This window comes from Serinicoccus chungangensis, assembly GCF_001483745.1.
In the GTDB taxonomy this organism is placed as follows: Bacteria; Actinomycetota; Actinomycetes; order Actinomycetales; family Dermatophilaceae; genus Ornithinicoccus; species Ornithinicoccus chungangensis_A.
In genome coordinates, this window is record NZ_LQBL01000032.1 from 1 (window position 1) to 113810 (window position 113810).

A 113810-nucleotide genomic window follows, 5' to 3' on the forward strand; every position below is an offset into this window, starting at 1 on the left:
CCGTCTGGTGGTGGACATGCGCAAGGGCCCGCCCCTGGTGTGGGGCGGGCCCTTGCGTGAATGGTGGTCCGGCGGTGTCCTACTCTCCCACACCGTTCCCAGTGCAGTACCATCGGCGCTGTCAGGCTTAGCTTCCGGGTTCGGAATGTGACCGGGCGTTTCCCTGACGCTATGACCGCCGTAACATGTTTGACCATGTCACCAACATCAACCATGTGGGGTTGGGTTGGTTGTGGGTCAGGAACCGTGCAGTGGACGCGAGCAAAAATAGGGCTGTTGATGCTTGGGGTTGTGTTAAGTTGTCGGCTTATTAGTACCGGTCAGCTACGCACATTGCTGTGCTTCCACGTCCGGGCTATCAACCCAGTAGTCTAGCTGGGAGCCTCTCCACCCCTAGGGGGTGATGGAAACCTCATCTCGAAGTGTGCTTCCCGCTTAGATGCTTTCAGCGGTTATCACGTCCGAACGTAGCTAATCAGCGGTGCCCTTGGCAGGACAACTGACACACCAGTGGTTCGTCCATCCCGGTCCTCTCGTACTAGGGACAGCTCTCCTCAAGTTTCCTACGCGCGCAGCGGATAGGGACCGAACTGTCTCACGACGTTCTAAACCCAGCTCGCGTACCGCTTTAATGGGCGAACAGCCCAACCCTTGGGACCGACTCCAGCCCCAGGATGCGACGAGCCGACATCGAGGTGCCAAACCATGCCGTCGATATGAGCTCTTGGGCAGGATCAGCCTGTTATCCCCGGGGTACCTTTTATCCGTTGAGCGACGGCGCTTCCACAAGCCACCGTCGGGTCACTAGTCCCGACTTTCGTCTCTGCTCGACATGTCTGTCTCACAGTCAAGCTCCCTTGTGCACTTACACTCGACACCTGATTGCCAACCAGGCTGAGGGAACCTTTGGGCGCCTCCGTTACTCTTTAGGAGGCAACCGCCCCAGTTAAACTACCCACCAGGCACTGTCCCTGATCCGGATCACGGACCGAGGTTAGATATCCAGAACGACCAGAGTGGTATTTCAACGTTGACTCCACAACCACTGGCGTGGCTGCTTCACAGTCTCCCACCTATCCTACACAAGCCGTACCGAACACCAATACCAAGCTATAGTAAAGGTCCCGGGGTCTTTCCGTCCTGCTGCGCGTAACGAGCATCTTTACTCGTAGTGCAATTTCGCCGAGTTCGCGGTTGAGACAGTGGAGAAGTCGTTACGCCATTCGTGCAGGTCGGAACTTACCCGACAAGGAATTTCGCTACCTTAGGATGGTTATAGTTACCACCGCCGTTTACTGGCGCTTAAGTTCAGAGCTTCACCCAACAAGTTGGGTTGACCCGTCCCCTTAACGTTCCAGCACCGGGCAGGCGTCAGTCCGTATACATCGTCTTGCGACTTCGCACGGACCTGTGTTTTTAGTAAACAGTCGCTTCTCCCTGGTCTCTGCGGCCTTCAGCGCTAACCCGCGAGGGGTTTCACGCGTCCGGCCCCCCTTCTCCCGAAGTTACGGGGGCATTTTGCCGAATTCCTTAACCACGATTCACTCGATCGCCTCGGTATTCTCTACCTCACCACCTGAGTCGGTTTGGGGTACGGGCGGCTCGAACCTCGCTAGGAACTTTTCTTGGCAGCATAGGATCACCCTGCTTCCCGCATACGCGGTCACGATCAAGCCTCGGGCACTGATGGGGCGGATTTACCACTCCCCGGCCCTGCGCTCTTCGACGTGGACAACCATCGCCACGCGGAGGCTACCTTCCTGCGTCCTTCCATCGCTTACCTACTACCAGCTCGGGTCACGCGTTCCACCACCCGACCACCCACCTCGAAAGGTGGACAGTGTAGGGGCGGCTTCAGGCGCTTAGCATCCCCGGATTCGGTATGGGTCGGTTCTTCGCCGGTTCCGGAATATCAACCGGATGTCCATCGACTACGCCTGTCGGCCTCGCCTTAGGTCCCGACTTACCCAGGGCAGATTAGCTTGACCCTGGAACCCTTGGTGATTCGGCGGAAGAGTTTCTCACTCTTCATTCGCTACTCATGCCTGCATTCTCACTCGTGCCGGATCCACACCTCGATCACTCGGATGCTTCACTCCCGGCACGACGCTCCCCTACCCATCAGCACGCCTGAACACCACCCACAACAGGTGGTGCTGAGCGAAAGTGCTGATGCCACAGCTTCGGTGGTGTGCTTGAGCCCCGCTACATTGTCGGCGCGGAATCACTTGACCAGTGAGCTATTACGCACTCTTTCAAGGGTGGCTGCTTCTAAGCCAACCTCCTGGTTGTCTTCGCAACTCCACATCCTTTCCCACTTAGCACACGCTTAGGGACCTTAGCTGGTGATCTGGGCTGTTTCCCTCTCGACTACGAAGCTTATCCCCCGCAGTCTCACTGCCATGCTCTCACTTACCGGCATTCGGAGTTTGGCTGACGTCAGTAACCCGGTAAGGCCCATCAGCCATCCAGTAGCTCTACCTCCGGCAAGAAACACATGACGCTGCACCTAAATGCATTTCGGGGAGAACCAGCTATCACGGAGTTTGATTGGCCTTTCACCCCTACCCACAGCTCATCCCCTCAGTTTTCAACCTAAGTGGGTTCGGGCCTCCACGCGGTCTTACCCGCGCTTCACCCTGGCCATGGGTAGATCACTCCGCTTCGGGTCTAGACCCAGCGACTATGGCCGCCCTGTTCGGACTCGCTTTCGCTACGGCTTCCCCACACGGGTTAACCTCGCCACTGAGCACTAACTCGCAGGCTCATTCTTCAAAAGGCACGCCGTCACCACACACGAAATGCAGCTCCGACGGATTGTAAGCGCACGGTTTCAGGAACTATTTCACTCCCCTCCCGGGGTACTTTTCACCTTTCCCTCACGGTACTTGTCCGCTATCGGTCACGAGGGAATATTTAGGCTTAGCAGGTGGTCCTGCCAGATTCGTACGGGATTTCTCGGGCCCCGTACTACTCGGGAGGCGGCACACACAGTCACGGGTGTTTCGGCTACCGGGGTCTCACCGTCTACGCCAGGCCTTTCCAGACCCTTCACCTACACCACGCGATTTCTTACTGTGCACCAGGCTGGTAGACCCGGTACGCGCCACTCCCACAACCCCGCAGCTGCAACCCCTACCAGGTATCACACAACTACGGTTTAGCCTCATCCGCTTTCGCTCGCCACTACTCACGGAATCACATGTTGTTTTCTCTTCCTGTGGGTACTGAGATGTTTCACTTCCCCACGTTCCCTCCACACACCCTATATATTCAGGTGCGGGTGACCAGCGATGAAGCTGGCCGGGTTTCCCCATTCGGACACCCTCGGATCACAGTCTGGTTATCGACTCCCCGAGGCTTATCGCAGATTCCTACGTCCTTCTTCGGTTCCTCGTGCCAAGGCATCCACCGTGCGCTCTTAAAAACTTAACAAAAAGCAACAAAGATACAGATGCTCGCGTCCACTGTACAGTTCTCAACCAACAACCAGCCACCACCAACCAGGCCCGCCACCACACACCCCCACCAGCAAGGTGGAAGCGGGTATGACACCCAGCACGTGGCCCCAGCCGAGCAACCCGGCACGACCCACCCCCAGCCCCACGCCCGAAAGCGCACGACCAGGAGAAGACGGCCCGATCCCTCAGGACCCAACAGCGTGTTTGCACCCCACCCGGCGACACCACCCACAGCTTTCCCCGACCAACCCAGGCCAACCAGCCCCCACACAAAGGAGGACCAGACCCAGACCAGCCCGTACTCACCGACAGGCGACACCACCCCAAGCGGGGCGACAGTTCCTTGATGTTCCACCCAGAAGCAACCCCGGACACCACACTCGGGTGCACCACGGGGCCACACACACCCCCACCTCTCGGCCAGGGGCGCTTGTTGATGCTCCTTAGAAAGGAGGTGATCCAGCCGCACCTTCCGGTACGGCTACCTTGTTACGACTTAGTCCCAATCACCAGTCCCACCTTCGACAGCTCCCTCCACAAGGGTTGGGCCACCGGCTTCGGGTGTTACCGACTTTCGTGACTTGACGGGCGGTGTGTACAAGGCCCGGGAACGTATTCACCGCAGCGTTGCTGATCTGCGATTACTAGCGACTCCGACTTCATGGGGTCGAGTTGCAGACCCCAATCCGAACTGAGACCGGCTTTCTGGGATTCGCTCCCCCTCACGGGATCGCAGCCCTTTGTACCGGCCATTGTAGCATGCGTGAAGCCCAAGACGTAAGGGGCATGATGATTTGACGTCATCCCCACCTTCCTCCGAGTTGACCCCGGCAGTCTCCCATGAGTCCCCAACCACCCAAAAGGTGTTGCTGGCAACATGGAACGAGGGTTGCGCTCGTTGCGGGACTTAACCCAACATCTCACGACACGAGCTGACGACAACCATGCACCACCTGTACACCAGCCACAAAGGGAAACCACATCTCTGCAGTCGTCCGGTGTATGTCAAGCCTTGGTAAGGTTCTTCGCGTTGCATCGAATTAATCCGCATGCTCCGCCGCTTGTGCGGGCCCCCGTCAATTCCTTTGAGTTTTAGCCTTGCGGCCGTACTCCCCAGGCGGGGCGCTTAATGCGTTAGCTGCGGCACGGACCCCGTGGAATGGGACCCACACCTAGCGCCCAACGTTTACGGCGTGGACTACCAGGGTATCTAATCCTGTTCGCTCCCCACGCTTTCGCTTCTCAGCGTCAGTAGTGGCCCAGAGACCTGCCTTCGCCATCGGTGTTCCTCCTGATATCTGCGCATTCCACCGCTACACCAGGAATTCCAGTCTCCCCTACCACACTCTAGCCTGCCCGTACCCACTGCAGACCCGGGGTTAAGCCCCGGGCTTTCACAGCAGACGCGACAAGCCGCCTACAAGCTCTTTACGCCCAATAATTCCGGACAACGCTCGCACCCTACGTATTACCGCGGCTGCTGGCACGTAGTTAGCCGGTGCTTCTTCTGCCCCTACCGTCACCCCAAAGGGCTTCGTCAAGGCTGAAAGAGGTTTACAACCCGAAGGCCGTCATCCCTCACGCGGCGTCGCTGCATCAGGCTTGCGCCCATTGTGCAATATTCCCCACTGCTGCCTCCCGTAGGAGTCTGGGCCGTGTCTCAGTCCCAGTGTGGCCGGTCACCCTCTCAGGCCGGCTACCCGTCGTCGCCTTGGTAGGCCATTACCCCACCAACAAGCTGATAGGCCGCGAGTCCATCTACCACCGAACTAAATCTTTCCACACCACCCCATGCAGGGCAATGTCATATCCAGTATTAGACGCCGTTTCCAGCGCTTATCCCAGAGTGGAAGGCAGGTTACTCACGTGTTACTCACCCGTTCGCCACTAATCCACGGTGCAAGCACCGCTTCATCGTTCGACTTGCATGTGTTAAGCACGCCGCCAGCGTTCGTCCTGAGCCAGGATCAAACTCTCCGATAAAAAAACAAAACCATTACCGAACAGATAACGATCCCAACAAAAACCACAACCAGCACCCGGGGGCGGGCACCAGCCATGGCAAACAAAACATGGCATCAAAAAACAAACACGCTGTTGAGTTCTCAAGAATCGGACACACACCATCATCCGTGCGCTTTCGCGCCGTGATGTCCGGGGCTTTCTTCTAGGTTACGCACCCGCGCTTCCGGGAGTCAAATCCCGTCCGAGCCCTGCTCGGACGCTGTCGATGCGTGGTGCCGTACCCGGGACCGGCCACCTCTCGGTGTCCGTGCCTCCCTGTCGGTGCGGCGAGATGAAACTTTAGGCGACGCCGGCCGCGGACCACAAATCGGCTGGTCAGGAGGCCTTTCGGACCGCGGCGAGGCTCTTGCGGCCCCGCTTGAGCAGAGCCACCTGGCCGTGGAGGAAGTCCTCCGGGGTCAGGAGACGGTCGACGTCGTCCACCCGCGCGTTGTTAAGGCTCACGCCACCGTCGCCGACCAGACGCCGGGCCGCTCCCCTGCTGTCGGCCAGGCCGGTGCGCACCAGTGCGTCGAGCAGGCTGTCACCCGCCTCCGCCGACCCACCGGGCAGCTCGGCCGTGGCGTCCCGGAGCGTGCCGGCCTCGAGCGTCGCCGGGTCGGCCCGTCCGAAGAGGACCTGGCTGGCCGCCTCGACCTGCGCGGTGGCCGCCGCACCGTGGACGAGGGTCGTGACGTCGGACGCCAGGGCCCGCTGGGCCTCGCGCAGGTGGGGCCGCTCGCGGGCCGACTCCTCCAGGGCGCTGATCTGCTCGGCGTCGCGGTCGGTGAAGACGCGCAGCAGCTTGCCGGTCTCCCCGTCCGCCACGTTGATCCAGTACTGGTAGAAGGCGTAGGGAGAGGTCATGTCGGCCGAGAGCCACACCGCGTTGCCCTCGGACTTGCCGTACTTCATGCCGTTCTCGTCGGTGATGAGGGGCGTCGTGAGCACCTGGACCGAGGCCCCTTCGACCCGGTGGATGAGGTCGACCCCCGCGGTGAGGTTGCCCCACTGGTCCTGGCCGCCGGTCTGGAGCGTGCAGCCGTACTCGCGGAACAGGTGCAGGTAGTCCAGCCCCTGGAGCAGCTGGTAGCTGAACTCGGTGTAGGAGATCCCCTCCTGGCTCTGCAGCCGGGCGGCGATGGCCTCCTTGCGGATCATCTGGTTCACCCGGAAGTGCTGGCCAACGTCCCGCAGGAAGTCCAGCGCGCTGAGCGGCGCCGTCCAGTCGAGGTTGTTGACCATGACGACCGGGTTGTCCCCCTCGACCTCGAGGAACGGCCGGACCAGCTCCTGGATCCGCGCGACGTTCGCCGCGGCCTCGTCCTTGGTCTTGAGGACCCGCTCAGCGGTCGCCTTCGGGTCGCCGATCAGGCCGGTCGAGCCCCCCACCAGGCAGATGACGCGGTGACCCGCGCGCTGCAGGTGGCGGAGCACGATGAGCTGGACGAGATTGCCGAAGTGCAGCGACGGCGCGGTCGGGTCGAAGCCGCAGTAGACGGTGATCGGTCCGTCGTCGAAGGCCTGGCGCAGGGCGGCCTCGTCGGTGGTCTGCGCCACCAGGCCCCGCCACCGGAGCTCGTCGAGGATGTGGGTCACCGTGGGGTCCTTCCGGTCGTGGGGTCACGAGGTGCACCTCGTGGTGGGTCCAGCCTACTGGCGGCCCACCCGGTGCCCCGAGGTGCTGCGCGGCTCGCCGCGGCGCGGCGCCGCCGCCCGGTACGCCGACACCGTCACCTCCCCCGCCAGCCAGAACCGCCAGGGGAAGAGCTCGGCCGACCCGCCCTCGCCGCTCACCCCGACCCGCGGTCCCGTGCGGACCGCCCGCTCCTCCGGGCGGCCCGTGCCCGACGGCGCCGTGAGCGAGACCGGGGAGCCCGGAGCGCACAGGTCCAGCCCGTCGTGCTGCCGGTCGAGCCCCAGGGCCCGCCCCAGGTTGCCCGGCCCGCGGGCGAGGTCGCGGTCGGCGACCGGGCTGGCCCGCCCCCGCTCACGCCGGCGCCGGGCCAGCGGCACGCCGTCGACCACCTCCCCGGCCCGGATCAGGACGGCCGACGCCGCGCCCGCCGTGCCGGTGACGATGTTGGCGCAGCAGTGCAGCCCCTTGCGCTGTCGTTGTCTACATAGCGCAGCTCAGGAGCTAGACCCTCGGCGCACCCTCTCCCACTGCATGAGCCTGCCTAGCGGATTGTCCTCATCGACATAGGTGACCACTCGGGCATCGAGGAAGGTGCCACCCCGCGTTCTCATTCGCAGGCTCTCCATGGCGGTGGCGCAGTTCTCCTGCAGCACGCGCATGTCTTCATCTAGGTGGAACAGGTCAATGACCCCGCGGTCGTACAGCAGGAGTCCCTGCAGGGGCAGGAACAGCCGCAGCCCCGAGCTGTCATCGTCAATGTCGGAGTCCCGGCCCTCGATCTGGCGCAGCACCATGCTGCCGTCGCTTACGTTCCACGGTCCGACGTGCCGCGCTTCGTCACTGTGGTAAGCGCGATCTAGCCGTTCGTCGACATGCTCCAGACCGTCACGGACACCACGGATGTCGTACAGCGGGGAATCGCTCAACTCCGGCGCATCAAGGTCGATCAGCACCCGCAGTCGCGCCGCGCGCTCAGTAGCGAGCCGGGTACGGTCTGCCTTGGAACCCCACTCCTCCCGATTGCGCACGTGCGGATCGAGGATGCGATTGATGATGGTGGCCGCGAATAGGGCGCCCTGTAGGTGTCGCACAGCGGCGTCGAACTCGCTCGACTGCAGAGCTGCATCCATGGCGTCTTCGAAGCTGGCGATGAACATGCCCGCCTGAGTCTGCAGCTCATCGAGGAAGGCTAGATCGCGCAGATCCGCCGTCGCCTCGTCGGAGGCTCCCCTGGTGGCTCGGATGACAGAGCCGCGAGGTAGCCGACTGATGCCGCCCAGTCGCGACACCTCGCCCTTACCTCCGGCCTCTTGATCATCGGCCAGCGGGCTCACTCTTGGTACAGCTCCAGGTCTGGGTTCTTCACCACGAACACTGGGTCGCCGTTGTAGTCATCGAACGCGAGCCAGCCGAACTCGGCATCCAGCCCGTGGAATGCAGTCAGCCACGTCCCGGTCTGCCCCTGCATGAGCCCCGTCTGGCAGTTCTGCCCCTCGATGAATCCCGGTTGCTCGACCATGAGCATCTCCCGCCCCTCCACGTCGAATGCGTGAAGGTCCATCGCATAGGGGCCGTGGCACTCCTTCGCCACGGACTCCGAGAGGTTGTTCGTCCAGGTGATGTCTACGTACCAAAGCCGCTCGCCCTCCTCCGGCTCCAGGACGGCGGGCATGTCGGGCAGCCCGTTGGGCATAGGGATGCCGTCGCGGTCCTCGATGGCGTTGACCACAAGGTCCGCCGTGGGGCTTTCGGCTGGCTCTCCGATCTGGTGAACCTCGATAGCCTCGGGCTCGGTCGTCTCCGGCGCTTCACTCGTGGGCTCCTCGGATGTCTCCTCCTCGGTCGACTCGGCCTCACTGGTCGCCGCCTCGCTCGTCGGGGCCTCGGAGATAGTCGGGGCTTGCGTGGCGGGTGCAGATTCCGGCTCGCCCTCTGACCCCCCACACCCGGCCAGCACTAGTCCACCGACAAGAACAATGCCCACTGATCCCCGCAGCCTCATTTCGGGAGAGTAACAACCATTAGCCCCGAGGACTTGCTGGGAGCACACATCAAGTACGACGGGCAACGTTCTTCCACCACCGCTCACCCCGTAGGGCTCGCCGCATGGCCAGCTCCAGCCCCCTTTGAGCTTCCCCGGCCCTCACGGCAGCCGCTGCTCGGGTGTTGAGGTCTGGCGCATGCGCCTCATCCTGAATCGCCAACCGCGCCTCGTGACTCGCCTCATCGGCCTCCCTCACTGCGACCGACCATGCCCGCTCGACCCCGCCAGGCCCGAGCAAGCCCAGCCTGACGGATAGGGCACCGAAGCGACCCCAGTGCTCCTCGCTGAGCCTGCCCGGCTCCGACGCGCCAGGCCCCTGGTACCCGGGCACTTCCCATGCCCGCTCCAGGGGCGAGTCTGGATACTCACTCAAGAACTCCAGCGCGTCGATGTAAACCTCCAGCCGCTTGTCCCTGAGCCATGCGGCATGCCCGGTGCGGCCCTGTAGGCGCTGGCCGAGCCAGACGCCCAATAGTGGGAGTAGAGCGAGCCCGAAGACGCCCAGTGAGGGCAATGCCTCAGTCATCCGCCGCCTCCTTACTCGTCACGCCGTACCCGCCCTCTATGCCCAACTCCCGTGAAGCCGCCTCGACGTATGTGTCTACGGCGGCGTTCGCCTCCGCCATTGACGGTCCACTGTCCTCCCCGCCTCTGTCCTTCCTCGTGCGAGATGCCAGGCACCGGAGCCCTGCCTTGTTGGCCGCGCGGGCAAGATTGGCCGTGCTGGCGGGGCCTGTAAGCCGCACAACAGCGACTGACGCGCTTGCTCGTGAAAGGAGCCTCGTCGCCTCACCAACATCCGAGGTCCAGCCATTGACCAATCCTGAAAGGGCGTCAATACATTCGGCGTGGGCCTGCTTGCGCTCCTCGCGCTGGCGCAGCCGCTCGGCCCGCTGGGCCTCCTCGCGCCGATGCCGGTCCTCGTGCTCGCGTTGCTTACGCGCCTCGGCCGCGCCGTGCGCGAGCGCCTTGTCGGTTGACTTCGACTGCCACCGGGCGCCGACCCAGGCACCTGCCACGGTGCCGATGACAGGTAGTGCGTACCGCAGGAACTCCCAGAACTCAGCCACTGTGATGCCCTCTCGTGTGCCGTCGTGTCCCAGCCTGCCAGCGCCTACTGACATTCCCGGGTGCAGGCGGTGAGGGTGGGGTATGACCCCCTGCAAGGCGATCCCCAATACCGGGGGGTGATAGCTCCTCCCATTCTGCGAGAGAACCAGGGCCAATATGAACTCGCTGCAGCTCCAGTATTCCGCGCCACGACTGGCTCAGCGCCGTGCGCACCCCTGCACGCTTTGTACCACTTGTTGTGTCAGCCATGATGCCGGATGAGCCCCAGGGCACGCGGACGGGTCTCCGCGCCCCTGCCGGTGCAGACTTTCGCGCCGTCCAGCGTGCCGATGCTGGGGGTAGTTCGCTCAAAATCTGGAGGGCTCCCCCAGGGCCAACGTGAACTCGTGCTGGCCCAGGACGCAAGAAAGGCCCCCACCCTGGGGCCTCTCTCGTGGAAGCTCCCGGGGTGGGGGCGTGGTGGTGCTCAGTGGTGCTCAGCCTCGTCGCCGGGGTGCGGCACTAGGCCGTGGGCAACGGCGTAGGCGTGGTGGACCAGGCTCAGGGCGTGGCGAGGTGCGGCCGCAGCTCGTGCGGCATCCCAGGTGCGGTGGCACGGTCGGCACGCCGGGGCGTAGTGCTGGGGGTCTGCTGAGTAGGTGAACCCCACCTCGCGGCCGTGCTCCTCGATGAGCTGGTCTGGGTCAGCGCTGAGGTAGGCCCACTGGTCCGCTCGTCGGCCGCAGCGGAAGCAAAGGAGCTCACTCGCCCGGCCTCGCGCGGCCACGATGCGCTGGTGGGCAGCCGAGTAGGTGGGGCGCTCGATGTGGCGGGGGTCGGGGTGGCGCCCCCGGTCGGCGCAGTCGCTCGTCCGTCCGCCCGTCACGTTGGACAGCTTCAGCTCCTTGACGGTGCCGCAGTCGCACCGGAACCTCGCGCGCCGATGGTCTCCCAGGCGCTCGGTGAGCACCAGGCTCCCGAACCTGTCGCCGGGGTTGTGCTTCAGCTTGCGAGGTGTGGGGTTGCTCTCTCGGTGCGCCCGGGAGCGCGCCGCCTGTCGTGCCGTCCTGACCTTGCCCTGCCAGCGCTTGCAGGTGTCGCATGTCGTGCGAGGAGGTCCGGGGGTGCCAGGTGCTCGGGGCGGGAGCTCGCGGCCGCAGTGCCGACAGGCGGGGGTGCTCGGTGGGGTGGTCATGCGCGGTTCTTTCCTTCCTTGGGTGGTCCGGGGTAGGGGTGGTCCGGGGCCAGAATGGCCCACTCCCGTAGGCCCCTGACCTGCGGCGACGCTCTCGATAGGCAGGCCGTTTCAGGGGTCCTGGGGTGATTACCTTCAGAGGCCAGAAAGGGGCCATCTATCGGGAGCATCGTTGCTGGTCAGAGACATATGCCCAGGTCAGGCCGCACGACGCTCGCGCTCTCGGGTGCGCCGTGCGGCTCGGGTGCACGCCTCGGTGCAGTAGCGAGCCCGGCCGGTAGCTCGGAATCCCTCCCCGCAGTGCGCGCAGGGCTTGCCCTCCGTGCCGCCCTTCAGCAGCTCGGCCAGCTCGGCACGATTGGCCTTGGCATGGTTGGACCGGGCAGGCACCTGGTTGGGTCGCCAGTCGTCGGCGCGGCGGCGCAGGGCCAGGTAGGCGCGCAGGGCCTTGCGGTCGGCCTCGGTGGGCACCTCGGCCAGGGCGGAGCCCAGGTCACGGTGCAGCGCCCAGTCGGTCCAGCCGGTGACCTCGCGCAGCACCCTGCGGCCCTGCTCGGTCCTGACCTTTTCGCAGGGCTTGCAGCCTGCCGTCGGGTGGCTCGTGGTGGTCCCTGCCAGGGCGAGCGGCAGGTGCTCCAGGCGGGCAGCTCGGGCGGCGCAGGGGTTGCACAGCCCCTCGGTGGCGTAGCGGTCTCTGGGCCGGGTCGTCGGCGCTCCCTTGGGGTCGCCCGACGTCCGGGAGGAGGGCGCGCCGTAGACGTCCAGCTAGGAGCTAGGGGCTACAGCCGCACCGGGCCGACGGCCGGGTGCCAGCTCGTGCCCTCGTGCACCAGCGCCACCACCTCGGGCAGCACCCCATCCTCCGTGAGGTAGACGAACGTCCCGTCGTCCTCCTCGGCCACCTGCCAGCCCAGCCGGTAACAGCTCCCTCACTGCCCGGCCCCAGTCGGCCTCCTGCATCGACATAGGTCCACCCTCGGCCAGCGGATCGTCGATGTCGTCGCAGGGTGCCGGGCGCAGGAGCCCTCCTACCCCCTGCCCCTCGTGCAGTAGTGCCGTGTGCGTCCCGAACTCCAGCGTCCTCGTGTGCTCGATCATGCGTCCTGTCCTCTCTGTCGTGGTCTCTCACTAGGTGCCGCCCGTCGGGCCTCAGTCGGTGTCACTCGCCCTCTGGGTCGCCCTCGCCCGTGCTGGGCGTGATGATCCGCAGGGCCAGGTCATTGGCCCAGCCGTTGCGCTCGAAGGCCAGTAAGGATCGGTCCGGCTTCGCCTTGGAGCCGCGCCCGCGTGGCGCGCAGGTGATCGCCCCGAACAGGTGGCGTAGCAGCTCGCGCCGCCCGTCCTGCCCGCGCTCCCGGTCCTGCCACCACGCGAGCATCCCCTCACGGTCCAGCTTATCGACGGCGAGCCCGCCACGCCCCCGCTCCAGGCCCTCCAGCTTGCCCTCGACCTCGGCCAGCTTGGCAGTGGTCGCCGCCTGCTCAGTCCTCCACTGCTCGCGCGTCAGCAGCCCCTCTCGCCTGTCCTCCAGCAGCTCGCCCACCAGCCCTCGCAGGCGCTCCACCTCGGCGCGAGCGGCGTGGACCTCCTCCGTGATCCCTTCCCCCTCCGAGGCGGGGTGGAAGCTCGGAGAGGAAAGCAGTGCAAGGGCCGTCTCTGACAGGTGCTCGTCCAGCCACTCGCGCGGCCAGGCGTTGCATCGCTTCGTGCAGCAGTAGTACCGATACGTCTTGCCACGTTGGGTCTGGCTGAACACGCGCATAGCGCCGTCGCAGCTCGCGCAGAACAGCAGGCCGGTCAGCAGGCCGGTGCGCTTGGTGCTCGCCGCCTGGCGTCGCCCCGGCCGGGTCAGCTCGCGCTCCACTCGTCGGAACGTGTCCTCATCGACTAGCGGCGCCCAGGTGCCGTAGGTGTCCAGCTCCGTGTGCACACCCCCACCCTCTGAGCGGGTCAGCTTGCCGATGTTGCGGGGATGGATCAGCAGACCCCGCACCGTCGTCGGCCTGAACTCCCCGCCCTCGGGCTTGTTCCTGGTCTCAGTAGTCCTGACGCCTGCCTCGCGCCAGGCGCGAGCAATACCGGCGATGCTCGCACCCTCCAGCACCTGGGCATAGGCCCGGCGCAACAGCGCGGCCTCGCTCTCGCGGAGAGTCCCGTCCATGTTGTAGCCGAACGGTCGCCGGACCCAGAACGGACGCCCCTGGCGTCGCCTCTGCTCGTGGGCCGAACGCTGGCGCTCTCCCTTCTGCTCGGTTTCGTAGGTCGCCCACGCGGTGACGGTGCGGGCGACGGCGCGACCGGCAGGGTTGGACAGGTCCAGCTTGCCTCCGGCCACGGTGTGCACGTCCACGCTCAGCTCCAGGACACGCTCCAGCTCCGGCGTCAGGCGGACCAGCCGGTCCAGGTGCCAGCAGACGATGCGCTCGGGCTTGCTCTCCAGCAGACGCTCAAAGGCTGGCCGCAGCTTGCCGCTCGTCGCGCTGATCGAGTTGTCCACCAGCACCTCCGAGACCTCCCATCCGCTGCGCTCGCACAGCTCCCGACACTCTCGCTCCTGGCGCTCGACCCCGGCCCCCTCGCCCGTGGCGTCCAGGCTGATCCGGGCGTAGATCGTCGCCGTGCTCATCGAGCCACCCCCTTGGCGTCGGCCCTCGGGCTACGTCGGTAGGTGGAGACGGTGCCGTCTCCCGTGATCCAGAACCGCCAGGGCACGTCGGCCGCACGGGACACGCCTACGCGCGGACCCGAGCTGATCGTCTCGACCGGCTTACCCGGCTCCAGCCACACGGGAGACTCCCGGTCCAGCAGGTCTGTGCCGTAGTCCTCCCCCGTGATGCCCAGCGCGCGGGCTAGATTGCCCGGCCCGCTCGCCAGCTTGTGCGCGGGCAGGCTCCCCCGTCGCTCCAGCGCTAGGGCCTCCCCCTCCACTACCTCGCCAGCTCGCAACAGCACGGCACTGGCGATGCCCTCAGTCCCAGTAACAACGTTGCAGGCCCAGTGCGCCCCATAGGCGCGATACACGTACAGCAGTCCCGCCCTGCCGAACATGGCCCGTGTCCGCTCGGTCTCACCCCGCCAGGCGTGCGAGGCCGGGTCATCGCCTCCGGCGTAAGCCTCGGTCTCGGTGATGCGCAGGACGGTGCGGCCCTCGGCAGCGTCGCGCACCAGCAGGCAGCCGAGAAGGGCGCACGCCACCTCGGTGGCCGAGCCACGAATCTGTATGTCCATATCGGCATCGTAGGCCGTGGCTGAGGTAGACGTAGAGGTGGCCCGCCGGCCCGAACATCACGCCGGTGCGCGCCGTCGGCCCCCGGTAGGCGTGCGACCCGGGGTCGGAGGTGCCGGCGTAGGCCTCCACCTCGGTCAGCCGCACGGACACCCCGTCGTGGGTGAGGACGCACCCGAGCAGCCGAGGAGCGACGTCCAGCACCGGACCGGACAGCTCGGTCCGCCAGACCGTCCTCCCGCTGCCGCCCCGCACCTCGGACGGCGCGACCGGGCGGTCAGTCACGGATGGCGGGCATCTCGCGCACCCAGTGCCGCAGCCGCGCGAGCTGCTTGAGCAGGTGCGCCCGCTGCTCGGTCACCCGGACGGGTGCCGTCCCGCCGTGGGCGTTGCGCGAGGCCAGGGAGCCGGGGACGGTGAGCACCGACCGGACCCCCGGGTGCAGGTGCGGACTGATGGAGGCCAGGGCGGCGTCGTCCAGGTCCTCCAGCCCCATCCCCCGCTCCTCGCAGTGCCGCACGCACGCGCCGGCCACCTCGTGGGCGACCCGGAACGGCACCCCTTCGCGCACCAGCCACTCGGCCACGTCCGTGGCCAGCGAGAAACCCTGCGGCGCGAGCTCCTCCAGCCGTCCGGGGTGGAAGGTGAGGGTGGCCACCATCCCCGAGACCGCGGGCAGCAGCACCTCCAGGGTGTCGACCGCGTCGAACACCGGCTCCTTGTCCTCCTGGAGGTCGCGGTTGTAGGCGAGCGGCAGGCCCTTGAGCGTGGCCAGCAGCCCGGCGAGGTCACCGATGAGGCGGCCCGCCTTGCCGCGCGCCAGCTCGGCGACGTCGGGGTTCTTCTTCTGGGGCATGATGCTCGAGCCGGTCGAGAAGGCGTCGTCGAGCGTGACGAAGCCGAACTCCGCCGTCGCCCAGAGGATGACCTCCTCGGCGATGCGTGACAGGTCGACCGCCGTCATCGCCATGACGAAGGAGAACTCCGCCGCGAAGTCGCGCGAGGCGGTCCCGTCGATGGAGTTGTCGACGGCCCGCGGCATACCCAGGTCGTGGGCGACCGACTGCGGGTCGAGCCCCAGCGAGGACCCGGCCAGGGCGCCGGAGCCGTAGGGCGAGACCGCCGCGCGCTGGTCCCAGTCCACGAGCCGCTCGACGTCGCGCACCAGGGCCCAGGCGTGGGCCTGCAGGTGGTGCGCGAGGAGCACCGGCTGGGCGTGCTGCAGGTGGGTCCGCCCCGGCATGGCCACCTCGGGGTGGGTCGCGGCCTGGTCGACCAGGGCCTGCACCACCTCGAGCACCCGGGCGCCGAGCAGTCTGGCCTGGTCCCGGAGGTACATCCGGAACTGCGCCGCGACCTGGTCGTTGCGCGACCGGCCGGCCCGCAGCCGTCCTCCCACCTCCGGCCCGGCGCGCTCGATGAGCCCCCGCTCCAGCGCCGTGTGCACGTCCTCGTCCGTGTCGAGGGCGACGAACTCACCCGACCCGAGGTCGGCGAGCAGCTGCCCCAGGGCCGCCAGCATCGCCTCGAGGTCCTCGTCGGACAGCAGGCCGGCCCGGTGCAGGACCCGGGCGTGCGCCCGCGAGCCGGCCAGGTCGTAGGGGGCCAGCCTCCAGTCGAAGTGCGTGCTCTTGCTCAGGGCGGCCAACGCGTCGCTGGGGCCGCCGGTGAAGCGGCCTCCCCACAGGCTCACGGTCATGTCACCAGTGTGTCAGGTGGCGTCGCGCTGATCGGGCTCGGCCGCCAGCGCGAGCAGCCGGTGCGCCGTGTCCGGGCCACCCGCGGGGTCCGTGGTGATGACGAGGATGGTGTCGTCCCCGGCGATCGTGCCCAGGATGTCCTCGGCGTCGCTGCGGTCGATGGCCGAGGCGAGGAACTGCGCGGCGCCCGGCGGCGTGCGCAGGACCACCTGGTTGCCGACCGAGCGCGCGCTGACGAGCAGCTCCTGGCAGAGCCGGGCGAGCCGGTGGCTGACCTCCACCTGGTCCTGGGCGGGCCGGGGGGTGTGGTCACCGCCCTCACCGGGCACGGCGTAGACCAGCTGTCGCCCGCGGCGCACCTTGACCGCGTCCAGCTCGACGAGGTCGCGGGACAGGGTGGCCTGGGTGACCGAGATGCCGTCCTCGGACAGCAGGTCCAGCAGCTGCCCCTGCGAGCCCACCGCGTGCCGTTCCAGCAGGTCGCTGATGCGCTGGTGTCGCGCGGCACGGGTCATGGGGATGGAGCTCACGATGCACGACTATACCGACGTCTGCAAGATTATACACCCAGGGGGGCACCCGGGAGAGCGCTAGCGTGCACCCATGGCGCACCCGCTCATGGTGGACCCGGACAGCCCGCTGCTGGGGCGGCTGCGGGCGCTCTGCCTGGCGCTCCCAGGGTCCGCGGAGAAGACCAGCCACGGGCACCCGGCGTTCTTCACGGTGAAGGTGTTCGCCTACGTCGGCGCCTCGGTCAAGGTCGACGGGGCGTACGTCCAGCACCCGGACTCGGTGGTCGTGAAGCCGCACCCCGACGAGGCGCGGGCCCTGCTGGAGCAGCCCCGGTGCTTCCGGCCGGCCTACCTCGGCCCCGCCGGCTGGGTGGGCGTCGACCTCGACGACGACAGCGACCGGCTCGAGGTCGCCGAGCTCGTCGAGGAGTCCTACCGCGCGACCGCCCCCCGCACCCTGGTCACCCGGCTGGATGCAGGTCGGGGATGACGAGGACCCCGAGGGTGGGGTCCCTCGGAGGCACCCCGTCCCCGGACGAGCGGCGTGCTCACGTGCTCACGACCCGGCGCCACCCCAGAGCTCCTGCAGGAGCCGCACGGCGGCCTCGCCGCGGGAGCGCTGGAAGGGACGCAGGGTGGGCAGCCCCGGGGCGGCCGGGCGCCGGGCCGCGTCGAGCAGGTAGCCGCCCAGCCCGGCGACGACGCCCAGGACGTCCTCCCGGGTGGCACCCAGTGCCTGCAGCGCCGGTAGGTGGCGGGGCAGGTCCACGTCGCCGACCGCCCGGACGTCCACCAGGAGCGAGGTGGCGTCGAACCAGGCCGCGCCGCGGCTGGCCCACGGCCAGTCGACGACCCTGACCCGGCCGCCCGGCTCGACCAGCAGGTTGTCGGCCCGCACGTCGGTGTGCACGACGGCGTCTCCCGAGAGCCGGGCGAGGATGCGCAGGGACAGGTCGTGCAGCTCCGGCAGCCGGGGGGCGAGCCACGGGTCCAGGTCGGGAGGTGGGTCCTCGACGACCCGTGCCCAGCAGCCGAAGGGCTCGGCCAGCTCGGTCGGCAGCTCCGGCCAGGAGCGGGGCGCGGGGTGCTGGGCGACCTCCCCCAGGGCGTCCAGGGCGGCTGCCAGCTCGTCGGTGGCCCATGGTGCGTGCGGGTGACGGCCGTCGACCACCTCGGTCATGACCGCGACCCACCCCTCCTCGTCGAGGACCCCGAGCAGGGCCGGGGCGACGTCGAGACCGTCCGCGGCGAGACCGGCGAGCACCGCGGCCTCGCGGCGGTGCAGACCGGGCGAGTCCGGGTTGGGGTGGGGGCCGACCGCCTTGACGAAGGCCCGCCCGCCGCCGCCCGTGCGGACCCGGTCGGCCGAGCCCGGGGAGAAGCCGCCCGGCTGGGAGACCGCCTCCACGACGGGGCCGCCGAGGACGTGTGCGGCCCAGTCGTGCACCACGGTCGGCAGCTCGGCCCAGCGGAGACGGACGCCGAACTCCTCCACGTCAGGTGGCCAGCGGGTCGTCCTCGCCCCAGGGGCGCAGCCGGAGCATGCGGGCCCCGTCGGGGAGGCCGCGGGCCGACCAGTCACGCAGGGTGTCGAGGTCGTCGGCGCCCGCCCGGACCATCCGGCCCGAGAAGCCGTCGAGCTCGCCCGAGGCGAAAGCCAGGAGCAGGTCGGTCACGTCCCGTGGAGCCGTCCACTCCGTACGGCCCTCGTGCATGCGCATCGAGTGGGTCATGTCCGTCTCGACGACGCCCGGCGCCAGGTCGAAGGCCAGCACCCCGTGCTCGGCCCCGGCGGCCGCCACCCCGCCGGTGATGCGGGCCAGGGCCGACTTGGAGCCGCAGTATGCCGTGAGGTCGGCGCGCTCCTTGGTGCCCGACCCGGAGTTGATGTTGACGACCCGGCCACCGCCCGCCGCGATCATGTGCGGCACGACCGCGCGGGTCATGAGGAACGGGCCGCGCACGTTGGTGACCATGACCTGCCACCACTCCTCGACGTCCGCCTCCCAGAGCGGGACCTCGGTCTCGATGAGGCCGGCGTTGTTGACGAGCAGGTCGATGCGGCCGTGCCGGTCGACGACGTCGGCCACGACGGAGGCCACCTGGTCGGCGTCGGTGACGTCGCACGGCATACCCTCGGCGCCCTCGGCGCCCTCGGCGACCGTGCCGGACCGGGACACGCCGACGACCTGCCACCCGGCGTCCAGCAGGGCCGCCACCGCGAGGGCGCCGATGCCCCGCGAGGCCCCGGTCACCAGAGCCACCCGCGCGCTCATCGCTGCACCGCCCCGTGGTCCTGGGCGGCCCGGCCGACGGCGGCGTCGCGGGCGGCGTTGACCTCCTGGGTGGTGAGCGTCCGGTCCGGTGCCCGGAAGTGCATGCGGAAGGCCAGGGAGTGACGGTCCTGCGCGACCTGGTCGCCGGCGTAGACGTCGAAGAGCTCCAGGCTCTCCAGGAGCTCGCCCGCCCCCGCCTGCAGCGACTCCTCGACCGCGCTGAAGCGGACCCCGCGGGGCACCTCCAGCGCCACGTCCGAGGTCGCGAGCGGGTGGGTGGACAACGGGCTGGCCTGGGTGCGGTGGTCGCTGGCCGCGACGAGGACGTCGAGGTCGAGCTCGGCGGCACTGGTGCGCGGCGGGAGCCCCAGGCGTTGGACCACCGTCGGGTGGAGCTCACCCGCCCAACCCACCAGGGTCCCGTCGACCAGGGTGAGGTCGACGCAGCGACCCGGGTGGAAGGACGCCCTCTCGCTCTGCTCCCGGCGGACCTCCACCCCCAGGGCGTCGGCGACGGCGTGCGCCCACCCGACGACGTCCACGACGTCGACCGGGCGACCGCGGCCCCACCAGCCGGACCGGTCGGCCTGGCCGGCGGCCATGACCGCCACATGCCACGGCTGCGCGGGCACGGCGGAGCGGATCTGGCTCAGGACCTCGTCGTCGGGCTGCTCGCCGACACCGGGCACGGGGGCCAGCATCTCCCCCGAGGGCAGCGTCACGCTGTCGATCTCGAAGAGCGCGACGTCCCGGCTGCCGCGGGAGACGTTGCGGCGCAAGGCCTCCGGCAGGGTCTGCAGCAGGGCGGTCCGCAGCAGCGGCGCCTCGTCCGACAGCGGGTTGGCCAACCGCACCGCGTCGCGGTGCGGGTCGCCCTCGTCCAGCGCGAGCTCGTCGAAGCGCTCGGTACCGACGAACGGGTAGGTGAGGACCTCCTGGAGGCCCTGGCCCGCGAGGGCCGTCGCCACCGCCCGACGGGCCCGCTGGCCGTGGGTGAGGCCACGGCCGCCCACCGCCCGCGGGACGACCGACGGGATCTTGTCGTAGCCGTCGATCCGGGCGACCTCCTCGACCAGCCCGGGGGCGTCGGTGAGGTCGGGGCGCCAGCTCGGCGGTCGGACGGCGACCACCCGGTTGCCGGCATCCCCCTGCACCTCGCACCCGATGACGCGCAGGATCTCGCGCACCCGGTCCAGGGCGTAGTTGACCCCGACGTAGCGGCTGGCCAGCGTCAGGTCGAGGTCGACGACCGGCCGCTCCGGTCGCTCGTCGACGTCGGTGACCGCCGGGTCGGCGTGCCCTCCCCCGTGCTCGACGAGCAGGTCCACGGCCAGCTGGGCGGCGGCCGCCGTGACGTCCGGGTCCACCCCGCGCTCGAACCGCTTGGCCGCCTCGCTGGAGAGCCGGTGCCGCCGCGACGTGCGGCCGACCGACCGGGCGTCGAAGTGGGCGGACTCGATGAGCACGTCGGTCGTCACCCCAGGGGTCACCTCGCCGTCCTCGCCACCCATGACGCCGGCCAGCGCGAGCACCCGCTCGCCGCCGTCGGTGATGAGCAGGTCCTCGGGGTCCAGCGCCCGGTCCACGTCGTCCAGCGTGGTCAGCCGCTCTCCCGGGCGGGCCCGCCGGACCACGACCGGGCCGGTGAGGGTGGCCAGGTCGAAGGCGTGCAACGGCTGGCCGAGCGCCAGCATGACGTAGTTGGTCACATCGACCGCGAGCCCGATCGGGCGCATGCCAGCCTCGGTCAGCCGCCGGGCCATCCACTCCGGGGTGGTCCGGGTGAGGTCGATGCCGCGCACCACCCGGGCGAGGTACCGGTCGCAGCCCGGGACCCCCTCGAGCGGGGTCTCGTCGGCGAGCCGCACGGCATACCCCTCCCCCTCGCCGCGGTCGACGGGCAGCGAGGCGGGATCGGTGTAGGCCGCGCCCGTGGCGTGCGAGTACTCCCGGGCGATGCCACGGATCGAGAAGCAGTAGCCGCGGTCCGGGGTGACGTTGACCTCCACGGTCTCCCGGTCCAGACCGAGCACCCCGACGAGGTCGTCCCCCGGGGCCAGCCGCGCGACGACCTCGGCGGGCAGCAGGCGGGGCAGCACCAGGATGCCGTCGTGGTCCTCCCCGATCCCGAGCTCGCGGACCGAGCAGATCATGCCGGCCGACACGTGGCCGTAGGTCTTGCGCGCGCTGATCGTCAGCGGGCCCTGCGGGGTCGGCAGGCTGCCGCCGGGCAGGATGACCGCCACGAGGTCGCCGACCCCGAAGTTGTGCGCCCCGCAGACGATGCCCTGGGGCTCGCCGCTGCCGTTGGCGTCCCCGACGTCGACCTGGCACCAGTTGATGGTCTTGCCGTTCTTCTGCTCCTCCGGGGTCATCTCGAGCACCCGGCCGACGACGAGCGGGCCGCCGACACCGCTGGTGTGCAGCCCCTCCTCCTCCAGCCCCACCGACACGAGGTCGGCGGCGATCTGCTCGCCGGTCACGCCCTCGGGCAGCGTGACGTAGTCGCCCAGCCAGTCGACCGGTACCCGCATCAGATCTCCATCCCGAACTGCGCGTTGAAGCGCACGTCTCCCTCGATGAGCTCTCGCATGTCCGCGATGCCGTGCCGGAACATCGCCGTGCGCTCCACCCCCATGCCGAAGGCGAAGCCCTGGTAGCGCTCGGGGTCGACACCGCACGCGCGCAGCACGTTGTGGTGGACCATCCCGCAGCCACCCCACTCGATCCATCCGGTGCCGCCGCACGTCCGGCAGGGCGTCGCGGTCGGCTCGCCGCGGCAGACGAAGCAGCGGAAGTCCATCTCCGCGCTGGGCTCGGTGAAGGGGAAGTATGCCGGTCGCAACCGGCTCACGATCCCGGCCCCGAACATGGCCTCGGCGAGGCGGTCCAGGGTGCCCTTGAGGTGGGCCATGGTCAGACCCTCGTCGATGGCCAGACCCTCGAGCTGGTGGAAGACGGGGGTGTGCGTGGCGTCGAGCTCGTCGGTGCGGAAGGTCTTGCCCGGCACCGCGACGTAGAGCGGCACCCCGCGCTCCAGCAGCGAGCGCGCCTGCACGGGCGAGGTGTGGGTGCGCAGCACCAGCCCCGCCTTGGCCGGCTCGACGAAGAAGGTGTCCTGCATCTGCCGGGCCGGGTGGTCCTTGTCGAAGTTCAGTGCGTCGAAGTTGAACCACTCGGCCTCGACCTGCGGCCCCTCGGCGATCTCCCACCCCATGCCGACCATCGCGTCCGCCATGCGCTCGGCGGTGACGGTCAGCACGTGGCGACGACCCAGCGGGCGGCGCCCCGGCGCGACCGTGAGGTCCATGGCCTCCTCGACGAGGATGCGCTCGTCCCGCTCGGCCTCCAGCTCCTGCTGGCGCCGCCCCAGCGCCTGGTTGACCCGCCCGCGTGCCTGGCCGACGAGCTTGCCGGCCGCGGCCTTCTCCGGACCCGGCAGACCGCCGATGGCCCGGTTGGCCAGCGCCAGCGGTGAGCGGTCCCCGGCGTGGGCCAGCCGCACCTCCTTCAGCCCGTCCAGGTCGCCGGCCCGGGCGATGGCCTCCAGGGCCTGTGCGACGTGGGCCTCGATGCTCTCCTCGGTCAGCGCGGGCGCCGACGACGCCGGGTCGCCCCCCTCGCGCGGCGACCCTCCCTCGTCGGTGCCTGCGGGCATACCGGCTGGACTGGGGTCATGGGTGGCGTCGGACACCTGCGCAAGTCTAGGTGCGCGCCGTCGGCGCTCACGACCGGGTTTCCGCGACGGACCCCTGCCGGGCCGGATCACGGCCCCGGCCGCGTCCGGCGGCCCTCAGGGGCCGGGCGTCGAGGCGGCGGCGGAGGCGTGCAGGCAGACCGTCGCGGCCATCGCGAGGTTCAGCGACTCCGCACGCTCGATGGGGATCGAGACGCCGACGTCGCACGCGGCGAGCACGTCGGCGGGCATCCCCCAGGCCTCGTTGCCGAGGACCCACGCGTGCGGCCCGCCCAGGTCGGCGTCCGGGAGCGGGACCTCCCCCGCCCCGTCGGCGGCGAGCAGCCGGATCCCGCGCGCCCGGCAGGCCTCCAGCAGCTCCTGCACCGGTGTCCCCACGCTCACCGGCAGGTGGAAGAGAGCACCGACGGTGGAGCGCACGACCTTGGGGTGGTGCACGTCGACGGAGGCGGCGCTCAGGAGCACCGCCGCGGCACCGAAGGCGCTCGCCCCCCGCAGCACGGTGCCCGCGTTGCCGGGGTCCCGCACGTGCGTGAGGACGACGGCGAAGTCCCGGGGTCCCACGGCGTCCAGCGCCTGGTCGAGGGGCACGTCGACCTGCTCGGCGACGGCCAGCACCCCCTGCGGCGAGCCGGTGTCGGCCATCGCCGACAGCACCTCGTCGGTGCACATCCAGGTCGGCACCTCCGCCTCGCGGGCCGCGTCGAGGATCTCGGCATGCCGCCGCCCCGCCTCCGCGGTGACGTAGAGAGCGCGGGTGTGGCCCCCGGCATACCGGAGCAGCTCGCGCACGGCCTGCGGTCCCTCGACGAGGAACCGGCCGGACCTCGCGCGGGCAGAGCGACGCCCCAGCGCCGAGACCTCCCGGACCCGGTCGCTGCGAGCGTTGCTCAGCAGCGGCCGGTCGGAGGCGCTCATGCGCTGGGGCGTCGGTGCGTCGTGCGGCGGCTCAGGCCGCGGACTCTGCCGCGGTGCCGGTGGCCGGCACGTGGGCGCGGGAGAGCTCGACCAGCGCGGCGAAGGCCGGCTCGTCGTGGACGGCGAGCTCGGCCAGCATGCGGCGGTCGACCTCGACGCCGGCGGCCTTGAGGCCCTGGATGAACCGGTTGTAGGTCATCCCGTGGGCGCGGGCGCCGGCATTGATGCGCTGGATCCAGAGACGACGGAAGTCACCCTTGCGGGCGCGCCGGTCGTTGTAGCTGTAGACCAGGCTGTGGGTGACCTGCTCCTTGGCCTTGCGGTAGAGCCGGCTGCGCTGCCCGCGGTAACCGCTGGCGCGCTCCAGGACGACCCGGCGCTTCTTGTGGGCGTTGACCGCCCGCTTCACGCGTGCCACGTGAGTACTCCTTGACTAGTGCTTCAGGGGGTGGGTTCGAGGGGAAGGCGCCCGGTCAGAGACCGAGCATCTTCTTGACCTTGCGGACGTCGCTGGGCGCGACCTCCTTGTCGTTGACCAGCCGGCGCGCGGCCTGGCTGCTGCGCTCCTGGAACTTGTGCACGTGGCGTGCGCGCTGGTGCATGAGCTTGCCGGAACCCGTCACGCGGAACCGCTTCTTGGCGCCGCTGTGGGTCTTCATCTTCGGCATGAGCCGATCTCCTTCGTCGTCATCGTCTCGCCCGGGGTGCCGGGCGTGGTTCTGTGGGGTGTGCCGGTGGCCGCGGGCCCGAGCCGTGGGCCCGCGCCCGCAGGCTCACTGGGCGTCGCCGGCGAGGGCCGCCCCGTCGTCCGTCGGACCGGTGGGCTGCTCACCCTGGGCGCGCTCGGCGTCCCGACGCTTCGCCTGCCGGACCTGGGCCTTCTTGGCGGTCGGGCCGAGGACCATGACCATGTTGCGGCCGTCCTGCTTGGGTGCGCTCTCGACGTGGCCCAGCTCGACCACGTCCTCGGCCAGCCGCTGCAGCAGCCGGAAGCCCAGCTCGGGCCGGGACTGCTCGCGACCGCGGAACATGATGGTCACCTTGACCTTGTCGCCCGCCTTGAGGAACCGCACGACGTGGCCCTTCTTGGTGCCGTAGTCGTGGTCGTCGATCTTCGGACGGAGTTTGATCTCCTTGATGACCGTGTTGACCTGGTTCTTCCGTGCTTCTCTGGCCTTCATGGCGGCTTCGTACTTGTACTTGCCGTAGTCCATGAGCTTGGCGACCGGAGGGCGCGCCATCGGGGCGACCTCGACCAGGTCGAGGTCGGCCTCGGCCGCCAGCCGCAGCGCGTCCTCGACGCGCACGATGCCGACCTGTTCCCCGTTGGGGCCCACCAACCGCACTTCCGGGACCCGGATGCGGTCGTTGATGCGAGGCTCGCTGATGTGCCTGCTCCTTCGTCGTCGTGTCGTGACGACCCCGAGCACCAGAAAGGCCTCCTGGCACCGGGTGCGCAAGAGGCCGACGGCGACGAGCCGCGCGACGGATCGCGAGGACGTCACACCCGCTCGGTGCTCGCACCGGGCGGGACCGGGACCCGGCGACCTGGACGGTCGACGCGGGTGGAGGCGGGGCCTCTCTTGCACGTCGGGCACGCGTACGCCCGACTGGTCACCGTCAAGGGTAGCAGACGGGGGCGGCCCGCCCCGAGCTCTGTCGGGACGGGCCGCCTGGTGGAGGGCTGCTGACCTGGTCGGTCAGCCGGCCCTCAGCACCCGATCTTGCGGAGGGCGAAGTCCTCCGTCACGATCCGGCCCCGCGGCACCCGCACGTCGTCCACCGTCGGACGGTACCCGTCCTTGGCGACGATCGTCTGGTACCGGCCCGTGATCACCCAGTAGGCGTAGGACCCGTCGTCCTCGGTGATGAGGCTGTAGCCGGGCTCGTCACCGCGGTTGGGGGTGAGGTCGACGACCGCCCCTCCGAGACCGACCCGCGAGGTGTCGCACTCGACACCCTCGACGGTGCCCTGCATCTTGCCCCAGTTGCGCGGCGGCGTGACATGCATCGTCACGTCGATCGGCTCGAGGTCCTGCGGGGTGTTCGTCCGGATACCGATGCCGGCGGTGTAGTCGCCCGGCTGGGCGACGTCGGCGTCGGTGGTGACGGTGACCCGCACCCGCTCACCCGGCTCGAGGGTGAACTCCATCGGGTCCACGGTCAGCCAGTCGACGTCCGCCGCGCTCGACCCGCAGTCGTCGTAGCCGGGCAGCTGCTCGGCCACGTCGATCGGGGTGAAGCCGCCGGTGGAGCCACCGACCTTGGCGATGCCGCAGGCCATACCACCGCGGTAGACGGCGGCGCTGCTGGCCGGGATCTCCGACCACTCGCCGGACGCCCCGTCGAGCGCGAAGCTCGCGTTGGTGACGGCACCACCCTGGACCCCACCGTTGACGACCAGCTGGCCGTTGGCGCCAGAGGCCTGGGCGGCCCAGTGGTCGGCGGGGGCGTCGGGCAGCTCGGTCCAGCTGTCGCTGCCCGGGTCGTAGGCGTAGGTGTCGGCGATCCCGCCGGAGCCCGGGTTGCCACCCGAGCACAGCACCTGACCGTCGACCCCGCCGCAGACGACGAAGGCGGCCGCGACCGGGTAGTCGGCCAGCTGCTGCCAGCTGTCGTCGGCCGCGTCGTAGGCCATGACCGTGTCGCTCATCGGCGTGCACTCGGCCGTCGTGCAGCCACCCACCGAGTAGAGCATCCCGTCCAGGACCGCGGTCCCGGCGGCCGACCGGGCCTCCGGCGCCGCAGCCGCCGACGACCAGGAGTCGGCACCGGGGTCGTAGGTGTGGGTGGCGCTGGAGACGCCGCCGTCCACCCAACCGCCCGTGACGACGATCCGACCGTCGACCGCACCGGCGGTGACCGCCGAGGCGGCCTCCGGGAGGGCGGCTGCCTCGACCCACGCCATGGCGGCGGGGTCGTAGCGGTTGACGTCGGCGAAGGCCGCCGAGCCGGTCGTGCCGCCCAGCGTGTACCAGTCGCCGTCGAGGTTCACCACCCGGTTGTCCATGGCCACCCGCGGGTAGTCGCTCAGCGGGGTCCACGGGTCGGCGGCCACCCGGACGGGGTCGGCCGCACCGGTGCTGCCGAACCTGCCGGTGGTCCCGGCCGCCAGCGAGGTCTCCACGTCGAGCGTGACGACCTCACCCCCGTCTCCCTCGTAGCTCGCACCCATGCGCTCGGTGGAGCCGTCGACGCGCAGGATCTCGAACTCGCCGGCCTGCTCGGTCATGGTCACCTCGGCGGCGCCCGACCCGGTGTTGTTCACCCAGAACCGGTGGTTCCGCGTCGACCCGAGCGGCTGGTAGACCTCGATCTCGCTCTCGTCCACGACGACGAAGCCGGAGCCGAGGACGAAGTCCGCGCGCACCGCGTCGGACGCGGCGACGGTGACGTCCTGCGTGGTGGACGCGAAGCCGCGGGCCGAGGCCTCGAACGGGTGCGTCCCCGGGGAGGCCGAGAACAGCCAGTAGAAGCCGTCGTCCAGGTTGTCGTCCGACGGGGTCGCCATCGTGGTACCGGACTCCTCCGGTGCGTCCACGTTGGTGACGGTCGCTCCGACGACACCCTCGCCGTCCTCCTCGCCGTAGACGTTGCCGACCACGTAGCCGCCCTCGCCGGTCGGCGAGCAGGCCCGGTTGCCCAGGAAGACGTCGTCCACCTGCCACCACCAGGCGTAGGAGGCCTGGTGGTAGTGGAAGGCCACCTTGACGTCGGACTCACCTGCCGCGTCGGGCAGCTGCACGACCTGCTCCGCCGGCCCACGGACGGAGTTGTCCTGGCTCAGGACGGTCGTCCAGGTCTCGCCACCGTCGGTGCTGAGCTCGACGTCGGCCAGGTCCGCGCCCAGGGCGTAGAAGTCCTGCTGGAAGCCGACGACGGGCTCGGACAGGTCGCTCATGTCGACGGACGGGCTCACGAGGTAGGTGTCCTGGCTGCCGCCCGACCCGTAGAAGTCGGAGTCGACGACCGCGAAGCCGCCCTCACCACCGGTGAGGTTGCCGCGGTCACCCGGGTCATCGAACCGCCAGTCCTCACCGGTCCCTGCCTCGTCGACGACCTCCCAGCCCTCGGGCGTGGATGCCGCATCGAAGCTCTCGGTCACCCCGTCGACCTCGTAGGCGTACCCGGGGGCGGTGCACGTCGCGGCGTCGACCGGGACGGAGACCTCGAGGCCCTCGCCTCCGGCGGAGGCCTCGACCGTGGTGGAGAGGTAGCCGGGGTACTGCACCTGCACCGTGAGCTCGAAGGTCTCGCCCTCGGGGAGGTCCAGGGAGAACTCACCGGTCTCCGGGTCGGTGTAGGCCGCGGCGGGGGTCCCCTCGGCGCTCACGCGGGCGTAGAGCGGGAAGCCGTAGCCGGAGCCGTCGGTGACGGTGCCCGTCACGGCCCCACTCGGGACCGGCTCGAGCGCCGCGTCGACGGTGGTCGTCCCACCCGGCTCGACGGTGGCGCTCGCGGTCTCGGTGGCATACCCGAACTTGCTCATCGTGAGGTCGTAGTCGCCCGAGGACAGGGTGGCCGAGTAGTCGCCGGCCTCACCGGTGAGCAGCTCGCGCTCGGTGTCGCCCTCGATGACGACGGAGGCGTCGGCGAGCGGGTCGCCGCTGCCGGCGTCCGTGACCGTGCCCTCCAGCGTGCCGGCGTCCCCGATGGGCGAGGAGGTCACGAGCTCGAGGGCGTCCAGCCGACCCTCGCCGAAGACGTTGTTGTCCTCGGCGGTGCCGCCGCACTGCAGGTCCTCGGTGTCGATCGCCGTCCCGTTGAGCAGGTTGCGCGTGCCCTCGACATCACCGACGAGCGCCGGGGCGCCGGACCACGCCAGCGCCACCGCGCCCGCGACGTGCGGGCTGGCCATCGAGGTGCCGCTGTAGACGGCATACCCGTTGCCGGGGACCGAGGAGCGCACCGCGCTGCCCGGGGCGGAGATGTTGGGCTTGATCTCCCCGTCCTGGCCCGCGCCGCGACCCGAGGTCCCGGAGATGGTGTGGTTGATGTTGTAGTTGCCGACGCTGAAGGCCACGATGCGGCTGCCGGGTGACCCCGAGCTCTCGCACGAGGGACCCGAGTTGCCGTTGGCGAAGACGCCGAACTGGCCGCTCGCCGCCCACGCCTCGATGATGTCCTCCATGAAGGGGGCGTTCGAGGGGGCGGTGGTGCCCCAGCTGTTGTTGATGATGTGCGGGCGCTTCGAGACGTCCGGGTTCTCACCCTCGAGGTCGGTGGGCTCGAGCATCCACTCGCCGGAGGCGATGAGGGCGGCGTCGCTCGGGCAGCAGCCGTTGGCGGCGATCCAGGTCGCCCCGGGTGCCACGCCGACCTGGTTGTCCCCGCCGTCGTCCCCGACCATGGTGCCGGTGACGTGGGTGCCGTGCCCGTCGCCGTCCGCCGGCGCGTCCGGCGAGGTGCCGGCGGCGTCGAACCAGTTGTAGTCGTGGTCGAAGGTGCCGTCGCCGTTGTTGCCGCGGTAGGAGTTCACCAGCGCCGGGTGGTCGTACTGCGCACCCGAGTCGATGGTGGCGACGACCACGCCCTCCCCCCGGATCCCGAGGTCGTCCCACACCTCGGGCGCGTTCACGTCGTCGACCCCCCACTCGACGGCGGCCGGGGCCATCTGCGGCTCCTCCACCTTGAGGGGCGGCAGCTCGATCTCCATCGGGGCGTAGATGCCCTCGACGCCCTGCTCGGACGCCATCGACGTCACCAGGTCGAGGTCGGCGGCGTCGACCCGGATGGAGTTGGTCGCCCAGAAGCTGCGGTACTCCACCCCGGCGTCGTCCAGCTCCTGCCGCAGGTCGGCCTGGCTCTGCGACGCGGACGCCTGCAACGCGTCCGCGACCGCCTGCCCCCGCTTGTCCCAGTCGGTGATCGAGGCGAACTGCTCCAGGTCGGGCCGGTCGGCGAAGCGGACCCAGACGTCCGACCGCCCCTGGCTCTCCAGAGCGGCGTCCACCGCCGCCTCGATCTTCTCGTCGGGGCCGGAGGCCACCGACGTCGCGGAGGCCGGGAGCGTTGCCGCCCCCGGGACGAGCAAGGCGCCGGTGGCCAGGGTGGCCCACCAGCGCCGTGAGGATGGTGAATGCATCTACATGCCTACTTCCTTGAGCGGTACGTTCGTCGACGCGACAGGGATGCCGTCGCCGTCCAGCAGTCCCGTCAGGGCCGCGCGGCGCGGCCTACCACCCTCCCCGGATCCACCCATCAACGCCGAGGAGGGACCTCCCCGACTGATCGTCGACACTATGGAGGCGGTTTCACAGGGCGCAACGGACTTGACGATCTTCATACCGAGCCTTTGCTCTGCGCTGACCGGAGACGTCGGGCACCGACCCCAACTTGAGTCGTTCAAGTTTTCGTGATCAGGTGAGGGGTATGACCCCGTCACCCGCCTCCGCCGACGCCCTCCGGGGTGCCGGTCTGCGGGTCACACCCCCGCGGTTGGCCGTCCTCGACACGCTGCAGCGCCACCCACACCTCGAGGCGACGGACGTGGTGCGGCTCACGAGGGCGCAGCACCGGGGCGTGTCCGTCCAGGGCGTGTACGACGTGCTGCGCGTCCTCGCGTCCGCCCACCTGGTGCGCCGCATCCAGCCGGCGCACGCGGTGGCGCGCTACGAGCTCGACCTGGGGGACAACCACCACCACGTCGTGTGCCGCGGCTGCGAGGTGCTCGTCGACGTCCCGTGCGTGGTCGGGACGGCACCCTGCGTCGACACGGCCGGGGCGAGCGCCCTGGGGTTCGAGGTCGACGAGGCCGAGGTCATCTACTGGGGGCTGTGCCCCACGTGCCGCGACCGGGCGACCCACCAGACCACCGATGTCCCATCCACCCATCGCAAGGAGCAGGTATGACCTACCCCGGATACGTGAACGCCGAGCACTCCGGTGAGGGCCCCGAGCCCACCGGAGGCACCACCACCAACGGCGCGCCCCACGACTCCGACCGCAACAGCCTCTCGGTCGGGCCGAACGGCCCGCTCATGCTGCACGACGTCAGCCTCGTCGAGGCGCTGGCGCACTTCGACCGCGAGAAGGTCCCGGAGCGCCTGCCCCACGCCAAGGGCTCCGGCGCCTTCGGCACCTTCGAGACGACCGAGGACGTGTCCGCCTACACCAAGGCCGGCATCTTCCAGCAGGGTGCCAGCAGCGAGGTCATCACCCGGTTCTCCACCGTCGCCGGGGAGCAGGGCTCGCCGGACACCTGGCGGGACGTGCGGGGCTTCTCGGTGCGCCTCTACACCGACGAGGGCAACCTGGACATCGTCGGCAACAACACCCCGATCTTCTTCGTCCGCGACCCGCTGAAGTTCCCGAACTTCATCCGCTCCCAGCGGCGCACGCCGGACAGCGGGCTGCGCGACCCCAACATGCAGTGGGACTTCTGGACCGCCAACCCCGAGTCCTCGCACCAGGTGAGCTACGTCATGGGCGACCGCGGGCTGCCCAGGACGTGGCGCGAGATGAACGGCTACTCCTCGCACACCTACATGTGGGTCAACGAGCAGGGTGAGCGCTTCTGGGTGAAGTACCACTGGCACAGCGACCAGGGCGTCCACAACATCAGCAACGAGGAGGCGGACCGCCTCGCCGGTTCGGACGCCGACTACCACCGGCGTGACCTCTTCGAGGCGATCGACCGTGGGGACCACCCGAGCTGGACCCTGTTCGTGCAGGTCATGCCGTACGACGAGGCCAAGACCTACCGCTACAACCCGTTCGACCTCACCAAGGTGTGGCCGCACTCGGACTACCCGCTCGTCAAGGTGGGCCGGATGACGCTGAACCGCAACCCGGAGAACTGGTTCGCCCAGATCGAGCAGGTGGCGTTCTCGCCGTCCAACCAGGTGGTCGGCACCGGCGTCTCCCCCGACAAGATGCTGCTGGCCCGGGTGTTCTCCTACCCGGACGCCCAGCGTCACCGCATCGGTGCCAACTTCACCCACCTGCCGGTCAACCAGCCCAAGGTGCAGGTCAACGCCTACCAGTTCGACGGGCCGATGGCCTACCTGCACTCGGGGAGCCAGCCCACCTACGTCACCAACTCCTACGGTCGCCCCTGGTCGGACCGGACCGGCCCGGTGGAGAACGGCTGGGAGGCCGACGGCGAGCTGGTCCGCCAGGCCTACGACCTGCGTCAGGACGACAGCGACACCGGGCAGGCCGCCCTCCTGGTGGGCGAGGTCTACGACGACGCCCAGCGTGAGCGCCTCGCCCAGACGGTCGGCGGCATGATGGGCGCCTGCGACCCGATGATTCGCGAGCGGGTCTACGAGTACTGGCGGAACATCCACCAGGGCGTGGGTGAGCGGATCGAGCAGATCGCCGCCGAGGCCGAGGTCCGGGAGAGCGACGGCGGTACGCCGCAGGTCGAGTCCCTAGGCGAGTCCCGGTCGGACCTGGTCGGCAGCCACCGCTGAGCCGGCGGCGCGCCGACGCCGCCGATCGACCGGAGCGCCCCACCGCCGCACCGCGGCCGGTGGGGCGCTCCCGTGTGCCGGGATCCCTCCACGTGGCGCGTCGGCCGGCCCCTCATCAGGCCGTGCGCAGCCGGAACGCCACCGCGTCGATGCGCTCGCGCACCTCAGGCTCCAGCGCGATCCCCCGGCCCAGCCGCGCCACGACGCCCTCCAGCTCTCCCTGGGTGAGGCCCGGCCGCAGGGCGAGCGTCACGACCAGCTCGCCCCCCTCCCCGCCGAGGTCGTGCCCCCGCACGGCGTCCTCCTGCGCCACCACCGCCGCCACGGCGTGCGCGACGTGCTCGTCGCGGTGCGCCGCGGCCCAGGGGCGTCCGGTCGCGAGAGCGCGCACCATGCTCCCGGTGAGCGTCCAGGCCGCCGGCCCCGGGCTCGGCGGGAGGTCCAGCGGGACCACCTCGCACCCCTCCTGCAGCGCCGCCCGGGCCGCTCGCCGGGCGGTCACCGGCACGGGACGGGCGCTGGGGTCCCAGGCCTGCAGCGCCCGCGTGCTGGTGAAGGCCGGTAGCGCGCGCTGACCGTCCGGGGCGACCAGGGTGACCGAGGCCATGTCGCTGCGCGCGTCGACGGAGGTGCCCGAGCTGTCGTCGACCTCGGCGGCCACCGCCACGATCGGCACGAGCAGCCGGGCCCGGGCGACGGCGGCCACCACGTCGACCGCCTCGGCACCGACACCGCCGAGCAACCCCGCGAGGACCGCGTCCGCCTCACCGGTGTCGCCGTCGAAACCGGTGCCGGTCAGGGTGCGACCCGCCCACGGCACGCCGCCGGTGTCGGCGCCGTCCTGCGGGCGGTGCTGCGAGAAGCGGTGGGTCATCGGCAGGCCTCCAGCGCGTCGCGCAGGGTGAACGCCCCCTCGTGCAGCGCGGCTCCCAGCACCACCTCGTCCACCTCGGGGCAGTCGCGCAACGCGCGCAGGTCGGCCAGGCCGGCGACCCCGCCGGAGGCGGTCACCGGCGAGCCCACGAGCCGGGCGACCGAGCGGAAGAGGGTGACGTCGGCCCCCGTCCTCCGGCCGTCGCGAGACGCGTCCGCCACCAGCACGCGGGCCCGGCCCCCGCGCAGGACCGGGTGCCTCCCCACGACCTCGTGGACCGGGCCCAGCCGCAGCGACGTCCCCCGGGCGACGACCTCGCCGTCGCGCACGTCGACCGCGACCACCAGCCGCTCCCCCAGGCGCCCGGCCGCCTCCTCGACGAGGGCGGGGTCGGCCAGGGCCGAGCTGGCCAGGACCACGCGGAAGGCGCGGGTGCCCTCCGCCCAGGACAGGTCCTCCGCACCGGCGATGCCGCCGGAGAGCTGCACCGGGACGGGCAGCTCGTCGACCAGACCCGCCATGAGCTCGGGATCGCCGCCCCGCCCGAAGGCGCGGTCCAGGTCCACGAGGTGGAGCAGCCGGGCGCCTTCCCGCACCAGGGACCGGGCCACCTCCGCGGGCCGCGCCCCGGCGTCACCCCGGACCTGGGCCGCCCGGCCGGCCGCCACGTCCACCGCGGGGAGGAGGGTCAGGCCCTGCGTCACGAGAGCACGCCCAGCTCCCGGCGCAGACGGACCGAGTCACGGACGGCGTCCTGGAACCAGGCCACCTGCTGGGGGTCGGGCTCGGTGCGGACCGCCCCCGGGAGCCCGTCCGCGTGCGCGGGGTCCTCGACCAGGCGGGTGCCGGGCAGCCCGAGGGTGGCCATGACGGCCTGCAGCATGCGGGCCGGACGCACCCGGGTCTCGTGCAGCAGGTCCACGAGCTCGTCGCGGACGGCCGGGGCCGCACCTGCCAGACCGACGATCTCCGCGGGCCCGGCGAGCTCGAGGCCCGGCGGCCGCAGCAGGCCCTTCTCGGGCTCCCACACCACCCAGCGGACCCGACGACGTCGTCCCGGCTGGTGGAGGGTCACGAGGGCGCGCCCGTCCACCTCGAAGAACCCGAGTCCCGGGGCGGCCTTGGCCGACAGTGCCCGGCAGGCGCTGAGCAGCCCACCGTCGTCGTAGGGGGACCCGGCACGCGAGGGGCCGCGGGTGACCACCGCCACCCAGCCCGGCAGCGGGACCACGGTGACCGGGACGATGCTCGCGCGCACCCAGGCGTCGACCTCCTGCCGCGGGCCGGACGCGAGGACGAGACCCTGGGAGCGTCCGGACGTCGTCGCATCGTCGGGTCGGCTCACCCGGCCATCCTACGGACCGGCGGGTCCGGTCCCGTCCTCGCCACGGCGCTCCCGCGACGAACGCCCGAACGGGTCACGGCGGGGCGGGGGGAAGTGGCCGGCGTCGCGCGGCGGCGAGGCCACGCGGGGGCGGCCGAAGCCGTCGGTGCGCCGGTCCCGGGACGGTGCGTCCGGCCGGGTGCGGGAGGGAGACCCGCCGGCACGCCCCGGGGACGCCCCCTCGCCACCCGTGCGCGGAGGCCTGTTGCCGTAGAGCAGCCGCTCCACCACCTCGCGGGCGTGCCGGGCGGTCCGTCGCCAGTCCTGGGCCAGGGAGGCGCCGCTGCCCGGGCCGCGGCGCATGACTCGGGACATGCCCTCCGCGTCGCGCAGGTCGCTGGGCACGCTGTCGACCGGACGTCCCCGCCAGACGATGCCGGCGTCGCGCAGCTGGGAGGCGACGCACCAGGCCTGGACCAGCGGCTCCTGGTCCTGCTCCGACAGCAGACCGGCCTCCTCCGCCGCGCGGAGCGCGTCGATGGTGCTGGTCGTGCGCAGCCCGGGGTGGTCGTGGGCGTGCCGCAGCTGGAGCAGCTGGGCCACCCACTCCACGTCCGACAGCCCGCCCATGCCCAGCTTGAGGTGGGTCCGGGGGTCCGCGCCCCGGGGCAGCCGCTCGGCCTCCATCCGGGCCTTGAGCTTGCGGATCTCCCGGACCGCCGCGTCGTCGATCCCTCCGTCCGGCCACCGGAGCGGACGGACCATCTCGACGAAGGCCTCCCCGAGACCGGGGTCCCCGGCCACGGGTCGCGCCCGCAGCAGGGCCTGGGACTCCCAGCCGGCCGACCAGCGCTCGTAGTAGCTGCGGTACCCCTCCAGGCTGCGCACGAGCGGCCCGGCCCTGCCCTCGGGGCGCAGGCCCGCGTCCAGCTCGAGGACCGGGTCGGGGCCCGGCCCGGTGAGCCCCTTGCGCAGCTCGGTGACGATCTCGACCGCCTGCTCCGCGGCCAGCTCGGGCGAGGCCTCCGGGAGCGGGTCGTAGACGAACATGACGTCCGCGTCGCTGGCATAGCCGACCTCGCGGCCACCGAGGCGCCCCATCCCGACGAGGAGCAGCGCCGCGGCCGCGTCCTCCCCCCGCCGGGCCAGCACCCGGCGGGTCGCCACCCCGAGCGCCCCCTCGAGGTAGGCGTCGGTGAGGTCGCTCAGGGCCTGCCGCACCAGCGGACCCTCCCAGCCGGCCGCGAGGTCGCCCAGCACGATCCGCACCAGCTCCTTCGCGCGGACCGAGCGGACCGAGGCGAAGGCCTCCCCCGCGCTCTCCTGCCGGGTCGCGGCGGCGGTCATCCGGGCCACCAGGGCGTCCTTGTCGGGTGCCACCAGCTCGGCCTCGTCGCCGAGCAGCGCCACCGTCTCCGGGCTGCGGATGAGCAGGTCCACGGCATACCGGCTGGAGGAGAGCACCCGGGCCAGCCGCTGGGCGGCACTGCCCTCGTCGCGGAGCATCCCGAGGTACCAGTGCGTGGTGCCGAGGGCGTCGCTGATCCGGCGGAAGGCCAGCAGCCCGGCGTCGGGGTCGGCGCCGTCGGCGAACCAGGACAGCATCACCGGCAGCAGGTGGCGCTGGATGGTGGCCCGGCGGCTCACGCCCTCGGTCAGCGCCTCGAGGTGGCGCATCGCACCGGCCGGGTCGCGGAAGCCCAGCGCGGCCAGCCGCGCCCGGGCCGCCTCGGGCGAGAGCCGCGCCTCGTCGGACGACAGCCGGGCGACGGCCGACAGCAGCGGCCGGTAGAACAGTCGCTCGTGCAGGCGCCGGACCTCCCGGCGCACCCCCTTCCAGCGCTGCAGGACGGCCCGGTCGGCGTCGCCGCGATCCCCCAGGGAACGCCCGAGCCGCCGCAGGTCGGCCTCGGCGGTGGGCATGAGGTGGGTGCGCTTCATCCGGTGCAGCTGCACCCGGTGCTCCAGGCAGCGCAGCAGCCGGTACGCCTCGTCCAGCGCCTGGGCGTCCTCGCGCCCCACGTATCCCCCGTCGCGCAGGGCGGCCAGCGCCTCCAGCGTGGTCCGCGAGCGCAGGGCGGGGTCGGCCCGCCCGTGCACGAGCTGCAGCAGCTGGACGCTGAACTCGATGTCGCGCAACCCGCCCGGTCCCAGCTTGATCTGCCGGTCGACCTCGTCCCGGCGGACGTGCTGCTCGACCCGGCGGCGCATCGACTGCACCTCGTCGACGAAGTTCTCGCGGCCCGCCGCCTCCCACACCATGGGCTCGACGAGCTCGAGCCAGCGTCGGCCGAGGTCCCCGTCCCCGGCGACGACCCGGGCCTTGAGCAGCGCCTGGAACTCCCAGGTCTTGGCCCAGCGCTGGTAGTACTCCCGGTGCGAGTCCAGGGAGCGCACGAGCGGACCGTTCTTGCCCTCCGGCCGCAGCGCGGCGTCCACCTGCCACAGGGCACCCTCGGCGGTGGACTCCCCGCAGATGCGCATCACCGCCGTGGCGAGCCGCCCACCGACCGCGAGCGCCGTGGACTCCGGGGCACCCGACCGCGGGGCGGCCAGGAAGATGACGTCGACGTCGGAGATGTAGTTGAGCTCTCGTCCCCCGGTCTTGCCCATGGCGACGACCGTCAGGGCGCACGTCTGCTCGTCCTCGACCTCGGCGCGGGCCAGCAGGAGCGCCCCCTCCAGCGCTGCCGAGGCGAGGTCGGCCAGGGCCCCGCCGACGGCGGGCAAGAGCGCCACGGGCTCCGGCGAGGTGAGGTCGGCGGTCGCGACCCGCAGCAGCTGGCACCGGTAGGCCACCCGCAGGGCGTCCATCCCGGCGCGCCCCCGCTGCCCGCGCACCGCCTCGACGATGCTCCACGGCTCCGGGGAGAGCCCCTCCGCGACGTCGCGCACGTGCTCGGGGTGCCGCAGGAGGGTCTCGCCCAGCGCGGCCGAGCCCCCCAGCAGCGACAGCAGCCGGCGGCGCGGCTCCCCACCCGCTCGCACGACCGGCAGGGCGAGCTCGTCGCAGCGCCGCCCGTCGGCGCCCGTCGACCGGGGGTCGAGCAGGCGCACCAGCAGGAGCAGGGCAGCGTCGGGGTCGGCGCCCGCCCCCAGGTCCGCGACCAGGGCCGTGACGTCCACCTCCGGCTCGGCGTCCGGACCGCCCAGCCTCTCGAGGACCTCCTCCAGCAGGCGGCCGGCCCGCCCGCTGTCCTGGAAGCCGCCCCGGGCGAGCCGGGCCGCCCCCAGCCGTTCCCCCCCGGGACGCCCACCGCCCCGGGGCCGACCCTCGGCGGCGGCGTCGGCGTCGGCGTCGTCCGAGCGGGTGCTGTCCGGTGGTGGCACGGCATACCCTCCGGTCACAGGTGCAGCAGGTAGCGGTCCAGCTCGAACTGCGTGACCTGGGAGCGGTAGTCGCCCCACTCCTGCCACTTGTTGCGCAGGTAGAAGTCGAAGACCTGCTCGCCCAGCACCTCGGCCGCCAGCTCCGAGCCCTCCATCACCGCGACCGCCTCGCCGAGGCTCTGCGGCAGCGGGTCGATGCCCATGGCCCGGCGCTCGGCGTCGGTGAGCACCCAGACGTCGTCCTCGGCCTCCGGCGGCAGGTCGTAGCCCTCCTTGATCCCCCGCAGCCCGGAGGCCAGCACGAGGGCGTAGGTGAGGTAGGGGTTGCAGGCCGCGTCGATCGAGCGCACCTCGACCCGTCGGGAGTGACCGCGACCGACGGAGTACATCGGCACGCGGGCCAGGGCGGAGCGGTTGTTGTGCCCCCAGCAGACGTGCGCCGGGGCCTCGCCACCGCCCCACAGCCGCTTGTAGGAGTTGACCCACTGGTTGGTGACGGCGCAGATCTCCCGGCTGTGGGCCAGGACGCCCGCCATGAAGCGGCGACCGGTCTGGGAGAGCTCGTAGTCGGCGCCCGGCTCGTAGAAGGCGTTGCTGTCCCCCTCGAAGAGGGAGACGTGGGTGTGCATGCCCGACCCGGGGTGCTGGGCCAGCGGCTTGGGCATGAAGGTCGCGAACGCCTTCTCGTGCAGCGCCACCTCCCGGACCACCGTGCGGAAGGTCATGATGTTGTCCGCCATCGACAGGGCGTCGGCGTAGCGCAGGTCGATCTCCTGCTGGCCGGGTCCGCCCTCGTGGTGGCTGAACTCCACGGAGATGCCCATCTGCTCCAGCATCTCGATCGCCCCGCGGCGGAAGTCGTGCCCGTCGCCGCGCGCGACGTGGTCGAAGTAGCCCGCTTGGTCCACCGGGGTGGGCCCGACGGTGCGGTCGTAGGGCTCCTTGAAGAGGTAGAACTCGATCTCGGGGTGGGTGTAGAAGGTGAACCCCTGCTCGCCGGCCCGGTCCAGGGTCCGGCGCAGGATGTTGCGCGAGTCGGTCGCGGCCGGCGTCCCGTCGGGCATGTTGATGTCGCAGAACATCCGGGCGGTGCGGTCGCGCCAGGGCAGCACCTGGAAGGTGTCGGCGTCGGGCTGGACGATCATGTCGGCCTCGTAGACCCGGGTGAAGCCCTCGATGACGCTGCCGTCGATGCCGATGCCCTCGGTGAAGGCCTGCTCCAGCTCGGCCGGGGCCACCGCCACCGACTTCAAGGTGCCCATGAGGTCGGTGAACCAGAGCCGGACGAACCGGATGTCCCTCTCCTCGATGGTGCGGAGGACATACTCCTGCTGGCGGTTCATGACCTCATCCTGCCCCATCGGCGAGGTCCGCCGTGGCCCGGGCGTAGTCCGTGGCGAGCGCGCTCAGGTCGGCGCGGTAGTCCGCGATGCGGCAGCCCAGACCGTTGGGCTTGACCCGGATCCCCTCCTCGTCCCAGTGCGGCCGGGCCCGGGCCAGCAGGTCGCCCTGGAAGTCGCCCGCGTGGCTGGTCACCCGCCACCAGGTGACGTTGTCGCCCCAGTGCCGCAGGATCGAGCCGACCTGGCGCGGACCGATGCCGACGAGCGCGGCGAGGTCGCCGTAGCTCACCACCCGCCCCGGGGGCACCTGCTCGACCGCGCGCAGCACCCGCTCGACCAGCACCTCGTCCACCCGGGGCAGGCTACCGGGGCCGGGGGTGTCGGGGACGAGGCATACCCTGAGCGACATGAGCGAACTCACGGTCGGGTATGCCGCGATGCTGGAGCAGTTCCACCCCTCCGAGGCGGTGGCGCTCACCGCCGCGGCCGAGGAGCACGGCTTCTCCGGCTGCATGGCCGCCGACCACTTCGCGCCGTGGGTGCCCTCGCAGGGGCAGTCGGCCTTCGTGTGGAACGTCCTCACCGCCGTCGGGGAGCGCACCACCGGGGACCTCGGCCCCGGTGTCGTCTGCCCCAGCTTCCGCTGGCACCCGGCCGTCGTGGCGCAGGCCGCCGCCACCCTGGAGGCGATGTATGCCGGGCGCACCTGGCTCGGGGTCGGCGCGGGCGAGGCGCTCAACGAGCACGTGCTCGGCGGCTACTGGCCGGAGGCCGGGGAGCGCTCGCGCCGGATGTTCGAGGCCGTCGACCTCATCACGCAGCTCTTCGAGGCGTCGGTGGCCGGCAAGGACACGAAGTTCGCCGGTGAGTTCTTCCGGATGGAGACGACGCGGCTGTGGACCATGCCGGACGCGCCGCCGCCGATCCTCGTCGCCACGGCCGGGCCGGTCAACGCGAAGAAGACCGGACGGCACGCGGACGGGATCATCACCGTCGGCGCCCCGCCCGAGAAGATCGAGATGCTGCTGGGGAAGTTCGCCGAGGGCGCCCGGGAGGCGGGCAAGGACCCGGACACCATGCCCAAGGTCCTGCAGCTGCACCTGTCCTGGGCGCCGACCGACGAGGAGGCCCTCGACAACGCGGTCCGCGAGTGGCCCAACGGCGGGATGAAGTTCGGCAAGGCCGACATCCGCTCACCGCACGACTTCGCCGCCATGGCCCAGCTCGTCCGGCCCGAGGACTTCGAGGGCCGGATGGTCATCTCCTCCGACCCGGACGTGCACCGCGAGCACATCCAGAGCCTGCTCGACCTCGGCTTCGACCGGGTCTACCTGCACAACGTCGGGCGCAACCAGCAGGAGTGGCTCGAGGTCTTCGGCCGCGAGGTGCTGCCCCGGCTGCACCGCTGAGCCCGGCGGCCGGTCACCGGGGGCGTGCCGGTCGGTCAGTCCCGGTCGTTGAACGGGTTGTTGTCCCAGTCGTCGTTCTCGCGCTCGGCCTCGTCCCAGCGCTCGGTCTTCTCCCGGGCGATCTCGAGGGCGCGGGAGGCCTCGTCCTCGCTGCCGTAGGGACCGAGCAGGTCGGCGCTGCGGGCGCGCTTGTCGTCGACCTCGGACTCCACCTGGCCGGTCTTCGTGTTGTACCAGTACTGCATGCGTACCTCCGTCTGGTCTCGGCTCCGTACCCCGGTCGTGGCCCACGACAGGGCACCTAGACTGGACCCTATGCCCACCCTCGCCCCGATCGCCCCCGGACGCGTCAGCCCCCGCCTGCCGGTGCCCGCCTCCATCGACCGCCCGGAGTACGTCGACCGGCCGGCCCCGGCGCCGTTCCGCGGCTCGGAGGTCAAGGACGCGGAGACCATCGCGGCGATGCGGCGCGCCGGACGGCTGGCGGCCCAGGCGCTGGCGCTGTGCGGCGAGATGGTGCGCCCCGGGGTGACCACCGACGCCATCGACCGGGCGGGGCACGAGTTCCTGCTCGACCACGGGGCCTACCCCTCCACCCTGGGCTACCGAGGGTTCCCCAAGTCGTTGTGCACCTCGGTCAACGAGGTCATCTGCCACGGCATCCCCGACGACCGGGAGCTGCGCGAGGGCGACATCTGCAACATCGACATCACGGCCTACGTCGGCGGGGTGCACGGCGACAACAACGCGACCTTCCTCTGCGGAGAGGTGGCCGAGGAGACCCGGCTGCTCGTCGAGCGCACCCGGGAGGCGCTGGAGCGGGCCATCCGGGCCGCCCGCCCGGGGCGCGAGGTCAATGTCATCGGCCGGGTCATCGAGAGCTACGCCAGCCGGTTCGGCTACGGCGTCGTCCGCGACTACACGGGGCACGGCGTCGGTGAGGCCTTCCACTCCGGGCTGGTCATCCCCCACTACGACGCCGCCCCGGACTACGACACCCTCATCGAGCCCGGCATGACCTTCACCATCGAGCCCATGCTCAACCTCGGCACGCCGGAGTGGACGGAGTGGGAGGACGGCTGGACGATCCTCACCGCGGACGGGCGGCCCTCGGCACAGTTCGAGCACACCCTGCTCATCACCGACGACGGCGCCGAGATCCTCACCCTCCCCTGACCCCGGGGCCGGTCCGCGACCCGCGCCGACCCGACGCACGGCATACTCGGGGGTCCGTCACCACGTGGGAGGAAGCATGGGCAAGAAGCACGACGTCCTGGGCGTCGACATCGGCGGCAGCGGCATCAAGGGGGCACCGGTCGACCTCGATGCCGGCGAGTTCGCCACCGACCGCCAGCGCATCCCGACGCCGGAGGAGTCGACGCCGGACGCCGTGGCGGAGGTGGTCGCCGAGATCGTCGAGAAGTTCGAGGGCGACCTCGACAAGCACGCCCCGCTCGGCATCACCGTGCCGGCCGTGGTCCACCACGGCACCGTCCGCACGGCCGCCAACATCGACCCGTCCTGGATCGGCACCGACGCCGACCACCTCTTCGGCAGGGCCGTGGGCCGCCGGGTGCACGTCATGAACGACGCCGACGCGGCCGGGGTCGCGGAGATGCACTACGGCGCCGGCCGCGGCAACGACGGCGTCGTCCTGCTCACCACCCTGGGCACCGGGATCGGCACCGCGCTCTTCATGGGCGGCGAGCTGCTGCCGAACACCGAGCTGGGCCACCTGGAGCTGGACGGCCACGACGCCGAGACCCGCGCCGCGAGCAGCGCGCGGGAGGAGGAGGACCTCTCCTGGGAGGAGTGGGCCGAGCGGCTGCAGCGCTACTACTCCCACGTCGAGGACCTGCTGTGGCCCGACCTCATCATCGTGGGCGGGGGCGTGTCGAAGAAGGCGGACAAGTACCTCCCCCTCCTGCACACCCGGGCCCCCATCGTGCCCGCCATGCTCAAGAACGACGCTGGCATCATCGGCGCGGCCTGGCAGGCCAAGCACCTGGGCTGAGCCGGGCCACGGGGTATGCCGCGCCCGGCGCGGCGTCCCTCGTCCGGGTCGTCAGCCGTCGTCCGGGTCGTCAGCCGTCGTCCGGGTCGTCAGCCGTCGTCCGGGTCGTCAGCCGTCGTCCTCGTCGAGGGGGCTGGTGGTTGACATGCCGGACGAGGGTCCATACCGCCAGCCGACGTTGTCCACAGATTCCGGTCGCGCGCCTCCGACCCAGCCGCGGACCTGCCAGCCTGACGGTCATGAAACCGGCCCTGGAGGGCTTCCTCCACACCCACCACTTCGCCATCACCACCGCCGAGGCCGCCTCCATCGGCATCTCGCGGGAGGTGCTCCGGCTGCTCGTGGCCCGCAAGGTCCTGACCCGGGTGGGCAGAGGCGCCTACGTGCAGACCAGCGCGCTGGAGCGCGAGCCCTACGACGCCGGTCGGCATGTGCTCCGGGTCCACGCGCTCGTGCGCAGCCGACCCGAGGACTGGGCCGCCAGCCACCTGTCGGCGGCGTTGCTGTGGGGGCTGCCGGTCCCGCAGGTGCCCCTCGAGCGTCTGCACGTGTGCCATGCACGCCCGGTCGGTACCAGCCGCCGGCGCTCCGACTACAGCGTGCACCTGTGCCCCGGCGAGGAGCGGATCACCAGGGTCGAGGGCCTGCCGGTCGTCGCTGCCGCGACGGCGGTGGTCGGCACCGCGCTGCAGGTGCCGCACGGGCCGGCCGTGGCGGCGATGGACGCCGCCCTGCACCGCGGGTTGGTCTCCCCCGACGACCTCGTGGAACAGCTCCACGCGTGGGCGCACGTCCCCGAGGTCGTGGGAGCCAGGCTGGCCGTCGCGCGGGCCGACGGCCGCAGCGAGTCCCCGGGTGAGTCGCTCCTGAGGCTGATCCTCCTCGACCTGGGTCTCACCGTCATCCCGCAGTACGTGGTCCGCGACGGCGACGTCGTCGTGGCTCGGGTGGATCTCTACCTGCCCGAGCTGGGGGTGGTCCTGGAGTTCGACGGGCGGCTGAAGTACGCCGGGCAGGACGGCAGGCAGGCCCTGGCGGCCGAGAAGCACCGGGAGGACCGGATCAGGTCGCTCGGCTACGGGGTCGGACGGCTCACGTGGGAGTGCCTCACCCAGCCCGCCGTGGTGTCCGGGGTGGTCGCGCGGGCCGCTCGGAGCGCCCACCCGCACCTCATCGCCACCCGGGCCTCGTGAGGCCACGGCGCCGGGCGTCCGGTCGGCGGGGCTGTCCGTCAGCCGGGAGGTCGACCTTCGTCCTGGTGGTCAGCTGTCGTCCTCCTCGACGGGGCCGAAGGTTGACCCGGAGGACGAGGGATGACGAACCGGCGTCCAGAGAGCGGACGGGGGCTGACCGCTCACCAGGAGGTGTGCCGGGGGCGCCCCTCGTCGTAGCCGGCGGCACCCTGCAGGCCCACGACGGCGCGGGTGTGGAACTCACCGATGGTGCGGGCCCCGGCGTAGGTGAACGCGGAGCGCACCCCGGAGACGATCTGGTCGACGAGGTCCTCCACCCCGGGCCGGGCCGGGTCGACGAACATCCGGCCCGAGGAGATGCCCTCCTCGAAGAGGGCGGCCCGGGCCCGGTCGAAGGCCGACATCTCCCGGGTGCGGTGGCGGACCGCTCGCGCGGACGCCATACCGAAGGACTCCTTGTAGAGCCGGCCGTCGGCGTCCCGGATGAGGTCGCCGGGCGACTCCAGGGTCCCGGCGAACCAGGACCCCACCATGACGGACCCGGCTCCGGCCGCGAGGGCCAGGGCGACGTCCCGGGGGTACTTCACCCCGCCGTCGGCCCAGACGTGGGCGCCGACCTCGCGGGCGGCGTCGGAGCACTCGAGCACCGCCGAGAACTGCGGCCGCCCCACGCCGGTCATCATCCGGGTCGTGCACATGGCCCCGGGCCCGACGCCGACCTTGACGATGTCGGCTCCCGCCTCGACCAGCTCCAGGGTGCCGGTGCGGGAGACCACGTTGCCGGCCGCGACGGCCACCCGGACACCGGTCGCCGCCTCGTGCTCGTCGCGCGCCCGGACCACGGCCGGGAGGACGTCGATCATCTTGTCCTGGTGGCCGTGGGCGGTGTCGACGACGAGGACGTCCGCGCCGGCGTCCAGCAGCTCGCTCGCCCGACCGGCGACGTCACCGTTGATGCCGACGGCGGCCCCGACCCGCAGCCGGCCCGTGGCGTCCAGGGCGGGCGTGTAGATCCCCGACCGGACGATCCCGGTGCGCGTCAGCACGCCGGCCAGGCGCCCGGCGACGACCACGGGGGCCATCCCGGCGCGCGTCTCCTCCAGCAGGTCGAAGGCCGCGCGCGGTTCGACGCCCTCCTCGAGCACCACCCGCGGCGGCTGCATGACGTCCCGGACCGAGGAGAACCGGTCGACGCCCTCGGTGTCGGACTCCAGCACGATGCCGACCGGCGAGCCGTCCTCGACGACGACCGCGGCCTGGTGCGCCCGCTTGGACATGACCGAGAGCAGCTGGGCGACGGGCGCGCCGGGCTCGATGGTGATGGGAGTCTCGTAGAGCGGGTGGCTGTCCTTCACCGCGCCGATGGTCGCGCGCACCTGCGGCAGCGGGATGTCCTGCGGCAGGACCGCGATGCCACCCCGGCGGGCCACGGTCTCGGCCATGCGCCGCCCGGCGACCGCCGTCATGTTGGCGACCACGAGCGGCAGCGTGGTGCCCGTGCCGTCGGAGGTGGACAGGTCGACGTCCAGCCGGGAGGTCACCGACGAGCGGGACGGCACCATGAAGACGTCGTTGTAGGTCAGGTCGTGCACCGGCTCGGTGCCGTTGAGGAACTCCACGAGGAGCAAGGCTACGTGGCCACTCCTAGGGTGGCGGTATGCAGATCACCCACCTCGGACACGCCTGCCTCCTCGTCGAGGCCGCCGGCCAGCGCATCCTCCTCGACCCGGGGGTGTTCTCCTCGGTCGAGGACGTCACCGACCTCACCGCCGTGGTGGTGACCCACCAGCACCCCGACCACCTGGACCCGGAGCGCACCGGACCCCTCCTGGCGGCCAACCCGGACGCCCGGGTGCTCATGGAGGCGCAGACGGCCCGGTCGGTCGCCGAGTCCGGGTATGCCGACCGCGTCGAGACCCTGGCGGCCGGCGGGGCGGTGGAGCTCGGCTCCACCGGGTCGTCGGGCCGGGTGACGCTGACCGGGGTCGGTGAGCGGCACGCCGACATCCACCCCTACGTGCCGCGGATCGGCAACACCGGCGTCGTGGTCCGGGCCGACGGCGAGCCGGTGCTCTACCACCCCGGTGACGCGCTGGACGGCGACCCCGGACCCGTCGACCTGCTCGGCGTGCCGGTGAGCGCGCCGTGGGGCAAGGTCGCCGAGGCCATCGCCTTCGTGCGCCGGATCGCCCCCGCCCAGGGGGTCGTCCCGATCCACGACGGCCTGCTCAACGACCGCGGCCGAGGGATGTACCTGCAGCACATCGGGGACTTCGGGGCGGACGGCGGGGTCCCGGTCCACGACCTGCGCGGAGCCGGCGCCACGACCTTCTGACGCACCGGACGCGCGGTCAGACCGCTCCGGACGCCTCGTCAGCCCACTCCGGACGCGCGGTCAGCCCACTCCGGACGCGCCGTCAGCCGATCCCGGCCGCGCCGAAGGCCAGCCCCAGCAGGTAGGTGACGACGGCGGCCCCGTAGCCGATGAGCAGCTGACGCACGCCCCGGCCCAGGGGGGAGGCGCCCGACAGCACCCCCACCACGCCACCGGTCACCAGCAGGGCGATCCCCACGGCGAGCATGGCGACCCCGGCCGCGGCATACCCGGTCAGCCCGAGCAGGTAGGGCAGCACCGGGATGAGTGCTCCGGAGGCGAAGAACCCGAAGCTGGCCAGCGCCGCCCCCCAGGGGTTGAGCACGGCGTCCTGCTCGTCCGCGTCGGTCGCGGCGACCGGCACGGCGTCGCGCGGCGCCGAACCGGCCACCTGCACCTGTCCCAGGACGCTCGCGGCACGCGACCGCGCCTGGTCCCGGTCCAGGCCCCGGGCCCGGTAGACCAGCTCGAGCTCGTTGGCCTGCAGGTCGAGGGCGCCGAGGGCGGCCTGGGTGCCCTGGGCGGGCTGGGAGGCGGCCAGCAGCTCGCGCGCGGACCGCACCGAGATGTACTCACCGGCCCCCATGGACAACGCTCCCGCGAGCAGGCCCGCCATGCCCGCCGCCAGGACCACCGCGCCCGACACACCGGTGCCGGCCATCCCCATGATGAGCGCCAGGTTGGACACCAGCCCGTCGTTCGCGCCGAAGACGGCCGCCCGGAAGTTGCCGGACAGCTGCAGCCGGCCGCGCGCCGCCAGACCCCGCAGGACCTCCTCGTGGACCTGCTCGTCGGCCGCCATGGAGGAGGCCGCGTCGGTCTCGCCGGCGTACTGGTTGTCCGACTTGGACCGCTGGAGCAGCGCGAGCACGAAGACCATGCCGAAGCGCCGGGCCAGCCAGGTCTGCAGCCGGTGGGCGATCGTGGGGTGGGGTGCCGGGTGCGCCCGCTCCCCCAACAGCCTCTCCCAGTGCTCGGCGTGCCGTTGCTCGGCGTCGGCCAGCCCGGTGAGGATCGCCCGCTCCTCGCCCTGGCGGCGGGCCGCGAGGTCACGGAAGGCACGCATGTTGGCGTGCTCGTCAGCCAGATGGCGCCGCCAGCGGCGCAGGTCGGCCGGGGTGGGTTGGGTCGTCGTCACGTGGGTGGAGTCTACGGCGTGGCTCCCGGACCGCTATCCTGGCGGGCGTGGATGAGTCGGCCAGGCGGCCGCGTCGGGCACCTCCGGGTGACCCGCCGAGGAACGTCCGGGCTCCACAGGGCAAGGTGGTGGCCAACAGCCACCCGGGGTGACCCGCGGGACAGTGCCACAGAGAACAGACCGCCCGCCGCCTCGGCGGTGGGTCAGGGTGAAACGGTGGTGTAAGAGACCACCAGCACGTCAGGTGACTGGCGTGGCTCGGTAAACCCCACCTGGAGCAAGACCAGACAGTGCGCGACCGAGGGCTGCCCGCCCGAGCGCACGGGTAGGTCGCTGGAGGTGCGCGGCAACGCGCACCCGAGATGGATGGTCGCCACCCTCGCCGTGCCGGTGACGGCGCGAGGGGACAGAACCCGGCGTACCGGCCGGCTCATCCACCCCCACCGGGTGGCTCAGAGGTGCAGCGCGCCCGTCGCCAGGTCGACGAGGACGAAGATCGCCGTCACCGCCAGCAGTCCGAGGATGAAGGCGGTCAACCCGCCGCCGAAGCTGCCCCGTCGGGTGCTGGCCGGGGTGGTCTGCTTGCTGTCCGTCATACCCTGATCCTGTCACACCCCGCGGGCGTCGAGGAGCGCGGCGACGCGGCTCGCCACGCCGTCCTCGTCGTTGCTGGGCACCACCTCGTCGGCGAGCGCCAGGACCTGCGGGTGCGCGTTGGCGACGGCGTGGGAGCGCCCGGCCCACTCCAGCATCGGTATGTCGTTGAGCATGTCCCCGAACGCCCACACCTCGTGCGGCGCCACGGGTGGGTCCTGCTCGGCGCACCAGGTCAGGAGCGCGAGCGCCTTGGTGACGCCCCGGCCGGTGACCTCCCCCAGCTGCACCGCCCCGGAGTTCGCCACCTCCGCGCGCTCTCCCACGACCTCCTTGACCCGGGCGCTGATCTGCTCGGTGGACCAGTCGAGGTGCCGCACGAGGATCTTGCCGGCCGGCTCCTGGGCCAGCTGCCCGATGTCGCCGACCAGCCACTGCCCGTCGGTGCGGTCGTTGGCCCGGTGGAAGTGCGGCTCGCGGGCGAAACCGCGCACCGACTCGGTGGCCAGCGCCGCCCCGGGCAGCGCCTCCTTGAGCTCGGCCAGCAGCGTGCCCACGAGCTCGGTGGGCATGAGCCGGTGAGCGATGATCTCGCGCCGCGACACGTCGTAGGTGAAGGCGCCGTTGCCGCACAGCGCCACCGCCTCGACCCCGAGGTCCCCGAGCTCGTCCATCCACCGGGGCGGGCGGGCGGTGACGAGCACCACGCGGACACCGGCGGACGCGCAACGGTCCAGCACCGCGCGGGTGCGCTCGGACACCGTGCCGTCCGAGCGCAGCAGCGTGCCGTCGCAGTCGGAAGCGACGACCCGCACCCCGTCGGGTCCGGGCGGCGAGGCCTTCACGCCTCCTGCCCCACGAGGCGCAGGTCGACCTCGCCCGCCAGGACGTCGGCCCGCTCCACCCGCACCGTGACGGCGCTGCCCAGCCGGGCGCTGCCGCTCGCGACGTCGCTGACCGGCGGGTCGAGGAGCTGCACCTGCACCCGGTCGCCGTTGACGCCGTCGACGACGACCGCCTCGAAGTCCTCGCCCACGCGGTCGTGGAGCACGGCCGCCTCGACCGCCGCGAGGCAGGCCCGGTCCACGGCCCGGGCCCGCCGACCGGTCTCCTCCATGACGGCGGGCAACCCCGGGAGGGCCTCGCGGGCCCAGGCGGGCACCTCACCCCCGGAGCAGAGCGCCTCGCACACCGCCAGCCCGAACCGGTCGACCAGACGGCGCAACGGCGCCGTCACGTGCGCGTAGGGCGCGGCCACCGCGGCCTGGACCCGGTCCTCCTCCGGCGGCAGCTCGCCGTCGAAGGCGGTGTAGCCCGCACCCCGGAACAGAAACGTGGCCGCGTTGACGATCGCCAGGTGCCGGGTGTCGGCCCGGTCGAGGGTGCGGAGGAACTCGCCGTACGGCATACCCTCCGGCCAGTGGGCGCCGAGCGCCTCGACCTCCCGGCGGAAGCGCGCCACCGCCCCCTCCCCCGGCTCGGGCATGGTCCGCAGGATGCCGACCCCGCCCTCGAGCATCATCCGGGCGGCGACCATCCCGGTGAGCAGCGAGATCTGGGCGTTCCAGTCCTCGGCGGCCAGCAGCGGGCGCAGCCGCAGCGTGTAGTCGCACCCCTCCTCGTCACCGGTCCCCACCTCCTGCTCCGGCATCGGCAGGCTCGCGCCACCCCGGGCGATCTCGCGGGCCGCGCGCAGCTCGCCCACCTCCCGGAGCAGCAGCAGCGTCTCCTCCGCCTCCCCGCCGTCGACCAGCCGCTGCACCTCCTCGTAGGTATAGCGGCGCCGGGACCGCACCATGGCCCGGTAGACCTCGGCGGTGTCCCGCGTGCCGTCGGCGGTGAGCCTGATGTCCCAGACGTATGCCGGTCGCACGGCGTCGGGGAGCAGGCTCGCCGCCTCCTCGCTCAGGGCCGGGGGGTGCAGGGGCACGCGCCTGTCCGGGCAGTAGATCGTCTGCCCGCGCAGCCGCGTCTCCGCGTCGAGCGCGCCCCCCTCGGCGAGGAAGGCCGGGACGTCGGCGATGGCGTAGCGGACCCGGAAGCCGGACCCGTCGCGCTCCAGGTGCATGGCCTGGTCGAGGTCCATGGAACCCGGCGGGTCGACGGTGACGAGCTCCACGCCCGTCTCGTCGCGTCCGGGCAGGTCCGGGGCGGCGACCCCCTGCTCGACCTCGGCCAGTGCCGCCTCCGGGAAGGTCTGGCGCACCTCGAGGTCGTCCCGGACCTGCTGGAACGCCTGGGCCAGCAGCCGTCCGGTCTCGGACGCGGTCGGGTCGCAGGCCAGGCTCGTCGCACGCTCCACCATGACGCCCACCCTACGTCGGGGCACCGACACCTGACCTACGCTGACGCGGTGCTCATCCTGCTCCCCCCGTCCGAGTCCAAGCAGACCCGCACCCGTGGCTCGGCGCTGCGACCGGAGTCCCTCTCCGCCCCCGCGCTCACGCCGGCACGGGACCGCGTGGCCACGGCGCTGGCGCAGGTCAGTGGGCGCCCGGACGCCGCGAGGACGCTCGGGGTGAGCCCGAACCTCACGGCCGAGATCGCCAGGAACACCCGGTTGCGCACCGCCCCCACGCTGCCGGCCCGCGAGCTCTACTCGGGCGTGCTCTACGACGCCCTCGACCTGCCCTCCCTGGACCCCGGCGCGGCGCGGCGGGCCAGCTCCCGGCTGCGGGTCGTCTCCGCGCTCTACGGCGTCGTGCGGATGACCGACCGGCTCGCGCCCTACCGCCTGTCGATGGGCGTCAACCTCCCCGGCGTCGGGCCGCTCGCAGGGTTCTGGAGGGAGCACCTGGACCCGGTGCTCACCGGGGCGGCCGGGCGCGGGCTGGTCGTGGACTGCCGCTCCAGCACGTACGCCGCGGCCTGGACCCCGGCCGCGACCTCCGACGTGGCCCGGCGCTGGGTGCACGTGCGGGTGCCCGGCGCCACGCACATGGCCAAGCACACCCGGGGGCTGGTCGCACGGGCGCTCTGCCAGGACGCGGCGGACCTGAGGACCCCGTCGGCCCTGGTCGGGCTGCTCGGCGGCGCCTTCGACGTCGAGCTGCACGAGCCGCGACGACCCGGCTCGCCGTGGGTCCTGGACGCCCTCCCCTCCTGACCGCCCTCACGCCGGGCGGCGCGCGACGACGCTCAGCGCCACCGGCACCTGCGAGCGCCAGGGCTCGGGCAGCACCCAGTCCTCGCCCTCGGGCGTCATCGCGGGGTGCGCGGGCCAGGGCAGGTCCTGGTGCTCGCCGACGTGCTCGAGCGTGAGCCCGGCGCCCAGCAGCGCCCCCAGGATCTCGCCGACCGGGTGCGGCCACTCGACGTTGCGCGGCTGGGAGATCGGCGCGCTGTCGCCGTCGGTGTAGGTCGAGCCGTCGGCGTAGGTGAAGCCCTCGCCCTGCGGCAGTGGGAAGTAGGTGTAGGCCGGGGTCATCGTGGAGGCATCGGTGTCCCCCATGACGTTGATCATGGGGTGGCTGTCGCGCAGCAGGACGGTGCCGCCCGGCCGCAGCAGCGCGGCGACCTGGGCGCCCCAGGTGGCGAGGTCCTGCAGCCAGCAGAGGGTCCCGATCGAGGTGTGCACGTGGTCGAAGGTCGCGCCCACGGCGCCCGCCGCGTCCATGACGTTGGCCTCGACGTAGCGGATGTCCGCCCCGGCGCGCTCCGCGAGGTCGCGGGCGACCCGCAGGGACGCCGGCGACAGGTCGACCCCGGTGCAGCGGGCCCCCCTCCGCGCCAGCCCGAGGGTGTCGGTCCCCAGGTGGCACTGCAGGTGGCAGACGTCCAGCCCGTCCAGACGGGGTATGCCGTCACCCCCGTCCCGCAGCGCCTCCGGCAGGTGCGGGGCGAGGATCTGCAGGTCGCGGCGGACGACCGCGCCCACCCGGCCGGGGTCGGCGACCCAGCCCTCCAGGTCGTAGTGGGCGCTGGCCGCGTGCACCTGCGCCCGGCCGTCCCAGTTGTCCCGGTTGAGGGCATACCCCTCCTCCGGGGCCACCCGGGCCCGCTCCATGGGGGTGAGGTCCTCGGGCACCGCGCTCATGGCCCCGACCCTAGGCCAGACCGCGCAGGTGGTGGGTGTCGTTGACGAAGGTCACCTGCACCCCGCCGTCGGGCCACATCTCGACGACGCTGAGCGAGGCCGGGCCGGTCGCGATGCTCCAGCCACGGTCGTGCCCCACCCCCAGCACCCGGCACAGGACCGACATGATGGCCACCCGGTGGGTGGCCACGACGACCGTGCCGCCCCGCGCGACCGCCCGCTCCAGGGCCGCACCGATTCGGGCGTCGAGGTCCCGACGGGACTCCCCGCCGGGGCGGGCGTAGTCCAGGTCGGTGCGCAGCCGGGCCAGCTCCTCGGGCTCCCGCGCCGCGAGCTCGGGCATGGCCTGCCCGTCCCAGTCGCCGAAGCCCTGCTCGTCCCAGTCCCGGTCCTCCTCACGCTCGACCCCGAGGCGGTCGGCGAGCAGCTGCCCGGTCTCCCGCGCCCTGGCCAGGGACGAGGAGACGACGCGGACCGGCGCGGGCGTGGCACGGGTCAGGAGCTCGGCGACGGCCCCCGAGGCGGCCCGTGCCTGCGCCCGGCCGGTGGCGTTGAGCGCCGGGTCGGCACCACCCCGTCCGTCCATCCGGCGTGTCTGCGTGAAGTCGGTGACGCCGTGGCGCACGAGCACCAGGCGGGTGCTGCCCTCGAGGACGGGCAGCGTCTCGTCGGACAGGTAGGTCTCGGCCGGGTCCTCGACCGCCCGGTCCCCGAGCTCCTCGGGCACGGGCGCCGGACCGCTCCCGGGGGTCGGCGCCCCCTCGGTCACAGGCCGGACTCCGCCGTCCGGACCAGGATGCGGCCGCACTCCTCGCAGCGCACGACCTCGTCCTCGGCGGCGGCCCGGATGCGGCCCAGGTCGACGGCGTTGAGCTCGAGGCGGCACCCCCCGCACCGACGCTGCTGCAGCGGCGCCGCGCCGGAACCGGTCTGGGCGCGCAGCCGCTCGTAGAGCGAGAGCAGCTCGGCCGACACGTCGGCCACGATGGCGTCGCGTCCCGCGGCCACCTCCTCCCGCTCCGCGACGACGGCCGCGGCCTTCTCGTCCCGGGCCTCCCGCAGCTCCCCGAGCCGGGCCTGGTGCGCCTGCAGGGCGGAGGTCGCCGCCTGCTGGGCCTCCTGGGCCTGCTCGACCCGCTCCATGACCTCCAGCTCCTCGTCCTCCAGGACGCCCTGCCGCCGGGCCAGCGACTCCAGCTCGTGCTGCAGGCCCTGGAGGTCCTTGGCGCTGCCGGTGCCGGCCTCCAGGCGCTGCCGGTCGCGGGCCGCCCGGTCGCGGACGAGCTGGACGGCCGCCTCGGCCCGGGACACCTCGCGCTCCAGGTCGCTGACCTCGGTGCTGGTCCGCACCACCTCGGCCTCGAGCCCGGGCTGCTCGCCCTCCATGCGGGCGATGTCGATGAGCTCGGGGACCGAGCGCAGGCGGTGCTCCAGCTGCGCGATGCGCGTGTCCAGCTCCTGCAGCTCGAGCAGCCGGGCCTGCATCTGGGGGCTTGCCTTCACGGGTGGTCTCCTTCGACGGGGTGGTCGGTCGTGCGGTCGTGGTCCGGCCGGGCACCGACGACGAGGTCCCAGGGGTCGGTGCAGACGCCCGAGATCTCGACCTCGACGTCGAGGCGGCTGAGCAGCAGCTCGCGCAGCCCGGGCAGCCACAGCCACTCCGTGGCGTAGTGGCCGGCGTCGAGCAGGTAGGGCGTCGCGGCGCCACCGGCGCGGGCGGCGGCCCGCGCCTCCTCGCGGGCCTCGAGCGCGGGGTGGTGGCGCAGGTCCGAGGTGACGTAGACGTCGGCGCCGGCGCGGCGCACCGCCTCGAACTCGCCGTCCCCGGCGCCCCCGAGCACGGCCACCCGGCGCACGAGGGCCTCCGGGTCGCCGCTGACGCGCACCCCGCCGGCCGTGGGTGGCAGGGCCTCGGCGAGCCGCTGCGCCAGCGCCCTCAGCGTGACCGGCACGGGCAGCTCGCCGACCCGGCCGAGCTCCTGGTCCTCGGCGAGGGTCAGCGCCTGCGTGGCCGCGAGACCGCACGCAGCGGCCAGCGCCTGGCCGACGCCGGGATCGGCGACGTCGGCGTTGGTGTGGGCGCAGTAGAGCGCCACGTCGTTGACCACCAGCTCGGTCACCGTCGCCCCCTTCGCCGACGTCGTCGCGACGGAGTGGATCCCGCGCAGCAGCAGCGGGTGGTGGGTGATGACGAGGTCGGCGCCGGTGCGCACGGCCTCGGCCACGACCTCCAGCGTCGGGTCGACCGCGAGCAGCACCCGGTGGACGCGCTGCTCCGGGTCCCCCGCGACGAGACCCACGCGGTCCCACGACTGCGCGGTCGCGGTGGGGTAGAGCTCCTCGAGGGTGGCGACGACGTCGGCCAGGGCGACACCGGTCTGCTGCGTGCTGGCGTTCACGTGGGCCCGGCCGGGCTCGAACCGACGACCTACGCGGTGTAAACGCGGCGCTCTACCAGCTGAGCTACAGGCCCCTGTTGTGGTGGGTGTGCCGTCATTGTTGCAGGTGGCGGACCGCCTCGTGCAGCGCACCGATCTGCCGGGCCTCCCCCGGTCCGTGCACGAGCGACCACCGCACCCGCATGTCGGGGTCGACGAGGAAGGTGCCGCGCACGGCCATACCGGACTCCTCGTCGAACACGCCGTAGTCGCGCGCCACCTGCCCGTGCGGCCAGAAGTCCGACAGCAGCGGGAAGCGGTACCCCTCGTGGGCGGCCCACGCGCGCAGCGCCGGTGCGGGGTCGCAGGACACGCCGAAGACCTGCACCCGGTCGTTGACGAACTCGTCGATGTTCAGCTGGATCTCCAGCAGCTCCCCGGTGCAGATGGAGGAGAAGGCGAAGGGGTAGAAGACGAGCAGGGCGTGCCGGTCGGCCACGGCCGCGGAGAGGGTATGCCGTTCCCCCGCCTGGTCCGTGAGCGCGAGGTCGGGGGCGGCCCCGCCCACCTCCACCGGGGTGGGTGGCGCAGCGCTCACTTGCGGCCCACCAGGCGCTGGCCCAGCCACTCGCCGAGGTTGACCGCGCCGGAGGCCGTCATCGAGCAGGTGGTGCAGGCGTCCTGCACGTCGGCGGCCGGGACGCGGTCCTCCCGGCCGGCGCCCGGGGTGAGCAGCACGATGCAGCCGCCCTCCTCCATGGTCGTCAGGGCGTCCATGAGCTCGTCGGCGAGGTCGCCCTCCCCGTCGCGCCACCACAGCAGCACGACGTCGACGACGCCGTCGTAGTCGTCGGCCTCCAGCGGTGCCCCGCTCACCGCGGCGGCGGCCTGCCGCACGGCCTCCTCGACGTCGTCGTCGTAGCCGTACTCGACGACCACCTGACCCTCGCGCAGCCCGAGCTTGCGCACCATTCCCGCGAGGGGCGCCTCCCCCTGCGCGTCGTCGGTCACGTCCTGCTGCTCCGTCCTCTTCTGCCCGTCCATGGTAGGACTAGACAAGCAGAGTGGCGCGGGTGACGTAAAGGCGGCCCCCAGGGTCGGCCACCACGGACGCGGCGTCAGGGACGTGACAGACTGGGCCGGACACCCCCTTGCAGGAAGGATCAACCCTGATGGCCCAGGAGCGCTCCACCGGCCCCATCCTGAACGGTCTGCCCAGCCAGGTCCCCGACACGGACCCCGAGGAGACGCAGGAGTGGCTGGAATCGCTGGACTCCGCGATCAGCACCGGCGGGCGCCAGCGGGCCCGCTACCTCATGCTGCGCATGCTGGAGCGGGCCAGGGACTCCCAGGTCGGCATCCCGTCGCTGACCACGACCGACTACATCAACACCATCTCCCCCGAGCAGGAGCCGTGGTTCCCGGGCGACGAGGACATGGAGCGCCGGTACCGCGCCTGGATCCGGTGGAACGCCGCGGTCATGGTGCACCGGGCGCAGCACCCCGACATCGCGGTCGGCGGGCACATCTCGACGTATGCCTCGCAGGCCACCCTCACCGAGGTCGGCTTCAACCACTTCTGGCGCGGTCGTGACCACGAGGGCGGCGGCGACCAGGTCTTCTTCCAGGGCCACGCCTCACCCGGCATCTACGCCCGTGCCTACCTCGAGGGCCGGCTCAGCGAGACCGAGCTCGACGGCTTCCGCCAGGAGAAGAGCAAGGGCCTGCAGGACGACGTCACCGCCGTCCCGTCCTACCCGCACCCCCGGTCGATGCCGGACTTCTGGCAGTTCCCCACCGTGTCCATGGGTATCGGGCCGATGAACGCCATCTACCAGGCGTCGTTCAACAAGTACCTCCACAACCGCGGCCTCAAGGACACCAGCCAGCAGCACGTGTGGGCCTTCCTCGGCGACGGCGAGATGGACGAGCCGGAGTCGCGCGGCCTGCTGCAGGTCGCGGCCAACGAGGAGCTCGACAACCTCACCTTCGTCGTCAACTGCAACCTGCAGCGTCTCGACGGCCCGGTGCGCGGCAACGGCAAGATCGTCCAGGAGCTGGAGAGCTTCTTCCGCGGCGCGGGCTGGAACGTCGTCAAGGTCCTCTGGGGCCGGGGCTGGGACGACCTCATCTCCCAGGACACCTCCGGCGCCCTGGTCAACCTCTTCAACACCACCCCGGACGGGGACTTCCAGACCTTCCGCGCCAACGACGGCGCCTGGATCCGCGACCACTTCTTCGGGCGCGACCCGCGCACCAAGGAGCTGGTCAAGGACTGGAGCGACGACGACATCTGGTGGAAGCTCAAGCGCGGTGGTCACGACTACCGCAAGGTCTTCGCCGCCTACCAGGCCGCGATGAACCACACCGGGCAGCCGACGGTCATCCTGGCCCACACCATCAAGGGCTACTCCCTGGGCAAGAGCTTCGCCGGGCGCAACGCCACGCACCAGATGAAGAAGCTGACCCTGGACGACCTCAAGGCCTTCCGGGACGGCCTGCAGATCCCCATCTCGGACGAGCAGCTCGAGGCCGACCCCTACGCCCCGCCGTACTACCACCCGGGCGAGGACGACCCGGCGATCCAGTACCTCAAGGAGCGCCGGCGCACGCTGGGTGGCTACCTCCCCAAGCGTCAGCCGGACAACACGCCGCTGCCGCTGCCGGACACCAAGGTCTACGACGTCGCTAAGAAGGGCTCCGGCAAGCAGGAGGTCGCCACCACGATGGCGCTCGTGCGGATCTTCAAGGAGTGGATGCGCGACAAGGAGTTCTCCAAGCACGTCGTGCCGATCATCCCGGACGAGGCCCGGACCTTCGGCATGGACAGCTTCTTCCCCACGGCCAAGATCTACAACGTCCACGGGCAGAACTACACCTCGGTGGACGCCGACCTCATGCTGGCCTACAAGGAGTCCGAGCAGGGCCAGATCCTGCACGTCGGGATCAACGAGGCCGGGTCGGTCGGCGCGTTCAGCGCGGCCGGCACGTCCTACGACACCCACCAGGTGCCGATGGTGCCGTTCTACATCTTCTACTCGATGTTCGGCTTCCAGCGCACCGGTGACAGCATCTGGGCGGCGGCGGACCAGCTCGCCCGCGGCTTCATGATCGGCGCCACGGCGGGGCGCACCACGCTCACCGGCGAGGGCCTGCAGCACGCCGACGGGCACTCCCCGCTCCTGGCCTCGACCAACCCGGCGGTCGTCGCCTACGACCCGGCCTACGCCTACGAGATGGCGCACATCCTCCCGCGCGCCCTGGAGCGGATGTACGGCGAGGACCCCGAGAACGTCATCTACTACCTCACCGTCTACAACGAGCCGATGCGCCAGCCCGCGCAGCCGGACGACGTCGACGTCGAGGGGATCCTCCAGGGGATGCACCGCATCGCCACCGGTGAGCAGCAGGACGGCAAGCACGTGCGCCTGCTCGCCTCGGGGGTCGGGGTGCCGTGGGCGCTCGAGGCCGCCGACCTCCTCCGGGAGGACTGGGGCGTCAGCTCCGACGTCTGGTCGGTGACGTCGTGGTCGGAGCTGCGCCGCGAGGCGATGGCGTGCGACACCGACGCCTTCCTGCACCCCGAGCAGGAGCGCCGGGTGCCCTACGTCACCCGCCGCCTCTCCGAGGGCGACGGGCCGATCGTGGCGACGAGCGACTACATGCGCGCCGTCCAGGACCAGATCGCCCCGTGGGTGCCGGAGGACTACTTCGCCCTGGGTGCGGACGGGTTCGGCTTCGCGGACACCCGTCCGGCAGCACGTCGGTTCTTCCACATCGACGGTCCGTCGATGGCGGTCAAGGCGCTGCAGATGCTCGCCGACCGCGGCGAGCTCGACCCGCAGGTGCCGCGCGACGCGGCGGAGAAGTACCGCCTGCTCGACGTCACCGCGGGCACCTCCGGCACCACCGGCGGGGACGCCTGAGGGTCACTCCCCGGCCGGGGAACCCTCCCGCAGGGCCTGCACCACGAGGTCGGGGTGGTCGGTGAAGATGCCGTCCACCCCGACCGCCAGGTGCGCCCGCACCTCGGCGGCGAGGTCGCCGTGGGCCGCCGGCTCGGGGCTCGGGTCGACGTCCGCTCCGTCACGGACGTCGCCGTCGGGCCCGCGGCGCAGCGAGGGCGGCAGGAACTGGTTCTCCGCCCGGAACGTCCAGGCGTGCACCACCATCCCGGCCGCGTGCGCGTCGGTGACGAGCGGTGTGGGCTCCCCCAGGGTCCCGTCCGGCGCCCACGGCAGCACCATCTGCTTGCGCGGGCCGATCCCGTCGACGACGCCGCCCAGCTCCTCCAGGCCCGGCGGGGACAGGAGCTCGGCGTAGGTGCGCGGCCGCCCGGCGGCGGCGAGGTCGGCGGGCACGTCCTCCGGTGCGGTCGCGAGCAGCACCTGGCGCAGCCGGCAGCCGAGCTCCTCGCGCAGCCGCCGCAGGCTTCCCGGCTCGAAGCACTGGACGAAGACCGGCGCGTCCTCGGCCAGCAGCCCCCCGGCGTCCAGGTCGGCGAGCATCCGCTCCTCCAGGGACAGCCCCAGCCCGGCGAAGTGGGTGGGGTGCTTGAGCTCGACGTAGAGCCCGAGCTCGCGTCCCAGCTCCTGGCTGAGCGCCGCCCGCAGGGCGACGACCTCCGCGAAGGTCGGGACAGGCCACTCCCCGTCCCGGTCGGTCCCGCGCAGCCGGGGCAGCCGCTCCCTGGCACGCAGGGTCCGCAGCTCCTCGAGGTCGAGGTCCTCGGTGAAGACCCCCTCCACCGGGATGCCGTCGACGACCTCCTGGCGTCGGCGCCCGGCGAGGCCGGGGTGCCCGGCCACGTCGGTCGTCCCCCAGATGTCGTTCTCGTGCCGCGCCACCAGCACACCGTCCCTCGTCGCCACGAGGTCGAGCTCGAGGTAGTCGGCACCCTGGCGCGCGGCGAGCTCGTAGGCGGCGAGGGTGTGCTCGGGCAGCCGCCCCGAGGCTCCGCGGTGGGCGAGGACGAGCGGGGACGCGGTCGGCATACCTCGATCCTGGCAGCCGCCGACTAGGCTCGCGAGGGTGCCCGACCGCGACCTCCCCCGCCACGCCGCCGACCTGGCCGGCCGCGCCGCGGGTCGGATGGAGGCCGAGCACGCGTGGTTCCGGGAGCTGGGGGCCGCCGACCGGGCCTGGGTGCGGCTCGTCGCGCAGGCGGGCATCGGCGCCCTCCTGACCTGGTATGCCGAGGGCGCGCGCCCCGGACCTCCGCCGGGTCAGATCTTCGCCGCGGCGCCCCCGAGCCTGGCCGCGACGATCACCCTGCGCCAGACCCTGGACCTCACCCGGACGGCGATCGCCACGGTCGAGGCCGCGGTGCCCGAGCTGGTCGAGGCGTCCGAGACGCAGGCCCTGCGGGAGGCGGTGCTGCGCTACTCCCGGGACCTGGCCTTCGCGGCGGCCGACGTCTACGCCCGGTCCGCGGACCACCGCGGCGGGTGGGACAGCCGCCTGGAGACCCTGGTCGTCCACGCCGTCGTCCGGGGCGAGGCCAACGACGCGATGGCCTCCCGGGCCGCCGAGCTCGGGTGGGAGGGGGTCACCGACGTCACCGTCGTGGCCGGGCTACTGCCTGAGGGCGACCAGACCACGGCCGTCGAGGCGCTGCGGACCGCCGCCCGCACCCTGGGCCGGTCCGCGCTCGGCGCCGCCCACGACCGCCGGCTCGTCTGCGTGCTCGGCGGCAGCACCGACCCGCTCGCGGACGCCCGGCGGCTCACGGACTCCTTCGGCGAGGGCCCGGTGGTGGTCGGCCCGCGCGTGCCCCACCTCTTCGCGGCCGGACGGTCGGCCCGGGCCGCGCTCTCCGGGGTGGACGCCGCGCCGGCCTGGGGCGACGCGCCCCGGCCGGTAGCCGCCGACGAGCTGCTGGCGGAGCGGTCGCTGCTGGGTGAGGGGCCGGCGCGCCGCATGCTCGTCGACCGGGTCTACGCCCCGCTGAGGGACCACCCGTCCGCCCTGCTGGACACGGTCCAGGCGTACCTCGACCACGGCATGGTGCTGGAGGCGACCGCCCGGCTGCTCTTCCTGCACCCCAACACGGTGCGCTACCGCCTGCGGCGGGTCGGCGAGGTGGTCGGGCTGGACCCGCACGACGCGCGCGACGCGTGGGTGCTCCAGGTGGCGCTGGCGCTGGGACGGATGGGCACCGGGCCCCGGCTGTGGCGCGGCAGCCGCTGACCCGGCGCCACCACCCAGGCCACTCCGCGGTCCCCGGAGCGCCCAGTTGGAGGAATCCTCCAAAGTTCCCCGCGCATTATCGTGCGTCGCGCAGTCGCGTCCTGGAGGGTCTCACCGGCACAGTAGGGGGCGTGCTCGTCATCGTCGCGCCCGGACAGGGCTCACAGACCCCCGGCTTCCTCACCCCCTGGCTCGAGGAACCGGCCGTGCGGGAGCGGCTGGAGGCGCTGGCCGCCGCCGCCTCGCTCGACCTGGTCACCCACGGCACCACCTCGGACGCCGAGACCATCAAGGACACCGCCGTCGCCCAGCCGCTCATCGTCAGCGCCGGGCTGGCGACCCTGCCCCTGGTCCTGGCCCACGACCAGGTGCCGCAGCACGTGTCGGCGACCGCCGGCCACTCGGTCGGGGAGATCACCGCGGCCGCGATCGCCGGGGTGCTGGCCCCGGACGACGCGATGAGCTTCGTCCGCGAGCGCGGGCTGGGGATGGCGGAGGCGGCCGCGCTCACCCCGACCGGCATGTCCGCGGTCGTGGGCGGCGACCCCGCCGACGTCACCGCCGCGCTGGAGCGGCACGGCCTCACCCCGGCCAACATGAACGGCGCCGGGCAGGTCGTGGCAGCCGGGACCATGGAGCAGCTGGCGGCCCTGGAGCAGGAACCCCCGACCCGCGCCCGGGTCGTCCCGCTGCCGGTCGCCGGCGCCTTCCACACCCACCACATGCAGCCGGCCGTGGACCGGCTGACCCGGCACGCCGAGTCGCTCGGCCCGCAGGACCCGCGGCTGCCGCTGCTGTCCAACGCCGACGGCCAGGTCGTGGCCGACGGCGGAGAGGTCCTGCGCCGGCTCATCGCGCAGGTCGCCGGCCCGGTGCGGTGGGACCTCACCATGGAGGCCCTCGTCGCCATGGGCGTCACCGGGCTCATCGAGCTCCCCCCGGCCGGCACCCTCGTCGGTCTGGCCAAGCGGGGCATGCGCGGTGTGGAGACCCTGGCGCTCAAGACCCCCGACGACCTGGACGCCGCCGCCCGCATGGTGCGCGAGCACGGCGCCGCCTGACCCACCTGTCCCGTGACCCGTCCCCGCCCATCCCAGGAGGCCTGCCCGTGAGCACGCGACCCGCCCTCTCGGCACCCACCACGCTGCGTCACGCCCGGATCCTGGGCCTGGGGGCCTACCGGCCCGAGCGCGTGGTGACCAACGAGGAGATCATCCAGTTCATCGACTCCAGCGACGAGTGGATCCGGCAGCGCTCGGGCATCGTCACCCGGCGCTTCGCCCGGGAGGACGAGACGGTCGTCGACATGGCCGAGGCCGCCTCCCGCCAGGCGCTGGAGCGTGCCGGTGTCGAGACGGGTCAGGTCGACGCGGTCATCATGGCGACCGTCACCCACCCCTTCCAGACGCCGGCCGCCGCGCCCGTCCTGGCGGACCGCCTGGGCATGACCGACCCGGCGGCCTACGACATCTCGGCCGCGTGCGCCGGCTACTGCTACGCCATCGCCCAGGCGAACGACATGATCCGGGCCGGCAGCGCCGACACCGTCCTCGTCGTGGGGGTGGAGAAGCTCTCGGACTTCACCGACAAGCACGACCGCGGGTCGGCCTTCATCTTCGGGGACGGCGCGGGCGCCGCCGTCGTGGGTGTCGCCGACCGCCCGGGCATCGGGCCGACCATCTGGGGCAGTCTCGGCGAGCGGGCCGACGCCATCACCCAGCGCGAGTCCTGGACCGACCTGCGCCCCGCTATGGAGGACCCGGGCCGCACCAAGGGAGTCGACTGGCCGGCCTTCACCATGCAGGGCCAGACCGTCTTCCGCTGGGCGGTCTTCTCCATGGCCCCGGTCGCACGCCGGGCCGTCGAGGCCGCCGGCATCACCCCGGCCGACCTGGACGCCTTCGTGCCCCACCAGGCCAACATGCGGATCACCGACGCCATGGTCAAGGCGCTGGAGCTGCCCGAGCACGTGCCGGTCGCGCGCGACATCGCCGAGACCGGCAACACCTCGGCGGCCTCCATCCCGCTGGCGATGAGCCGCATGCTGGAGGAGGGCGAGGCGCCGCACGGCGGCCTGGCCCTACAGATCGGCTTCGGCGCAGGGCTGGTGTACGCCGCCCAGGTCGTCGAGATGCCCTGAGCGGCCTCATGACTCCCGTGACCCGGCGGGCGAGCAGGATCCCGGGTCGGCAACTGTTGTCCACGCTAGGAGAGAACGCACCATGGCACTGAGCGAGCAGGAGATCCTCGCGGGTCTGGCCGAGATCGTCAACGAGGAGACCGGGCTGGAGGCGGAGGAGGTCCAGATGGACAAGTCCTTCACCGAGGACCTCGACATCGACTCCCTGTCGATGATGACGATCGTCGTCAACGCGGAGGACAAGTTCGGCGTCCGCATCCCCGACGACGAGGTCAAGAACCTCACCCACGTCAAGGACGCGGTGTCCTACATCGCCAACCACCAGGGCTGACCCCGCTCCGGCCCGGTGCCGCGCGGACCGCGCCGCACCGGGCCGGGCCCAGTCCGACGGCATACCCTGATGTCGTCGACCTGACCACGCACGTCCCGTCCCCAGGAGGCCGCCACCCATGACCGACACCACCCAGACCTCGCGCCGCGTCGTCGTGACCGGCCTCGGCGCCACCACGCCCGTCGGGGGCACGGCGCCGGAGACGTGGGAGGCGATCGTGGCCGGCCGCAGCGGTGTCCGAACCCTGGAGCAGGAGTGGGTCGCCGAGCACGAGCTGCCGGTGACCTTCGCCGCGCCGATCCACACCGACCCGCTCGAGGTGCTCAAGAAGGTCGAGGTGCGCCGCAACGACCCCTCGGGCCAGTACGCCCTCATCGCGGCGCGCGAGGCCTGGGCCGACGCCGGTGCACCCGAGGTCGAGCCGGAGCGGCTCGGTGTCGCCATCGGCTCGGGCATCGGCGGGGTCCACACCCTCCTGAGCCAGTGGGACACCCTCAAGGAGAAGGGGCCGCGGCGGGTCTTCCCGCTGACCGTGCCCATGCTCATGCCGAACGGCCCGGCGGCGGCCGTCTCCCTCGACCTGGGCGCCCGGGCCGGGGCGCACTGCCCGGTCAGCGCCTGCGCGTCCGGTGCCGAGGGGATGGGCCAGGCCCTCACCATGATCCGCGCCGGCCGCGCCGACGTCGTGGTCGCGGGCGGCACCGAGGCGGCCATCCACCCGGTGTGCATCGCCGCCTTCGCGGCGATGACCGCCCTGTCGGGGCGCAACGAGGACCCCCAGGCCGCGTCCCGGCCCTACGACGTCGACCGCGACGGCTTCGTCATGGGTGAGGGGGCCGGCGTCATGGTCCTGGAGGCCGAGGAGCACGCCCTGGCCCGCGGCGCGCGGATCTACGCCTACCTGGACGGGCTCGGCATGTCCTCGGACGCCTACCACATCACCGCCGGCGAGCCCGAGGGAGCCGGGGCCGCCCGGGCTATGGAAGAGGCCATCTCCGACGCCGGCCTCGCCACCACCGACATCGCCCACATCAACGCCCACGCGACCTCCACCCCGGTCGGGGACGTCGCGGAGACCCGGGCGATCCACCGGGCCTTCGGCGGGCATACCGGCAACATCGCGGTGACCGCCACGAAGTCGATGACCGGCCACCTGCTCGGCGCGGCCGGTGCGCTGGAGGCGCTGCTCACCGTGCTCGCGCTGCACCACCGGCAGGTGCCCCCGACCCTCAACCTGGAGCAGCAGGACCCGGAGATCGACCTCGACGTCGTCACCGGGGCGGCCCGGACGCTGCCCGAGGGTCAGCTGGCCGCGGTCAACAACGCCTTCGGCTTCGGCGGGGTCAACGTGGCGCTGACCTTCACCTCCGCCTCCTGAGCGGCCGCCGAGACCGACTCGTACGCAGCAGCTGTCCCGGCGTCCTGATGCATCAGCGCACTCGGACACCGTCTGCGTACGAGTGCGGTCACCGAGTCGGCCAGCGCTGCGGCGCCACCGGGTAGGCTCGCCCCCTCATGCACATCCTGCGCGTCGCCAACTTCGTCAGCCCGACGTCCGGCGGCATCAAGACCGCGCTGCGGCACTGGGGCGAGCTCTACCAGGAGGCCGGGCACCGCGCCTCGCTCATCGTCCCGGGACCCGGGCAGGAGATCGCCGAGGAGAGCCAGGGGCTGGTCTACCGCGTGCCCGCGACCCCGGTGCCCGGCACCGGCTACTCCCTCATGTGGAGCAGGGTCGGGCTCTCCCGGCTCATGGACGCGATCGCGCCCGACGTCATCGAGGTGTCCGACCGGTCGACGACCCGGTGGATGGGTCGCTGGGCGCGCCGCCGCGGCATCGGGTCCGTGATGATCAGCCACGAGAACATGACCGGGATCCTGGTCCGTCGCACCCCGCTGCTCGAGCGTCCGGCGCACTGGGCGGCGGACGGCATCAACCGGCTGAGCGCCACGGACTACGACGCGATCGTCTGCCCCAGCGCGTTCGCCGCCCAGGAGTTCCACCGCAACGGTCTCGACGCCGACGTCGTGCCCCTGGGGGTGGACCTGGAGACCTTCGTGCCCACCCGTGACCTCGCCGACGGACCGGCGCCGGGCGCGGACGGACCGCTGCGAATCGCGCACTGCAGCCGGCTGTCGCCGGAGAAGAACCCGGCCCTGTCCATCGAGACCGTGCGGGAGCTGGTCCGCCGCGGGCGCGACGTCGAGCTCACCGTCTTCGGGGCCGGCCCCATGCTGGAGGAGCTCGTGCGCCGCGCGCAGAACCTCCCGGTCACCTTCCACTCCTACGTCACCGACCGCCGCGAGCTCGCGGTCGAGCTGGGGCGCGCGGACCTCGCGATCTCTCCCGGACCGCTGGAGACCTTCGGGCTGGCGGCGCTGGAGCTGCTGGCCTGCGGCATCCCCGTCGTCTGCTGCGACGAGGGAGCCCTGCAGGAGGTCGTCGGCGACGGCGGGGTCGTCGCCCCCTCGACCCCCACCGCCTTCGCCGACGGCATCGAGGAGCTGCTCGGGCGTCGGTCCGCCCGCGCGAGGGCACGCGCCGCCGCCGAGCGGTTCAGCTGGCCGGTGAGCGCGCGCCGGATGCTCGACGTGCACGAGCGCGTCGCGGCGCAGGCCGGCGCACGATGACGCGGGGTCGCCGGCCTCACAGGTGACCGGCGGTCGCGTCGTCTCAGCCGACCTTGTGCAGCCAGGTCGCCGGGGCACCCTCGCCGGCGTGGCGGTAGACCTCCAGCTCGGCGTCCCAGGCCGCGCCGAGCGCGCGGTCGAGCTCGACGGTCAGCGTGGCTGCCGAGCCGGCCGCGGACTCCATGATCTGCCGCAGCCGGTCCTCGTTGACGACGACGTCGCCGTTGGCCGACAACCGGGCGGTGTGGATCCCGAGACCGGGCGTGTGCGTCCACCGCACGCCGTCGCTCCCGCGGCTGGCTTCCTCGACGACCTCGTACCGCAGGCCGTCCCAGCCGCGCATCGCGCTGGCGATCGTGGCGCCCGTGCCGGCCTCGCCGGTCCAGGCGAACTCGGTGCGCATGGTCCCGGGCTCGGCCGGCTGACCGACCCAGTCCAGCGCGACCCGGGTGTCGAGGACTCCCTCGAGCGCCCAGGCGATGTGCGGGCACAGCGCAGTCGGGGTGGAGTGAATGAACACCACCCCGCGAGTCATGACTCGTGGCATGACGACGGACATCCTGGCCTCCTGTGTGGTGAGGGACGTCTTCCCCAACGACCTCGACCTGTCCAGGCGACCGCGGTATGCCGCGTGCTGGGTCTCATTGTGCTCTCTCGTCCCGCAGGGAGCAAGTGGCACGGTGAACTTTCTGCGTCGCACCTGCCCCACGCGTCGCGGGCCTCGGCTCCGAGCGACCTGCGCAGGTGCGTGACGCGGCGTCAGGCATTCTGCTAGTTTCGCGCCATGCGCGTCGCCGACCTCATCAAGAAGAAGGGCAGCACGGTCGCCACCCTGCCTGCCACGGCCACGCTCGGCGAGCTCCTGGAGGTGCTCGACGACCAGAAGATCGGCGCCGTCGTGGTGCTCGAGGGTGAGGACGTGGCCGGCATCGTGTCCGAGCGCGACGTCGTGCACCACCTGCGCGGCGGCGCCGGGAGCACGGCGGCGCTCAGCGACCTCATGACCACCTCGGTGCAGACCTGCACCATGGACGACGACCTGACCCACCTGGCGACGACGATGACGCAGGGCCGGTTCCGCCACCTCCCTGTCGTCGAGGAGGGCCGGCTGCTGGGGATCATCTCCATCGGTGACGTCGTCAAGGCCCGGCTGGACGCCCTCGAGGCCGAGCGCGACCACCTGGAGTCCTACCTGCGGCAGTGAGCGCCCCACGGCCTCACTAGACTCGGCCGTCGCGGGCCAGTAGCTCAGCCGGTCAGAGCAGCGGACTCATAATCCGTCGGTCGTGGGTTCAAGCCCCACCTGGCCCACTCCCCCCGGACCGGGCGTCAGACGCGCCGCGCCTCCGCCCCCGCCGCACCGAAGGTCACAAGTCGGTGACAACACCCCGAACTTGCTGCCCGGCGACGTCATACCCGTCTAGGGTGCGCGACATGACCGACTCCCGTGAGTCGCCCGGCACCGGCCTGGGCGCGCCGCTCGTCGTGCTCGAGGACGTCAACAAGCACTTCGGCGACCTGCACGTCCTCAAGGACATCAACCTCACCGTGCACGAGGGCGAGGTGGTCGTCGTCATCGGGCCCTCCGGCTCGGGCAAGTCGACGCTGTGCCGCACCATCAACCGGCTCGAGTCCTACGAGTCCGGCACCATCACCATCCACGGCGACGAGCTGCCCAGCGAGGGCAAGGCCCTGGCCAAGCTCCGGGCGGACGTCGGCATGGTCTTCCAGAGCTTCAACCTCTTCAGCCACAAGACGATCCTCGAGAACGTCACGCTGGGCCCCATCAAGGTGCGCCGGAAGAAGGCGGCCGAGGCCAAGCAGCGCGCGATGGAGCTCCTCAAGCGGGTCGGGGTCGACCACCAGGCGGAGAAGTACCCCGCCCAGCTCTCCGGCGGCCAGCAGCAGCGCGTCGCGATCGCCCGCTCCCTGGCGATGGACCCGACCGTCATGCTCTTCGACGAGCCGACCTCGGCCCTGGACCCGGAGATGATCAACGAGGTCCTCGACGTCATGACCAGCCTGGCCAAGAGCGGCATGACGATGATCGTCGTCACCCACGAGATGGGCTTCGCACGCAAGGCCGCCGACCGCGTGGTGTTCATGTCCGACGGCGCGATCGTGGAGGAGAACACCCCGGAGGAGTTCTTCACCAACCCCCAGTCCGACCGCGCCAAGGACTTCCTCGGCAAGCTTCTGACCCACTGACCAGCAACGACACAAGGAGATCCCATGCGTTCCACCACCTTCCGGATCGCGGCGCTCGCGGCCGCCACCGCCCTGACCCTCACCGCCTGCGGTGGTGACGACGGCGGGGAGGCCGACGCCGGCGGCGAGGGCGAGTCCAGCGAGGAGAGCGCCGCCGAGGGCGGCACCGACGGCGAGACCGTCACCATCGGCATCAAGTTCGACCAGCCGGGTCTGGGCCTCAACGAGGGCGGCGACCCGACCGGTATGGACGTCGACGTCGCCAAGGCGGTCGCCGAGGAGCTCGGCTACACCGAGGACCAGATCGAGTGGAAGGAGGCGATCTCCGCGCAGCGCGAGGACCTGCTGGAGTCCGACCAGGTCGACATGATCTTCGCCACCTACTCGATCACCGACGAGCGCAAGGAGCGGGTCCAGTTCGCCGGGCCGTACTTCGTCGCCGGGCAGGACCTGCTCGTGCCGACCGACAGCGACATCGAGGGACCCGACTCGATGGGTGACGCGATCCTGTGCTCGGTCACCGGCTCCACCTCAGCGGCCCGGGTCAACGAGGAGTACGGCGTCGCGCTGCAGGAGTACGGCAGCTACTCCGAGTGCATGGAGGCGATGGCCTCCGGCCAGATCGGTGCCCTCACGACGGACGACACGATCCTCGCCGGCTTCGCCGCCCAGGACGAGTACGCCGGCCAGTTCCGGGTCGTCGGCAACACCTTCTCCGAGGAGAACTACGGCGTCGGCCTGCCGCAGGACTCCGACCGGTGCGAGGAGATCAACGAGATCCTCAACGGCCTCTGGGAGGACGGCACCATGGACCAGATCATCGAGGACAACCTCGGCGCCGCGGACTACACCCCCAACGCCGACCTCAACCCGCCGGAGGCCGGCGGTCACTGCGCCTGAGTGCCTGACCGACTGACCCGTCTCGCTGCGCCGGGGCCCGTGCGGCCCCGGCGCAGCCACCACCCTGGAGGGAGCAGCCCGTGCTGGAGCTCATCGAGCAGTTCAACGTCCTCGGGGCGTTCTGGCTCAACATCCGGCTCGCGGCCGTGTCCTTCGTGCTGGCGCTCATCCTGGGGACCGTCGTGGCGATCCTGCGCCTGGCTCCGGTGTCGGTGCTCAACTGGTTCGGCGCCACCTACGTCACCCTCCTGCGCAACACCCCGCTGACCCTCATCATCGTCTTCGCCAACCTGGGGCTGTGGCTGCAGCTGGGGATCGAGTTCGTGCCCCGGGAGGGCAACCCCAACTTCATCCTGGAGAACAACTTCTGGCTCGCCGTCCTGGGGCTGACCGTCTACCACGCGGCGTTTATCTGCGAGGCGATCCGCTCCGGGGTCAACACCATCCCCGTGGGCCAGAGCGAGGCCGCTCGCTCGATCGGGCTCGGCTTCGGCCAGAGCCTGCGTGAGGTGATCCTGCCCCAGGCGTTCCGAGGTGGCATCACCCCCATCGGCAACGTGCTCATCGCCCTCATCAAGAACACCACCGTGGCGGTGGCCATCGGCAACCGGGAGATCGCCTACCAGATGCGCAACATGATGGAGTTCCGCCCGGACGCCGGCATCCTCATCTTCCTCATCGTCGCCATCGGCTTCGTCATCCTCACCCTGCCGGTCGGGCTCGGCACGAGCTGGCTCTCCGCCAAGCTGGCGGTGAAGCGATGAGCGCGCAGCAGGTCCTCTTCGACATCCCCGGGCCCAAGGCGCGGGCCCGCCACCTCCTCTACGGCGTGCTGGGCACCCTCGTGCTCCTGGGGCTGCTGGTGCTCGTCCTCATCCGGATGGCCAACCGGGGCCAGTTCGAGGCGGCCAAGTGGACGCCGTTCCTGGAGAGCAACACCTGGACCTTCTACCTGCTCCCCGGGCTGCTGGCCACTCTGCAGGCGGCCGCGGTGGCCGTCGTGCTGTCCATGGTGTTCGGCATCGCCCTGGCCATGCTGCGCATGTCCGACCTCACGCCGGTGCGCTGGGCCAGCGGCGTCTTCGTCGAGTTCTTCCGGGCCGTCCCCGTGCTCATCATGATGATCTTCACCTGGCAGATGCTGGTAAAGAACCCCACGATGGTCCGCCTCATGGACACCCTGGGACTCACCGGGGCCAACGCGACGTTCATCGCCGTCGTGGTCGGACTCGTCCTCTACAACGCCTCGGTCATCTGCGAGATCGTCCGCAACGGCGTGGGCTCGCTTCCGGGCGGCCAGCGCGAGGCAGGGCTGTCCATCGGGCTGAGCCCGGCCCAGGTGCGCCGCTCGATCCTCGTGCCGCAGGCGCTGACCTCGATGCTCCCCGCGCTGATCAGCCAGATCGTCGTCATCACGAAGGACACGGCGCTCGGCTACATCATCACCTACCCGGAGCTGCTGACCATGACCCGCCGGCTGGGCTCGGCCAACGCCAACACGCTGGCCGCCTACCTCGTCGCCGCCGTCATCTTCATCCTCATGAACTACGCGATCACCAAGCTCGCCGAGTGGATCGAGGGACGCCAGCGCCGCAAGCGCCGCGGTACCCCCGGGGGTACACCCACCCAGGACGAGGAGCAGGCCAGCCAGCGCGCCGTCGGCGCCGCCCTCGGAGCCCAGGCCAGAGCCGGCGGCTGACCCCCGGCCCCGCCCGCACAGGGCGCGCCTACAGAACGCACCAGACGTGCGGTCGGAATGTGCCGGACGAGCGCTGCCGATGCCCGGACGCCCGTAGCCCGTACCGGCAGCCTGACCGAGTCGGCTGACGCGTCCCTCGTCGTGGCGCCGACCAGGATCGGCGCTCCCATCCGCGTCGAGAGCGGCGTGGACAGCTGCGTCCTGCTCACGGCGAGCCTCGTGGGCCGACGTCGCGCGGTCAGTGCGAACTGGCGCGCGTCCGGTGTGTGCTCAGCGCGCGTCCGGTGTGTCCTGAGCGCGCGTCCGGTGTGTGCTGAGCGCGCGTCCGGTGCGGTGGTCGGGCGGGGCGGGGGACGACGGAGGCCCGGGGCGGAATCGCCCCGGGCCGTTGTCATGAGGAATGCGCTCCCCCGACTGGACTCGAACCAGTAACCTGCCGGTTAACAGCCGGCTGCTCTGCCAATTGAGCTACAGGGGATCGTGCAGCAGGCACTCTAGCAAGACCGAGGCCCCGCGCCGAAATCCTGGCGCGGTGTCAGCCCGCGCTTTCCTCGGGCGGCTGCGGCGGGAGGCCGACCTGGTCGCGCAGGTCGACACGCGCGGCCCGGACGGCGGCGGCCAGCTCGGCGTCAGACTCCCCCGCCCCGCGACCCCAGAGCACCTGCTCGACCAGCTCGCGGGTCGGGAGCACCGTGCGGATGCACACCCGCGCGCTGCGCCGCGGCCCCAGGTCCACCACGCGCAGGAGCACCACGCTCGCGGACGTCCGCTCCCGGAACACCTGCGGCACCAGGCCCGGCCCGGTGCACCGCTGCAGCACCCACTGGCGGCCACCGAGCTGGTCGACGAAGGAGACGGCCAGAGCCCACAGGTCGGGGTCCCAGGCCCCGGTGTCGACCTCGTGCCAGGGGCGCTCGAGCAGCACCTCTCCGCCGTCGGCCACCTCCAGGAGCCGGAAGGTCGTCAGCACCACCCAGTGCCCGGTGCCGTCCTCCTGGGCGCTGGCGAGCACCTGCTCTCCCTTCCCCAGGTCCGGCCTGACCACCGCGGGCAGGTCGCCGGGGTCTCCCTCGGGCTTCGGCGTCGCGCCGATCGTGCGCGTCCGGAACCACCTCATGCCTCACTCCATCCTGGACCGCAGCCGGGCCCGTTCGCGGTGCAGCTCCATGAGCCGCTCGTCCAGCCGACGCTTGTCCGGGCTGCCCTCCGGCGCCCGCGACTGCTGCCCCAGCAGGTCGGCCACCTCCTGCTCGACACCGGCCAGCCGCACCCGCAGGACCAGCCAGTCGACGAAGGCCTCGCGCGGCATACCGGAGTCCGGGTCGAGGCGGTCCGGCAGCGTCGCCACCGACAGCTCGTGCACGAGCGGGTGGACCGGCGGCGGGGTCCCGGCGAGCACCGCCTCCACCCAGCCCCGAATGCTGCGCTGCGCGGCGCCCTCGATGCCCCCGGCCTGGCGCATGGCATGCCAGACGGCCCGGTGCATCGGCGCCCGCAGCGCCTCCGGCTCGAGCTCGTCCATGTCCTCGGGCACGACGGCGAGGGGGTACTGCAGCGCCACCTGGACCAGCTGCCGCTCGGCGACCTGCACCGGGTCGCGCAGGTCCGGCTGCGGGAGGGTCGGCGCGAGAGGACCCTCCTCCGTGGCCGAGGTCTGCTGGCGGGCCACCGGCGCCGTGGGGGCCGGTCTGCCGGCCGCCCGCCCGACCTCGGCGGTCAGCAGGTCCGGATCGATCCCCATCCACCCGGAGACGTCCCGGACCACCTCGGGCCGCAGCGTGCGGTCCTTGATCTGGGCGAGGATCGGCGCCACGGCCCGCACGGCCTGCACCCGCTGGGCCGCCTCGGACAGGTCGTAGGGGGCCAGGGTGGTGCGGACCGCGAACTCGAAGAGCGGGGTCGCCGAGGCGACGAGCTCCCGGACGGCCCGTCCCTGGGCCTCCCCCTCGTCGTCCTTCGTGGCGATCCACAGGTCGTTCGGGTCCTGCCCGTCGGCGGCCACGGCCACGTAGGACTGCGCCGCCCAGCGCTGGTCCTGCTCGAAGGCCTTCATCGCCGCCTTCTGCCCGGCGGCGTCACCGTCGAAGGTGAAGATGACCTTGGCCGGGGCCCGCCCGGCCTCGTCCCGCAGGATCCGCCGCAGGATGGAGATGTGGTCGCTGCCGAAGGCGGTGCCGCAGGTCGCCACGGCGGTACCCACCCCGGCGAGATGGGCCGCCATCACGTCGGTGTAGCCCTCGACGACCACCGCCGTCCGCTCGGTCGCGATCGCCTTCTTGGCCAGGTCGAGGCCATAGAGCACGCCGGTCTTCTTGTAGATCGGCGTCTCGGAGGTGTTGAGGTACTTCGCCGGGCTCCAGTCGTCGTCGTAGAGCCGCCGCGCCCCGAACCCCACCGTGTCACCGGTGATCGCCCGGATCGGCCAGAGGACCCGCCCCTGGAAACGGTCCGAGAGACCACGGCCGCGCCGGTTCGCCAGCCCCCCCAGCACCAGCTCCTCCTCGGTGAACCCCTTGAGCCGCAGGTGCGAGACGAGCGCGGTGCCCTCGCGCGGCGCATACCCCACCATGAACTGCGCGGCGTGCCCGCCGGTGAACCCCTTGTCGCGCAGGAAGTCCCGGCCCTTGCGGCCCTCCCCCGAGCGCAGCAGAGCCTCGTGGTAGAACTCCTCGGCCACCCGGTGGGCCTCCATGAGGCGGGTCCGCTGCCCGACCGGTGCCTGCTCGCCGCGGCCGCGGCCGCCCGGTCCGGTCTCCTCGTAGCGCAGCGTGATTCCCAGCTTGTCCGCCAGCCGCTCCACGGCCTCGGAGAAGGTGAGGTGGTCGATCTCCATGAGGAAGGAGATGACGTCCCCGCCCACCCCGCACCCGAAGCAGTGATAGCTGCCGACCGCCGTGCGGATCTGGAAGGAGGGGGTCTTCTCGTCGTGGAAGGGGCACAGCCCCTTCATGGCCCCCACCCCGGCGGTGCGCAGGGTCACGTGCTCGCGCACGACCTCCTCGATGGAGGCCCGCTCCTTGACCGCCTTGACGTCCTCGTCCTTGATCCTCGGCACAGCCACCTCCTCCGCTCCACGCCGTCCCTCCCGAGTCTAGGTGTCGCGACCGACGCCTCCCGGGCCGGTCGGAAACCTGGGGACGGGGCCCAAGGCCCGCGCCTAGGATGGAATGCGACCGCCCGCCGATGAGTTGTCCCGGCCACGGCCGTCCCACCCCATGGGCATCACCCTGACCCGCGAGGAGACCCCTGTGTCGACAGCGCCCGAGCGCACCACCACCGCCGCACCGCCGGACGAGGCACGCGTGCGGCTGGTGCTCCGGGTGCTCACGGCGTCGGCCTTCGTCGTCATCCTCAACGAGACGCTCATGCTCAACGCGCTCCCGCCGCTCATGGACGCCTTCGGGGTGGACGCGGGGGCCGGCCAGTGGCTCACCACCGGTTTCATGCTGACGATGGCCGTGGTCATCCCGACGACCGGGTGGCTGCTGCAGCGGCTCAGCCTGCGCACGGCCTACCTGCTGGCCATGGGGGTCTTCATCGCCGGCACCGCCCTGGCGGCGGCCGCACCCACCTTCGAGGTGCTGCTGCTGGCCCGGGTCGTGCAGGCCAGCGGCACCGCGGTGATGATGCCGCTGCTCATGACGACGATCATGACCCTGGTGCCGCCGGAGCGTCGCGGCGGCGTCATGGGCAACCTCACCCTCGCGATCTCGGTCGCCCCCGCGATGGGCCCACCCGTCTCCGGGCTGATCCTGGAGTTCGCCTCCTGGCGCTGGCTGTTCGGCCTGGTGCTCCCCATCGCCGTTCTCATGACGGTGGCGGGGGGCCGGCTGCTGCGCGGCGACGAGCCCGGCCGCGCCGCCCGGCTCGACGTGCCCAGCGCCCTGCTCACCGCGGTGGGCTTCGGCGGGCTCGTCTACGGCCTGTCGGCGCTGGGCGAGGGTGCCGCGGGCCCCGTCGGCCCGGCCTGGTCGCTCGGGGTCGGGGTGGCGGCCCTCGCGGTCTTCGCCTGGCGCCAGCTCCGGCTCGCCCGCACGGACGAGTCCCTCGTCTTCCTCGACCTGCGTGCGCTGCGCATCACGAGGTATGTCGTGCCCCTCGCCCTGCTCTGCCTGGGCTTCATGTCCCTCATCGGGGCGATGCTGCTCCTGCCGATCCTCCTGCAGCAGGTGCGCGGCTTCGGCACCCTCGCCTCCGGGCTCATGCTCATGCCCGGCGGTCTGGCCATGGGCCTGCTCGGTCCGACGGTCGGGCGCGTCTACGACCGCGTCGGGCCCCGGCCGCTGGTCATCCCCGGTGGAGCCGGGCTGGTCGCCGGCATGGCCGGCATGGCCCTGCTCGCGGACCAGGTGCCGTGGTGGGGCCTGGTGGGGCTGCACGTGGTGGTGAGCCTGTCGCTGGCCTGCCTCTTCACGCCCTGCTTCACCACCGGCCTCAGCTCGCTGCCCGGACGGCTCTACTCCCACGGCAGCGCCATGGTCGGCACCGGCCAGCAGGTGGCGGCCGCCGCCGGGACGGCGCTGGTGGTCACCGTCATGGAGACCCGCGCGTTCCAGCTCGGAGCCTCGGGCCTGGGCGAGCGGGAGGCCCTGGAGGGGGGCATCGGCACCGCCCTGCTCGTGGCCACCGGGATCGCCGTGGGCGTCTTCGTCCTCAGCGTGTTCGTCCGGCCCGCGCCGAAGGACGCGGACGGCCCCGAGGAGCGGCCGGCCGAGCAGGGCGGCGACGTCGCGGCGACGGGCACGGCATACCCCGAGCCCGTAGCCTGAGCCCATGTCCCCGGCGAGCAGCCCGTCCACCCAGCTCGAGGTGGGTGGGCGCACGGTCCGCATCTCGAACCCGGCCCGCGTCTACTTCCCCGAGCCGGGGCTGACCAAGCTCGACCTGGCGCACTACTACCTGTCCGTCGGCGAGGGCATCGTCACCGCGCTCCGCGAGCGGCCGTGCATGATGCACCGCTTCCCCGAGGGCATCACCGGCGAGCGGGTGCACCAGAAGCGGCTGCCGCGCGGGGCACCGGACTGGATGGAGACGGTGCACGTCACCTTCCCGCGGTGGAACCGCACGGCCGACGAGCTGTGCGTCACCGAGCTGGCGCAGGTCATCTGGTCGGTCCAGATGAGCTGCGTGGAGTTCCACCCGTGGAACAGCCGACGGGGACACGTCGAGCAGCCGGACGAGTGGCGCATCGACCTCGACCCCGGTGAGGAGTGCGACTTCGCGACGGTGCGGCGGGTCTGCGGCGTCGTCCAGGAGGTCCTGGCCGAGCTGGGCGCGGTGGGCTGGCCCAAGACGACCGGCTCCAAGGGCATCCACGTCTACGTCCGCATACCGCCCGAGCACGGCTTCGGCGACGTGCGTCGCGCGGCCCTCGCCTTCGCCCGGCAGGTGGAGCGTCGCACCGACGAGGCGACGACGGTGTGGTGGCGCAAGGACCGCGACCCGCGCCGGGTCTTCGTCGACTTCAACCAGAACGCGCGTGACCACACCATCGCGGCGGCGTACTCCGTCCGCGCCACGCCCGACGCGCGGGTCTCCGCACCCCTGCGGTGGGAGGAGGTCGCCGACTGCGAGCCGGGTGACTTCACCGTGCGCACCATGCCCGAGCGGTATGCCGAGCTCGGCGACCTGCACGCCGGCATCGACGACGCCGTGTTCGACATCACCCCGCTGCTGGAGTGGGCCGCGCGCGACGAGGCCGAGGGAGCCGCGACCCCCGAGGAACCCGACTGAGGGGCTCGGGCCTGCCCCCCACCACGGCGGTGGTCACGAGCTGGTCGTGGGGCGGCTCTCGATCGCGGTGAGGGTGGAGCGCAGGTGGTCCACCGTGAGAGCCTTCAGCCCGTCCACGTCTCGTTCGCGGTAGAGGCGGCAGAGCCTCGGCGAGGCGCTGCGGACGACGTTCTCCCACCCCGTCGTCAAGGTCTTCCTCATCGGCCTGACGATCCTCGCCATCGGTGTCGGCGGGTTCTCCTTCGCGACCGGCAACGTCACCGGATCCTCTCAGGGCCTGGCGATCCTCACCGGGATCGACTCCCGCATCACCATCGTCATCACCTTCCTCGCCGTGGCCTCCCTGCTGTGGTTCGGTCGCTACAAGGTGATCGAGCGCGTGCTGGTCGTCCTGGTGATGCTCATGAGCATCACCTTCCTGGCCACGGCGGTCATTGTCCGTCCGGACATCGGCGAGATGCTGCGCGGACTGGTCGTGCCCAGCGTGCCGTCCGGTTCCCTCATCGTCCTGATCGGCCTGATCGGCAGCGCCGTCGTCCCGTACAACCTCTTCCTGCACTCCCGCTCCGTCCAGGAGCAGTGGCCGTCCTCCGTGCCCACCACCCGGGCACTGGCCGAGGCCCGCACGGACACCTGGTTCTCCATCACGCTGGGCGGGCTCATCACCGTGGCGATCCTCGCCACGGGCGCGGCGGCCTTCTTCGGCACCGGGCAGAGCATCGAGAACGCGGCCGACATGGCCCAGCAGCTCGAGCCCACGGTCGGGAGCGCGGCGGAGATCCTGTTCGGCCTGGGCTTCTTCGGGGCCGGCTTCACGAGCGCGATCACCGCGCCGCTGGCCGCAGCCATCGCCGTCTCAGGCGTCCTCGGCTGGGGCAGGGACATGACCGACATGCGCTTCCGCGCCGTCTGGATCATCGTGCTGCTCGGCGGTGCCCTCATGGCCTACTTCAGCGCCGACCCGGTGGCCCTCATCATCGCCACCCAGTACGCCGCCGGCCTCTCCCTGCCGGTCCTGGCGCTCTTCCTCATCATCGTGATGAACCGCAAGGACATCCTGGGTCGGCACGTCAACACCCTGACCGCGAACATCCTCGGCGGCCTCGTCGTCGCCGGTGTCAGCATCCTGGGCGTCCTGCAGATCTTCGGCCTGGTCTGACCTCGCCGCCGCCTACGAGCCCCCGGTGGCGGACGCCGTCCGTCCCGGGGGCTCGGTGACCCTCCGGTCGGCGCGTCGGGGGGGTTCGGCACTACGATGGCTGCCGTGACCTCGATCCCCGTCGACCTGCGCACGCTCGCCGTGGTGCAGGCCGGGGGCCAGGGCAGCCGGATGGACGTGCTCACGCGGGAGCGGGCCAAGCCCGCCCTCCCCTTCGCCGGCACCCACGCGCTGATCGACTTCCCGCTCTCGGTGCTGGCCGCCGCCGGCGTGAGCGACGTGTGGGTGTCGGTCCAGTTCCAGTCCTCCTCCCTCGACGGCTACCTCGCGGGCGGGCGCCCGTGGGACCTGGACCGGACCCGCGGCGGCTTCCGGCGACTCACCCCCGAGGAGGGGTCGGGTCCGGCCCACGAGGAGGGCTTCAGCCACGGCAACGCCGACGGCCTCTTCCGGATGCGCGAGGCGGTCCGGGTCGCCGACCCGCACGTGCTCCTCGTCCTGTCCGCCGACCACGTCTTCAACCTCGACCTGCGGCCGGTGGTGGCCGAGCACCTGGCCCGGGAGGCCGAGTGCACCCTCGTCACCGCCGAGATCGGGGTGCAGGAGGCCACCGAGAAGGTCGTGGTGGAGCACGACGCCGACGGCCGGGTCACCGGCGTCCGCGCCAAGCCGCCGTCGACCGACTCGGGAACCGTCGCCACCGAGATCTTCCTCTACCACCCGCAGACCCTGCTGGCCGAGCTCGAGCGGCTGCACGCCGAGCTGCAGGCCGCGGCCGACGACGAGGACACCGGGCTCGGCGACTTCGGCGACCACCTGCTGCCCGCCCTCGTGGCGCGCGGCCACGTCCACGCCACGCCGATGACCGGCTACTGGAAGGACGTGGGCCGGCCGCAGGCCTACCTCCAGGCGCACCGCGACCTGCTCACCGGCACGGTGGACGTCTTCGGGCACCCGGACCGACCGGTCCTCGGCCAGACCCTCCCCGGACCCCCGGGGTGGGTGGGAGCCGAGGGCGACATCGTGGACGCCATGGTCGGCCCCGGCTCCCGCGTCCGCGGCCGGGTCGTCCGCTCGGTGCTGGGGCGAGGGGTCCAGGTCCAGGCCGGGGCCGTGGTCGAGGACAGCGTGCTGCTCGACGACGTGCTCGTCGAGGCCGGGGCGCAGGTGCGCACGAGCGTCCTCGACCGCGGGACCCGGGTCGGCCGCGGCGCCACCGTCGGCGCCTGCCCGCCGGGAACCCGGCTGAGCGACGAGGCCGTCACCCTGGTCGGGCAGGACTGCCGGGTGCGGGGCGGCACCACGGTGGAGCCGGGCGCCCGGCTGGAGCCGGGCAGCACCACCTGAGCCGCGCGAGAGCTCAGCCTCCCCCGAAGGCCGGGTAGGGCGGCAGCACCAGGTCGCTGCGCCGCCAGCTCCGCCGCGCCCAGGCGAGCGCCTCCTCGCAGGCGGCTGCGACGTCGGGCAGCTCGTCGGCGCACTCGCGGACGACCCAGCTCCACCGCGACACGAGGAGGGCCCGGAAGGCCGGCCCGGTGCGCCCCTCGGGGGCCATCGTCCGGTCCGCCATCGCACCGTCGAGGAGCCACAGGGTCCCGGCGAGCACCCAGAGCGCGACCGCGCCGCGCACCTGGCGGGGCCAGTCCGCGTCCTCGTCCAGGCCCGGGACGGCCCCGGCCGCCGCCGCGGTGAACGCCGCCAGGGTCGCCTCGGTGAGACCGACGGGCGGGGTGAACACGCACCAGCAGGTGCTGAAGGGCTCGGCGGCGTAGGCCGCCTCGTAGGCCAGGTGGCGCACCCCGGTCCCCTCGAGGTCGAGCAGCCGGACGCCGCCCGGGGTGAGCAGGGCGTTGTCCGGGCACGCGTCGCCGGGCCCGAGGACGTGCCTGGCCGTGTCGTGCTGCAGCTCGTCGACGAGGTCACGGGCCTGGGCCGCGGCCGCCCGCCCGGCGCGGATCCCGCCCGCCTCGGTGAGGTGGCCCAGCCCGCGCCGCGGGTAGTCCACCTGCCAGCGCCGGTCCTCGGCGGCCAGCGCGCTGCCGAGGTCGCGGCGGGCCGCCTCCCGGGTCACCCCGCCCGCGACCGCGCCGCCGAGAGCTCCCGCCCACGCCACGGTATGCCGCCACGCGACGTCTGCGTCCGCCCCGAGCAGGGCGTCGGCGAGGGTCGGGTGGTGGCCGAGGTCCTCCATGACGACGGTCCGGCTGCTCTGGTCCAGAGCCAGCAGCCGCGGCGAGCCGCGCAGGTGCCGCAGCCCGGCGACCTCCCGGCGCCACCCCATGGCGGCACCTCGGCCCTCGGGCTGGGGCAGGAACCGCTTGACCACGACCGAGGCTCCCCACCCGTCCGGTCCGGCGAGCACCTCGCAGCGGTGCACCTGCGAGCGCGCCGACCCTCCCAGCGGGTCCACCCGCCCGAGCTGCACCCCTGCGGGCAGCACCACCGGGCCGAGGCTCACCCGGCCAGCTCCCGCACGATCTCGCCCGCCGGACGCTCCTGCGCGGCGCGCCACCCGCTCCCCGCCCAGAGGTGCAGCCGGTGGGTGTCCCCCGCCTCGGCGGCGGCTCGACGCAGCGGCCTGGTCAGCTGGTCGACGACGGGGAACGCCGCGGGCGCGTCGGCATACCGTCGCGTCCACCCGGTGGCGAGAGCACCGGCCACGCGGCCCGAGAAGGCCCGCGTCAGCACCCGCTCCCCCAGCCGCGGGTCGCGCAGGGCTGCCCGGTAGGTGCGGCCGGCCCCGGACTCGGGTGCCAGGAGCAGCGCGGTCCCGACCTGCACGGCGGCCGCGCCCGCGGAGAGCGCCCGGCGGACGTCGCCCGCGGTGGTGATGCCACCCGCCACCACCAGCGGCAGGTCGGTCTCCGGGCGGACCAGCTCGAGCAGCCCGAGGTGGTCCACGGGCTCGGGATCGACCCCCGGGTCGTGGGTCCCCCGGTGGCCCCCGGCCTCCTGCCCCTGCAGCACGAGCACGTCCGCCCCGCCCTCCGCCGCGGCACGGGCCTCGACGGAGGAGGTCACGGTGACGTGGACCTCGCACCCGACCCGGCGCCAGCGGTCGACCACCCCGGCGTCCGGGACCCCGAAGGTGCAGGAGACGACCGGCGGCGCCAGGGTCTCCACGAGCTGCACCTTGGCCTCCCAGTGGTCGGTGTCGTGCCAGCTCACCGTCCCCGGCCGGACCCCGAGGTCGGCCGCCTCGGGCGCGATGCGCCGGGCGAAGGCCTCGACCTCGTCCCCCAGCGCCGCCCGGTCCAGGCGCTGCGGCACGAAGAGGTTGACGCCGAACGGCCGCGTGGTCAGGTCCCGCACGTGGACGAGGTCGGCGGCGAGCCGCTCCGGCGTCCGGTAGCCGGCCGCGAGCATGCCCAGGCCCCCGGCGTCGCTCACGGCCGCGACGAGCAGCGGGGTCGTCACGCCACCCGCCATGGGGGCGGCGACCACCGGCCGGTCGGTCCGGGCCAGCACGCTCACCGGCCCTCCACCCGGGCGTGCACGGCGAGGGCCCGGGCGTCGGACAGGCTCGCCACCTGGTCGACCACCGCCCGCAGACGGGCCACGTCGTCCCCCGCCCGCTCGGCCGCGTGGGCGGCCTCCGCGTGGAGGGGGTCCAGCCGGCGCACGTCCGCGGAGTAGTGCTCCACCAGCCGGGTGAGGATGCGCTGCTCGCGCTCCATGGTGCTGCGCCGCTCCTCGCTGAGCATGACGAAGTGCGCCGCGACCGCCTTGAGGGCGGCCGCCTGCGCCCGCACCCGGTCGGGCACCACGAGGTCCGCGGCGTAGCGGGTGAGCGGCCCCGGCCCGTGGCGCTCCCGGGTGGCGAGCTCGACGGTGTGGACGAAGTGGCCGATGAGGCGGGACGTCATGTCCTTGAGCACGGCGAGGTCGGCCCGGGTACCGGTGTGCGCGGTCGGCACCCAGCCGGTGGCCAGGATGTCACCCAGCGCGGCGCGCAGGTCCTCGACGCCGAGGTCGGCGGCGTACCAGTCCTGCGCGAGGGCGGCCACGGTGGCCTGGACGTCCTCGTCCCGCAGGGCCCTCGGGTCCACCCGTCCCGAGGCGATGGCGTCCTCGACGTCGTGGACGCAGTAGGCGACGTCGTCCGACCAGTCCATCACCTGCGCCTCCAGGCAGCGTCGCCGTGGCTCGTCGAGCGGGGCGCCGTCCCGCACCCAGGCGAAGACGTCCCGGTCGTCGTCGTAGACGCCGAACTTCGCGGCTCCCACCCCCGCGGGTCCCCCGCCGCGCGGCCACGGGTACTTCGTCGCGGCGTCCAGGCTCGCCCGGGTGAGGTTCAGCCCCGCCGGCCGGCCGTCCTCGTGGCTGCGCTTGGCCTCCAGCCGGGTGAGCACGCGCAGGGTCTGGGCGTTGCCCTCGAAGCCGCCGGCGGGACCGGCCAGCGCGTCCAGCACGGCCTCGCCGTTGTGCCCGAAGGGTGGGTGCCCGATGTCGTGGGCGAGGCAGGCGGTGTCGACGACGTCCGCGTCGCACCCGAGGGCGGCGCCGAACTCACGGCCGATCTGCGCCACCTCCAGGGAGTGGGTGAGCCGGTTGCGCACGAAGTCGTCGGTCGTCGGCGCGAGCACCTGCGTGGTGGCCGCCAGGCGTCGCAGGGCCGCGGAGTGCAGCACCCGGGCCCGGTCACGCGCGAAGTCCTGACGGTCCGAGCGCTTCTGGGCCGGGTCCTCGGCCACCCACCGCTCACGCGCGGAGACGGCATACTCACCGGTCGGCTGGACGCTCACACCGCCGAGGGTATGCGGTCACGTCCGCGGGCGCGGTCGCGCACCCGGCGCACGCCCCGTGCCAGGACCGGTCCGAGCGGACGGGTCGGCACGTCCAGGTAGCCGCCGCGCTCCAGCCCGGCGTGCCGCTCGAAGACGCATCGCGCGGCGCGGTCCCCGGTGCGCAGCCACGACCACCCCATCGAGGCCAGGTAGAGCGGCAGGAACGGCAGCCCCAGGCACACCGCCCACTGCCGGGAGTGGGTGAGCTCGTGGTCCAGCAGGCCGGGACGGTGGGCCAGGAGCCGGTCCAGGTCGTGCCGCGAGACCACCACGTCCCCGACGGTGAAGGCACCCGCCACCGGGAAGGACCAGCGGTAGTGGTCGGCGAGGTAGCACCGGGACGGACCACGCCGGATCCGCGCCCCGCCGAGGGCCGCGACGGTCAGGCCCAGGGGCGTCGACAGGTTGACCCAGTTGAGCAGGTGGCGCCCGCGCTCGGCCCGCGTGGCCATCAGGTGGCGGCGTAGCGCTGGGCGGCGCGCGCCCGGGCCTTGGCGGCCTCGGTCTCCCGGTCCTTGGGCGGGGCGCTGGTGACCAGCGACTCCAGGAGCTCCTCGGTCACCCGGGTGATCTCGGCGACCGCCGTGGCGTAGGCCTGCTCGTTGGCCCGGGACGGCTTGCTGGCGCCGCCCACCTTGCGGACGTACTGGAGCGCGGCGGCCTGCACCTCCGAGCGGGTGGCCGGGGGCTCGAAGTTGTGGAGCGGGCGGATGTTGCGGCACATGGTCCTCACTGTGCCACGTCGGGGTCGGGCCTGTCCGGGATCGGCGCTAGGGTGCGCGGCATGGGCACCCTCCGCACCCCCTTCGCCGGCCCGCTGGTCACCGTCGACGACGTGCAGGCCGCGCTCGTCGGACCACCCGCCTCCCGGCCCGTCCTCGTCGACGTGCGCTGGTCGTTGGGTGCCGGACGAGAGGCCAACCAGGCGGCCTACCTCGAGGAGCACCTGCCGGGGGCGGCGTTCCTCGACCTGGAGTCGGCCCTGTCCGGCCCGCCCGCCCCGGACGGGAGGGGCGGGCGGCACCCGATGCCGGCGCGCCAGGACCTCGAGCACGGCCTGCGGGACGCGGGGGTCCGGGCCGGGCGGCCGGTGGTGTTCTACGACGCCGGTCCCGGCCTGGGCGCCGCCCGCGCGTGGTGGGTCACCGCCCACCACGGCCTCGAGGGCGCTGTGCTCGACGGGGGGCTGGCCGCCTGGCGGGCGGCCGGCCTGCCCACCGCCTCCGGTCCGGTCGACGTCCCGGAGGGCGACGTCGGCCTGCCCGGGGGCGCGCCGGGTCGCGAGCTGCTCGACGCCGACGGGCTGGTCAGGCACCAGGCGGCAGGGGGCCAGGTGCTCGACGCGCGGCCCGCCGACCGCTACCGGGGCGAGAACGAGACGATCGACCCGGTGGCGGGACACGTGCCGGGAGCGGTGAGCCTGCCGGCGCTGTCGCTGCTGGGGCCGGAGGGCCGTCTCCTCGACGCGGAGCAGGTGGTGCAGGCGCTGACCCGGGCCGGCGGTCGCACCGACCTCCCGACCGCGGTCTACTGCGGGTCGGGGGTGCAGGCCGCCCACCTCGCGCTGACCCTGGAGGCGCACGGGGTGGGCCCGCGTCCGGCGGTCTACGCCGGCTCGTGGAGCGACTGGGTCAGCGACCCCGGCCGTCCCGTGGAGCGGTGATCAGCCGCCGACGGAGCGCAGCAGCTCGCGGTTGAAGGCGGACAGGTCGGCGGGGGTGCGGCTGGACACGAGCCAGTCGTCGACGACGACCTCCTCGTCGACCCAGGTGACCCCCGCGTTGCGCAGGTCCGTCTGCAGCGACGGGAAGGAGGTCATGGTGCGGCCGTCGAGCACGGCCGCGTCGGTGAGGATCCACGCCCCGTGGCAGATGACCGACACCGGCTTGGCCTGCTGCCCGAAGTGCCGGGCGAAGGCCACGGCGTCCTCGTCCATGCGCAGGGTGTCCGCGTTGCCGACCCCACCGGGCAGGACGAGCGCGTCGTAGGAGGCGGGGTCGGCGTCGCCCACGACGACGTCGACGTCCTGCGTGTGCCCGTTCTTGCCGGTCACGCTGCCGGACTCGGGGGCGATGAGGTGGGGCGTCCCGCCGGCCTCGACCACGGCGTCCCAGGGGCTGGTGAGCTCACTGTCCTCGAAGTCGTCGGTGAGCAGGAAGGCTACGGTCTTTCCATCGAGTTGTCCCATGCCCACCACGGTAGGAGCCCGACGCCGCTCCTGCAGGATGAGCCGTCAGCCGCCGCTCACCGAGAGCTCGGCGTGGGCGACGGCGGCCTGCTGGTCGCCGTCGAGCCGGCGGCCCTCCAGCCACCGGTCCGGCAGCGCCACGACCCGGGGGGAACCCGCCCGGCCGCGCTGGCCCTCGGCGGCCTCACCGGGCCAGGGCTGGTCGAGGTCGAGGCTGTCGATGAGGCGGTCGAGGTCGGCCAGGGTGTGCACGAGCCCGAGCTGGTGGCGCAGCTGACCCCCGACGCGGAAGCCCTTGGTGTACCAGGCGATGTGCTTGCGGATGTCGCGGCAGCCGTGGCCCTCGTCGCCGTGGAAGTCGGCGAGCAGCTCGGCGTGCCGGCGCAGCACCCGGCACACCTCCCGCAGCGTGGGCTCCACCCGCACGGAGGACCCGGCGAAGGCCGCGGCCAGGTCGGTGAACAGCCACGGCCGGCCCAGGCAGCCGCGCCCGACGACCACGCCGTCGCAGCCGGTGCGCTCGACCATCGCCAGCGCGTCCTCGGCCGACCAGATGTCGCCGTTGCCGAGGACCGGGATGGAGGTGACGGCGGCCTTCAGCTCGGCGATGCGGCTCCAGTCGGCCTGGCCGGAGTAGGCCTGCGCGGCGGTGCGGGCGTGCAGGGCCACCGCGGCCACCCCCTCGTCCTCGGCGATGCGCCCGGCGTCGAGGAAGGTCTCGTGGTCGGCATCGATGCCCACCCGCATCTTCACCGTCACCGGGACGCCCGCGGGCGTGGCCTCGCGGACCGCCTCCCGCACGATGCCGCGGAAGAGCTCGGTCTTCCACGGCAGCGCCGCTCCCCCGCCCTTGCGGGTGACCTTGGGCACCGGGCAGCCGAAGTTGAGGTCGACGTGGTCGGCGCGGTCCTCCTCGACCAGCATCCGCACGGCCGCCCCGACGGTCGCCGGGTCGACAGCGTAGAGCTGGATGGAGCGCGGGGACTCCCCCGCCTCGTGCTCGATGAGCTTCATCGAGATGGGGGTCCGCTCGACGAGGGCCCGGGAGGTGATCATCTCGCTGACGTAGAGGCAGTCCGAGCCGCCGGCCGACCCGGCCGCCGCCAGCCCCTCCTGGCCGTACTCCCGGCACAGGCGACGGAAGGCGCGGTTGGTGATGCCGGCCATGGGTGCGAGCACCACCGGGGAGTCGATGGTGTGCGGGCCGATCTGCAGCGGAGGGAGGACAGGGGCGGTGATCGTCATGGCTGCTCCATTGTCCCACCACCGCGGGACCGCGCGGGCCGGGCGCTGCGCGACGTGAGCGTCTGCGCGGCCTGCTCGGTGACGCAGCGGGTGAGCACGTCGAGGGTGCGCGAGGACAGCCGGGCGCTGAGCCAGTGCAGCGGCACCTCGGTCTCGGCACGCGGACCCAGGACCACCAGCGCGCCGTCGTCCAGGAGCGGCGCCGCCCACTCGACGGGCAGCATCCCCCACCCCATGCCCAGGACGACCGCGTCGGCGAAACCGTGGCTCGACCCGACCACGTGCGCGGGTGGGTCCACCCCGCGGCGCGCCCACCGCCGGGCGACCCGGTGCTGCATCCGGTCCCGCGCGTCGAAGCGCACGATCGGGGCCGCGTCCAGCGCGGCGGCCCGCGGCCCGTCGGCGAACCACCGCTGGTGGAAGGCGGGAGAGCAGACGGCGACGTACCGCATCGCCCCGAGCGCCGTCAGCCGGCACCCCGGCACCGGGGTCGGGTCCGCGGTCACCGCCGCCAGCGCGGACCCGGAGCGGACCCGGTCGGAGGCGTACTCCTCGTCCTCCCGGACGAGCTCGAGCACCACCCCGAGCTCGTCCTGGGCGCGGGCGAGCGCGGGCAGCAGCCAGGTGGCCAGGGAGTCGGCGTTGACCACCACCGCCACGGTCGGGTATGCCGTGCCGTCCGGCCCGGGGACCAGCTCGGCCAGCGCATCGCCCAGCAGGACCTCCCACTGACCCGCCAGGCGGAGCAGCACCTCCCCGGCCGGGGTCGCGCGGGTCGGCTTGGTGCGGGTCACGACGACGCGGCCCAGCGCCTGCTCGAGCGCCCGGACGCGCTGGGACACCGCCGACGGCGTCACCCGCAGCCGGGACGCCGCCCGGTCGAAGGTCCCCTCCTGCACGACCGCGCTCAACGTGGTCAGCGCGACGGGGTCGAGGTCCATGTGAAGCAACGCTACAGGTTCTGCACAATCCTTCGTGGCTGTTGATGCCCGGGTCCTGCCGCCCGCCGCCTACCGTGGTGACCATGCCGCTCCCTCTCGTCGCCGCCGGCCTCGTCACCGGCCTCGCCCTCATCGCCGCGGTGGGCGCGCAGAACGCCTACCTGCTGCGGCAGGGGTTGCGCCGTCAGCACGTCGGTGCGCTGGTGACGCTGTGCGCCGCCTCCGACGTGGTGCTCATCGGGCTGGCCGTGCTGGGGGTCGGTGCGGCGGTCCAGCAGTGGCCGGCGTTCCTCACCCTCGCGCGCTGGGGCGGGGGGCTGTTCGTCATCGGCTACGGGCTCCACGTGGGCTGGCGCGCGCTGCGCCCCGGCGAGACCCTGGTGGCCGGCGCGGGGCGACAGGTGTCCCTGCGCCGCGCGCTGACCACGATGGCCGCCCTGACCTGGCTCAACCCGCACCTCTACCTCGACATCATCGTGCTCGGCTCCATCGCCAACACGCACGGCCCGCAGGGTCGGTGGTGGTACTACGCAGGGCTCGTGGGCGCCAGCGTCCTGTGGTTCAGCGCGCTCGGGTTCGGGTCACGACGCCTGGCGCCCCTGCTGGCCCGACCCCGGGCCTGGCAGGTCCTCGACGCGCTCATCGCGCTCGTCATGCTGGGCCTGGGCGCCGCCCTGCTCACCGGCGGCTGAGGCATACCCTCGGTCCACCGGGCGTCCGAGGACGCCGCCGTCAGCAGCCGATCAGCCGCTGCGCGAGGTAGGACTCCACCTGGTCCAGCGACACCCGCTCCTGGCCCATCGAGTCGCGGTCGCGGATGGTCACGGCCTGGTCCTCGAGGGTGTCGAAGTCGACGGTGACGCAGTAGGGGGTGCCGATCTCGTCCTGGCGCCGGTAGCGCTTGCCGATGGCCCCGGCGTCGTCCACGTCGACCATCCAGTGCTGGCGGAGCCGGGCGGCGAGGTCCTTCGCCTTCGGCGTGAGGTCGGCGTTGCGCGAGAGCGGCAGCACGGCGACCTTGACCGGGGCCAGCCGCGGGTCGAGGCGCAGGACCACCCGCTTGTCCACGCCTCCCTTGGTGTTGGGCGCCTCGTCCTCGGCGTAGGCGTCCACGAGGAAGGTCATGAGCGAGCGGGACAACCCCGCCGCCGGCTCGATGACGTAGGGGACGTAGCGCTCACCGCTGGCCTGGTCGAAGTAGGACAGCTCCTGGCCCGAGTGCTCGCTGTGCGTGGACAGGTCGAAGTCCGTGCGGTTGGCGATGCCCTCCAGCTCGCCCCACTCGCTGCCGGTGAAGTTGAAGCGGTACTCGATGTCCACGGTGCGCTTGGAGTAGTGCGACAGCTTGTCGGCCGGGTGCTCGAGGTGGCGCAGGTTGTCGGGGTCGATGCCGAGGTCGGTGTACCACCGGGTGCGCTCGTCGATCCAGTACTGGTGCCACTCCTCGTCCTCGCCCGGCTTGACGAAGAACTCCATCTCCATCTGCTCGAACTCACGGGTGCGGAAGATGAAGTTGCCCGGCGTGATCTCGTTGCGGAAGGACTTGCCGGTCTGGGCGATGCCGAACGGCGGCTTCTTGCGGGACGTGGCGAGGACGTTGGCGAAGTTGACGAAGATGCCCTGCGCGGTCTCCGGGCGCAGGTAGTGCAGGCCGGACTCGTCCTCGATGACCCCGAGGTAGGTCTTGAGCATCATGTTGAACTCGCGCGGGGCCGTCCACGCCTTGTTGCCGCAGTGGGGGCAGGTGATGTCCTCCAGCGGCACGTCGTCGGGGTCGACCTCCTTGCCCTTGCGCGCCGCCTTCTCGGCCACCGCCTCCTGCATGTGGTCGACCCGGAAGCGCTTGTGGCAGGACTGGCACTCGGTGAGCGGGTCGGAGAACTCCCCCACGTGCCCGGAGGCCACCCAGGTCTGCCGCGGCAGGATGATCGAGGAGTCCAGGCCGACGACGTCGTCGCGGGTCTGGACCATCGAGCGCCACCACTGCCGCTTGATGTTCTCCTTCAGCGCCACGCCCAGGGGGCCGTAGTCCCAGGCCGACCGGGTGCCCCCGTAGATGTCCCCCGACGGGAACACGAAGCCTCGGCGCTTGCACAGGGACACGACGGTATCGACGGTGGAGGGAGCCATGGGCCCAGTCTAAGCGGCGTGCGGCAGGCCTCCGGACCCGGTTTAGGCTGGTCCGGTGAGCACCAGCGAGCCCTCCCCCGACCGCGAGGCACCGGGCGCCACGGCGGCGCCCGGTCCGGTGCGCAGCGCCGTCGAGCGGGCCAGCCGACCGGCCCTGCTGCAGCTGGCCCGGCTGCCGGTGTGGCTGCCGTTCCTGGCGCTGCTGCTGCTCATCCTCGGGGGCGGCATCCTCGGGGGCACCGCCGGCTGGATCCTCGTCGGCGTCGCCCTGGCCTTCGTCGGCTGGCTCTTCTACCTCTCCTGGCCGCGGCTGACCGGGGTCGAGCGACTCATGCGGGTGTCCGTGCTGCTCCTCTTCCTCGCCGTGACCGTCGTCCAGCTGGTCCCGCGCGGCTGACCCCGGGCCGGGGCGTGCGCCCGGTCACTGTTTTGACAATCATTCTCACGCTGCCCAGACTAGAGGTATGCCTCGCCTGCGCACCCCCGTGATCCTCGCCTCCTGCCTCGCCCTCGTCCTCGGGGCGTGCGGGACGACCTCGGAGGGCAGCGGGACGGCGGACGGGTCCGGTGAGGAGGCCTCGCTCGAGGTGGTCGCGAGCTTCTACCCGCTGGAGTACCTCGTCGAGCGGATCGCCGGGGAGCGGGCCGAGATCAGCGTCCTCACGGGCCCCGGCGCCGACCCGCACGACGCCGAGCTGAGCCCGCGGGCGGTGGAGACGGTCGGCAGGGCGGACCTCGTCGTCTACTCCTCGGGCCTGCAGGCCCCGGTCGACGACGCGGTCGCCGGCCAGGCACCCGACACCTCCCTCGACGTGACCCCCGTCGCCGACCTCATGGTCGCCGGCGAGAGCGCCGAGGAGCACGCCGAGCACGACCACGCCGAGGAGGGCGACGGCCACGACCACGGGGGCGAGGACCCGCACTTCTGGCTGGACACGCAGCGCTACGCCGACGTCGCCGAGGCCGTCGCCGACCGGCTGGCGCAGGTCGACCCCGAGGGCGCCGACACCTACCAGGCCAACGTCGCCGACCTCGTCTCCGACCTGGAGGCCCTGGACGAGGAGTACGCCGCGGCCCTGGCGGACTGCGAGAGCCGAGACCTGGTCACCTCGCACGAGGCGTTCGGCTACCTCGCAGCACGCTACGACCTGCACCAGTACGGCATCACCGGCATCTCCCCCGAGTCCGAGCCCTCCCCGGCCCGGCTGGCCGAGGTCAGCGCCCAGGTCGAGGAGCTCGGGGTCGACACGGTCTTCGCCGAGCCGCTCGTGGGCGACCAGATCGCCAGCACCGTCGCGCAGGAGACCGGCGTCGAGGTGCTCACCCTCGACCCGATCGAGAGCCTGACCGAGGCGACCGCCGACAGCGACTATCGTCAGATCATGCGTGCCAACCTCGAGGCCATGTCCGAGGGCCTGGGCTGCTCGTGAGCACCGGGGTCAGCGCACCTCCACCCGTCGTCGACCTGCACCGGGCCAGCTTCGGGCACCAGGGTCGCCCGGTCGTGACCGACGTCGACCTGACGATCGCCCCCGGGCAGGTGGTGGCCGTGCTCGGCCCGAACGGCTCGGGCAAGACCACGCTGGTCACCGGCCTGCTGGGCCTCTCCGACCACCTGGGCGGGACGGTCGAGGTGCTGGGCACCCCGCTGGCCCGGCTCCGGGACCGGACGCGCATCGGCTACGTGCCGCAGCGGCATACCCTCAGCGGCGGCGTCCGCGCCACCGTGGCCGAGATCGTGGCCACCGGCCTGCTCGCCACCCGCCCCTGGTGGCGACCGGCCGGGCAGGGCGATCGGGAGGCGGTGCGTCGCGCGCTGGAGACGGTGGGCCTGGCCGACCGGGCCCGCTTCGACGTCGACACCCTCTCCGGCGGGCAGCAGCGGCGCGTGCTCATCGCACGTGCGCTCGTCGCCGGTCCCGAGGTGCTGGTCATGGACGAGCCCACGGCGGGCGTCGACGAGGCGAGCCAGGTGGTCCTCGCCGGGGTGCTGCGCCGTCTCGCCACGAGCGGCACCACGATGCTCGTCGTCACCCACGAGCTCGGCGCGCTGCGCGGGACCGTGGACCGGGTCCTCGCCGTCGACGCGGGGCACCTGAGCTTCGACGGCACGCCGCAGGAGTATGCCGTGCACCAGGCCGAGCGCGCCCGCGCGGCCGGGCGGGAGGACGCGTGAGCGACATGCTGGCCCTCGACTTCATGCGCAACGCGCTGCTGGCCGCGCTCGTCGTCGGGCTGGCCGCGCCCCTGGTCGGGATCTTCCTCGTCCAGCGGCGGCTCTCCCTCGTCGGCGACGGCCTGGGTCACGTGGCGCTGGCCGGGGTGGCGATCGGGGTCGTCACCGACAGCAGCCCGGTGTGGACGGCGCTGGTCGCGGCCGTCCTCGCCGGCGTGGTCATCGAGCTCATCCGGGCCCGGGGCCGCACCTCCGGCGACGTCGCGCTGGCGCTGATGTTCTACGGCGGTCTCGCGGCGGGCGTCGTCATCATCAACAAGGTCGAGGGGGCGCAGACCGCCAACCTCACCGGCTACCTCTTCGGCTCCATCACCACGACCACGCGCAGCGACGTCGCGGTGTTCGCGGCCCTGTCGGCGGTCATCGTCGTCGTCACCGTGGTGCTGCGCCAGCGCTTCTTCGCCGTCGCCGGCGACGAGGAGTTCGCCCGCGCGTCCGGGCTCCCCGTGCTGGCCCTCAACATCATCCTCGCCGTCCTCACCGCCGTGACCGTGGTCGTGGCGATGCGGGTCATCGGCCTGCTGCTCATCAGCGCGCTCATGATCATCCCCAACGCCGCGGCGCAGCAGCTGTCCGCGAGCTTCCGCGCCGCGACGTGGTGGGCGGTCGGCCTCGGGGTGGTCTCCTCCGTCGGCGGGGTGATGACGAGCTACTACGCCGACACGGCCTCGGGCGGCACGATCGTCCTGCTGGCGATCGCCCTCTTCGCGGTGGCCGTGCTCGGCGGCAGCCTCCGCAAGGCGGTCGCCACCGCCCGGCACCGGCACGCCGAGCGCCACCTGCACGAGCACGGGCCCGGGTGCGGCCACGAGCAGGTGGCCCACGGGGACCACGTGGACTACCTGCACGACGGGCACCGGCACGCCGCGCACGAGGGTCACTACGACGAGCACGCGGACCACCCGTCCGCCGAGGCCGGCACGGGAGCGGGCGGGGTGACCCGGGCGCGGCGGGACGGCATACCCTGGGAGACCGCGAGGAGGTGACCCGATGACCACGACCCGACGCCCCACCCGCCAGCAGTCGGCGGTGATCGACGCCCTGGGGTCGACCCAGGACTTCACCAGCGCCCAGGACCTGCACGCCCAGCTGCGGGAGTCCGGCGAGAAGGTGGGCCTGGCGACGGTCTACCGGACCCTGTCGACGCTGGCCGACTCCGGTGACGTCGACGTCCTGCGCACCGGCGAGGGCGAGGCGGTCTACCGCAAGTGCTCCACCGGCCACCACCACCACCTGCTGTGCCGCGTCTGCGGCCGCACCGTCGAGGTCGAGGGGCCCACGGTCGAGCGCTGGACCGACGCCGTCGCCGCCGAGCACGGCTTCACCGACGTGGCGCACACGCTGGAGATGGTCGGCACCTGCCGCGACTGCGGCTGACCGCCGAGCCGACCCGCCCGGCACCCGGGGCCGGCGCGCCAAAACGGGTGGTCCGCCGGGTGCCGGTCGACTAGCCTCGCCGGACCATGGGCTTCACCCTCCGCGACTACGCCGAGCGCGACGAGGCGTCCTGGCTCCGCTGCCGGGCGCTGTCCTTCCTCGGGTCCTCCTACCACGACGACGTCCTGCGGCGCCGCACCGTCTTCGCCGGCGACTCCGTCCAGCTCGTCGCCGTGGCACCGAAACCGGAGGGGATGACGACGCCCGGCCCCGACGAGGTCGTCGGGATCCTCGACGTGGAGCTCTGGGAGGACGCCGGGCAGCCTGTCGCGACGATCGACACCGTCGCCGTGCACCCCGATCACCAGCGTCAGGGCATCGCGGGATCGCTCCTCGCCACGGCCCTGGGCCGGCTGAGCGGGCACGGGCTCGCCTGGGTGGACGCCTACACCCGCGAGGACCCGGGGGCGGGCGCCTGGTACGCCGCCCAGGGTTTCGTCGTCGACAGCACCTACCTGCACGTCTACCGCGGCGGCGGGGAGGGTGTGCAGGACGCGCACGGCGACGACGGCTTCGCGGCGCCGTACGGCCTGGGCGCCCCGGTCACGGCGTTCTTCCACGGGCCGGACGAGGACCCGGACCGCTGGCGGGCGCGCTTCGCCCGGGTGCACCAGTGCCGGCGCTACCTGCGGCGGCTGGACGTCACGGCCTGGCCCGAGGACCCGCGTCTCGCCGCGCTCTACGACGTGGAGAACCCCGGCACCCTGGACCACGACGACGTCCGGGCCCTGGCCCGGCGTGTGGGCGCCCGCCGCGTCACCGACGTCGGCTGCGGCACCGGCACCCTCGCTCTGGCCCTGGCCCGCGACGGTCACGAGGTCCTCGGCCTGGAGCCCGCCGCGGCGAGCCTCGACGTCGCCCGCGGCAAGCCCGGGGCCGAGACGGTCACCTGGCTCCACGGGTATGCCGACCTCCTCCCGTCCGACGCTGCCGACCTGGTCGTCATGACCGCTCACGTGGCGCAGTACCTCATCGGCGACGAGGAGTGGGACGACGCGCTGGCCGCCATCCACCGGCACCTGGCCCCGGGAGGCCACCTCACCTTCGACTCCCGCAACCCGGCCGCCCGCGGCTGGGAGGAGTGGACCGCCGGGGCGACGCGGACGACCTACCCGCACCCGGAGGGTGGTGAGGTCACGACGTGGGTCGAGGTGGACCGGGTCGAGCAGATCCCGGGTGAGGTCGGCGGGGAGCCGCGCGGCCCGGTCGTCACCCACGTCGGCCACACCGTGCTGGCGGGCGAGCACCTGGCCTACCCGGAGTCGTTGCGCTTCCGCACCCGCTGCGAGCTGGAGGAGACCCTGACCCGAGCGGGCTTCGCGGTCGTGGAGGTCGCCGGGGACTGGGACGGCTCCCCCGCGGGCCCGGCATCGGCGGAGCACATCGTGCTCGCCCGTCGGGCCGCTCAGGCCCGTGGCGTGTCCACGGCGCCGCCGTAGCGCCGGTCCCGGGAGGCATACTGCTCGATCGCCCGCCAGAGGTCGCGCCGGTCGTAGTCGGGCCAGAGCACGTCCTGGAAGACCATCTCGGCGTAGGCGCTCTGCCAGAGCAGGAAGTTGGAGGTGCGCTGCTCGCCCGAGCTGCGGACGAACAGGTCCACGTCCGGCACCTCGGGGTGGTAGAGGTAGCGGCCGATGGTCCGGTCGTCCACCCCCCGGGGCGACAGACGACCGGCCTGGACGTCCTCGGCGATGCGCCGGACCGCGTCGCCGATCTCGGCCCGGCCGCCGTAGTTGACGCAGAAGTTGAGGGTGATGACGTCGTTGCCCGCGGTCTGGCGCTCGGCCGACTCCAGCTCGGAGATGACCGACCTCCACAGCCGCGGCCGGCGGCCGGACCAGACCACCCGCACCCCCCAGGAGTCGAGCTCCTCACGCCGGCGGTGGATGACCGCGCGGTTGAAGCCCATGAGGAAGCGGACCTCGTCGGGGCTGCGCCGCCAGTTCTCGGTGGAGAACGCGTAGGCGCTGATGCACTGCACGCCGATCTCGATGCCCCCGGCGATGACGTCCAGCAGCGAGGCCTCCCCCGCCTCGTGCCCCTGGGTGCGCTTCAGGCCGCGCTGGTTGGCCCACCGGCCGTTGCCGTCCATGACGACGGCGACGTGGCGCGGGACGAGGTCGCGCGGCACCGGCGGCGGCGTGGCACCCGAGGGGTGGGCGAAGGGCTGCCGGGGGTGGGTGCTCACTCAGGGGGTCCTCTCCAGGTGTCGCAGCGAGCGCACGCCACGCTCCAGGTGCCACTGCAGGTATGCCGCCACGAGACCGCTCGCCTCGCCGCGGTGCCGGCTCTGGCTGGCGTCGGCGACGTCCCAGTCGCTGGTGAACAGGGCGGCGAGCAGCGCCAGGGTCTCCGGCGCGGGCGCGGTGGAGCCGGGCGGACGGCATACCGGGCAGACCGAGCCACCGGAGGGGACGTGGAACGCGCGGTGCGGTCCGGTCATGCCGCAGCGTGCGCAGTCGACGACGCTCGCCCGCCAGCCGGCGATGGCCAGCGCCCGCAGGAGGTAGGAGTCGAGGACGAGGCGAGCCTCGTGGTCCCCGGCGGCGAGCGCCGCCAGACCCCCCGCGAGCAGCCGGAAGTGCTGCAGCGCGGGCGTCCCCTCCTCGGTGAGCTGCTCGCAGGTCTCCAGCATGACGCTGGCCGCGGTCCAGGCCGGGTAGTCGCGGGCGATGGCGTCACCGTAGGGCGCGAGCCCGTCGGCCTGGGTGATGGTGTCGAGGGTGCGGCCCTCGTAGCACTGCACGTCGACCACCATGCCCGGCTCGAGCCGGGCCCCGAACTTGCTGGACGTGCGCCGGATCCCCTTGGCGACCGCGCGGATACGCCCACGGGTGCGCCCCAGCAGGATGACGATGCGGTCCGCCTCACCGAGCTTGTACGTCCGCAGCACGATCGCGGCGTCGCGGTAGGTCGGCATACCCCCAGTGTCCCACCGAGCGCCGCCGTGGGCCGGCAGCCCGCACCGGGGCGACCGTACGGGTGCGCGACTCGTACACGTGTTCTAGCATGGCGTCATGATGCTGCAGGGATCGCTGCTGGACCAGGTCGACGAGGTCGGCCTGCGTCCCCTCGACGGCGGGGTCCGCCGCACCGTCCTCGACCACGGCGCGTGGGTCGACGTCCGGCCGGGCTGGGTCACCGGCTCGGACGAGCTCTTCTCCCGGCTCGCCCTCGGCGGACCGGCCGGCGTCGAGTGGCACGGCGAGGAACGCCAGATGTGGGACCGCCAGGTCACGACACCCCGGCTGCTGCGCTTCTACGCCGAGCGCGAGCGGCTCCCCGACCCGGTGCTGACCGCCGCGCGGGAGGATCTCAGCCGCTGGTACGCCGCCGAGCTGGGCGAGCCGTTCGCGACCGCCGGGATGTGCCTCTACCGCGACGGCCGCGACAGCGTCGCGTGGCACGGTGACCGGATCGGACGCAGCAAGGAGCACGACACCATGGTGGCGATCGTCTCGATCGGCGCGCCCCGTGCGCTGCTCCTGCGCCCCCGGGGCGGGGGCGAGAGCATCCGGCACGTCCTGGGTCACGGCGACCTGCTCGTCATGGGCGGGTCCTGCCAGCGGACGTGGGACCACTGCGTCCCCAAGACGTCCGCGCCGGTCGGGCCGCGCATCAGCATCCAGTTCCGACCCCGCGGCGTGCGCTGAGCCCCATCCGAGGTCCTGAGTATGCGTCCGGTGCGGGCTGAGTATGCGTCCGGTGCGGGCTGAGTATGCGTCCGGTGCGGACTGAGTATGCGTCCGGTGCGGGCTGAGCACGCGTCCGGTGCGGGCGCGGTCAGGCGTGCAGCGCGAGGAGGTCGCGGACGGCCGCCGCGTCACGGGCGGTGACGGCGCTCGCCGCCAGGTCCTGCATCCCCCGCAGCGACCCCGCCCGGAGCCGGGCCTTGATCGTCGGGACCGCGCTGGGCGAGGCGCTGAGCTCGCGCACGCCCAGCCCGACGAGCAGCCCGGCGACGTCCGGGTCGCTGGCCAGCTCGCCGCACAGGCTGACGACGACGCCCTCGGGCGCCCGGTCGCAGATGCAGCGGATGAGCTGGAGCACCGCCGGGTCCAGCCCGTCCGACCACGTCGCGACGTGCGGGTTGCAGCGTTCGGCGGCCAGGGTGTACTGGCTCAGGTCGTTGCTGCCGATAGAGATGACGTCGAGGCCGTGGGCCAGGCGCGCCAGGCGCACCGCGACGGCGGGCACCTCGACCATGATGCCGACGCCCAGCTGGTGGGGCGGTGCCGACAGCCCGACGCGGCGGGCCGCCTCCTGCAGCCGGGCCCGCGCCCAGTCCACGTCGTCCAGCGAGGTCACCATGGGGAACAGCACATTGAGGCGCTGGCCGCGCGCGACCCGGCACAGCGCCTCGAGCTGGTCGAGCAGGAGGGCCGGGTCCTTGCGGAAGGCACGGATCCCCCGCACGCCGAGGAAGGGGTTGGTCTCCTCCTCGATGGGGATGAAGTCCAGCGGCTTGTCACCGCCGACGTCCCACGTCCGGATGGTCACCGCGTGCGGGTCGAAGGCCTGCGCGATCGCGGAGTAGACCTCGACCTGCTGGTCGACGGTCGGGGCGCGGTGCCACTGGGCGAAGACGGCCTCGGTGCGGACCAGCCCGGACCCCTCGGCCCCGAGCCCGGCACCCAGCCGGGCGGTGGCGACCGAGGACACGTTGGCCTTGACCGTGACCCGGGCCCCGTCGCGCGTCACGACCGCGAGGTGGGTGTCGGCGAGCGCCTGCTGGCGCTCGGCGGCGCGCCGCTCGAGCATCTGGGAGAAGGCGGTCTGCACCTCGGGCACGGGGTCGATCTCCAGCCGCCCGGCCCGCGCGTCGAAGGCGATGAGGGTGCCCGCCGCGACGTCGGCACGCGCGCCGGCGCCGGTCAGCACCGGGAGCCCGCGCGCGCGGGCGATGAGCACCCCGTGGCCCAGGGCGCCGCCCTGCCGCGTCACGACCCCGCGGATGGCGCCGGCGTCGAGGGAGATGGCCAGCGCCGGGTCGAGCTCGTCCACGACGAGCACGCCCTCCCCCAGGGCCTCGGGTTCGCCGACGTCGAGCAGCACCCGCATCACGCGCTCACCGATGCTGCGCACGTCCTGCGCGCGTTCCTGCAGGTAGGCGTCGGGCAACGCCTCGAACCGGCCGGCGACGTCCTGCACGGCGTCCTGCCAGGCCAGGACCGCGGCCTGCCCCGTGCCGATGCGCCGGGAGACGTCCCCGAGCAGCTCGGGGTCCCGCAGGAGCGCGGCGTGCGCCTCGAACACCTCCGCCTGCCCGTCGCCGAGATGGCGGCGCGCGCGGGCCGCCAGCTGCTCCAGGGCGTCGAGGGCCTCGGCGACGGCGGCGTCGAGGCGGTCCTGCTCCTCCTGCTCGCTGCCGGCGACGACGTCGTCGGGGTCCGGCACCGTCCGGTCGAGCACGGCGGGGCCCATGGCTGCCTCCAGTCCGGAGCCGGCCACCCCCGGCTCCTCGCTCACCGAGGGGGCCGGTGCGTCGTCGTCGGCCAGCGGCTGGGCCGGGCCCGGCTCGTCGCCGAAGGCGGTCGCGGCCAGCTGCTCGATCTGGCGCAGCACCTCCTCGGCACGCTCCCCCGTCGCCTCCACCCCGAGCACGTGGCCCTGGCGGGCGCCCAGCGTCGCGACGCCGGACAGGCTGAGGGCGTCGACCGGCCCCGCGCCGGTGGTGACGTTCCGGACGCGCACCCGGGTGCCGGGCGAGGCGGCGGCCGCCGTGGACACGAACCGGGCGGCGGGCCGGGCGTGCAGGCCGTGCTCCCCCGTCACCGAGACCTCCACCCCTGCCCAGTCGCCGGGCTCCTCGGCGGCAGCCGCGTCGCCCGTCCCGTCCCCGGGCCCGGCGGCGTCCGCGGTGTCCCCGAGGTGGGAGGTCTTGGCGTCGAGGCCGCGCCGCGCCTCGGCGGAGCAGGTCGCCAGGTCGGCGCCGGTGCCCGCGGCCACGGTGGCCGCCACCAGCCCCTCCACCAGCGGCGCCGGGCTGACCTGCACCCGGCCCGCGACCTCGGGGTCGACCATCTCCAGCGCCATCTCGGTCGAGAGCACGGCGCTGCCCAGGTCGACCAGCACGAGGACCCCGGCACCCTCGGACGCCTCGTCCGCCCGTCCCAGCGCCTCGGCGATGTCGACGGCGTCGGTGCCCGTCGTGTCCTCGTCCAGCCCCGCGGCCACCTCCAGACGGGGCCCGTCCTCCGGGCTCATCTCTGCGGCCAGGGCGACCGCGGCCCGCGCCAGGGCACGGCTGTGCGAGACGACGACCAGCGAGATCATCGCGCCCGGCTCACGAAAGGGTCTTCGCGGCGGCCTCGATGAGCAGGGTGGCGCTCGTGGCCCCCGGGTCCTGGTGACCGGCGCTGCGCTCCCCGAGGTAGGACGCACGGCCCTTGCGCGCGACCATGGGCTCGGTCGCGTCCCGGCCCCGCGCCGCCGCGTCCGCCGCCTCGCGCAGCGCCTCGGCCAGCTCGCACCCGGACCCGGCCGCGGACTCGAACGCCTCCAGCGCGGGGGAGAACGCGTCATACATCGTCTTGTCGCCGGCCTCGGCCTTGCCGCGCGCGACGATGCCCTCGACACCGGCGCGCAGCGCCTGGCCGAACTCCCGGGCACCGACGTCCTCGCTGGCCGCCAGCGGCCCCGCCAGCCGGAGGAAGAACGTGCCGTAGAGCGGCCCGGAGGCGCCGCCGACCGTGCTCACCAGGGTCATCCCGACCTTCTTGAGGTAGGCGTCGATGCTGGCGAAGTCCTCCTGCTCGGCCAGGGCAGCGCACGCGGTCAGCCCCCTCCTCATGTTGCTGCCGTGGTCGGCGTCGCCGATCGCCCGGTCGAGCTCGGTCAGGTCGTCGGCGTGAGCCGTGATGCTCTCCGAGCACGCGGCGATCCAGGACTGGAATGCGGTGAGGTCAGCCATGCGCTCATCCTCCCCATCGCAGGCCGGGCGTGTCCACGGGGGCGTCCCAGAGCCGCACCATCTCCTCGTCCACCCGCAGCAGCGTGACCGAGCAGCCGGCCATCTCGAGGGAGGTGATGTAGTTGCCGACCAGCGAGCGGGCCACGGTGATCCCGGCCTCCTCGAGCAGTCGCGCCACCTCGCCGTACATGACGTAGAGCTCCAGCAGGGGCGTGCCGCCCATGCCGTTGACGAAGGCGAGGACCGACTCCCCGCGCTCCAGGCCGAGGTCGGAGACGACCGGCTCGACGAGGCGGGCGGCGACGTCCCGTGCGGGCGCGATCTTCTCGGTGGAGCGGCCCGGTTCGCCGTGGATGCCGATGCCGATCTCCATCTCGTCGTCGGCCAGCTCGAAGGTCGGCTGGCCCGCGGCGGGAACCGTGCAGGAGGTCAGGGCGATGCCCATGGACCGGCCCTGGGCGTTGACGCGGCGCGCCAGCTCCGCGCAGGCCGCGAGGTCCTGGCCCTCCTCGGCCGCCGCCCCCACGATCTTCTCCAGCAGCACGGTGACCCCGACGCCCCGACGACCTGCGGTGTAGAGGCTGTCCTGGACGGCGACGTCGTCGTCGGTGACGACGGCCTCGACCTGCACGCCCGAGTCCGCGGCCAGCTCGGCGGCCATCTCGAAGTTCATGACGTCGCCGGTGTAGTTCTTGACGATGTGCAGCACCCCCGCGCCCCCGTCGACCGCGGTGGTCGCGGCGAGGATCTGGTCCGGCACCGGCGAGGTGAACACCTCGCCCGCGCAGGCGGCGTCGAGCATCCCACGGCCGACGAACCCGCCGTGCAGCGGTTCGTGGCCCGAGCCCCCGCCGGAGACGAGGGCGACCTTGCCGGAGACCGGCGCACCGGCCCGGAGCACGAGCTTGTGGTCCAGGTCGACGCGCAGGTGGTCGGGGTGGGCCGCAGCCATCCCCACCAGCGCCTCGACGACCACGTCAGCGGGGTCGTTGAGCAGTTTCTTCATGGTGCCCACTCTGCCACGGAACGGCGCTCCCGGGTATGCCCTCGCCCCGGCCGGTCGGTGCCGTCTCCGTCCCCGCCGCACGCCGGCCGCACCGGCTGTGGCGCGCACGTGAACGCCACAGCCGACGACACGCTCGGACGCACCGGCCCAGGCGTTCACGTGCGTGGCTGAGCCGCTCGCGGCGGGCGCGTCTCCGGGACGGGACCGGCGGGGCAGGGACAGGGCGCCGCGGTATGCCGTGGACGGGCGCGTCGCGCCGAGGCCGGGCAGGATGACGTCATGAGCGGCGACACGGCACAGCACGGTGGGAGGACGCCCGGCCCGACGGCCCACGCGAGCGAGGAGGGCCTGGCGGTGCGTGGTCATCTCTCGCGCGAACGGCTGGTCTCCTGGTCCGAGCTCTCGGACCTCCGGGCCGACGGCGGGAGATGGGTCACCGCCGTGACGGCCGCCGCGGGTCGGACCGGGGGTGCACACGGCGCGGGCGCCGGGATCAGAAGCCGAGCCGGTCGAGCGCCTTGGGGTCGCGCTGCCAGTCCTTGGCGACCTTGACGTGCAGGTCGAGGTGCACCCGGTGGCCCATGAGCTCCTCGATGCCCCGCCGGGCCTCGGTGCCGACGTCGCGCAGTCGGGAACCGCCCCGGCCGATGATGATGGCCTTCTGGCTGGGTCGCTCGACGAAGACGTTGACGCGGACGTCCGAGAGCGGTGAGTCCTCGGGGCGGTCCGGGCGCGGCACGATCTCCTCGACCTGCACGGCCAGGCTGTGCGGGAGCTCGTCGCGCACGCCCTCGAGCGCCGCCTCGCGCACCAGCTCGGCGATCTGCACGAGGGTGGACTCGTCGGTGATCTGGTCGGCGGGGTAGAGCTGCGGTGACTCCGGGAGGTAGGACGACAGCAGCTCGGCGACCTCCTCCACCTGGTCGCCGCGGGTGGCCGAGCAGGGGATGATCGCGTCCCACTCCCCCAGCCCGTCGATGGCGACGAGGTGCTCGGCCAGGCGGTCCCGGGTCACCGCGTCGGACTTGGTGGCGATGGCCACCACGGGCACCCGGCGGGCCCGGTGGAGGTCGGCCAGGTCACGGGCGATGAAGGTGTCGCCCGGACCGACCCGCTGGTCGCTGGGCAGGCAGAAGCCGATGACGTCCACGGAGAGCAGGGTCTCGCGGACGAGGTCGTTGAGCCGCTGGCCCAGCAGTGATCGCGGTCGGTGCAGGCCGGGGGTGTCGACAAGGACGAGCTGGGACTCCTCCGTCGTGCGGATGCCGCGGATCGCGTGCCGCGTGGTCTGCGGCTTGGAGGAGGTGATCGCGACCTTGCTGCCCACGAGGGCGTTGGTCAGGGTCGACTTGCCGGCGTTGGGGCGGCCGACCAGGCTGACGAACCCGGCGCGGTAGGCCTGCTCATCGGGCACTGGTGCTCACCTCATCCTCGTGGTGGGTGGACCGCTCGCCGCCGGCGACGAGGGTGTCGGCGGCACGGTCCGCGGCCTGCCCGTCCTGCGGCTCGGCGCGCAGGTCGTCCGAGGCGGCGGCCTCGCGGCGTCCGCCGGCGCGCGGGTCCTCCAGCGGCGCCTCGGGCTCCGGCTCGGGGACCCGGCGCACGAGCACGGTCGCGACCCGGCGCCGCCGTCCCGCCATGCGCTCCGCGGTCAGCTCCAGCCCCGCGACCTCCCCGACCGCCCCCTGGATGGGCACCATGCCGATGGCCGTGGACAGCAGTCCGCCGACGGAGTCGACGTCCTCGGTCTCGATCTCGACGTCGAACATCTGCGCCAGGTCGTCGACCGGCAGGTTCGCCGGCACCCGCGTGCGCACCGTCCCGTCGTCGAGGACGACCTCCTCGACGTCCACGCTGTCACGGTCGTACTCGTCGGTGATCTCGCCGACGATCTCCTCGACGATGTCCTCGATGGTGACGAGGCCCGCGGTGCCGCCGTACTCGTCGATGACGACGGCAACGTGCTGACGGCCGCGCTGCATCTCCTTGAGCAGGTCGTCGACCCGCTTCATCTCGGGGATCCGCTGGACAGGTCGCATGACGTCCGTGACCGGCACGACACCGGCCGTCTCCGGGCGGCTGTTGACCGCGCGCGCCACGTCCTTGAAGTAGAGCATGCCGAGCACGTCGTCGGTGTCCTCCCCCACCACCGGCACCCGGGAGAAGCCCGAGCGCAGCAGCAGCGACATCGCCTGGCGCAGCACCTTCTCGGCCTTGATGGTCACCAGGTCCGGGCGGGGCACCATGACCTCCCGGGCCACGGTGTCACCGAGCTCGAAGATCGAGTGGATCATCTCCCGCTCGTCGTCCTCGATCACCGAGGACTCCCCCGCCAGGTCGACCAGCTCGCGCAGCTCGGTCTCGGTGGCGAACGGCCCGTCGGCATATCCCCGCCCGGGGGTCACCGCGTTGCCGAAGAGCACGAGCAGCTTGGCGACCGGGCCGAGGAAGAGCCGCAGCAGGCGGACCACGGGCGCGGCGACGAGAGCCACCGGCTCGGTGTGCTGGCGCCCCAGCGTCCGCGGGGAGACCCCCACCACGACGAAGGTCACGACGACCATGATGCCGACGGCGATGAGCGCGGTCTGCAGGTGGGAGTCGGTGCGGATGTCGACGGCCACGGTCACCAGGACCGCGGTGGCCGCCTCGGCGGCGACGCGGACGAAGGCGGCGACGGCGAGGTATGGCGCGGCGTCCCCCGCGATGCGCTCCAGCGCCCGGGCCCCGGTGCGCCCCTCCTCGACGAGCTGCTCGGCCCGCCGCAGGCTGACCCGCTGCAGGGCGGTCTCGCCGGCCGTGAGCAGGAAGGCGATGGTCGTCGTGAGGACCGCGACGAGCACGAGCGTCGTCACGTGCGGCCCACCACGTCGTCGTCAGCCGCCCGGGTGGTCCGCCCCCGCTGGGCCAGGAAGGTCAGCAGCAGCGTGCGCTGCAGGTCGAACATCTCCCGCTCCTCGGCCTTGTCGGCGTGGTCGAACCCGAGCAGGTGCAGGATCCCGTGCGTGGTGAGCAGGAGCACCTCGTCACCGACCGCGTGGCCCGCCTGCTGGGCCTGGGTCCGCGCCACCGACGGGCACAGCACGACGTCCCCGAGGACGCCGGCCTCGGTGCCCGCGTCGTCCTCGGGTCGGCCGGCACTGCCTCCGGGGCGCAGCTCGTCCATGGGGAAGCTCATGACGTCGGTGGGACCGGGCAGGTCCATCCAGCGCTCGTGCAGGTGGGCCATCGTCTCCTCGTCCACGAGGGTGATGGTCAGCTCCGCCCGGGGGTTGACCTGGAGCTGGTCCAGCACGTGCCGCCCCAGGTCGGCGAGCTCCTGCTCCGGCACCGGTGCCGGGACCTCCCCCGACTCGTTGAGCACCTCGATCATCAGGTGTCCTCCCGGGCGGGCGACCCTCCACCCGTCGGCCCGGACGCCTGGCGCCGCGGGCCCCGCCGCTGGCGTCGCTCGTCGAACCGGCCGTAGGCGTCGACGATGTCGCTCACCAGCCGGTGACGCACGACGTCCTGGCTGGTGAGGTGGGAGAAGTGGATGTCCTCCACGCCGTCCAGGATGTCCTGGACCACGCGCAGGCCGGACTGGGTGCCGCCGGGCAGGTCGACCTGCGTCGTGTCACCCGTGACGACCATCTTCGAGCCGAACCCGAGCCGGGTGAGGAACATCTTCATCTGCTCGGGCGAGGTGTTCTGGGCCTCGTCGAGGATGATGAACGCGTCGTTGAGGCTGCGCCCGCGCATGTAGGCCAGCGGGGCCACCTCGATGGTGCCCGCCGCCATGAGCTTGGACATCGACTCGCTGTCGACCATGTCGTGCAGGGCGTCGTAGAGGGGCCGCAGGTAGGGGTCGATCTTGTCGGTGAGGGTGCCCGGCAGGAAGCCGAGGCGCTCCCCCGCCTCGACCGCCGGGCGGGTGAGGATGATCCGGTTGACCTGCTTGGCCTGCAGCGCCGCAACCGCCTTGGCCATCGCCAGGTAGGTCTTGCCGGTGCCCGCCGGGCCGAGCCCGAAGACGATGGTGTGGGCGTCGATGGCGTCGACGTAGTGTTTCTGGTTGAGGGTCTTGGGCCGGATCGTCCGGCCCCGGCTGGAGACGATGTTCATCGTCAGCACGTCCGCCGGTCGGTCGGAGGTGGCGGTCCGCAGCATGCCGATGCTGCGCTCGACGGCGTCCCGGTTCAGCGGCTGGCCGCGCCCGACGATGGCGAGCAGCTCGTCGACGAGGCGTTCGACGAGGGCTAGCTCGGCGGAGTCGCCGGTGAGCCGGAACTCGTTGCCGCGCACGTGCACGTCCACCTGGGGGAAGGCGCGCTCGACGGTGCGCAGCAGCTCGTCGCGGGGACCCAGGAGGGTGACCATGGGCACCTCGTCGGGGATGACGACGGTATGCGTGGGCTGGGGTCGTGGGCTGGTGTCGGTCTGCGTCATCAGGGTCTCCATCCTAGACGGCGGGGCCGACGGACGCCGTCCGTGCGGGCCGCGCCCGCGCTGCGCTCAGCACCGAGAGGAGTCCGACGGCGACGGAGACGACCAGGGTCCCGACGAAGGCGGCGTGCGGGGCGGTGCCGTAGGTGAGGCCGAAGACCACCCCGGTCGCGGCCAGGGCGAGGGCGCTGGCGAGGGCCTCGCCCACCTGCAGGGCCGAGGAGTTGCGGCCGACCTCCTGCTCGCTGGACAGCCGCAGGGTGAGGACGGAGGTGTTGGGGTAGGCGACGCCGACCCCGAAGGTCGCGAGGCCGTACAGCGCGATGACGACCCACCCGGGCCAGGACCCCCAGACGCCGACCCCCAGGACCGCCATGACCACGGCATACCCGAGGACGCCGGCGAGCATCAACCGGTAGCGGTCGCCCTCGGGGGCCGCCCGGCCCTGGAACCACGAGCCGAGGGCCCAGGTGACCGAGGCGGCGGCGAGCACGCCGCCCGCCTGCGCCGGGCTGTAGCCGTGCTCGTCGCGCAGCATGAGCGGCAGGTAGGCCTCGGCCGCGACGAAGGAGGCGCCGAGCGCGGCGCGGACGCCGATGACCGAGGGCAGCCCGCGGGCGAGCGCGAGCGCCCCGCGCGGAAGGAGGTGGTGGGCCGCGACGGCGAGCAGGACCAGCAGGACCGCGCCCAGGGCGTACTCCCACGGCTGGATGCGCTCACCGGCGAGGTTGAGCAGGCCGACGCCCACGGCGGCGAGCACCGCCCAGCCGATGATGCCCGGCCGGAGGTGACCGGCCTCGCTGCTGGGCCGGGTCGCCCGCAGCGCGGGACGCAGCACCACGAGCGCCAGCAAGAAACCCGGTGCCACCCCGAGGAAGACCCAGCGCCAGGACAGGTGCTCGACGACCAGACCGGTGAGCAGGGGCCCGGCCAGCCCCGGCAGCACCCAGGCCGCGGCCAGCAGCGAGAACACCGGGGGCCGGAGCGCGTCGGGGACCCGCTGGGCGATGACGACGTAGAGCGCCACGCTGGCCAGCCCGCTGCCCAGGCCCTGGAGTCCGCGCCCGACGACGAAGACCTCCATCGAGGTGGCCAGGCCGGCCACCAGCAGGCCGGCGACGAAGGCGGCGCCGCCGCCGAGGACCACCGGTCGGGGGCCGGAGCGGTCCGACCACCAGCCGCCGACGATCATCCCCACCACGCTGGCGGCGACGGTCGCCCCGAACGCCATGTTGTAGAGGTGGTAGCCGTCCAGGGCGGCGGCCACCGTGGGCATGGCCGCGCCGACCGCGATGTACTCCAGCGCGAAGATCGCGATGAGCACGGTCGCGCCGACCGAGGCGCTGCGGACCCCGGGCGAGAAGATCGACCGCGGCTCCTCGCGCACCCCGGCCGCGCGGGTGGGGGTGGTCATCGCCACGCCCGTGAGGAGGCGGCCGCGAGGACGGCCAGCGCCGCCGGCCCGGCCGTGGAGGTGCGCAGCACGCTGCGGCCCAGCCGCACGGCACGCCCCTCGACGTCGAGCAGGTCGGACAGCTCCTCCGGGGCGATGCCGCCCTCGGGGCCGACCACGAGGAGCACCTCCCCGACCTCGGGGAGCTGCACGGTGCTGAGCGGCTCGGTGGCCTCCTCGTGCAGCACCAGGACGAGGTCCGCCCCGGCGGCCCGCTCCAGCAGACCACGCCGCCCGACCGGGTCGGCGAGCAGCGGCCGCCGGAGCCGGCGCGACTGCTTGGTGGCGGCCACGATCGTCTGGTCCCACCGGCGCAGGGCCTTGGCCGCCCGCTCGCCGCGCCACCGCACGATGCTGCGGTCGGCCTGCCACGGCAGGATCTCGGTGACGTCGAGCTCGGTCGCCGTCTCGACGGCCTGCAGGTCGCGGTCGCCCTTGGCGAGGGCCTGGGCCAGCACGAGCCGCCGCTGCGGCGCGTCCTCGGCCAGCCGCTCGGTCACCCGGAGGCGCAGCGCATCGTCACCAGCACCGACGACGCGGCACCGGGCTCCCTGTCCGGCGCCGTCGGACACGACCACGCTCTCCCCCACCGCGATGCGCTGCACGGTCGCCGCGTGCCGGCCCTCGGGACCGTCCAGGACGATGTCGTCATCGACGAGGGAGGCCGTGGGCAGCAGGAAGAGCGGGTCGCTCACGGCCTACCTGCCACGCAGCGCGTCCCAGAGGCTGTGCTTGCGACCCACCCCGCCGGCCGCGCCCATGCGCCCGGTCGGGCTCGACTCGCCCCGGCTCTCGGCCAGCTGCGCCAGCAGGTCGCGCTGGGTGTCGTTGAGCCTGGTGGGCACCTTGACGTCGAGGTGGACGACCAGGTCGCCGCGGCCCTCGCCGCGCAGGTGGCTGATGCCCTTGCCGGCCAGCGGCACCGTCTGGCCGGGCTGGGTGCCCGGGCGCAGGTCGACCTCGACCGGGCCGTCCAGGGTCTCCACGGGCAGGGTGGCCCCGAGCGCGGCCGCGGTCATCGGCACCTCGAGGGTGCAGTGCAGGTCGTCGCCGCGGCGGGTGAAGACGTCGTGCGGCTCCACCTGGATCTCGACGTAGAGGTCGCCCGGCTCACCGCCGTAGGGACCCACCTCGCCCTCGCCCTGGAGCGCGATCCGGGTCCCGGTGTCGACGCCGCCGGGCACCTTGAGGGTGAGGTCGCGACGCGTGCGGACCCGACCCTCGCCCGAGCAGTCGAAGCACGGGTGCTCGATGACGTCGCCGAAGCCGCGGCACGCCTGGCACGGGCGGGAGGTCATCACCTGGCCGAGGAACGAGCGCTGCACCTGCTGGACCTCCCCGCGCCCGCTGCACACGTCGCAGGTGCGAGTTCCGGAGCCGGGCTGCGCCCCGGCGCCGGAGCAGGTGCTGCACACCACCGCGGTGTCGATCTGCAGGGTCTGCTCACCCCCGAAGGCCGCCGTGGGCAGGTCGATGTCGAGCCGGATGAGCGCGTCGTGGCCCCGCTGGGTGCGCGAGCGCGGCCCCCGCGCGCCGGCGGCGGTGCCGCCGAAGAACGCGTCCATGATGTCGCTGAAGGTGAAGCCCTGGCCGAAGCCCCCGGTGGCGCCGCCGTAGGGGTCCTGACCCCGGTCGTAGGAGGCGCGCTTGGCGGGGTCGCCGAGCACGTCGTAGGCCTGGCTCACCCGCTTGAACTCCGCCTCGGCCTCGGCCCCGGGGTTGACGTCGGGGTGCAGCTGGCGGGCCTTCTTGCGGTAGGCCTTCTTGATCTCCTCGGGGGTGGCCTCGCGGGCGACACCGAGGTCGGTGTAGTAGTCGTTCACAGCGTGGGACGTCCTTGCGGTCTCGTCGTGTGCGGTCTCGTACGGGTCCGGAGGGTGCAACGGTCGGACGGGCGTGGGTATGCCGTGAGGTGGCTCACCCGTCCAGGATGTCGGCGACGTAGTGGGCCACGGCCCGGACCGTGGCCATCGCCTGCGGGTAGTCCATGCGGGTCGGCCCCACGACCCCGAGCCCTCCGGCGGTGCCGTAGGTGGTGGCCACGACCGAGGTGGTGCGCAGCGGCTCGTAGGGGTTCTCGGTGCCGATGGCGACGGCGACCGTCTCCCCGTCGTCGAGGGAGGCCATGCTGCCCATGAGGCGCAGGAGCACGACGTGCTCCTCCAGCGCCTCCAGCACCTGCGACAGCGACGTGGGGAAGTCGCTGCCCACCCGCGCCAGGTTGGCCGTCCCGGCCATGGCGATGCGCTCCTCGGTGCGCTCCTGGGCGGCCTCGGCCAGCGTGTCCACCACGATTTGGGCCAGCGGCCGGTCCGTCGGGGCCACCCGCTCCTCCACCGCGGCCAGCCGGGCGGGGATCCGGCCGAGCAGCTCGCCGACGGCGAGCTCGTTGACGAGCGTGCGCAGCGTGGGCACGACGTCGGGCTCCAGGGTGAGGTCACGGCCCACGTCGACGACCCGCTGCTCGACCCGGCCGGTGCTGGTGATGAGCACGATCATGAGGCGCGTCCCCCCGACCGGCACCAGCTCGACGTGGCGCAGGGTCGACCGCGACAGGCTGGGGTACTGCATGACCGCGACCTGGTGGGTCAGGCTGGACAGCAGACGGGTCGTCCGCGAGACCACGTCGTCCAGGTCCAGGGCACCGTCGAGGAAACGCGCGATGGCGGCGCGCTCGGCCCGGCTCATGGGCTTGATCTGCTGCAGCCGGTCGACGAACAGCCGGTAGCCCGCGTCGGTGGGGATGCGGCCCGCGCTCGTGTGGGGGGCGGTGATGAGTCCTTCGTCCTCCAGCGCGGCCATGTCGTTGCGCACGGTCGCGGCGGACACACCGAGCCGGTGCCGTTCCAGCAGGGACTTGGACCCGACGGGCTCGGAGGTCCGCACGTAGTCCTGCACGATGGCCCGCAGGACCTCCAGGCGACGGTCCTCGCTCACGGCGGCTCCTCCTTCCTCGCGGCTGGTTGCTGGCACTCAGGGGCGCGGAGTGCCAGTCTACGCGAGCCTGGCGCACGGCATACCATGAGCGCCATGAGCCAGCCGCGCACCGAGACCGACAGCATGGGCCAGGTGGAGGTCCCCTCCGACCGCTACTGGGGGGCGCAGACGCAGCGCAGCATCCACAACTTCCCCATCGGTCAGGACACCTTCGTGTGGGGGCGACCGATCATCACCGCCCTCGGCATCCTCAAGAAGGGTGCCGCCCAGGCCAACGCCGAGCTGGGCGAGCTGCCGCAGGACGTCGCCGACCTCATCGTGCGGGCGGCCGACGAGGTCATCTCGGGCGACCTCGACGAGCACTTCCCGCTCGTGGTCTTCCAGACCGGGTCCGGGACCCAGAGCAACATGAACTCCAACGAGGTCATCTCCAACCGCGCCATCGAGCTGGCCGGCGGGGAGCTCGGCAGCAAGACCCCGGTGCACCCCAACGACCACGTCAACCGGGGCCAGAGCAGCAACGACACCTTCCCCACCGCCATGCACATCGCGGTGCTGCTCGAGCTGCGCGACCGTCTGGAGGGGGCGGTGGGCCAGCTGCGCGACACCCTCGCCGCCAAGTCGGCCGAGTACGCCGACGTCGTCAAGGTCGGACGCACGCACCTGCAGGACGCCACGCCCATCACGCTGGGCCAGGAGATCGGCGGCTGGGTGGCCCAGCTCGACTACGCCCTGGGCGAGGTGCGCCACGCCGCGGAGGGGCTGCACGAGCTGGCGATCGGCGGGACGGCCGTCGGCACCGGGCTCAACGCCCACCCGGAGTTCGGCGCGCTGGCCGCGCGCCGGATGGGCGAGGAGGCCGGCCTGGAGCTGCGCAGCGCGGACGACAAGTTCGCCGCGCTCTCGGCGCACGACGCGCTGGTGCAGACCTCGGCGTCCCTGCGCACCCTGGCCGGGGCCCTGATGAAGATGGCCAACGACGTGCGCTGGCTCGCCTCTGGTCCGCGCAACGGCATCGGCGAGCTGCTCATCCCGGAGAACGAGCCGGGGAGCTCGATCATGCCGGGCAAGGTCAACCCCACCCAGTCCGAGGCCATGACCATGGTCGCGACGCGCGTCTTCGGCAACGACGCGACCGTGGGGTTCGCCGGCAGCCAGGGCAACTTCCAGCTCAACGTCTTCAAGCCGGTCATGGTCCACGCCGTGCTGGAGAGCATCCGGCTCATCAGCGACGCCTGCCTCGCCTTCGACGTGGGGTGCGCCCGGGGTATCGAGCCGAACACCGAGCGCATCGAGGCCAACCTCGCCAGCAACCTCATGCAGGTGACGGCGCTGAACCCGCACATCGGCTACGACAAGGCCGCGGCGATCGCCAAGGCGGCGCACCGGTCCGGCCAGACGCTGCGCGAGGCGGCCCTGGAGAGCGGCCACCTCACCGCCGAGGAGTTCGACGCCTGGGTCGTGCCGCTCGACATGACCCACCCCCGCCAGGCCTGACCCCCTCCCACCCCCGCCAGGCCTGACCCCCTCCCACCGAGCGCCGCGAATGGTTGGCTGCTCCGGCGAGAGCAACCATTCGCGACGCTCGGTGGGATGAGAGAGCAACCATTCGCGACGCTCGGTGCGATGAGAGAGCAACCATTCGCGACGCTCGGTGGGTGAGAGAGCAACCATTCGCGACGCTCGGTGCGATGAGTCGCGGGCCTCGCGCGCCTCCCTGGCCTCCTGCGTCACGGGCGTTACCGTCATCCGTTGTGAACGACCGCTACGGCTACGGCTCCGACGTCCTCGCCACGGACTGGCGCGCGCCCCGGGGCGGCCGGGCCCAGCAGGTGGCCGCCGAGCGCGGCCTGGTGGTGGAGGACGTCGACACCGGGTGGTGCGGCGCGGTGGTCGGGGTGGAGCGCGCCGGGGGGATGCAGGTGGTCCACCTGGAGGACCGGCGCGGCCGCCGCAAGGGCTTCCCGCTCGGTCCGGGTTTCCTCGTCGACGGGCGGCCTGTCGTCCTCACCCGACCGGAGGACCGGGAGTCCAGCACCCGGCTCGCCCAGGCCCGGCAGGCCGCGGCCCGCACGGCCAGCGGGTCGGTCCGGGTGGGGGGCAGCCCGGCCCGGGTCGCCAGCGGCTCGCGCATCTGGGTCGAGGGTCGGCACGACGCCGAGCTCGTGGAGAAGGTCTGGGGGGACGACCTGCGGGTGGAGGGTGTCGTCGTGGAGATGCTGGACGGCGTCGACGACCTGGCCTCGCTCATCCGCGGGTTCGCTCCGACCCGGGACCGGCGCCTCGGCATCCTCGTCGACCACCTCGTCCCGGGCACCAAGGAGACCCGCATCGTGCAGCAGGCCGAGCGGGTCAGCCCGTGGGTCCGCATCCTCGGCCACCCCTACGTCGACGTCTGGCAGTCGGTCAAGCCCTCCCGCCTCGGCCGGGAGGCCTGGCCGGTCATCGAGCGGGGTCGTTCGTGGAAGCACGGGGTCCTGGCCGAGCTCGGCTGGCCGCACCGGTCGCAGACCGATGTGGCCCTGGGCTGGAAACGGATACTCTCGACCGTGCGGTCCTACAGCGACCTGGAACCTACGCTGCTCGCCAGCGTCGAAGAACTGATCGACTTCGTCACCGTTCCACCACCTCACGAGGAGTGAGCAGCATGACCCAGACACCCCAGTCCCCCAGCGACCAGCCCTGGCAGGACCCGCAGCGCGCCGGCGAGCCGTCCGGCCCCCCGCCTGCCTCCGGACCCGGGCCGCAGGCCTACGGCCAGCCCTCGTCGACACCGCCCGGCGCCGGCGCACCCTCGGGCGCGCCGCAGGGCGACGAGCGCACCATGATGCTCCTGGCCCACCTGTCCGGCCCGATCGCCATGGTGTTCAGCGCCGGCTGGCTGCCCTTCCTCGGCCCGCTGCTCATCTGGCTGTTCTACAAGGACCGGTCGACGGCCGTGCGCACCGCGTCCGCCGGCGCGTTCAACTTCAACCTCAGCCTGGGCATCGTCAGCATCGTGCTCTGGATCACCGTCATCCTCACCCTGGGGATCGGCTTCCTGTGGGCCATCCCGGGGTGGATCGCGATCTTCGTCATCCAGCTGTGGTGCCACATCAAGGGTGCGGTGCGGGCCGCGGACGGGCGCGTCTACGAGTACCCGTTCCAGCTTCGCCTGCTCAGCTGACCCCAGGCTCCCCACGGGTCACGCGGCCCGGCGTGTCTGCGCCCGACACGCCGGGTCTGCGGAGATTTCGTCGTCGACCCCTTGCGGGGTCGTCGGGAGGGGCGTAGACATGTCCCTACGCACTCCCCTCGGGGGGCGCGGGTCGCGAGACTGGCCGAGGATTCGCACCGTCCGCAGGGACGGAGCTGCGGTGTTGCGCACCTGAGCCTCTGGCACCTTGCGCACCGCCCGGTGACAGCACCCCGGGTCGTGGCCCGGTCGGCGAACTCATACTTCGCCGACCGGGCCACATCTCGTCCGGGCGCCAGGGCCCTGCAGGCTCATACCCCGCAGGGTCTGCTGCCAGTCTGGCTCGCCCGTCCGGCGCGTCGGCGGACGCGGTGTGGCGTGTCGGTGAACCGGCGGTGAGCGGTGCGGGCGTCAGACCAGGAGCCGGTGGACGACCGTGTCCGCCAGCAGGCGGCCGCGCAGCGTCAGCACGGCGTGGCCACCGACCGCGGCCCGGCCCTCCAGCAGCCCGTCGGCGACCAGTCCCGCGACCGCTCGTCGACCGGCAGGACGCAGGTCCTCGACCGGCAGCCCGTCCCCGAGCCGGACGCCGAGCAGGACCCGCTCGTCATACCTCTCCCCCGCCGTGAGGACCTCGCGGGCGTGCGCCGGGCTGACACCCTGCCCGAGACGGTCGGCGTAGGCCCGAGGGTGCTTGACGTTCCACCACCGCACCCCGCCCACGTGGCTGTGCGCGCCGGGGCCGACCCCCCACCAGTCGGCGCCCTGCCAGTAGGCGAGGTTGTGCCGGCACCGGTGCTGCGGGTCGCTCGCCCAGTTGGAGATCTCGTACCACCCGTAGCCGGCGCCCCCGAGCACTTCCGCCGCCACCTCGTACTTGTCCGCCTCGTCGTCGTCCTCGGGGGCCGGGACCTCGCCGCGACGCACCTGGCCGTGCAGCCGCGTGCCCGGCTCCACCACCAGCGCGTAGGCCGAGACGTGGTCCGGGCGCAGCGACACCGCGGCGTCCAGGCTGGCCCGCCAGTCCGCCAGGCTCTCCCCCGGCGTGCCGTAGATGAGGTCCAGGCTCACCTGCAGGCCGGCATCCCGGAGGGCCCCCACCGCACCCGCCACGCCCGCCGGGTCGTGCGTGCGGTCGAGGGTGCGCAGGACGTGGGGCACCGAGGACTGCATCCCCACGCTGACCCGGGTGAACCCCGCCCGCGCGAGCTGCTCCGCGACGGCCGGGGTGATGGTGTCGGGGTTCGCCTCCGTGGTCACCTCGGCCCCCGCCGCCAGCCCCCAGCGGTCCCGCACCGCGGCCACGAGGGAGCCCAGCTCCGTCGCCGGCAGCAGCGTCGGGGTGCCGCCACCGACGAAGACCGTCGACACCGGCGGCGGGCCGCCCGGGCGCAGCACCTGCGCCGCCAGCTCGATCTCGGCGTGCGCGGCCGCGAGATAGCCCTGCGGTGCCCCCGCGTCGTCCAGCTCAGGCAGGGTGTAGGTGTTGAAGTCGCAGTAGCCGCACCGGACCCGGCAGAAGGGCACGTGCAGGTAGACGGAGAACGGGCGCTGCGGCATACCCTGCAGCGCGGACGCCGGGAGCGAGCCGTCCGGGGGCGCGGGATCGCCCGGGGGGAAGCTCGAGGGCATACCCCAGTCTCCCACCCCGGCGGACCCGCGGCGCACGGCCGGTCCGACCCCCTCCCCGCTGCTCGGCGCGCTAGGGTCGGCGGTGTGCAGCAGCGGCTTCGTGAATACATCGACAGCCTGCGCGACCAGGGCTACACCGTCCGGGACGACCAGGGCTCCGACCCTGATCTCA

General features: G+C 72.5%; 106 protein-coding genes, 3 tRNA genes, 3 rRNA genes, 1 other RNA gene and 1 pseudogene (1 of these 114 running past the window's edge). 42 read left to right on the forward strand and 72 right to left on the reverse strand.

The features are described 5' to 3' along the window. Positions 1-66 precede the first annotated feature (66 nt). From rrf to AVL62_RS14250, 8 genes are all read right to left on the reverse strand, one after another. Positions 67-183, reverse strand: a 5S ribosomal RNA gene (rrf, locus tag AVL62_RS14215). A 107-nt stretch (positions 184-290) separates the two neighbouring features. Next, positions 291-3435, reverse strand: a 23S ribosomal RNA gene (locus AVL62_RS14220). A gap of 473 nt (positions 3436-3908) precedes the next feature. After that, positions 3909-5444 (reverse strand): 16S ribosomal RNA (locus AVL62_RS14225). The 16S, 23S and 5S rRNA genes sit together here, the layout of an rRNA operon. Before the next feature lie 357 nt (positions 5445-5801). Further along, positions 5802-7064, reverse strand: coding sequence for a tyrosine--tRNA ligase (gene tyrS, locus AVL62_RS14230; RefSeq protein ID WP_058892327.1), 1263 nt, complete (start codon positions 7062-7064; stop codon positions 5802-5804). 54 nt (positions 7065-7118) lie between these two features. Then, the gene (locus tag AVL62_RS14235; protein ID WP_083518981.1) at positions 7119-7565 is read right to left on the reverse strand and encodes a DNA-3-methyladenine glycosylase; all 447 of its coding nucleotides are present in this window, start codon (positions 7563-7565) and stop codon (positions 7119-7121) included. 33 nt (positions 7566-7598) lie between these two features. Continuing rightward, the gene (locus AVL62_RS14240) at positions 7599-8438 is read right to left on the reverse strand and encodes a hypothetical protein (RefSeq protein ID WP_058892329.1); all 840 of its coding nucleotides are present in this window, start codon (positions 8436-8438) and stop codon (positions 7599-7601) included. Further along, positions 8435-9106, reverse strand: a complete 672-nt coding sequence (locus AVL62_RS17570) for a hypothetical protein (protein WP_201023286.1) — start codon at positions 9104-9106, stop codon at positions 8435-8437. The genes AVL62_RS14240 and AVL62_RS17570 overlap by 4 nt, the downstream gene beginning before the upstream one ends. A gap of 49 nt (positions 9107-9155) precedes the next feature. Next, the gene (locus AVL62_RS14250) at positions 9156-9674 is read right to left on the reverse strand and encodes a hypothetical protein (RefSeq protein ID WP_058892331.1); all 519 of its coding nucleotides are present in this window, start codon (positions 9672-9674) and stop codon (positions 9156-9158) included. 322 nt (positions 9675-9996) lie between these two features. On the opposite strand from AVL62_RS14250, the gene AVL62_RS18085 reads away from it, so the two are divergent. Further along, a complete protein-coding gene (locus AVL62_RS18085) occupies positions 9997-10128 on the forward strand; it encodes a hypothetical protein (protein ID WP_268793652.1) in 132 nt (43 codons plus the stop codon). Between the two features lie 1463 nt (positions 10129-11591). On the opposite strand, the gene AVL62_RS14260 is transcribed toward AVL62_RS18085, so the two are convergent. The 7 genes and pseudogenes from AVL62_RS14260 to AVL62_RS14280 all read right to left on the reverse strand — a co-directional run bounded on the left by AVL62_RS14260 (position 11592) and on the right by AVL62_RS14280 (position 16834). Further along, positions 11592-11933 (reverse strand): hypothetical protein, encoded by a 342-nt coding sequence (locus AVL62_RS14260; RefSeq protein WP_058892333.1) that lies wholly within the window; start codon positions 11931-11933, stop codon positions 11592-11594. Positions 11934-12172: 239 nt separating this feature from the next. Beyond that, positions 12173-12295 carry a hypothetical protein gene (locus AVL62_RS18090; RefSeq protein ID WP_268793653.1) on the reverse strand — a complete coding sequence of 41 codons (123 nt, stop codon included), beginning with the start codon at positions 12293-12295 and terminating at the stop codon, positions 12173-12175. A gap of 257 nt (positions 12296-12552) precedes the next feature. Next, positions 12553-14019 carry a recombinase family protein gene (locus AVL62_RS14265; protein ID WP_058892334.1) on the reverse strand — a complete coding sequence of 489 codons (1467 nt, stop codon included), beginning with the start codon at positions 14017-14019 and terminating at the stop codon, positions 12553-12555. Then, on the reverse strand, positions 14016-14621 hold the full coding sequence (locus AVL62_RS14270; RefSeq protein ID WP_058892335.1) for a DNA-3-methyladenine glycosylase: 606 nt from the start codon (positions 14619-14621) through the stop codon (positions 14016-14018). Before AVL62_RS14270 ends, AVL62_RS14265 begins: the two co-directional genes overlap by 4 nt. Positions 14622-14639: 18 nt before the next feature. Beyond that, a pseudogene (locus tag AVL62_RS16725) lies at positions 14640-14874 on the reverse strand (DNA-3-methyladenine glycosylase); the annotation flags it as partial. 22 nt (positions 14875-14896) lie between these two features. Beyond that, the gene (gene argH / locus AVL62_RS14275) at positions 14897-16318 is read right to left on the reverse strand and encodes an argininosuccinate lyase (RefSeq protein WP_058892336.1); all 1422 of its coding nucleotides are present in this window, start codon (positions 16316-16318) and stop codon (positions 14897-14899) included. A 12-nt stretch (positions 16319-16330) separates the two neighbouring features. Beyond that, positions 16331-16834: an arginine repressor gene (locus AVL62_RS14280; RefSeq protein WP_058892337.1), complete on the reverse strand. Its 504-nt coding sequence runs from the start codon at positions 16832-16834 to the stop codon at positions 16331-16333. An 88-nt stretch (positions 16835-16922) separates the two neighbouring features. On the opposite strand from AVL62_RS14280, the gene AVL62_RS14285 reads away from it, so the two are divergent. Continuing rightward, positions 16923-17321 (forward strand): MmcQ/YjbR family DNA-binding protein, encoded by a 399-nt coding sequence (locus AVL62_RS14285; protein ID WP_058892338.1) that lies wholly within the window; start codon positions 16923-16925, stop codon positions 17319-17321. A gap of 66 nt (positions 17322-17387) precedes the next feature. On the opposite strand, the gene AVL62_RS14290 is transcribed toward AVL62_RS14285, so the two are convergent. From AVL62_RS14290 to AVL62_RS14330, 9 genes are all read right to left on the reverse strand, one after another. Further along, positions 17388-18326, reverse strand: a complete 939-nt coding sequence (locus AVL62_RS14290) for an aminoglycoside phosphotransferase family protein (protein WP_058892339.1) — start codon at positions 18324-18326, stop codon at positions 17388-17390. Position 18327: 1 nt separating this feature from the next. Then, a complete protein-coding gene (locus tag AVL62_RS14295) occupies positions 18328-19107 on the reverse strand; it encodes an SDR family NAD(P)-dependent oxidoreductase (protein WP_058892340.1) in 780 nt (259 codons plus the stop codon). Beyond that, entirely contained in the window at positions 19104-21641 is a 2538-nt protein-coding gene (gene pheT, locus AVL62_RS14300; protein ID WP_058892341.1) for a phenylalanine--tRNA ligase subunit beta, read from the reverse strand. Before pheT ends, AVL62_RS14295 begins: the two co-directional genes overlap by 4 nt. After that, positions 21641-22765, reverse strand: a complete 1125-nt coding sequence (gene pheS / locus AVL62_RS14305; RefSeq protein WP_083518982.1) for a phenylalanine--tRNA ligase subunit alpha — start codon at positions 22763-22765, stop codon at positions 21641-21643. Before pheS ends, pheT begins: the two co-directional genes overlap by 1 nt. A 135-nt stretch (positions 22766-22900) precedes the next feature. Further along, on the reverse strand, positions 22901-23722 hold the full coding sequence (locus tag AVL62_RS14310; protein WP_058892342.1) for a TrmH family RNA methyltransferase: 822 nt from the start codon (positions 23720-23722) through the stop codon (positions 22901-22903). Positions 23723-23753: 31 nt separating this feature from the next. After that, positions 23754-24140 carry a 50S ribosomal protein L20 gene (gene rplT / locus AVL62_RS14315; RefSeq protein WP_058892343.1) on the reverse strand — a complete coding sequence of 129 codons (387 nt, stop codon included), beginning with the start codon at positions 24138-24140 and terminating at the stop codon, positions 23754-23756. Positions 24141-24195: 55 nt separating this feature from the next. Beyond that, positions 24196-24390 carry a 50S ribosomal protein L35 gene (gene rpmI / locus AVL62_RS14320; RefSeq protein ID WP_058892344.1) on the reverse strand — a complete coding sequence of 65 codons (195 nt, stop codon included), beginning with the start codon at positions 24388-24390 and terminating at the stop codon, positions 24196-24198. A gap of 105 nt (positions 24391-24495) precedes the next feature. Then, positions 24496-25110, reverse strand: a complete 615-nt coding sequence (gene infC / locus AVL62_RS14325) for a translation initiation factor IF-3 (RefSeq protein WP_153011821.1) — start codon at positions 25108-25110, stop codon at positions 24496-24498. Between the two features lie 323 nt (positions 25111-25433). Then, positions 25434-29807 carry a S8 family serine peptidase gene (locus AVL62_RS14330; RefSeq protein ID WP_058892346.1) on the reverse strand — a complete coding sequence of 1458 codons (4374 nt, stop codon included), beginning with the start codon at positions 29805-29807 and terminating at the stop codon, positions 25434-25436. Positions 29808-30094: 287 nt separating this feature from the next. Between AVL62_RS14330 and AVL62_RS14335 the strand changes: the two genes are divergently transcribed. Then, positions 30095-30574: a Fur family transcriptional regulator gene (locus tag AVL62_RS14335; RefSeq protein WP_058892347.1), complete on the forward strand. Its 480-nt coding sequence runs from the start codon at positions 30095-30097 to the stop codon at positions 30572-30574. Further along, positions 30571-32139 carry a catalase gene (locus tag AVL62_RS14340; RefSeq protein ID WP_083518983.1) on the forward strand — a complete coding sequence of 523 codons (1569 nt, stop codon included), beginning with the start codon at positions 30571-30573 and terminating at the stop codon, positions 32137-32139. Before AVL62_RS14335 ends, AVL62_RS14340 begins: the two co-directional genes overlap by 4 nt. A 115-nt stretch (positions 32140-32254) precedes the next feature. Here the strand turns inward: AVL62_RS14340 and AVL62_RS14345 are convergent, their stop codons facing one another. The 6 genes from AVL62_RS14345 to AVL62_RS14370 are packed head-to-tail and all read right to left on the reverse strand — an operon-like array spanning position 32255 to position 39362. Then, positions 32255-33013 (reverse strand): SseB family protein, encoded by a 759-nt coding sequence (locus AVL62_RS14345; protein WP_058892348.1) that lies wholly within the window; start codon positions 33011-33013, stop codon positions 32255-32257. Beyond that, positions 33010-33717: a HisA/HisF-related TIM barrel protein gene (locus tag AVL62_RS14350; RefSeq protein WP_058892349.1), complete on the reverse strand. Its 708-nt coding sequence runs from the start codon at positions 33715-33717 to the stop codon at positions 33010-33012. The genes AVL62_RS14345 and AVL62_RS14350 overlap by 4 nt, the downstream gene beginning before the upstream one ends. Continuing rightward, complete coding sequence (locus AVL62_RS14355; RefSeq protein ID WP_058892350.1) at positions 33714-34358, reverse strand: hypothetical protein; 645 nt, start codon at positions 34356-34358, stop codon at positions 33714-33716. The genes AVL62_RS14350 and AVL62_RS14355 overlap by 4 nt, the downstream gene beginning before the upstream one ends. Positions 34359-34367: 9 nt before the next feature. Next, positions 34368-37685, reverse strand: a complete 3318-nt coding sequence (locus tag AVL62_RS14360; protein WP_419177495.1) for a bifunctional [glutamine synthetase] adenylyltransferase/[glutamine synthetase]-adenylyl-L-tyrosine phosphorylase — start codon at positions 37683-37685, stop codon at positions 34368-34370. Next, complete coding sequence (locus AVL62_RS14365; protein ID WP_058892351.1) at positions 37682-39010, reverse strand: glutamine synthetase family protein; 1329 nt, start codon at positions 39008-39010, stop codon at positions 37682-37684. The genes AVL62_RS14360 and AVL62_RS14365 overlap by 4 nt, the downstream gene beginning before the upstream one ends. Before the next feature lie 4 nt (positions 39011-39014). Continuing rightward, positions 39015-39362 (reverse strand): MGMT family protein, encoded by a 348-nt coding sequence (locus AVL62_RS14370; protein ID WP_058892352.1) that lies wholly within the window; start codon positions 39360-39362, stop codon positions 39015-39017. A 55-nt stretch (positions 39363-39417) separates the two neighbouring features. Here AVL62_RS14370 and AVL62_RS14375 point away from each other — a divergent pair, with 55 nt between their 5' ends. After that, a complete protein-coding gene (locus AVL62_RS14375; RefSeq protein WP_058892353.1) occupies positions 39418-40419 on the forward strand; it encodes a TIGR03557 family F420-dependent LLM class oxidoreductase in 1002 nt (333 codons plus the stop codon). 35 nt (positions 40420-40454) lie between these two features. Here the strand turns inward: AVL62_RS14375 and AVL62_RS14380 are convergent, their stop codons facing one another. Then, on the reverse strand, positions 40455-40664 hold the full coding sequence (locus AVL62_RS14380; protein ID WP_058892354.1) for a hypothetical protein: 210 nt from the start codon (positions 40662-40664) through the stop codon (positions 40455-40457). A 70-nt stretch (positions 40665-40734) separates the two neighbouring features. Here AVL62_RS14380 and map point away from each other — a divergent pair, with 70 nt between their 5' ends. The 3 genes from map to AVL62_RS14395 all read left to right on the forward strand — a co-directional run bounded on the left by map (position 40735) and on the right by AVL62_RS14395 (position 43626). Further along, complete coding sequence (map, locus tag AVL62_RS14385) at positions 40735-41595, forward strand: type I methionyl aminopeptidase (RefSeq protein WP_058892355.1); 861 nt, start codon at positions 40735-40737, stop codon at positions 41593-41595. Positions 41596-41671: 76 nt separating this feature from the next. Next, positions 41672-42433 (forward strand): polyphosphate--glucose phosphotransferase, encoded by a 762-nt coding sequence (gene ppgK, locus AVL62_RS14390; RefSeq protein WP_058892356.1) that lies wholly within the window; start codon positions 41672-41674, stop codon positions 42431-42433. Positions 42434-42672: 239 nt separating this feature from the next. After that, positions 42673-43626 (forward strand): type IV toxin-antitoxin system AbiEi family antitoxin domain-containing protein, encoded by a 954-nt coding sequence (locus AVL62_RS14395; protein ID WP_058892357.1) that lies wholly within the window; start codon positions 42673-42675, stop codon positions 43624-43626. A gap of 161 nt (positions 43627-43787) precedes the next feature. On the opposite strand, the gene AVL62_RS14400 is transcribed toward AVL62_RS14395, so the two are convergent. After that, positions 43788-45245, reverse strand: a complete 1458-nt coding sequence (locus AVL62_RS14400; RefSeq protein WP_058892358.1) for a GuaB1 family IMP dehydrogenase-related protein — start codon at positions 45243-45245, stop codon at positions 43788-43790. A gap of 38 nt (positions 45246-45283) precedes the next feature. Between AVL62_RS14400 and AVL62_RS14405 the strand changes: the two genes are divergently transcribed. Continuing rightward, positions 45284-45961 carry an MBL fold metallo-hydrolase gene (locus tag AVL62_RS14405; RefSeq protein WP_058892359.1) on the forward strand — a complete coding sequence of 226 codons (678 nt, stop codon included), beginning with the start codon at positions 45284-45286 and terminating at the stop codon, positions 45959-45961. Positions 45962-46043: 82 nt separating this feature from the next. Here AVL62_RS14405 and AVL62_RS14410 read toward each other — a convergent pair whose 3' ends face one another. Further along, a complete protein-coding gene (locus AVL62_RS14410) occupies positions 46044-47138 on the reverse strand; it encodes a VIT1/CCC1 transporter family protein (protein WP_058892360.1) in 1095 nt (364 codons plus the stop codon). Between the two features lie 52 nt (positions 47139-47190). Here AVL62_RS14410 and rnpB point away from each other — a divergent pair. After that, positions 47191-47575: RNase P RNA component class A (gene rnpB / locus AVL62_RS15615), an RNA gene on the forward strand. Positions 47576-47590: 15 nt separating this feature from the next. Here the strand turns inward: rnpB and AVL62_RS17365 are convergent. Genes AVL62_RS17365 through AVL62_RS14420 form a run of 3 tightly spaced genes read right to left on the reverse strand, consistent with a single transcriptional unit; the run spans position 47591 to position 50037 of the window. Continuing rightward, positions 47591-47734, reverse strand: coding sequence for a hypothetical protein (locus AVL62_RS17365; protein ID WP_161937894.1), 144 nt, complete (start codon positions 47732-47734; stop codon positions 47591-47593). Between the two features lie 12 nt (positions 47735-47746). Continuing rightward, entirely contained in the window at positions 47747-48577 is an 831-nt protein-coding gene (locus AVL62_RS14415; RefSeq protein ID WP_058892361.1) for an HAD family hydrolase, read from the reverse strand. Then, complete coding sequence (locus AVL62_RS14420) at positions 48574-50037, reverse strand: RNB domain-containing ribonuclease (protein ID WP_058892548.1); 1464 nt, start codon at positions 50035-50037, stop codon at positions 48574-48576. The genes AVL62_RS14415 and AVL62_RS14420 overlap by 4 nt, the downstream gene beginning before the upstream one ends. Positions 50038-50085: 48 nt before the next feature. On the opposite strand from AVL62_RS14420, the gene AVL62_RS14425 reads away from it, so the two are divergent. After that, entirely contained in the window at positions 50086-50838 is a 753-nt protein-coding gene (locus AVL62_RS14425) for a YaaA family protein (RefSeq protein WP_058892362.1), read from the forward strand. A 6-nt stretch (positions 50839-50844) separates the two neighbouring features. On the opposite strand, the gene AVL62_RS14430 is transcribed toward AVL62_RS14425, so the two are convergent. The 7 genes from AVL62_RS14430 to AVL62_RS14460 form a co-directional block, all read right to left on the reverse strand. Continuing rightward, positions 50845-51768 (reverse strand): class I SAM-dependent methyltransferase, encoded by a 924-nt coding sequence (locus AVL62_RS14430; protein WP_062946267.1) that lies wholly within the window; start codon positions 51766-51768, stop codon positions 50845-50847. Positions 51769-51778: 10 nt separating this feature from the next. Beyond that, entirely contained in the window at positions 51779-52495 is a 717-nt protein-coding gene (locus tag AVL62_RS14435) for a histidine phosphatase family protein (protein ID WP_161937895.1), read from the reverse strand. A 38-nt stretch (positions 52496-52533) separates the two neighbouring features. Further along, complete coding sequence (locus AVL62_RS14440) at positions 52534-53271, reverse strand: zinc ribbon domain-containing protein (protein ID WP_058892364.1); 738 nt, start codon at positions 53269-53271, stop codon at positions 52534-52536. Beyond that, on the reverse strand, positions 53268-54167 hold the full coding sequence (locus tag AVL62_RS14445; protein WP_058892550.1) for a Nif3-like dinuclear metal center hexameric protein: 900 nt from the start codon (positions 54165-54167) through the stop codon (positions 53268-53270). The genes AVL62_RS14440 and AVL62_RS14445 overlap by 4 nt, the downstream gene beginning before the upstream one ends. Before the next feature lies 1 nt (position 54168). After that, positions 54169-54241 (reverse strand) — tRNA-Val (locus AVL62_RS14450). 20 nt (positions 54242-54261) lie between these two features. Beyond that, positions 54262-54744, reverse strand: coding sequence for a peroxiredoxin (locus tag AVL62_RS14455; RefSeq protein ID WP_201023287.1), 483 nt, complete (start codon positions 54742-54744; stop codon positions 54262-54264). Further along, the gene (locus tag AVL62_RS14460; protein ID WP_235585720.1) at positions 54741-55190 is read right to left on the reverse strand and encodes a DUF3052 family protein; all 450 of its coding nucleotides are present in this window, start codon (positions 55188-55190) and stop codon (positions 54741-54743) included. The genes AVL62_RS14455 and AVL62_RS14460 overlap by 4 nt, the downstream gene beginning before the upstream one ends. A 128-nt stretch (positions 55191-55318) precedes the next feature. Here AVL62_RS14460 and aceE point away from each other — a divergent pair, with 128 nt between their 5' ends. Then, the gene (gene aceE / locus AVL62_RS14465; RefSeq protein ID WP_058892366.1) at positions 55319-58072 is read left to right on the forward strand and encodes a pyruvate dehydrogenase (acetyl-transferring), homodimeric type; all 2754 of its coding nucleotides are present in this window, start codon (positions 55319-55321) and stop codon (positions 58070-58072) included. Between the two features lie 3 nt (positions 58073-58075). Here the strand turns inward: aceE and AVL62_RS14470 are convergent, their stop codons facing one another. Beyond that, positions 58076-59140, reverse strand: coding sequence for a glycerophosphodiester phosphodiesterase family protein (locus AVL62_RS14470; RefSeq protein ID WP_058892367.1), 1065 nt, complete (start codon positions 59138-59140; stop codon positions 58076-58078). Positions 59141-59177: 37 nt separating this feature from the next. Here AVL62_RS14470 and AVL62_RS14475 point away from each other — a divergent pair, with 37 nt between their 5' ends. The 6 genes from AVL62_RS14475 (at position 59178) to AVL62_RS14500 (ending at position 65437) form a co-directional block, all read left to right on the forward strand. Then, positions 59178-60335, forward strand: coding sequence for a PucR family transcriptional regulator (locus tag AVL62_RS14475; RefSeq protein ID WP_058892368.1), 1158 nt, complete (start codon positions 59178-59180; stop codon positions 60333-60335). 131 nt (positions 60336-60466) lie between these two features. Then, positions 60467-61396 (forward strand): ACP S-malonyltransferase, encoded by a 930-nt coding sequence (locus tag AVL62_RS14480; RefSeq protein WP_058892369.1) that lies wholly within the window; start codon positions 60467-60469, stop codon positions 61394-61396. Positions 61397-61443: 47 nt separating this feature from the next. Beyond that, complete coding sequence (locus AVL62_RS14485) at positions 61444-62475, forward strand: beta-ketoacyl-ACP synthase III (RefSeq protein ID WP_058892370.1); 1032 nt, start codon at positions 61444-61446, stop codon at positions 62473-62475. Between the two features lie 82 nt (positions 62476-62557). Beyond that, positions 62558-62806, forward strand: a complete 249-nt coding sequence (locus tag AVL62_RS14490; protein WP_058892371.1) for an acyl carrier protein — start codon at positions 62558-62560, stop codon at positions 62804-62806. A gap of 118 nt (positions 62807-62924) precedes the next feature. Further along, positions 62925-64184 (forward strand): beta-ketoacyl-ACP synthase II, encoded by a 1260-nt coding sequence (fabF, locus tag AVL62_RS14495; protein ID WP_058892372.1) that lies wholly within the window; start codon positions 62925-62927, stop codon positions 64182-64184. A gap of 137 nt (positions 64185-64321) precedes the next feature. Then, positions 64322-65437 (forward strand): glycosyltransferase, encoded by a 1116-nt coding sequence (locus tag AVL62_RS14500; RefSeq protein ID WP_058892373.1) that lies wholly within the window; start codon positions 64322-64324, stop codon positions 65435-65437. Between the two features lie 43 nt (positions 65438-65480). On the opposite strand, the gene AVL62_RS14505 is transcribed toward AVL62_RS14500, so the two are convergent. Then, on the reverse strand, positions 65481-65984 hold the full coding sequence (locus AVL62_RS14505) for a DUF3145 domain-containing protein (protein ID WP_058892552.1): 504 nt from the start codon (positions 65982-65984) through the stop codon (positions 65481-65483). A gap of 237 nt (positions 65985-66221) precedes the next feature. On the opposite strand from AVL62_RS14505, the gene AVL62_RS14510 reads away from it, so the two are divergent. The 6 genes from AVL62_RS14510 (at position 66222) to AVL62_RS14535 (ending at position 70244) form a co-directional block, all read left to right on the forward strand. Beyond that, a complete protein-coding gene (locus tag AVL62_RS14510) occupies positions 66222-66641 on the forward strand; it encodes a CBS domain-containing protein (protein ID WP_058892374.1) in 420 nt (139 codons plus the stop codon). Between the two features lie 33 nt (positions 66642-66674). Continuing rightward, positions 66675-66748 (forward strand) — tRNA-Ile (locus tag AVL62_RS14515). Positions 66749-66871: 123 nt separating this feature from the next. Then, positions 66872-67645 carry an amino acid ABC transporter ATP-binding protein gene (locus AVL62_RS14520; RefSeq protein ID WP_058892375.1) on the forward strand — a complete coding sequence of 258 codons (774 nt, stop codon included), beginning with the start codon at positions 66872-66874 and terminating at the stop codon, positions 67643-67645. A 24-nt stretch (positions 67646-67669) separates the two neighbouring features. Further along, positions 67670-68545, forward strand: coding sequence for a glutamate ABC transporter substrate-binding protein (locus tag AVL62_RS14525; RefSeq protein WP_058892376.1), 876 nt, complete (start codon positions 67670-67672; stop codon positions 68543-68545). An 80-nt stretch (positions 68546-68625) separates the two neighbouring features. Then, entirely contained in the window at positions 68626-69309 is a 684-nt protein-coding gene (locus tag AVL62_RS14530) for an amino acid ABC transporter permease (protein WP_058892377.1), read from the forward strand. Then, positions 69306-70244 carry an amino acid ABC transporter permease gene (locus AVL62_RS14535; protein WP_058892378.1) on the forward strand — a complete coding sequence of 313 codons (939 nt, stop codon included), beginning with the start codon at positions 69306-69308 and terminating at the stop codon, positions 70242-70244. The genes AVL62_RS14530 and AVL62_RS14535 overlap by 4 nt, the downstream gene beginning before the upstream one ends. Positions 70245-70649: 405 nt before the next feature. On the opposite strand, the gene AVL62_RS14540 is transcribed toward AVL62_RS14535, so the two are convergent. The 3 genes from AVL62_RS14540 to dnaG all read right to left on the reverse strand — a co-directional run bounded on the left by AVL62_RS14540 (position 70650) and on the right by dnaG (position 73299). Next, positions 70650-70722: transfer RNA gene (locus tag AVL62_RS14540), tRNA-Asn, on the reverse strand. A gap of 57 nt (positions 70723-70779) precedes the next feature. Continuing rightward, positions 70780-71361 carry a hypothetical protein gene (locus AVL62_RS14545; RefSeq protein WP_058892379.1) on the reverse strand — a complete coding sequence of 194 codons (582 nt, stop codon included), beginning with the start codon at positions 71359-71361 and terminating at the stop codon, positions 70780-70782. Between the two features lie 3 nt (positions 71362-71364). Beyond that, positions 71365-73299 carry a DNA primase gene (gene dnaG, locus AVL62_RS14550; protein WP_058892380.1) on the reverse strand — a complete coding sequence of 645 codons (1935 nt, stop codon included), beginning with the start codon at positions 73297-73299 and terminating at the stop codon, positions 71365-71367. 160 nt (positions 73300-73459) lie between these two features. On the opposite strand from dnaG, the gene AVL62_RS14555 reads away from it, so the two are divergent. Together AVL62_RS14555 and ligD are read left to right on the forward strand one after the other, a co-directional pair. Then, positions 73460-75013, forward strand: a complete 1554-nt coding sequence (locus tag AVL62_RS14555; protein ID WP_083518985.1) for a DHA2 family efflux MFS transporter permease subunit — start codon at positions 73460-73462, stop codon at positions 75011-75013. Positions 75014-75017: 4 nt separating this feature from the next. Next, on the forward strand, positions 75018-75977 hold the full coding sequence (gene ligD / locus AVL62_RS14560; protein ID WP_058892381.1) for a non-homologous end-joining DNA ligase: 960 nt from the start codon (positions 75018-75020) through the stop codon (positions 75975-75977). Between the two features lie 33 nt (positions 75978-76010). Here ligD and AVL62_RS17370 read toward each other — a convergent pair whose 3' ends face one another. Further along, the gene (locus AVL62_RS17370; protein WP_161937896.1) at positions 76011-76178 is read right to left on the reverse strand and encodes a hypothetical protein; all 168 of its coding nucleotides are present in this window, start codon (positions 76176-76178) and stop codon (positions 76011-76013) included. On the opposite strand from AVL62_RS17370, the gene AVL62_RS14570 reads away from it, so the two are divergent. Next, positions 76177-77136 carry an Nramp family divalent metal transporter gene (locus AVL62_RS14570; protein WP_235585732.1) on the forward strand — a complete coding sequence of 320 codons (960 nt, stop codon included), beginning with the start codon at positions 76177-76179 and terminating at the stop codon, positions 77134-77136. The two genes, AVL62_RS17370 and AVL62_RS14570, sit on opposite strands and share 2 nt — an antisense overlap. Before the next feature lie 105 nt (positions 77137-77241). Continuing rightward, positions 77242-78483, forward strand: coding sequence for a glucose-1-phosphate adenylyltransferase family protein (locus AVL62_RS14575; RefSeq protein WP_058892384.1), 1242 nt, complete (start codon positions 77242-77244; stop codon positions 78481-78483). Between the two features lie 13 nt (positions 78484-78496). Here the strand turns inward: AVL62_RS14575 and AVL62_RS14580 are convergent, their stop codons facing one another. From AVL62_RS14580 to AVL62_RS14600, 5 genes are read right to left on the reverse strand one after another with little or no spacing between them, the layout of a single operon-like run. Beyond that, positions 78497-79594 (reverse strand): hypothetical protein, encoded by a 1098-nt coding sequence (locus AVL62_RS14580; RefSeq protein WP_058892385.1) that lies wholly within the window; start codon positions 79592-79594, stop codon positions 78497-78499. Further along, positions 79591-80610 carry a nitronate monooxygenase gene (locus AVL62_RS14585; RefSeq protein WP_327282450.1) on the reverse strand — a complete coding sequence of 340 codons (1020 nt, stop codon included), beginning with the start codon at positions 80608-80610 and terminating at the stop codon, positions 79591-79593. The genes AVL62_RS14580 and AVL62_RS14585 overlap by 4 nt, the downstream gene beginning before the upstream one ends. After that, a complete protein-coding gene (locus tag AVL62_RS14590; protein ID WP_058892386.1) occupies positions 80607-81881 on the reverse strand; it encodes a deoxyguanosinetriphosphate triphosphohydrolase in 1275 nt (424 codons plus the stop codon). The genes AVL62_RS14585 and AVL62_RS14590 overlap by 4 nt, the downstream gene beginning before the upstream one ends. After that, positions 81878-82375, reverse strand: coding sequence for a hypothetical protein (locus AVL62_RS14595; protein ID WP_058892387.1), 498 nt, complete (start codon positions 82373-82375; stop codon positions 81878-81880). Before AVL62_RS14595 ends, AVL62_RS14590 begins: the two co-directional genes overlap by 4 nt. Continuing rightward, complete coding sequence (locus tag AVL62_RS14600; protein WP_058892388.1) at positions 82375-82647, reverse strand: DUF2277 domain-containing protein; 273 nt, start codon at positions 82645-82647, stop codon at positions 82375-82377. The genes AVL62_RS14595 and AVL62_RS14600 overlap by 1 nt, the downstream gene beginning before the upstream one ends. A gap of 60 nt (positions 82648-82707) precedes the next feature. Here AVL62_RS14600 and AVL62_RS14605 point away from each other — a divergent pair, with 60 nt between their 5' ends. After that, a complete protein-coding gene (locus AVL62_RS14605; protein WP_058892389.1) occupies positions 82708-83586 on the forward strand; it encodes a sulfurtransferase in 879 nt (292 codons plus the stop codon). Here the strand turns inward: AVL62_RS14605 and AVL62_RS14610 are convergent, their stop codons facing one another. From AVL62_RS14610 to AVL62_RS14620, 3 genes are read right to left on the reverse strand one after another with little or no spacing between them, the layout of a single operon-like run. Beyond that, positions 83587-84111: a type 1 glutamine amidotransferase domain-containing protein gene (locus AVL62_RS14610; protein WP_058892555.1), complete on the reverse strand. Its 525-nt coding sequence runs from the start codon at positions 84109-84111 to the stop codon at positions 83587-83589. A 45-nt stretch (positions 84112-84156) separates the two neighbouring features. After that, positions 84157-85356: a tRNA dihydrouridine synthase DusB gene (dusB, locus tag AVL62_RS14615; protein ID WP_058892390.1), complete on the reverse strand. Its 1200-nt coding sequence runs from the start codon at positions 85354-85356 to the stop codon at positions 84157-84159. Next, a complete protein-coding gene (locus AVL62_RS14620; RefSeq protein WP_083518988.1) occupies positions 85353-86297 on the reverse strand; it encodes a LysR family transcriptional regulator ArgP in 945 nt (314 codons plus the stop codon). Before AVL62_RS14620 ends, dusB begins: the two co-directional genes overlap by 4 nt. 83 nt (positions 86298-86380) lie before the next feature. Here AVL62_RS14620 and AVL62_RS14625 point away from each other — a divergent pair, with 83 nt between their 5' ends. Continuing rightward, the gene (locus AVL62_RS14625; protein WP_058892556.1) at positions 86381-86989 is read left to right on the forward strand and encodes a LysE/ArgO family amino acid transporter; all 609 of its coding nucleotides are present in this window, start codon (positions 86381-86383) and stop codon (positions 86987-86989) included. A gap of 40 nt (positions 86990-87029) precedes the next feature. Here AVL62_RS14625 and AVL62_RS14630 read toward each other — a convergent pair whose 3' ends face one another. Then, the gene (locus AVL62_RS14630) at positions 87030-88427 is read right to left on the reverse strand and encodes a glycine--tRNA ligase (RefSeq protein ID WP_058892391.1); all 1398 of its coding nucleotides are present in this window, start codon (positions 88425-88427) and stop codon (positions 87030-87032) included. A gap of 55 nt (positions 88428-88482) precedes the next feature. Here AVL62_RS14630 and AVL62_RS14635 point away from each other — a divergent pair, with 55 nt between their 5' ends. The 6 genes from AVL62_RS14635 (at position 88483) to AVL62_RS17575 (ending at position 93539) form a co-directional block, all read left to right on the forward strand. Next, positions 88483-88824: a DUF6703 family protein gene (locus AVL62_RS14635; protein WP_058892392.1), complete on the forward strand. Its 342-nt coding sequence runs from the start codon at positions 88483-88485 to the stop codon at positions 88822-88824. 67 nt (positions 88825-88891) lie between these two features. Continuing rightward, positions 88892-89857, forward strand: a complete 966-nt coding sequence (locus AVL62_RS14640) for a metal ABC transporter substrate-binding protein (protein ID WP_058892393.1) — start codon at positions 88892-88894, stop codon at positions 89855-89857. Beyond that, entirely contained in the window at positions 89854-90603 is a 750-nt protein-coding gene (locus tag AVL62_RS14645; RefSeq protein WP_058892394.1) for a metal ABC transporter ATP-binding protein, read from the forward strand. The genes AVL62_RS14640 and AVL62_RS14645 overlap by 4 nt, the downstream gene beginning before the upstream one ends. Further along, positions 90600-91649 (forward strand): metal ABC transporter permease, encoded by a 1050-nt coding sequence (locus AVL62_RS14650; protein WP_083518989.1) that lies wholly within the window; start codon positions 90600-90602, stop codon positions 91647-91649. Before AVL62_RS14645 ends, AVL62_RS14650 begins: the two co-directional genes overlap by 4 nt. A 4-nt stretch (positions 91650-91653) precedes the next feature. Continuing rightward, positions 91654-92040, forward strand: a complete 387-nt coding sequence (locus AVL62_RS14655) for a Fur family transcriptional regulator (protein ID WP_058892395.1) — start codon at positions 91654-91656, stop codon at positions 92038-92040. A gap of 86 nt (positions 92041-92126) precedes the next feature. Further along, the gene (locus AVL62_RS17575; protein ID WP_058892396.1) at positions 92127-93539 is read left to right on the forward strand and encodes a GNAT family N-acetyltransferase; all 1413 of its coding nucleotides are present in this window, start codon (positions 92127-92129) and stop codon (positions 93537-93539) included. On the opposite strand, the gene AVL62_RS14665 is transcribed toward AVL62_RS17575, so the two are convergent. Beyond that, positions 93506-94288 carry an isoprenyl transferase gene (locus AVL62_RS14665; RefSeq protein WP_058892397.1) on the reverse strand — a complete coding sequence of 261 codons (783 nt, stop codon included), beginning with the start codon at positions 94286-94288 and terminating at the stop codon, positions 93506-93508. The genes AVL62_RS17575 and AVL62_RS14665 overlap by 34 nt on opposite strands. After that, positions 94289-95020, reverse strand: a complete 732-nt coding sequence (recO, locus tag AVL62_RS14670; protein ID WP_058892398.1) for a DNA repair protein RecO — start codon at positions 95018-95020, stop codon at positions 94289-94291. A gap of 97 nt (positions 95021-95117) precedes the next feature. Between recO and AVL62_RS14675 the strand changes: the two genes are divergently transcribed. Then, positions 95118-95753, forward strand: coding sequence for an alpha-ketoglutarate-dependent dioxygenase AlkB (locus AVL62_RS14675; protein ID WP_058892399.1), 636 nt, complete (start codon positions 95118-95120; stop codon positions 95751-95753). 130 nt (positions 95754-95883) lie between these two features. Here the strand turns inward: AVL62_RS14675 and ptsP are convergent, their stop codons facing one another. Genes ptsP through dhaK form a run of 3 tightly spaced genes read right to left on the reverse strand, consistent with a single transcriptional unit; the run spans position 95884 to position 100019 of the window. Next, on the reverse strand, positions 95884-98376 hold the full coding sequence (gene ptsP, locus AVL62_RS14680; RefSeq protein ID WP_058892400.1) for a phosphoenolpyruvate--protein phosphotransferase: 2493 nt from the start codon (positions 98374-98376) through the stop codon (positions 95884-95886). A 10-nt stretch (positions 98377-98386) separates the two neighbouring features. Further along, a complete protein-coding gene (gene dhaL, locus AVL62_RS14685) occupies positions 98387-99013 on the reverse strand; it encodes a dihydroxyacetone kinase subunit DhaL (RefSeq protein WP_058892401.1) in 627 nt (208 codons plus the stop codon). A gap of 4 nt (positions 99014-99017) precedes the next feature. Further along, positions 99018-100019 carry a dihydroxyacetone kinase subunit DhaK gene (dhaK, locus tag AVL62_RS14690; RefSeq protein WP_058892402.1) on the reverse strand — a complete coding sequence of 334 codons (1002 nt, stop codon included), beginning with the start codon at positions 100017-100019 and terminating at the stop codon, positions 99018-99020. Positions 100020-100298: 279 nt separating this feature from the next. On the opposite strand from dhaK, the gene AVL62_RS18260 reads away from it, so the two are divergent. Next, positions 100299-100571 carry a PH domain-containing protein gene (locus AVL62_RS18260; RefSeq protein ID WP_083518990.1) on the forward strand — a complete coding sequence of 91 codons (273 nt, stop codon included), beginning with the start codon at positions 100299-100301 and terminating at the stop codon, positions 100569-100571. Here AVL62_RS18260 and era read toward each other — a convergent pair. The 8 genes from era to hrcA form a co-directional block, all read right to left on the reverse strand. Further along, a complete protein-coding gene (era, locus tag AVL62_RS14695; protein WP_058892403.1) occupies positions 100513-101433 on the reverse strand; it encodes a GTPase Era in 921 nt (306 codons plus the stop codon). The two genes, AVL62_RS18260 and era, sit on opposite strands and share 59 nt — an antisense overlap. Then, the gene (locus AVL62_RS14700; protein ID WP_058892404.1) at positions 101423-102871 is read right to left on the reverse strand and encodes a hemolysin family protein; all 1449 of its coding nucleotides are present in this window, start codon (positions 102869-102871) and stop codon (positions 101423-101425) included. The genes era and AVL62_RS14700 overlap by 11 nt, the downstream gene beginning before the upstream one ends. Beyond that, positions 102868-103392, reverse strand: a complete 525-nt coding sequence (ybeY, locus tag AVL62_RS14705) for an rRNA maturation RNase YbeY (protein WP_058892405.1) — start codon at positions 103390-103392, stop codon at positions 102868-102870. The genes AVL62_RS14700 and ybeY overlap by 4 nt, the downstream gene beginning before the upstream one ends. Further along, positions 103389-104444 carry a PhoH family protein gene (locus tag AVL62_RS14710; RefSeq protein ID WP_058892558.1) on the reverse strand — a complete coding sequence of 352 codons (1056 nt, stop codon included), beginning with the start codon at positions 104442-104444 and terminating at the stop codon, positions 103389-103391. Before AVL62_RS14710 ends, ybeY begins: the two co-directional genes overlap by 4 nt. Before the next feature lie 13 nt (positions 104445-104457). Next, positions 104458-105855 (reverse strand): MFS transporter, encoded by a 1398-nt coding sequence (locus AVL62_RS14715; RefSeq protein WP_058892406.1) that lies wholly within the window; start codon positions 105853-105855, stop codon positions 104458-104460. Beyond that, positions 105852-106589, reverse strand: coding sequence for a 16S rRNA (uracil(1498)-N(3))-methyltransferase (locus AVL62_RS14720; protein ID WP_058892407.1), 738 nt, complete (start codon positions 106587-106589; stop codon positions 105852-105854). The genes AVL62_RS14715 and AVL62_RS14720 overlap by 4 nt, the downstream gene beginning before the upstream one ends. 3 nt (positions 106590-106592) lie before the next feature. Continuing rightward, positions 106593-107717 (reverse strand): molecular chaperone DnaJ, encoded by a 1125-nt coding sequence (gene dnaJ, locus AVL62_RS14725; RefSeq protein WP_058892408.1) that lies wholly within the window; start codon positions 107715-107717, stop codon positions 106593-106595. Positions 107718-107811: 94 nt separating this feature from the next. Continuing rightward, entirely contained in the window at positions 107812-108831 is a 1020-nt protein-coding gene (gene hrcA / locus AVL62_RS14730) for a heat-inducible transcriptional repressor HrcA (protein WP_058892409.1), read from the reverse strand. A 93-nt stretch (positions 108832-108924) separates the two neighbouring features. On the opposite strand from hrcA, the gene fumC reads away from it, so the two are divergent. From fumC to AVL62_RS14745, 3 genes are all read left to right on the forward strand, one after another. After that, a complete protein-coding gene (gene fumC / locus AVL62_RS14735) occupies positions 108925-110328 on the forward strand; it encodes a class II fumarate hydratase (RefSeq protein WP_058892410.1) in 1404 nt (467 codons plus the stop codon). A gap of 257 nt (positions 110329-110585) precedes the next feature. After that, a complete protein-coding gene (locus tag AVL62_RS14740) occupies positions 110586-111473 on the forward strand; it encodes a DUF3097 domain-containing protein (RefSeq protein ID WP_058892411.1) in 888 nt (295 codons plus the stop codon). A gap of 5 nt (positions 111474-111478) precedes the next feature. Next, positions 111479-111997, forward strand: coding sequence for a DUF4870 domain-containing protein (locus AVL62_RS14745; RefSeq protein ID WP_235585721.1), 519 nt, complete (start codon positions 111479-111481; stop codon positions 111995-111997). Positions 111998-112417: 420 nt separating this feature from the next. On the opposite strand, the gene hemW is transcribed toward AVL62_RS14745, so the two are convergent. Beyond that, entirely contained in the window at positions 112418-113638 is a 1221-nt protein-coding gene (hemW, locus tag AVL62_RS14750; RefSeq protein WP_058892412.1) for a radical SAM family heme chaperone HemW, read from the reverse strand. 84 nt (positions 113639-113722) lie between these two features. Between hemW and ppk2 the strand changes: the two genes are divergently transcribed. Then, positions 113723-113810 carry the start of a polyphosphate kinase 2 gene (gene ppk2, locus AVL62_RS14755; protein WP_058892413.1) on the forward strand. 803 nt of this gene lie beyond the right edge of the window, so 88 of the gene's 891 nt are visible here — the first part of the coding sequence; it begins with the start codon at positions 113723-113725; the stop codon falls past the right edge of the window.

Excerpts from the sequence above, each read along its gene's own strand:
- ppgK (WP_058892356.1), top strand. The coding sequence starts at position 41,672 with ATGGGCAAGAAGCACGACGTCCTGGGCGTCGACATCGGCGGCAGCGGC.
- recO (WP_058892398.1), bottom strand. The coding sequence starts at position 95,020 with ATGCCGACCTACCGCGACGCCGCGATCGTGCTGCGGACGTACAAGCTC.
- map (WP_058892355.1), top strand. The coding sequence starts at position 40,735 with ATGCCCACCCTCGCCCCGATCGCCCCCGGACGCGTCAGCCCCCGCCTG.
- AVL62_RS14380 (WP_058892354.1), bottom strand. The coding sequence starts at position 40,664 with ATGCAGTACTGGTACAACACGAAGACCGGCCAGGTGGAGTCCGAGGTC.
- argH (WP_058892336.1), bottom strand. The coding sequence starts at position 16,318 with ATGACCGTGAGCCTGTGGGGAGGCCGCTTCACCGGCGGCCCCAGCGAC.
- AVL62_RS14270 (WP_058892335.1), bottom strand. The coding sequence starts at position 14,621 with ATGGACATACAGATTCGTGGCTCGGCCACCGAGGTGGCGTGCGCCCTT.
- AVL62_RS14625 (WP_058892556.1), top strand. The coding sequence starts at position 86,381 with ATGCCGCTCCCTCTCGTCGCCGCCGGCCTCGTCACCGGCCTCGCCCTC.
- AVL62_RS17370 (WP_161937896.1), bottom strand. The coding sequence starts at position 76,178 with ATGAGGAAGACCTTGACGACGGGGTGGGAGAACGTCGTCCGCAGCGCC.
- fabF (WP_058892372.1), top strand. The coding sequence starts at position 62,925 with ATGACCGACACCACCCAGACCTCGCGCCGCGTCGTCGTGACCGGCCTC.
- AVL62_RS14605 (WP_058892389.1), top strand. The coding sequence starts at position 82,708 with ATGGGCACCCTCCGCACCCCCTTCGCCGGCCCGCTGGTCACCGTCGAC.
- AVL62_RS14330 (WP_058892346.1), bottom strand. The coding sequence starts at position 29,807 with ATGCATTCACCATCCTCACGGCGCTGGTGGGCCACCCTGGCCACCGGC.
- AVL62_RS14505 (WP_058892552.1), bottom strand. The coding sequence starts at position 65,984 with ATGCCACGAGTCATGACTCGCGGGGTGGTGTTCATTCACTCCACCCCG.
- AVL62_RS14545 (WP_058892379.1), bottom strand. The coding sequence starts at position 71,361 with ATGAGGTGGTTCCGGACGCGCACGATCGGCGCGACGCCGAAGCCCGAG.
- AVL62_RS14250 (WP_058892331.1), bottom strand. The coding sequence starts at position 9,674 with ATGACTGAGGCATTGCCCTCACTGGGCGTCTTCGGGCTCGCTCTACTC.
- AVL62_RS14460 (WP_235585720.1), bottom strand. The coding sequence starts at position 55,190 with ATGGACGGGCAGAAGAGGACGGAGCAGCAGGACGTGACCGACGACGCG.
- AVL62_RS14675 (WP_058892399.1), top strand. The coding sequence starts at position 95,118 with ATGATGCTGCAGGGATCGCTGCTGGACCAGGTCGACGAGGTCGGCCTG.
- aceE (WP_058892366.1), top strand. The coding sequence starts at position 55,319 with ATGGCCCAGGAGCGCTCCACCGGCCCCATCCTGAACGGTCTGCCCAGC.
- AVL62_RS14510 (WP_058892374.1), top strand. The coding sequence starts at position 66,222 with ATGCGCGTCGCCGACCTCATCAAGAAGAAGGGCAGCACGGTCGCCACC.
- AVL62_RS14600 (WP_058892388.1), bottom strand. The coding sequence starts at position 82,647 with ATGTGCCGCAACATCCGCCCGCTCCACAACTTCGAGCCCCCGGCCACC.
- AVL62_RS14340 (WP_083518983.1), top strand. The coding sequence starts at position 30,571 with ATGACCTACCCCGGATACGTGAACGCCGAGCACTCCGGTGAGGGCCCC.
- AVL62_RS14405 (WP_058892359.1), top strand. The coding sequence starts at position 45,284 with ATGCAGATCACCCACCTCGGACACGCCTGCCTCCTCGTCGAGGCCGCC.
- AVL62_RS14420 (WP_058892548.1), bottom strand. The coding sequence starts at position 50,037 with ATGGTGGAGCGTGCGACGAGCCTGGCCTGCGACCCGACCGCGTCCGAG.
- pheS (WP_083518982.1), bottom strand. The coding sequence starts at position 22,765 with ATGCCCGCAGGCACCGACGAGGGAGGGTCGCCGCGCGAGGGGGGCGAC.
- AVL62_RS14285 (WP_058892338.1), top strand. The coding sequence starts at position 16,923 with ATGGCGCACCCGCTCATGGTGGACCCGGACAGCCCGCTGCTGGGGCGG.
- rpmI (WP_058892344.1), bottom strand. The coding sequence starts at position 24,390 with ATGCCGAAGATGAAGACCCACAGCGGCGCCAAGAAGCGGTTCCGCGTG.
- AVL62_RS14710 (WP_058892558.1), bottom strand. The coding sequence starts at position 104,444 with ATGACGCAGACCGACACCAGCCCACGACCCCAGCCCACGCATACCGTC.
- dhaK (WP_058892402.1), bottom strand. The coding sequence starts at position 100,019 with ATGAAGAAACTGCTCAACGACCCCGCTGACGTGGTCGTCGAGGCGCTG.
- hemW (WP_058892412.1), bottom strand. The coding sequence starts at position 113,638 with ATGCCCTCGAGCTTCCCCCCGGGCGATCCCGCGCCCCCGGACGGCTCG.
- AVL62_RS14655 (WP_058892395.1), top strand. The coding sequence starts at position 91,654 with ATGACCACGACCCGACGCCCCACCCGCCAGCAGTCGGCGGTGATCGAC.
- AVL62_RS14620 (WP_083518988.1), bottom strand. The coding sequence starts at position 86,297 with ATGGACCTCGACCCCGTCGCGCTGACCACGTTGAGCGCGGTCGTGCAG.
- AVL62_RS14430 (WP_062946267.1), bottom strand. The coding sequence starts at position 51,768 with ATGAGCGCGGTGCCCGAGGACCTCACCCCCATGGAGCGGGCCCGGGTG.
- AVL62_RS14265 (WP_058892334.1), bottom strand. The coding sequence starts at position 14,019 with ATGAGCACGGCGACGATCTACGCCCGGATCAGCCTGGACGCCACGGGC.
- AVL62_RS14640 (WP_058892393.1), top strand. The coding sequence starts at position 88,892 with ATGCCTCGCCTGCGCACCCCCGTGATCCTCGCCTCCTGCCTCGCCCTC.
- AVL62_RS14630 (WP_058892391.1), bottom strand. The coding sequence starts at position 88,427 with ATGGCTCCCTCCACCGTCGATACCGTCGTGTCCCTGTGCAAGCGCCGA.
- AVL62_RS14470 (WP_058892367.1), bottom strand. The coding sequence starts at position 59,140 with ATGCCGACCGCGTCCCCGCTCGTCCTCGCCCACCGCGGAGCCTCGGGG.
- AVL62_RS14555 (WP_083518985.1), top strand. The coding sequence starts at position 73,460 with ATGGGCATCACCCTGACCCGCGAGGAGACCCCTGTGTCGACAGCGCCC.
- AVL62_RS17575 (WP_058892396.1), top strand. The coding sequence starts at position 92,127 with ATGGGCTTCACCCTCCGCGACTACGCCGAGCGCGACGAGGCGTCCTGG.
- AVL62_RS14310 (WP_058892342.1), bottom strand. The coding sequence starts at position 23,722 with ATGAGCGCCTCCGACCGGCCGCTGCTGAGCAACGCTCGCAGCGACCGG.
- AVL62_RS14520 (WP_058892375.1), top strand. The coding sequence starts at position 66,872 with ATGACCGACTCCCGTGAGTCGCCCGGCACCGGCCTGGGCGCGCCGCTC.
- AVL62_RS17570 (WP_201023286.1), bottom strand. The coding sequence starts at position 9,106 with ATGAGGCTGCGGGGATCAGTGGGCATTGTTCTTGTCGGTGGACTAGTG.
- AVL62_RS14610 (WP_058892555.1), bottom strand. The coding sequence starts at position 84,111 with ATGGGACAACTCGATGGAAAGACCGTAGCCTTCCTGCTCACCGACGAC.
- ligD (WP_058892381.1), top strand. The coding sequence starts at position 75,018 with ATGTCCCCGGCGAGCAGCCCGTCCACCCAGCTCGAGGTGGGTGGGCGC.
- AVL62_RS14365 (WP_058892351.1), bottom strand. The coding sequence starts at position 39,010 with ATGAACCGCCAGCAGGAGTATGTCCTCCGCACCATCGAGGAGAGGGAC.
- fumC (WP_058892410.1), top strand. The coding sequence starts at position 108,925 with ATGAGCCAGCCGCGCACCGAGACCGACAGCATGGGCCAGGTGGAGGTC.
- AVL62_RS14715 (WP_058892406.1), bottom strand. The coding sequence starts at position 105,855 with ATGACCACCCCCACCCGCGCGGCCGGGGTGCGCGAGGAGCCGCGGTCG.
- pheT (WP_058892341.1), bottom strand. The coding sequence starts at position 21,641 with ATGCGGGTACCGGTCGACTGGCTGGGCGACTACGTCACGCTGCCCGAG.
- AVL62_RS14335 (WP_058892347.1), top strand. The coding sequence starts at position 30,095 with ATGACCCCGTCACCCGCCTCCGCCGACGCCCTCCGGGGTGCCGGTCTG.
- AVL62_RS14345 (WP_058892348.1), bottom strand. The coding sequence starts at position 33,013 with ATGACCCACCGCTTCTCGCAGCACCGCCCGCAGGACGGCGCCGACACC.
- AVL62_RS14525 (WP_058892376.1), top strand. The coding sequence starts at position 67,670 with ATGCGTTCCACCACCTTCCGGATCGCGGCGCTCGCGGCCGCCACCGCC.
- AVL62_RS14375 (WP_058892353.1), top strand. The coding sequence starts at position 39,418 with ATGAGCGAACTCACGGTCGGGTATGCCGCGATGCTGGAGCAGTTCCAC.
- AVL62_RS14745 (WP_235585721.1), top strand. The coding sequence starts at position 111,479 with ATGACCCAGACACCCCAGTCCCCCAGCGACCAGCCCTGGCAGGACCCG.
- AVL62_RS17365 (WP_161937894.1), bottom strand. The coding sequence starts at position 47,734 with ATGACGGACAGCAAGCAGACCACCCCGGCCAGCACCCGACGGGGCAGC.
- AVL62_RS14295 (WP_058892340.1), bottom strand. The coding sequence starts at position 19,107 with ATGAGCGCGCGGGTGGCTCTGGTGACCGGGGCCTCGCGGGGCATCGGC.
- AVL62_RS14535 (WP_058892378.1), top strand. The coding sequence starts at position 69,306 with ATGAGCGCGCAGCAGGTCCTCTTCGACATCCCCGGGCCCAAGGCGCGG.
- AVL62_RS14395 (WP_058892357.1), top strand. The coding sequence starts at position 42,673 with ATGAAACCGGCCCTGGAGGGCTTCCTCCACACCCACCACTTCGCCATC.
- dhaL (WP_058892401.1), bottom strand. The coding sequence starts at position 99,013 with ATGGCTGACCTCACCGCATTCCAGTCCTGGATCGCCGCGTGCTCGGAG.
- AVL62_RS14500 (WP_058892373.1), top strand. The coding sequence starts at position 64,322 with ATGCACATCCTGCGCGTCGCCAACTTCGTCAGCCCGACGTCCGGCGGC.
- AVL62_RS14490 (WP_058892371.1), top strand. The coding sequence starts at position 62,558 with ATGGCACTGAGCGAGCAGGAGATCCTCGCGGGTCTGGCCGAGATCGTC.
- dusB (WP_058892390.1), bottom strand. The coding sequence starts at position 85,356 with ATGACGATCACCGCCCCTGTCCTCCCTCCGCTGCAGATCGGCCCGCAC.
- AVL62_RS14280 (WP_058892337.1), bottom strand. The coding sequence starts at position 16,834 with ATGACCCGTGCCGCGCGACACCAGCGCATCAGCGACCTGCTGGAACGG.
- ptsP (WP_058892400.1), bottom strand. The coding sequence starts at position 98,376 with ATGATCTCGCTGGTCGTCGTCTCGCACAGCCGTGCCCTGGCGCGGGCC.
- AVL62_RS18260 (WP_083518990.1), top strand. The coding sequence starts at position 100,299 with ATGAGCGGCGACACGGCACAGCACGGTGGGAGGACGCCCGGCCCGACG.
- AVL62_RS14595 (WP_058892387.1), bottom strand. The coding sequence starts at position 82,375 with ATGGCCACGCGGGCCGAGCGCGGGCGCCACCTGCTCAACTGGGTCAAC.